The sequence below is a fragment of the Arthrobacter sp. BC5 genome (assembly GCF_056680255.1).
Genome location: NZ_CM155273.1, coordinates 1,974,131 through 2,087,757, shown reverse-complemented (window position 1 = coordinate 2,087,757; position 113,627 = coordinate 1,974,131). Strand labels below are relative to the sequence as shown.

General features: G+C 69.3%; 106 protein-coding genes, 1 pseudogene and 1 riboswitch (1 of these 108 cut by a window edge). Of the genes and pseudogenes, 56 read left to right on the top strand and 51 right to left on the bottom strand.

Features of this window, described 5'->3' with window-relative positions; translation table 11 throughout:
- Window positions 1-136: 136 nt before the first annotated feature.
- Window positions 137-1,771 carry a ribonuclease J gene (locus AC1MFI_RS09740; protein WP_400482619.1) on the top strand — a complete coding sequence of 545 codons (1,635 nt, stop codon included), beginning with the start codon at window positions 137-139 and terminating at the stop codon, window positions 1,769-1,771.
- A gap of 237 nt (window positions 1,772-2,008) precedes the next feature.
- On the opposite strand, the gene groL is transcribed toward AC1MFI_RS09740, so the two are convergent.
- Together groL and groES are read right to left on the bottom strand one after the other, a co-directional pair.
- Window positions 2,009-3,622 (bottom strand): chaperonin GroEL, encoded by a 1,614-nt coding sequence (groL, locus tag AC1MFI_RS09735; RefSeq protein ID WP_479816487.1) that lies wholly within the window; start codon window positions 3,620-3,622, stop codon window positions 2,009-2,011.
- Between the two features lie 75 nt (window positions 3,623-3,697).
- Complete coding sequence (gene groES, locus AC1MFI_RS09730) at window positions 3,698-3,994, bottom strand: co-chaperone GroES (RefSeq protein WP_055768411.1); 297 nt, start codon at window positions 3,992-3,994, stop codon at window positions 3,698-3,700.
- Between the two features lie 327 nt (window positions 3,995-4,321).
- Between groES and AC1MFI_RS09725 the strand changes: the two genes are divergently transcribed.
- The 6 genes from AC1MFI_RS09725 (at window position 4,322) to AC1MFI_RS09700 (ending at window position 10,125) form a co-directional block, all read left to right on the top strand.
- On the top strand, window positions 4,322-5,266 hold the full coding sequence (locus tag AC1MFI_RS09725) for a siderophore ABC transporter substrate-binding protein (protein ID WP_479816484.1): 945 nt from the start codon (window positions 4,322-4,324) through the stop codon (window positions 5,264-5,266).
- A 31-nt stretch (window positions 5,267-5,297) separates the two neighbouring features.
- Complete coding sequence (locus AC1MFI_RS09720; protein ID WP_479816482.1) at window positions 5,298-6,311, top strand: ABC transporter permease; 1,014 nt, start codon at window positions 5,298-5,300, stop codon at window positions 6,309-6,311.
- Window positions 6,301-7,314 carry an iron chelate uptake ABC transporter family permease subunit gene (locus AC1MFI_RS09715; protein ID WP_479816480.1) on the top strand — a complete coding sequence of 338 codons (1,014 nt, stop codon included), beginning with the start codon at window positions 6,301-6,303 and terminating at the stop codon, window positions 7,312-7,314. The genes AC1MFI_RS09720 and AC1MFI_RS09715 overlap by 11 nt, the downstream gene beginning before the upstream one ends.
- The gene (locus tag AC1MFI_RS09710; protein WP_479816478.1) at window positions 7,311-8,066 is read left to right on the top strand and encodes an iron ABC transporter ATP-binding protein; all 756 of its coding nucleotides are present in this window, start codon (window positions 7,311-7,313) and stop codon (window positions 8,064-8,066) included. Before AC1MFI_RS09715 ends, AC1MFI_RS09710 begins: the two co-directional genes overlap by 4 nt.
- A gap of 9 nt (window positions 8,067-8,075) precedes the next feature.
- Window positions 8,076-9,290: a class I SAM-dependent methyltransferase gene (locus AC1MFI_RS09705; RefSeq protein WP_479816476.1), complete on the top strand. Its 1,215-nt coding sequence runs from the start codon at window positions 8,076-8,078 to the stop codon at window positions 9,288-9,290.
- Window positions 9,291-9,402: 112 nt separating this feature from the next.
- Complete coding sequence (locus AC1MFI_RS09700; RefSeq protein WP_479816474.1) at window positions 9,403-10,125, top strand: HAD family hydrolase; 723 nt, start codon at window positions 9,403-9,405, stop codon at window positions 10,123-10,125.
- Between the two features lie 99 nt (window positions 10,126-10,224).
- Here the strand turns inward: AC1MFI_RS09700 and AC1MFI_RS09695 are convergent, their stop codons facing one another.
- Both AC1MFI_RS09695 and AC1MFI_RS09690 read right to left on the bottom strand, forming a co-directional pair.
- Window positions 10,225-10,518 (bottom strand): DUF503 domain-containing protein, encoded by a 294-nt coding sequence (locus AC1MFI_RS09695; protein ID WP_479816472.1) that lies wholly within the window; start codon window positions 10,516-10,518, stop codon window positions 10,225-10,227.
- A gap of 45 nt (window positions 10,519-10,563) precedes the next feature.
- Entirely contained in the window at window positions 10,564-11,580 is a 1,017-nt protein-coding gene (locus AC1MFI_RS09690; protein WP_479816470.1) for a LacI family DNA-binding transcriptional regulator, read from the bottom strand.
- A 420-nt stretch (window positions 11,581-12,000) separates the two neighbouring features.
- Here AC1MFI_RS09690 and AC1MFI_RS09685 point away from each other — a divergent pair, with 420 nt between their 5' ends.
- The 5 genes from AC1MFI_RS09685 to AC1MFI_RS09665 all read left to right on the top strand — a co-directional run bounded on the left by AC1MFI_RS09685 (window position 12,001) and on the right by AC1MFI_RS09665 (window position 15,538).
- Window positions 12,001-12,327 (top strand): hypothetical protein, encoded by a 327-nt coding sequence (locus AC1MFI_RS09685; protein WP_479816468.1) that lies wholly within the window; start codon window positions 12,001-12,003, stop codon window positions 12,325-12,327.
- Between the two features lie 17 nt (window positions 12,328-12,344).
- Window positions 12,345-12,839 (top strand): Cys-tRNA(Pro) deacylase, encoded by a 495-nt coding sequence (gene ybaK / locus AC1MFI_RS09680; RefSeq protein ID WP_479816467.1) that lies wholly within the window; start codon window positions 12,345-12,347, stop codon window positions 12,837-12,839.
- A gap of 32 nt (window positions 12,840-12,871) precedes the next feature.
- Window positions 12,872-13,294, top strand: coding sequence for a GNAT family N-acetyltransferase (locus AC1MFI_RS09675; RefSeq protein ID WP_479816466.1), 423 nt, complete (start codon window positions 12,872-12,874; stop codon window positions 13,292-13,294).
- 131 nt (window positions 13,295-13,425) lie between these two features.
- Window positions 13,426-13,539: riboswitch (SAM riboswitch) on the top strand.
- Between the two features lie 36 nt (window positions 13,540-13,575).
- Window positions 13,576-14,187 (top strand): AmiS/UreI family transporter, encoded by a 612-nt coding sequence (locus AC1MFI_RS09670; RefSeq protein WP_479816465.1) that lies wholly within the window; start codon window positions 13,576-13,578, stop codon window positions 14,185-14,187.
- An 82-nt stretch (window positions 14,188-14,269) separates the two neighbouring features.
- Window positions 14,270-15,538, top strand: a complete 1,269-nt coding sequence (locus tag AC1MFI_RS09665; protein ID WP_479816464.1) for an acyl-CoA dehydrogenase family protein — start codon at window positions 14,270-14,272, stop codon at window positions 15,536-15,538.
- A gap of 71 nt (window positions 15,539-15,609) precedes the next feature.
- Here the strand turns inward: AC1MFI_RS09665 and AC1MFI_RS09660 are convergent, their stop codons facing one another.
- Window positions 15,610-16,446, bottom strand: coding sequence for a PhzF family phenazine biosynthesis protein (locus AC1MFI_RS09660; RefSeq protein WP_479816463.1), 837 nt, complete (start codon window positions 16,444-16,446; stop codon window positions 15,610-15,612).
- A 36-nt stretch (window positions 16,447-16,482) separates the two neighbouring features.
- A complete protein-coding gene (locus AC1MFI_RS09655; RefSeq protein ID WP_479816462.1) occupies window positions 16,483-17,937 on the bottom strand; it encodes an APC family permease in 1,455 nt (484 codons plus the stop codon).
- A 252-nt stretch (window positions 17,938-18,189) separates the two neighbouring features.
- Between AC1MFI_RS09655 and AC1MFI_RS09650 the strand changes: the two genes are divergently transcribed.
- The 7 genes and pseudogenes from AC1MFI_RS09650 (at window position 18,190) to AC1MFI_RS09620 (ending at window position 27,033) form a co-directional block, all read left to right on the top strand.
- Window positions 18,190-18,636: a VOC family protein gene (locus AC1MFI_RS09650; protein WP_479816461.1), complete on the top strand. Its 447-nt coding sequence runs from the start codon at window positions 18,190-18,192 to the stop codon at window positions 18,634-18,636.
- A 45-nt stretch (window positions 18,637-18,681) separates the two neighbouring features.
- Window positions 18,682-19,329: a maleylpyruvate isomerase family mycothiol-dependent enzyme gene (locus AC1MFI_RS09645; protein ID WP_479816460.1), complete on the top strand. Its 648-nt coding sequence runs from the start codon at window positions 18,682-18,684 to the stop codon at window positions 19,327-19,329.
- 376 nt (window positions 19,330-19,705) lie between these two features.
- Window positions 19,706-21,769: a beta-galactosidase gene (locus AC1MFI_RS09640; protein ID WP_479816458.1), complete on the top strand. Its 2,064-nt coding sequence runs from the start codon at window positions 19,706-19,708 to the stop codon at window positions 21,767-21,769.
- The gene (locus AC1MFI_RS09635) at window positions 21,756-22,685 is read left to right on the top strand and encodes a carbohydrate ABC transporter permease (RefSeq protein WP_479816457.1); all 930 of its coding nucleotides are present in this window, start codon (window positions 21,756-21,758) and stop codon (window positions 22,683-22,685) included. Before AC1MFI_RS09640 ends, AC1MFI_RS09635 begins: the two co-directional genes overlap by 14 nt.
- Window positions 22,686-22,780: 95 nt before the next feature.
- Window positions 22,781-23,614 (top strand): carbohydrate ABC transporter permease, encoded by an 834-nt coding sequence (locus AC1MFI_RS09630; protein ID WP_479820837.1) that lies wholly within the window; start codon window positions 22,781-22,783, stop codon window positions 23,612-23,614.
- A 79-nt stretch (window positions 23,615-23,693) separates the two neighbouring features.
- Window positions 23,694-25,029: pseudogene (locus AC1MFI_RS09625) on the top strand (ABC transporter substrate-binding protein).
- A 105-nt stretch (window positions 25,030-25,134) separates the two neighbouring features.
- The gene (locus AC1MFI_RS09620) at window positions 25,135-27,033 is read left to right on the top strand and encodes an amylosucrase (protein WP_479816455.1); all 1,899 of its coding nucleotides are present in this window, start codon (window positions 25,135-25,137) and stop codon (window positions 27,031-27,033) included.
- A 12-nt stretch (window positions 27,034-27,045) separates the two neighbouring features.
- On the opposite strand, the gene AC1MFI_RS09615 is transcribed toward AC1MFI_RS09620, so the two are convergent.
- A complete protein-coding gene (locus AC1MFI_RS09615) occupies window positions 27,046-27,864 on the bottom strand; it encodes a shikimate 5-dehydrogenase (RefSeq protein WP_479816453.1) in 819 nt (272 codons plus the stop codon).
- Window positions 27,865-28,008: 144 nt separating this feature from the next.
- Here AC1MFI_RS09615 and AC1MFI_RS09610 point away from each other — a divergent pair, with 144 nt between their 5' ends.
- Window positions 28,009-29,148 carry a glutamate--cysteine ligase gene (locus AC1MFI_RS09610; RefSeq protein ID WP_479816452.1) on the top strand — a complete coding sequence of 380 codons (1,140 nt, stop codon included), beginning with the start codon at window positions 28,009-28,011 and terminating at the stop codon, window positions 29,146-29,148.
- Between the two features lie 61 nt (window positions 29,149-29,209).
- Entirely contained in the window at window positions 29,210-29,491 is a 282-nt protein-coding gene (locus AC1MFI_RS09605; RefSeq protein WP_479816451.1) for a hypothetical protein, read from the top strand.
- Window positions 29,492-29,572: 81 nt separating this feature from the next.
- On the opposite strand, the gene AC1MFI_RS09600 is transcribed toward AC1MFI_RS09605, so the two are convergent.
- From AC1MFI_RS09600 to AC1MFI_RS09575, 6 genes are all read right to left on the bottom strand, one after another.
- Window positions 29,573-29,818, bottom strand: a complete 246-nt coding sequence (locus tag AC1MFI_RS09600) for a hypothetical protein (RefSeq protein ID WP_479816450.1) — start codon at window positions 29,816-29,818, stop codon at window positions 29,573-29,575.
- 120 nt (window positions 29,819-29,938) lie between these two features.
- Entirely contained in the window at window positions 29,939-31,915 is a 1,977-nt protein-coding gene (locus AC1MFI_RS09595; RefSeq protein ID WP_479816449.1) for a beta-galactosidase, read from the bottom strand.
- Window positions 31,916-31,954: 39 nt separating this feature from the next.
- Complete coding sequence (locus AC1MFI_RS09590) at window positions 31,955-32,593, bottom strand: hypothetical protein (RefSeq protein WP_479816448.1); 639 nt, start codon at window positions 32,591-32,593, stop codon at window positions 31,955-31,957.
- Entirely contained in the window at window positions 32,590-33,510 is a 921-nt protein-coding gene (locus AC1MFI_RS09585) for a carbohydrate ABC transporter permease (protein ID WP_479816447.1), read from the bottom strand. Before AC1MFI_RS09585 ends, AC1MFI_RS09590 begins: the two co-directional genes overlap by 4 nt.
- Window positions 33,507-34,490 (bottom strand): carbohydrate ABC transporter permease, encoded by a 984-nt coding sequence (locus AC1MFI_RS09580; RefSeq protein ID WP_422108738.1) that lies wholly within the window; start codon window positions 34,488-34,490, stop codon window positions 33,507-33,509. Before AC1MFI_RS09580 ends, AC1MFI_RS09585 begins: the two co-directional genes overlap by 4 nt.
- Before the next feature lie 20 nt (window positions 34,491-34,510).
- The gene (locus AC1MFI_RS09575) at window positions 34,511-35,803 is read right to left on the bottom strand and encodes an ABC transporter substrate-binding protein (protein WP_479816445.1); all 1,293 of its coding nucleotides are present in this window, start codon (window positions 35,801-35,803) and stop codon (window positions 34,511-34,513) included.
- A gap of 162 nt (window positions 35,804-35,965) precedes the next feature.
- On the opposite strand from AC1MFI_RS09575, the gene AC1MFI_RS09570 reads away from it, so the two are divergent.
- Window positions 35,966-36,949, top strand: a complete 984-nt coding sequence (locus tag AC1MFI_RS09570; protein ID WP_479816443.1) for an acetylxylan esterase — start codon at window positions 35,966-35,968, stop codon at window positions 36,947-36,949.
- Between the two features lie 67 nt (window positions 36,950-37,016).
- Here AC1MFI_RS09570 and AC1MFI_RS09565 read toward each other — a convergent pair whose 3' ends face one another.
- From AC1MFI_RS09565 to AC1MFI_RS09545, 5 genes are all read right to left on the bottom strand, one after another.
- Window positions 37,017-37,466, bottom strand: a complete 450-nt coding sequence (locus AC1MFI_RS09565; RefSeq protein WP_479816441.1) for a BLUF domain-containing protein — start codon at window positions 37,464-37,466, stop codon at window positions 37,017-37,019.
- Window positions 37,467-37,572: 106 nt separating this feature from the next.
- The gene (locus AC1MFI_RS09560) at window positions 37,573-40,134 is read right to left on the bottom strand and encodes a rhamnogalacturonan lyase (RefSeq protein WP_479816439.1); all 2,562 of its coding nucleotides are present in this window, start codon (window positions 40,132-40,134) and stop codon (window positions 37,573-37,575) included.
- Window positions 40,135-40,259: 125 nt separating this feature from the next.
- Complete coding sequence (locus AC1MFI_RS09555) at window positions 40,260-41,414, bottom strand: mannitol-1-phosphate 5-dehydrogenase (protein ID WP_479816437.1); 1,155 nt, start codon at window positions 41,412-41,414, stop codon at window positions 40,260-40,262.
- The gene (locus AC1MFI_RS09550) at window positions 41,414-43,393 is read right to left on the bottom strand and encodes a PTS mannitol transporter subunit IICBA (RefSeq protein WP_479816435.1); all 1,980 of its coding nucleotides are present in this window, start codon (window positions 43,391-43,393) and stop codon (window positions 41,414-41,416) included. The genes AC1MFI_RS09555 and AC1MFI_RS09550 overlap by 1 nt, the downstream gene beginning before the upstream one ends.
- 62 nt (window positions 43,394-43,455) lie before the next feature.
- A complete protein-coding gene (locus AC1MFI_RS09545) occupies window positions 43,456-44,184 on the bottom strand; it encodes a TetR/AcrR family transcriptional regulator (protein ID WP_479816433.1) in 729 nt (242 codons plus the stop codon).
- A gap of 116 nt (window positions 44,185-44,300) precedes the next feature.
- Between AC1MFI_RS09545 and ptsP the strand changes: the two genes are divergently transcribed.
- On the top strand, window positions 44,301-45,986 hold the full coding sequence (gene ptsP / locus AC1MFI_RS09540; RefSeq protein ID WP_479816431.1) for a phosphoenolpyruvate--protein phosphotransferase: 1,686 nt from the start codon (window positions 44,301-44,303) through the stop codon (window positions 45,984-45,986).
- A gap of 190 nt (window positions 45,987-46,176) precedes the next feature.
- Here ptsP and AC1MFI_RS09535 read toward each other — a convergent pair whose 3' ends face one another.
- Genes AC1MFI_RS09535 through AC1MFI_RS09525 form a run of 3 tightly spaced genes read right to left on the bottom strand, consistent with a single transcriptional unit; the run spans window position 46,177 to window position 48,841 of the window.
- Window positions 46,177-46,773: a maltokinase N-terminal cap-like domain-containing protein gene (locus AC1MFI_RS09535; protein WP_479816429.1), complete on the bottom strand. Its 597-nt coding sequence runs from the start codon at window positions 46,771-46,773 to the stop codon at window positions 46,177-46,179.
- 26 nt (window positions 46,774-46,799) lie between these two features.
- A complete protein-coding gene (locus tag AC1MFI_RS09530) occupies window positions 46,800-47,696 on the bottom strand; it encodes a DUF6807 family protein (protein ID WP_479816427.1) in 897 nt (298 codons plus the stop codon).
- The gene (locus tag AC1MFI_RS09525) at window positions 47,693-48,841 is read right to left on the bottom strand and encodes a Gfo/Idh/MocA family protein (RefSeq protein ID WP_479816425.1); all 1,149 of its coding nucleotides are present in this window, start codon (window positions 48,839-48,841) and stop codon (window positions 47,693-47,695) included. Before AC1MFI_RS09525 ends, AC1MFI_RS09530 begins: the two co-directional genes overlap by 4 nt.
- Before the next feature lie 215 nt (window positions 48,842-49,056).
- Here AC1MFI_RS09525 and AC1MFI_RS09520 point away from each other — a divergent pair, with 215 nt between their 5' ends.
- Window positions 49,057-50,067, top strand: a complete 1,011-nt coding sequence (locus AC1MFI_RS09520; RefSeq protein ID WP_479816423.1) for a LacI family DNA-binding transcriptional regulator — start codon at window positions 49,057-49,059, stop codon at window positions 50,065-50,067.
- Between the two features lie 7 nt (window positions 50,068-50,074).
- On the opposite strand, the gene AC1MFI_RS09515 is transcribed toward AC1MFI_RS09520, so the two are convergent.
- Complete coding sequence (locus AC1MFI_RS09515) at window positions 50,075-50,299, bottom strand: hypothetical protein (RefSeq protein WP_479816421.1); 225 nt, start codon at window positions 50,297-50,299, stop codon at window positions 50,075-50,077.
- A 317-nt stretch (window positions 50,300-50,616) separates the two neighbouring features.
- Here AC1MFI_RS09515 and AC1MFI_RS09510 point away from each other — a divergent pair, with 317 nt between their 5' ends.
- The 9 genes from AC1MFI_RS09510 (at window position 50,617) to AC1MFI_RS09470 (ending at window position 57,100) form a co-directional block, all read left to right on the top strand.
- The gene (locus AC1MFI_RS09510) at window positions 50,617-51,345 is read left to right on the top strand and encodes a GAF domain-containing protein (RefSeq protein WP_479816419.1); all 729 of its coding nucleotides are present in this window, start codon (window positions 50,617-50,619) and stop codon (window positions 51,343-51,345) included.
- Complete coding sequence (locus AC1MFI_RS09505) at window positions 51,342-51,638, top strand: hypothetical protein (protein WP_479816417.1); 297 nt, start codon at window positions 51,342-51,344, stop codon at window positions 51,636-51,638. Before AC1MFI_RS09510 ends, AC1MFI_RS09505 begins: the two co-directional genes overlap by 4 nt.
- 85 nt (window positions 51,639-51,723) lie before the next feature.
- A complete protein-coding gene (locus AC1MFI_RS09500; protein ID WP_479816414.1) occupies window positions 51,724-52,020 on the top strand; it encodes a hypothetical protein in 297 nt (98 codons plus the stop codon).
- A gap of 83 nt (window positions 52,021-52,103) precedes the next feature.
- On the top strand, window positions 52,104-52,451 hold the full coding sequence (locus tag AC1MFI_RS09495; RefSeq protein ID WP_479816411.1) for a hypothetical protein: 348 nt from the start codon (window positions 52,104-52,106) through the stop codon (window positions 52,449-52,451).
- A gap of 96 nt (window positions 52,452-52,547) precedes the next feature.
- Window positions 52,548-53,735 carry a Gfo/Idh/MocA family protein gene (locus AC1MFI_RS09490; protein WP_479816409.1) on the top strand — a complete coding sequence of 396 codons (1,188 nt, stop codon included), beginning with the start codon at window positions 52,548-52,550 and terminating at the stop codon, window positions 53,733-53,735.
- Entirely contained in the window at window positions 53,732-54,886 is a 1,155-nt protein-coding gene (locus tag AC1MFI_RS09485) for a dihydrodipicolinate synthase family protein (RefSeq protein ID WP_479816407.1), read from the top strand. The genes AC1MFI_RS09490 and AC1MFI_RS09485 overlap by 4 nt, the downstream gene beginning before the upstream one ends.
- The gene (locus AC1MFI_RS09480; RefSeq protein WP_479816405.1) at window positions 54,883-55,770 is read left to right on the top strand and encodes a sugar phosphate isomerase/epimerase family protein; all 888 of its coding nucleotides are present in this window, start codon (window positions 54,883-54,885) and stop codon (window positions 55,768-55,770) included. Before AC1MFI_RS09485 ends, AC1MFI_RS09480 begins: the two co-directional genes overlap by 4 nt.
- A 9-nt stretch (window positions 55,771-55,779) precedes the next feature.
- Window positions 55,780-56,169, top strand: coding sequence for a nuclear transport factor 2 family protein (locus AC1MFI_RS09475; RefSeq protein WP_479816403.1), 390 nt, complete (start codon window positions 55,780-55,782; stop codon window positions 56,167-56,169).
- 142 nt (window positions 56,170-56,311) lie between these two features.
- Window positions 56,312-57,100: an SRPBCC family protein gene (locus tag AC1MFI_RS09470; protein WP_479816401.1), complete on the top strand. Its 789-nt coding sequence runs from the start codon at window positions 56,312-56,314 to the stop codon at window positions 57,098-57,100.
- Between the two features lie 83 nt (window positions 57,101-57,183).
- On the opposite strand, the gene AC1MFI_RS09465 is transcribed toward AC1MFI_RS09470, so the two are convergent.
- The 8 genes from AC1MFI_RS09465 to alr all read right to left on the bottom strand — a co-directional run bounded on the left by AC1MFI_RS09465 (window position 57,184) and on the right by alr (window position 63,771).
- Window positions 57,184-57,501: an ArsR/SmtB family transcription factor gene (locus AC1MFI_RS09465; protein WP_479816398.1), complete on the bottom strand. Its 318-nt coding sequence runs from the start codon at window positions 57,499-57,501 to the stop codon at window positions 57,184-57,186.
- 167 nt (window positions 57,502-57,668) lie between these two features.
- Window positions 57,669-58,907: an MFS transporter gene (locus AC1MFI_RS09460; protein WP_479816396.1), complete on the bottom strand. Its 1,239-nt coding sequence runs from the start codon at window positions 58,905-58,907 to the stop codon at window positions 57,669-57,671.
- 176 nt (window positions 58,908-59,083) lie between these two features.
- The gene (locus tag AC1MFI_RS09455) at window positions 59,084-59,707 is read right to left on the bottom strand and encodes a GNAT family N-acetyltransferase (protein WP_479816394.1); all 624 of its coding nucleotides are present in this window, start codon (window positions 59,705-59,707) and stop codon (window positions 59,084-59,086) included.
- Window positions 59,708-59,796: 89 nt separating this feature from the next.
- Window positions 59,797-60,912 carry a tRNA (adenosine(37)-N6)-threonylcarbamoyltransferase complex transferase subunit TsaD gene (gene tsaD / locus AC1MFI_RS09450; protein ID WP_479816392.1) on the bottom strand — a complete coding sequence of 372 codons (1,116 nt, stop codon included), beginning with the start codon at window positions 60,910-60,912 and terminating at the stop codon, window positions 59,797-59,799.
- On the bottom strand, window positions 60,909-61,376 hold the full coding sequence (gene rimI, locus AC1MFI_RS09445) for a ribosomal protein S18-alanine N-acetyltransferase (protein ID WP_479816390.1): 468 nt from the start codon (window positions 61,374-61,376) through the stop codon (window positions 60,909-60,911). Before rimI ends, tsaD begins: the two co-directional genes overlap by 4 nt.
- The gene (gene tsaB / locus AC1MFI_RS09440) at window positions 61,373-62,053 is read right to left on the bottom strand and encodes a tRNA (adenosine(37)-N6)-threonylcarbamoyltransferase complex dimerization subunit type 1 TsaB (protein ID WP_479816388.1); all 681 of its coding nucleotides are present in this window, start codon (window positions 62,051-62,053) and stop codon (window positions 61,373-61,375) included. Before tsaB ends, rimI begins: the two co-directional genes overlap by 4 nt.
- A gap of 9 nt (window positions 62,054-62,062) precedes the next feature.
- Window positions 62,063-62,611 carry a tRNA (adenosine(37)-N6)-threonylcarbamoyltransferase complex ATPase subunit type 1 TsaE gene (gene tsaE / locus AC1MFI_RS09435; protein ID WP_479816386.1) on the bottom strand — a complete coding sequence of 183 codons (549 nt, stop codon included), beginning with the start codon at window positions 62,609-62,611 and terminating at the stop codon, window positions 62,063-62,065.
- Entirely contained in the window at window positions 62,608-63,771 is a 1,164-nt protein-coding gene (gene alr / locus AC1MFI_RS09430) for an alanine racemase (protein ID WP_479816384.1), read from the bottom strand. Before alr ends, tsaE begins: the two co-directional genes overlap by 4 nt.
- Window positions 63,772-63,836: 65 nt before the next feature.
- Between alr and AC1MFI_RS09425 the strand changes: the two genes are divergently transcribed.
- Entirely contained in the window at window positions 63,837-64,415 is a 579-nt protein-coding gene (locus AC1MFI_RS09425) for a GIY-YIG nuclease family protein (protein WP_479816382.1), read from the top strand.
- Between the two features lie 52 nt (window positions 64,416-64,467).
- Here the strand turns inward: AC1MFI_RS09425 and AC1MFI_RS09420 are convergent, their stop codons facing one another.
- The gene (locus AC1MFI_RS09420) at window positions 64,468-65,604 is read right to left on the bottom strand and encodes a PfkB family carbohydrate kinase (protein ID WP_479816380.1); all 1,137 of its coding nucleotides are present in this window, start codon (window positions 65,602-65,604) and stop codon (window positions 64,468-64,470) included.
- A 74-nt stretch (window positions 65,605-65,678) separates the two neighbouring features.
- Here AC1MFI_RS09420 and AC1MFI_RS09415 point away from each other — a divergent pair, with 74 nt between their 5' ends.
- Window positions 65,679-67,085: a family 4 glycosyl hydrolase gene (locus AC1MFI_RS09415; RefSeq protein WP_479816378.1), complete on the top strand. Its 1,407-nt coding sequence runs from the start codon at window positions 65,679-65,681 to the stop codon at window positions 67,083-67,085.
- On the opposite strand, the gene AC1MFI_RS09410 is transcribed toward AC1MFI_RS09415, so the two are convergent.
- The 10 genes from AC1MFI_RS09410 to glmS form a co-directional block, all read right to left on the bottom strand.
- A complete protein-coding gene (locus AC1MFI_RS09410) occupies window positions 67,040-67,840 on the bottom strand; it encodes an HpcH/HpaI aldolase family protein (protein ID WP_479816376.1) in 801 nt (266 codons plus the stop codon). The genes AC1MFI_RS09415 and AC1MFI_RS09410 overlap by 46 nt on opposite strands.
- A 60-nt stretch (window positions 67,841-67,900) precedes the next feature.
- Complete coding sequence (locus tag AC1MFI_RS09405; protein WP_479816374.1) at window positions 67,901-68,422, bottom strand: N-acetyltransferase family protein; 522 nt, start codon at window positions 68,420-68,422, stop codon at window positions 67,901-67,903.
- Complete coding sequence (gene mgrA, locus AC1MFI_RS09400; protein ID WP_479816372.1) at window positions 68,422-69,468, bottom strand: L-glyceraldehyde 3-phosphate reductase; 1,047 nt, start codon at window positions 69,466-69,468, stop codon at window positions 68,422-68,424. Before mgrA ends, AC1MFI_RS09405 begins: the two co-directional genes overlap by 1 nt.
- A gap of 51 nt (window positions 69,469-69,519) precedes the next feature.
- Window positions 69,520-70,731 carry a GGDEF domain-containing protein gene (locus tag AC1MFI_RS09395; RefSeq protein WP_479816370.1) on the bottom strand — a complete coding sequence of 404 codons (1,212 nt, stop codon included), beginning with the start codon at window positions 70,729-70,731 and terminating at the stop codon, window positions 69,520-69,522.
- A gap of 157 nt (window positions 70,732-70,888) precedes the next feature.
- Window positions 70,889-72,637: a malto-oligosyltrehalose trehalohydrolase gene (gene treZ / locus AC1MFI_RS09390; RefSeq protein WP_479816368.1), complete on the bottom strand. Its 1,749-nt coding sequence runs from the start codon at window positions 72,635-72,637 to the stop codon at window positions 70,889-70,891.
- Window positions 72,634-74,946 carry a malto-oligosyltrehalose synthase gene (gene treY, locus AC1MFI_RS09385; protein WP_479816366.1) on the bottom strand — a complete coding sequence of 771 codons (2,313 nt, stop codon included), beginning with the start codon at window positions 74,944-74,946 and terminating at the stop codon, window positions 72,634-72,636. The genes treZ and treY overlap by 4 nt, the downstream gene beginning before the upstream one ends.
- A gap of 51 nt (window positions 74,947-74,997) precedes the next feature.
- Window positions 74,998-77,184, bottom strand: a complete 2,187-nt coding sequence (gene glgX / locus AC1MFI_RS09380; protein WP_479816364.1) for a glycogen debranching protein GlgX — start codon at window positions 77,182-77,184, stop codon at window positions 74,998-75,000.
- Between the two features lie 138 nt (window positions 77,185-77,322).
- Window positions 77,323-78,876, bottom strand: a complete 1,554-nt coding sequence (locus AC1MFI_RS09375) for a bifunctional ADP-dependent NAD(P)H-hydrate dehydratase/NAD(P)H-hydrate epimerase (RefSeq protein WP_479816362.1) — start codon at window positions 78,874-78,876, stop codon at window positions 77,323-77,325.
- A 44-nt stretch (window positions 78,877-78,920) separates the two neighbouring features.
- Window positions 78,921-79,292: a holo-ACP synthase gene (locus tag AC1MFI_RS09370; protein WP_479816360.1), complete on the bottom strand. Its 372-nt coding sequence runs from the start codon at window positions 79,290-79,292 to the stop codon at window positions 78,921-78,923.
- Window positions 79,293-79,346: 54 nt separating this feature from the next.
- Complete coding sequence (glmS, locus tag AC1MFI_RS09365) at window positions 79,347-81,287, bottom strand: glutamine--fructose-6-phosphate transaminase (isomerizing) (RefSeq protein ID WP_479816358.1); 1,941 nt, start codon at window positions 81,285-81,287, stop codon at window positions 79,347-79,349.
- Between the two features lie 61 nt (window positions 81,288-81,348).
- Here glmS and coaA point away from each other — a divergent pair, with 61 nt between their 5' ends.
- From coaA to AC1MFI_RS09325, 8 genes are all read left to right on the top strand, one after another.
- Window positions 81,349-82,326, top strand: a complete 978-nt coding sequence (gene coaA / locus AC1MFI_RS09360; protein ID WP_479816357.1) for a type I pantothenate kinase — start codon at window positions 81,349-81,351, stop codon at window positions 82,324-82,326.
- 2 nt (window positions 82,327-82,328) lie between these two features.
- Entirely contained in the window at window positions 82,329-83,180 is an 852-nt protein-coding gene (locus AC1MFI_RS09355) for a M15 family metallopeptidase (RefSeq protein ID WP_479816356.1), read from the top strand.
- A 157-nt stretch (window positions 83,181-83,337) separates the two neighbouring features.
- Window positions 83,338-84,123, top strand: coding sequence for a DUF2382 domain-containing protein (locus AC1MFI_RS09350; RefSeq protein WP_479816355.1), 786 nt, complete (start codon window positions 83,338-83,340; stop codon window positions 84,121-84,123).
- Window positions 84,124-84,388: 265 nt separating this feature from the next.
- On the top strand, window positions 84,389-85,282 hold the full coding sequence (locus tag AC1MFI_RS09345) for a GAF domain-containing protein (RefSeq protein ID WP_479816353.1): 894 nt from the start codon (window positions 84,389-84,391) through the stop codon (window positions 85,280-85,282).
- Window positions 85,283-85,412: 130 nt separating this feature from the next.
- Window positions 85,413-86,045, top strand: a complete 633-nt coding sequence (locus AC1MFI_RS09340; protein ID WP_479816351.1) for a GNAT family N-acetyltransferase — start codon at window positions 85,413-85,415, stop codon at window positions 86,043-86,045.
- A gap of 283 nt (window positions 86,046-86,328) precedes the next feature.
- Window positions 86,329-87,735 carry an MFS transporter gene (locus tag AC1MFI_RS09335; protein WP_479816350.1) on the top strand — a complete coding sequence of 469 codons (1,407 nt, stop codon included), beginning with the start codon at window positions 86,329-86,331 and terminating at the stop codon, window positions 87,733-87,735.
- Between the two features lie 3 nt (window positions 87,736-87,738).
- Window positions 87,739-89,907 (top strand): molybdopterin oxidoreductase family protein, encoded by a 2,169-nt coding sequence (locus AC1MFI_RS09330; RefSeq protein WP_479816349.1) that lies wholly within the window; start codon window positions 87,739-87,741, stop codon window positions 89,905-89,907.
- On the top strand, window positions 89,904-91,424 hold the full coding sequence (locus AC1MFI_RS09325; protein WP_479816347.1) for an FAD-dependent oxidoreductase: 1,521 nt from the start codon (window positions 89,904-89,906) through the stop codon (window positions 91,422-91,424). Before AC1MFI_RS09330 ends, AC1MFI_RS09325 begins: the two co-directional genes overlap by 4 nt.
- Window positions 91,425-91,504: 80 nt before the next feature.
- Here AC1MFI_RS09325 and AC1MFI_RS09320 read toward each other — a convergent pair whose 3' ends face one another.
- From AC1MFI_RS09320 to nirB, 3 genes are read right to left on the bottom strand one after another with little or no spacing between them, the layout of a single operon-like run.
- On the bottom strand, window positions 91,505-92,626 hold the full coding sequence (locus AC1MFI_RS09320) for a uroporphyrinogen-III synthase (protein WP_479816346.1): 1,122 nt from the start codon (window positions 92,624-92,626) through the stop codon (window positions 91,505-91,507).
- Window positions 92,623-93,648, bottom strand: a complete 1,026-nt coding sequence (cobA, locus tag AC1MFI_RS09315; protein WP_479816345.1) for a uroporphyrinogen-III C-methyltransferase — start codon at window positions 93,646-93,648, stop codon at window positions 92,623-92,625. The genes AC1MFI_RS09320 and cobA overlap by 4 nt, the downstream gene beginning before the upstream one ends.
- 3 nt (window positions 93,649-93,651) lie before the next feature.
- Window positions 93,652-96,318, bottom strand: a complete 2,667-nt coding sequence (gene nirB / locus AC1MFI_RS09310; RefSeq protein ID WP_479816344.1) for a nitrite reductase large subunit NirB — start codon at window positions 96,316-96,318, stop codon at window positions 93,652-93,654.
- A gap of 224 nt (window positions 96,319-96,542) precedes the next feature.
- On the opposite strand from nirB, the gene nirD reads away from it, so the two are divergent.
- Complete coding sequence (nirD, locus tag AC1MFI_RS09305) at window positions 96,543-96,905, top strand: nitrite reductase small subunit NirD (RefSeq protein WP_479816343.1); 363 nt, start codon at window positions 96,543-96,545, stop codon at window positions 96,903-96,905.
- Window positions 96,906-96,936: 31 nt separating this feature from the next.
- Complete coding sequence (locus AC1MFI_RS09300; RefSeq protein ID WP_479816341.1) at window positions 96,937-97,758, top strand: sirohydrochlorin chelatase; 822 nt, start codon at window positions 96,937-96,939, stop codon at window positions 97,756-97,758.
- Window positions 97,759-97,810: 52 nt separating this feature from the next.
- On the opposite strand, the gene glmM is transcribed toward AC1MFI_RS09300, so the two are convergent.
- The 3 genes from glmM to rplM all read right to left on the bottom strand — a co-directional run bounded on the left by glmM (window position 97,811) and on the right by rplM (window position 100,263).
- A complete protein-coding gene (glmM, locus tag AC1MFI_RS09295; protein WP_479816339.1) occupies window positions 97,811-99,169 on the bottom strand; it encodes a phosphoglucosamine mutase in 1,359 nt (452 codons plus the stop codon).
- A gap of 111 nt (window positions 99,170-99,280) precedes the next feature.
- Window positions 99,281-99,778 carry a 30S ribosomal protein S9 gene (gene rpsI / locus AC1MFI_RS09290; protein WP_055768155.1) on the bottom strand — a complete coding sequence of 166 codons (498 nt, stop codon included), beginning with the start codon at window positions 99,776-99,778 and terminating at the stop codon, window positions 99,281-99,283.
- Between the two features lie 41 nt (window positions 99,779-99,819).
- A complete protein-coding gene (gene rplM / locus AC1MFI_RS09285; protein WP_055768152.1) occupies window positions 99,820-100,263 on the bottom strand; it encodes a 50S ribosomal protein L13 in 444 nt (147 codons plus the stop codon).
- Between the two features lie 481 nt (window positions 100,264-100,744).
- Between rplM and AC1MFI_RS09280 the strand changes: the two genes are divergently transcribed.
- From AC1MFI_RS09280 to AC1MFI_RS09240, 9 genes are all read left to right on the top strand, one after another.
- Window positions 100,745-101,014: a Flp family type IVb pilin gene (locus AC1MFI_RS09280; RefSeq protein WP_479816336.1), complete on the top strand. Its 270-nt coding sequence runs from the start codon at window positions 100,745-100,747 to the stop codon at window positions 101,012-101,014.
- A gap of 83 nt (window positions 101,015-101,097) precedes the next feature.
- Entirely contained in the window at window positions 101,098-101,493 is a 396-nt protein-coding gene (locus AC1MFI_RS09275) for a TadE/TadG family type IV pilus assembly protein (RefSeq protein WP_479816334.1), read from the top strand.
- A 38-nt stretch (window positions 101,494-101,531) separates the two neighbouring features.
- Window positions 101,532-102,515 carry a Tad domain-containing protein gene (locus AC1MFI_RS09270; RefSeq protein ID WP_479816333.1) on the top strand — a complete coding sequence of 328 codons (984 nt, stop codon included), beginning with the start codon at window positions 101,532-101,534 and terminating at the stop codon, window positions 102,513-102,515.
- A gap of 23 nt (window positions 102,516-102,538) precedes the next feature.
- Entirely contained in the window at window positions 102,539-103,303 is a 765-nt protein-coding gene (gene cpaB, locus AC1MFI_RS09265; protein ID WP_479816332.1) for a Flp pilus assembly protein CpaB, read from the top strand.
- Window positions 103,300-104,496 carry a CpaE/TadZ family protein gene (locus tag AC1MFI_RS09260; RefSeq protein WP_479816330.1) on the top strand — a complete coding sequence of 399 codons (1,197 nt, stop codon included), beginning with the start codon at window positions 103,300-103,302 and terminating at the stop codon, window positions 104,494-104,496. The genes cpaB and AC1MFI_RS09260 overlap by 4 nt, the downstream gene beginning before the upstream one ends.
- Window positions 104,493-105,923 (top strand): TadA family conjugal transfer-associated ATPase, encoded by a 1,431-nt coding sequence (locus AC1MFI_RS09255; RefSeq protein ID WP_479816329.1) that lies wholly within the window; start codon window positions 104,493-104,495, stop codon window positions 105,921-105,923. The genes AC1MFI_RS09260 and AC1MFI_RS09255 overlap by 4 nt, the downstream gene beginning before the upstream one ends.
- A 4-nt stretch (window positions 105,924-105,927) precedes the next feature.
- On the top strand, window positions 105,928-106,860 hold the full coding sequence (locus tag AC1MFI_RS09250; RefSeq protein WP_479816328.1) for a type II secretion system F family protein: 933 nt from the start codon (window positions 105,928-105,930) through the stop codon (window positions 106,858-106,860).
- Window positions 106,861-106,872: 12 nt separating this feature from the next.
- A complete protein-coding gene (locus tag AC1MFI_RS09245) occupies window positions 106,873-107,751 on the top strand; it encodes a type II secretion system F family protein (protein WP_479816326.1) in 879 nt (292 codons plus the stop codon).
- A 100-nt stretch (window positions 107,752-107,851) separates the two neighbouring features.
- Complete coding sequence (locus tag AC1MFI_RS09240) at window positions 107,852-108,229, top strand: Hpt domain-containing protein (protein ID WP_479816325.1); 378 nt, start codon at window positions 107,852-107,854, stop codon at window positions 108,227-108,229.
- 31 nt (window positions 108,230-108,260) lie between these two features.
- Here AC1MFI_RS09240 and AC1MFI_RS09235 read toward each other — a convergent pair whose 3' ends face one another.
- Entirely contained in the window at window positions 108,261-109,058 is a 798-nt protein-coding gene (locus AC1MFI_RS09235) for a response regulator transcription factor (protein ID WP_479816323.1), read from the bottom strand.
- Window positions 109,059-109,250: 192 nt separating this feature from the next.
- On the opposite strand from AC1MFI_RS09235, the gene AC1MFI_RS09230 reads away from it, so the two are divergent.
- Window positions 109,251-110,945, top strand: coding sequence for a sensor histidine kinase (locus AC1MFI_RS09230; protein WP_479816319.1), 1,695 nt, complete (start codon window positions 109,251-109,253; stop codon window positions 110,943-110,945).
- Window positions 110,946-111,569, top strand: coding sequence for a prepilin peptidase (locus AC1MFI_RS09225; protein ID WP_479816318.1), 624 nt, complete (start codon window positions 110,946-110,948; stop codon window positions 111,567-111,569).
- On the opposite strand, the gene AC1MFI_RS09220 is transcribed toward AC1MFI_RS09225, so the two are convergent.
- The 3 genes from AC1MFI_RS09220 to AC1MFI_RS09210 form a co-directional block, all read right to left on the bottom strand.
- A complete protein-coding gene (locus AC1MFI_RS09220; RefSeq protein ID WP_479816317.1) occupies window positions 111,566-112,624 on the bottom strand; it encodes a tRNA pseudouridine synthase A in 1,059 nt (352 codons plus the stop codon). The genes AC1MFI_RS09225 and AC1MFI_RS09220 overlap by 4 nt on opposite strands.
- A 22-nt stretch (window positions 112,625-112,646) precedes the next feature.
- Complete coding sequence (gene rplQ / locus AC1MFI_RS09215) at window positions 112,647-113,246, bottom strand: 50S ribosomal protein L17 (protein WP_479816316.1); 600 nt, start codon at window positions 113,244-113,246, stop codon at window positions 112,647-112,649.
- Between the two features lie 65 nt (window positions 113,247-113,311).
- On the bottom strand, window positions 113,312-113,627 hold the final stretch of the coding sequence (locus tag AC1MFI_RS09210; protein WP_055769255.1) for a DNA-directed RNA polymerase subunit alpha. It continues 695 nt past the right edge of the window; 316 of the gene's 1,011 nt are visible here — the last part of the coding sequence; its start codon lies off the right edge, out of view; the stop codon is at window positions 113,312-113,314.

The following is a 113,627-nucleotide window of genomic DNA, read 5'->3' as shown; positions in this document are numbered from 1 at the left end:
ACGCCGGGATCGCCGGCCTCGACGACGTACGTCTGACGGCCTCGTCCCCGCCTCCCCGCACCGACTGAGAGAAACCTAATCTGTGAATAAAAGACCTGCCGCACTGAAAGCACCACGGGAACTGGCCAAGGGAGCCATGCGCATCGTCGCTCTCGGAGGCATCGGTGAGATCGGCAGAAACATGACCGTCTTCGAGTTCGACGGCAAGCTGCTGATCGTCGATTGCGGTGTCCTGTTCCCCGAGGAGCACCAGCCGGGCGTCAACGTCATCCTTCCCGACTTCTCCTACATCCGGGACCGCCTCGACGACGTCGTCGCCGTCGTGCTGACGCACGGCCACGAGGACCACATCGGCGCCGTCCCGTACCTCCTGAAGGAGCGCGCCGACATCCCCCTGGTCGGCTCGCGGCTCACGCTCGCCTTCATCGAGGCGAAGCTCAAGGAACACCGCATCACGCCGAAGACCGTCCAGGTCAAGGAAGGCGACCGCCGCACCATGGGCGGGTTCGACCTCGAGTTCGTCGCGGTGAACCACTCCATCCCGGACTCCCTTGCCGTCGCCATCCGCACCGCGGCCGGCATGGTGCTGCACACGGGCGACTTCAAGATGGACCAGTTCCCCCTGGACCGCCGCATCACGGACCTCGGCGCCTTCGCGCGCCTCGGCGCCGAGGGCGTGGACCTGTTCCTCACGGACTCCACGAACGCCGACGTCCCCGGTTTCACGACATCCGAGAAGGACCTCGGCCCGGCGATCGACGCGGTGTTCCGCACGGCGCCGCGCAGGATCATCGTCTCGAGCTTCGCGAGTCACATCCACCGCATCCAGCAGATCATCGACACGGCGCACCGCCACAACCGCAAGGTGGCGTTCGTGGGCCGCTCGATGGTGCGGAACATGACCATCGCCGCGGACCTCAAGTACCTGAACATCCCGCAGGGACTGCTCGTGGACTTCAAGAAGCTCGAGCGCAGCGACGACCACAAGGTGGTCCTGATCTGCACCGGTTCGCAGGGTGAGCCCATGGCCGCCCTCTCGCGCATGGCCAACAACGACCACGCCATCCGCATCACGGAGGGTGACACCGTACTGCTGGCCAGCTCGCTCATCCCGGGCAACGAGAACGCCATCTACGGCATCATCAACGCCCTCACCGAGATCGGCGCCAACGTGGTCCACAAGGGCAACGCGAAGGTGCACGTCTCCGGCCACGCCAGCGCCGGCGAGCTCGCGTACTGCTACAACATCGTCAAGCCCCGCAACGTCATGCCGGTGCACGGCGAGTGGCGCCACCTGCGCGCCAACTCGGAGATCGCCGTCGCCACCGGCGTCGATCCCCGGAACGTCGTCATCGCACAGGACGGCGTCACCGTCGACCTCGTGCGCGGCCGCGCCACGCTCTCGGGCAAGGTGGAGGCAGGGCTCGTCTTCGTCGACGGCGACAGCGTCGGCGGCATCACGGAGGAGGACCTCGTGGAGCGCCGCCGCCTGGCGGAGGAGGGCGTCGTCACGGTCCTCGCGATCATCGACCCCGACAACGGTGACATCGCCGAGGCCCCCGAGTTCTTCACGAAGGGCTTCTCCTGCTCGGACGAGGACCTCGACAAGGCCGGTGCCGCCGTCGAGAAGGCACTCCGCGACTCCGCGTCGAACCGCCAGGGCGGCCGGCGCCAGGATCCGGAGGACATCATCGAGCGGGCCACGGCCAACTGGATGCGCCGGTACTACAACCGCCAGCCGGTCGTCACGGCCATCGTCGTCGACGCGTAGGTCCGCCCCTCACCCAGCACCACCCGGAGCCCCGGTACTCGCCAGAGTGTCGGGGCTCCGTCGTCCGGTGGCGCAGTGGAGTGCGGGCCGTACGAACGATCCCACCGGAACGGGCCCCTGAACGGAATGGTTCCCGCGGTGGCCTAGCTCATCGGCCGGGAACGCAGCAGCACCCCGGCTCCGAGGAACCGGGGTGCTGCTGCGTGCTGGAACCGAGCGGGCCGGAGCCCTGTCGTCCTAGTGCGAGTGGCCGTGGCCCTCGTCGTCGGACTCCTCGGGCTTCTCGACCACGAGGGTCTCCGTGGTGAGCACCAGCGCCGCGATGGAGGCCGCGTTGCGCAGGGCGGAGCGCGTCACCTTCACGGGGTCGATGATTCCGGCGTCCACGAGGTTCTCGTACTCGCCGGTCGCGGCGTTGAAGCCGTGGCCGTCCTCGAGGTCGGTGACCTTCGCGACGACGACGTAGCCCTCGTGGCCCGCGTTCTCGGCGATCCAGCGCAGCGGCTGGGCGAGGGCGCGACGGACGAGGCCGACGGCGGTGGCCGCGTCGCCCTCGAGTGCCAGGACCTCGGGATCGGTGTCCAGGGCCTTGCCCGCGTGGACCAGTGCGGAACCGCCACCGGCCACGATGCCCTCTTCGAGTGCGGCACGCGTCGAGGACACGGCGTCCTCGATGCGGTGCTTCTTCTCCTTGAGCTCGACCTCGGTGGCCGCGCCGACCTTGATCACGCCGATACCGCCGGCGAGCTTCGCGAGGCGCTCCTGGAGCTTCTCGCGGTCCCAGTCGGAGTCGGTGCGCTCGACCTCGGCGCGGATCTGCGCCACACGGTCGGCGACGTCGGACTCGCTGCCGGTGCCGTCGACGATGGTGGTGGCGTCCTTGGTGACGGTGATCCGGCGTGCGGATCCCAGCACCTCGAGGCCCACCTGGTCCAGCTTCAGGCCGAGGTCCGGGGAGACGACCTGCGCACCCGTGAGGGTCGCGATGTCCTGCATCATGGCCTTGCGGCGGTCGCCGAAGCCGGGAGCCTTGACGGCGACGACGTTGAGGGTCCCACGGATCTTGTTGACCACGAGCGTGGAGAGCGCCTCGCCCTCGATGTCCTCGGCGATGATGAACAGCGGCTTGCCCGCCTGGAGGGCCTTCTCGAGCAGCGGCAGGAATTCCTGCAGCGAGGAGATCTTGCCGGAGTTGATGAGGATGAGCGCGTCCTCGAGGACGGCTTCCTGGCGCTCGGCGTCGGTCACGAAGTACGGCGAGAGGTAGCCCTTGTCGAACTGCATGCCCTCGGTGAGGACGAGTTCGGTCTGCGTGGAGGAGGACTCCTCGATGGTGATCACACCATCCTTGCCGACCTTGTCGAACGCCTCGGCGAGGAGGTCGCCGACCTCGGTGCTCTGTGCGGAGATGGAGGCGACGTTGGCGGTCTGCTGGCCGACCACCTCGCGGGCGTTCTCGAGCAGGCGCTTGGCGACGGCCTCGACCGACACCTCGATGCCGTGCTTGAGCTGTCCGGGAGCGGCGCCGGCGGCCACGTTGCGGAGGCCTTCCTTGACCAGGGCCTGCGCCAGGACGGTGGCGGTGGTGGTTCCGTCACCGGCGACGTCGTTGGTCTTGGTGGCGACTTCCTTGGCCAGCTGGGCGCCGAGGTTCTCGTACGGGTCGTCGAGTTCGATCTCACGGGCGATCGTGACGCCGTCGTTCGTGATGGTGGGCGCACCCCACTTCTTGTCGAGCACGACGTTGCGTCCGCGGGGGCCCAGCGTCACCTTGACGGTGTTCGCGAGCTTGTCCACGCCGGCCTCGAGGGCACGGCGGGCGGCGTCGTTGAATTCCAACTGCTTTGCCATTTGTTGGTTCCTTTCAGGCTTGTGCAGCGAGAAAAACCCCGGCCACTGCGGGCCGGGGCTCTTCCAATCGGGGTACTACTTGACGACGACTGCGAGGACGTCGCGGGCGGAGAGGACCAGGTACTCCTGGCCACCGTGCTTGACCTCGGTTCCGCCGTACTTCGAGTAGATGACGATGTCGCCCTCGGCGACGTCGACGGGAACGCGGTTGCCGTTGTCGTCGACGCGACCCGGTCCAACTGCTACGACTTCGCCCTCCTGGGGCTTCTCCTTGGCCGTGTCCGGGATGACGAGGCCGGAAGCAGTGGTCTGCTCGGCTTCGAGGGGGCGGACAACAATACGATCTTCAAGAGGCTTAATAGAGACCGACACTCGGGCTCTCCTTTGCGTTCGATACCAATGGAATGTAGGCCGTCGGGCTGGGCGTGAACCGTCGTCGCGGTGCCGGCGAACGCTTCCCTCGGGATTAGCACCCACGAGGAGTGAGTGCCAACTCCGACTGTATGCAACGGCTAGCACTCGGTCAAGGCGAGTGCCAGTCATGGCGACTTCCGGGACGCCGGGTGACGCACACCACGTCGAATACATCATGCTTCGGTTGCGTAATTCCCGAGCTTCCCTCTAGATTCGAGGAGGTAAGGCACTCCTTACTTCTTCGGCGGTCGGCGAGCCCGGCCCTTCCTCCACGGAGTTCATCCCATGGCACACGTGCGCCTCGCCGTCCTTTCCGCAGCCGCTGCGGCCACCCTCGCCCTGTCGGCCTGCGGCGGTTCCTCCGAGGCCGCCGATGAGCCGGCAGCGGCGTCGAGCGTCTCGGTCGAGCACGTGCAGGGCACCACCGACGTCCCCGTGGACCCCGAGACCGTCTTCACCTTCGACCTCGGCGCCCTGGACACGCTGGACGCCCTCGGCGTCGACGTCGACGGCGTACCGCAGGGCACCCTGCCCGATCAGCTCTCTGCGTACGAGGGCGGGGACATCACGAACATCGGGTCCATGAAGGAACCCGACTTCGAGGCGATCGCCGCCGCGGCCCCCGACCTGATCATCATCTCGGGTCGCGTCGCCGACTCCTACGACGAGCTCTCCGACATCGCACCGACGATCGACCTCAGCGTGGATGCCGCCGATCCGATCGCGAGCTTCACGAAGCACACCGAATCCCTCGGCCGGATCTTCGGCGCGGAGGACGAGGTCGCCGACCGCCTCGCCGCCCTCGACACCGGGATCGCGGAGACGAAGGAAGCCGCGGCATCCGCGGGCAACGGCCTGATCCTGCTGACCAGCGCGGGCGAGGTCACGGCGTACGGCGCCGGATCGCGTTTCGGCCTGATCCACGACGTGCTCGGCGTCGAGCCGGCTGCCGAGGTGAAGACCGAAGGCACGCACGGCGAGGCGGTCTCCTTCGAGTACATCGCCGAGATCAACCCGGCCCACCTGTTCGTGATCGATCGCGACGCCGCCGTCGGTGAAGCCGGTGCAGCCGGATCCGCCGTCCTGGACAACGAGCTCGTCAACGGCACGGATGCCGCCAGGAACGGCGCCATCACCTACCTCGACTCCGCGAGCTGGTACCTCATCGGGTACGGCCTGAACAACCTCGACGCCATGGTGTCGGCCGTCAACGAGGCCGTCGCGGCCTGATCCGCCCCGCCGTTCCTGCGGCAGGCGCCCCATGGCAGCACTCTCCGTCCGGCCCGAGAAGCCGGTACAGCAGCACGGTTCCACCCGGTCGCCCGCCCTCTGGCCGGCCGGTGGAGCCGTGCTGCTCCTTGCCCTCGTCAGCCTCTTCGTCGGCGTCTCCGAGGTGTCTCCCGCCGACCTGCTGGCCGGCGACGCGGCCGCGTGGCAGACCTTCCTGGTCAGCCGGGTCCCGCGCACCCTCGCTGTCATCCTGGCGGGCGTCGCGCTCGGGATCGCGGGTTTCATCCTGCAGCTCATGGCCCGCAACCGGTTCGTGGAGCCCTCCACCGTCGGCACCGCGGAGTCCGCCACCGCGGGAATCCTCGTGGCGACCCTGCTCCTGCCCGGCGCCCCCATCGTGGCGAAGATGCTGATCGCGGCCCTGTTCGCCATGGCCGGCACGGCGCTCTTCCTGTCCGTCCTGCGGCGGATACCGCTGCGCAACACGCTGATCGTCCCTCTGGTCGGCATCATGCTCGGCGGGGTCATCGCGGCTGTGACCACGTTCTTCGCCTACCGGTTCGACCTGCTCCAGACGCTCAACACCTGGATGATCGGGGACTTCTCCGGCCTCATCCGCGGCCGCTACGAGCTGCTGTGGATCGTCGCGGTGCTCGCCCTCCTGGGCTACGTGTGCGCGGACCGCTTCACGGTGGCCGGCATGGGCGAGGAGTTCACCACCAATCTCGGCCTGAACTACCGGCGCACCATGAACCTCGGGCTGGTGCTCGTGAGCCTCATCAGCGCCGTCGTCGTGGTGGTGGTCGGTGCCATCCCGTTCCTCGGGCTGATCGTCCCCAACCTCGTGTCCCTGCTCATCGGCGACAACGTGCGCCGGGCGGTGCCCTGGATCGCCGTCTTCGGGGCGGGCTTCGTCCTGGCGTGCGACATCCTCGGACGCGTCATCCGCTTCCCCTACGAGGTGCCGGTCGGCGTGATCGTCTCGGTCGTCGGCAGTGCCCTGTTCATCACGCTGCTCGTTCGGAGGAACGCCGGTGCGCGCTAGGACCACTTCCCTGCCGACCGCCGTCGTGCAGTCCGGTCGGAAGCCCGTGAAGGCGCTTCCGCCGGCCGTCTGGCTGGTGGTTCTCGGCATCACCGCGGCAGCGCTGATCACCGCGTTCCTGCTCGTCGGCCTCGAGGGCAACCTCGCCTACATCCTGCCCCGCCGGCTCAACCGCGTCGGGGCGATGGTGCTGGTCGCTGTCGCCGTCGGCGTGTCCACGGTGCTCTTCCAGACCGTCACGGGCAATCGGATCCTGACGCCGTCGATCATGGGGTTGGATGCCCTCTACATCCTCATCCAGACCGTCCTGGCGTTCGCCCTCGGGGCCTCGACGCTCCTGACGCTCGGAGCGCCCGTCCGCTTCGCCGTCGAGGTGACGCTGATGGTCGCCTTCTCGTGGCTGCTCTACCGGTGGCTCTTCACGGGCGGGGGCCGCAGCCTGCACCTCCTGCTGCTGGTCGGCATCGTGTTCGGCGTCTTCTTCCGGGGCGCCTCGTCCCTGCTGCAGCGGCTGATGGATCCGAGCGAGTACATCATCCTGCAGGACCTGTTCTTCGCGAGCTTCAACCGCGTGGACCCGATGCTCCTGCTGATCTCCGCGGTCGCCGTCGCAGGACTGTGCGTGCCCGCGTGGCGCCTTCGCCACCGCCTCGATGTCCTCGCCCTCGGCAGGGACACCGCCGTGGGTCTCGGTGTCGACCACCGGCGCACGGTGACACTCGTCCTCGTCATCTGCTCGGTCCTCGTCGCCGTCTCCACCGCCCTGGTGGGCCCGGCCACGTTCTTCGGCCTGCTCGTCTCGGCCCTGACGTACCAGCTGTGCAGCTCCTTCCGGCACGCCGTCGTGCTGCCCATCGCCGTCCTGCTCGGCGTGATCGCCCTCGTGGGCGGGCAGCTCGTCCTCGAGCAGGTCTTCGAGTTCGACACCGCGCTGAGCATCGTGATCGAATTCACCGGCGGCATCGTCTTCCTCGCACTCCTCCTGAAAGGCCGCGTCCGGTGATCACCATCGACCATGCCACCAAGCGCTACGGCACCGCCACGGTGGTCGACGACGTCACGTGCACCATCCCGAGCGGCGGTGTCACCTCGATCATCGGACCCAACGGCGCGGGCAAGTCCACGCTGCTGTCCATGATGAGCAGGCTCCTCCCCCTCGACGCCGGGAGCGTGGAGGTGGCCGGGCTGGACGTCAGCACGGCGGGGCCCGCCCTCGCGCGCACCCTGTCCATCCTGCGTCAGGAGAACCAGCTCACGGTCAGGCTCTCCGTTCGCGACCTCGTGGGCTTCGGCCGCTTCCCGCACAACAACGGCCGCCCCACCGTGGTGGACCGCGAGCACATCGAGCGCGCCCTCGAGTATCTCGACCTCACCGACCTGGCGGACCGGTTCGTCGACGAGCTCTCGGGCGGGCAGCGCCAGCGGGCCTTCATCGCCATGGTGCTGGCGCAGGACACGGACTACATCCTGCTCGACGAGCCGCTCAACAACCTCGACATGAAGCACTCGGTGGACATGATGCGCCTGCTCCGCCGGCTCGTGGACGAGCTCGGGAAGACCGTGGTGCTGGTCATCCACGACATCAACTTCGCGTCCTGCTACTCCGACACGATCGTGGCGATGCGCGACGGCGCCCTCATCCACCAGGGCACGCCCGAGGAGATCATGACGCCGGCTGTGCTCCGCGACGTGTACGACATCGACATCCAGGTGGAGCAGATCCGGGGCAACAGGATCGGTGTCTACTTCGCCTAGGCTGGCTGCATGGCTTCGGATAACATCGCGGACATCCTGACCCCCGAGGGCTGGGAGCTGCTGAACTCGCTCGGCCCCTACACCGAAGCCGACAGCATGCGCCTCACGGAGCAGCTGCGGAAGGCCGGCCACCCTCCCGAGGTCGTCGCCGCCGCCCTCACGCAATCTCGCCTCCGGGCCAGGGGATCCGCCAAGTTCGGGCCCTTCGCCGAGCACATGGTGTTCACGGCGGCGGGACTGGAGCAGGCCACCCGCCTGTCCGTCGCGGCGCGCCACGCGCAGCGCTTCGTGGATGCAGGCCTCGTGAGGATCGCGGATCTGGGCTGCGGCCTCGGCGCCGACAGCATGGCCCTGGCCACCCTCGAGCGCGAGGTCACCGCCGTCGAGCTCGACGAGGCGACCGCCGCCGCCGCGACCATGAACCTGCTGCCCTTCCCCAACGCCCGGGTGGTCAACGCCGATGCCTCCTTCGTGGACACCACGGAGTACGACGGCATCTGGCTCGACCCGGCACGCAGGACGACGACGACGTCCGGCACATCCCGCCTCTTCGATCCCGAGGCGTTCTCCCCTCCCCTGTCCTTCGTCCAGGAACTCGCGGACAGCGGCAAGCCCGTGGGCGTGAAGATGGGCCCCGGGATGCCGCACGGGTCCATCCCGTCGACGTGCGAGGCGCAGTGGGTCTCCGTGGACGGCGACGTCACCGAGGTGGCCCTCTGGTTCAACGCCCTCCGCCGGGAGGGCGTGCGCCGGGCGGCCCTCGTCATCGGCGCGCAGGGTTCGGCGGAGATGGTGTCGGACGCGGAATTCGGGGAGGGACCCACCGCCGCCGCCGGTGAACCGGGCGGCTACCTCTACGAGCCCGACGGCGCCGTCATCCGCGCCGAACTCGTGGCAGACCTCGCCGTGCAGCTCGGCGGGCACCTGGTGGACCCGATGATCGCGTACATCTGCGCGCCGTCGTTCACGGACACGCCGTTCGCCCGGGCATACCGGGTGCTCGAGGTGCGCCCCTACAACGTCAAGGCGCTCAAGGCCTGGGTCCGCTCCGAGGGAATCGGCGTCCTCGACATCAAGAAGCGCGGCACCTCCGTGACGCCGGAAGAGGTCAGGAAGCAGCTGCTGACCGGTTCGGGCAAGGGACGGAGGAAGGCAACACTCGTGCTGACGCGCATCGGGGACGAGCGCGTGGCGATCGTCGTCGAACCCGTCACGCTGCCGTAGCGGGAGCCACACTTCCCGCCGGGCCGCAACCCGACCGTCATCGCCCCGCGGCGGTGTCCGCGTTCCTAGACTCGGGAGAGGCAGGCATCAGGACGAGCGAAGGGCAGAGCACATGGCGGACGGCACCACGGAATCGGCAGGATCGACGGACATGCGGCACGGGGTGCTGTTCGACGTGGACGGCACGCTCGTCGATTCCAACTACCAGCACACCATCGCGTGGTGGCAGTCCTTTCGCCGGTTCGGGCACGACGTCCCCATGGCGGAGATCCACCGGGCCATCGGGATGGGCGGGGACAAGCTCGTGGCACACCTCCTCGGCGAGGACCGTGACGCCGAGCAGGACGCCGAGCTCGATTCGACGCACGGCGCGATCTTCTCGGGCTACTGGCCCGGCCTGCGTTCCTTCGAGGGCGCCGGCGAGCTCGTGCGCCGCTGCGCCGACGACGGCCTGACGGTGGTCCTCGCCTCCTCCGCCTCCCAGCAGGAACTCGCAGTGCTCCGCGGTATCATCGACGCCGACGAAGCGATCAGCGCGGCGACCAGCTCCTCCGACGCCGGGAACAGCAAGCCCTCCCCCGACATCCTCGGGGCGGCGCTCGACGCCGGCGGCCTCGAGGCGGCGAACGCCGTGTTCGTCGGCGACTCGGTCTGGGATGTTCTCGCCGCGTCCGAACTGAGGATCCCGACCATCGGCCTGGCCTCGGGGGGCACGAGCGAGGCGGAGTTGCGCGACGCCGGGGCCGTCGAGGTCTACAAGGACATCCGCGCACTGCTCGACGCGTTCGACGACGGCGCTCTCCACCGGCTCGCCACGTCCTCCTCCGGGTCCTGAGCCGGGTCCTGAGCCGGGTCCTGAGCCGGGTCGCCGTACCGCCCGGTGGGGCGTGCACGCCTGCCCGCTTGCGCACCCTCCGACCGGGCCGTCGCGGCGCTAGTCCTCGCTGCTGAGGAGACGCCGTCGGGCGCTCAGCAGCTCGATCTCCGGCCTCGCCGCGACGAATCGCTCCACGCGGTCCAGCACATCCACCACGTGCTGCCGATCGCCTCCGACCAGCCCCGCGCCGACGACGGCCCGGCGGTGCAGGTCCTGGTGCCCCACTTCGGCGACGGACAACTCGAACGTCCGGCGGAGGTCCGATACCAGCGGGCGCACCACGGACCGCTTGCCCTTCAGCGAGTGCACGTCTCCGAGCAGGATGTCGAACTCGACGAACCCGATCCACATGGCAGTCCTCCTTGTCGAACGCCGTCTTGTCGAACTCCGTCCGGGCTAGGCCGAATCCCGCCAGACGACGGCGGTCTCGAGCACCTGCACCGGGCTCGGCAGTCCCCTGATCTGCGCCAGGACGAGCTCGGCCGCCGTACTACCCAGGAGGTCCGCGGGCTGCCTGACCGTGGAGAGCTGCGGCCGTGTCCGGAGGGCCCAGCTGCTGTCGTCGAAGCCGACGATCCCGACGTCGTCGGGCACCTTGCGGCCGGATTCCTGCAGCGCGGTCATGGCTCCGGCCGCGACGGCGTCCGACGCGGCGAAGACGCCGTCGATCTCGGGGCAGCGGTGCAGCAGTTCCTGCATGCCCTCGAGCCCGGCAGCATAGGTGTACAGCGGGTACTCGACCACCAATGAGGCGTCGAAGCGCTCGCCCAGCGCTTCGCGGAAGCCGGTGAAGCGGTCGTGCCCCGAATCGCGGTCCATCGCGCTGGCGATCATGCCGATCCGCCGTCGTCCGGTCTCCACGAGACGCTGGGTGATGGCACGTGCGGCAGCGGCGTTGTCGATGGCGACGTAGGGCAGGTCCGGCGTCCCCGGCGGGTGTCCCACGAAGGCTGCGGGGACGCCGATGTCCCGCACGGCGGAAGCGATCGGGTCGGAGGCCCGTGCGGAGACGATCACCGCTCCGTCCACGAGCCCGCCGCGGAGGTAGTCGGCCACCCGTCGGCTGTCGCGGTCCGAGTCGATGATGAGGGAGACGAGCTGGTAGTCGGCCTTCGAGAGGACCGCATTGGCGCCGAGGAGGATGGACCCGATGTTCGGGTCCTCGAACAGCAGCGAGTGGGGTTCGTGGATGATCAGGGCGATGGCCCGGGACTCCTGGGTGACCAGGTTCCGGGCGGCCGAATTGCGCACGTAGCCGACACGGGCGATGGCTTCCTCGACGGCGGTCTTCGCCTCGTCGGACACGTACCTCTCACCGTTGACGACCCGCGATACCGTGCCGCGCGAGAGGCCGGCGGCCGTCGCCACGTCATTGATGGTCGCCCGGCGGTTCCGGGTGCGGATCGAGGGCATATCTGTACTGTAGCGGAGCCTCCCCGCGCCGGCCGGGCGGAAAAAGCGTAGGGTGGGGGGTAGTTGTCTAGAAGAAGGCGGCTGTCTTCGGTTCTTCTCTTCGTTACCCTGGCTCGTCCGCCGGGTACCCAAAAGCAGAGCACCATCCCCGAGAGGGAGCGTGCACCATGAACAACCAGGAAGCCCTTCTTCCACAGCCCCGGCCGGCCGGATTCCCGTCCCGCCCGCACGACCTACCCGAGCACACTCCCGCGGCGTCCTGACGCCTCCGCCCTCCCCTGCCATCCCCGCAGGCTGACGCGGATCAAGCGCAGCGTGCACTGCCTGCCGATCGCGCCGAGCCGGACATCCCCCTGCCGGCCGGTCCTTCGACGGCACCGCTCCCGACACCGCTCCCGACACTGCAAAGGAACACACACCATGACGCAGCACCTCGAGAATTTCCTCCACGACTGCACCACCGTCACCGGCGACGGCTCGTATGCAACCCTCGACGAGGTGGGAGGCCTGTACGTGTACTGGTGCTCCCTCCGGGCTGAAGACGCCCTGGACACCGATGTCCTGCTCGAGGCCCTCCAGTCCCGCGGAGTGGAACCGGTACAGCACGACGGCGTAGATTACGTCGAAGGGCTCGTCCTGACGGGCCCGACCATGGCCGAGTTCATCCTGTCCTGCGACTTCGCCGGAGCCTGGGGCCGCCCCGAGTTGGATCCCGTGGCGGTCAGGGACGTCGCTTCGGTGTCGTGATACCCCGAGGAGGTGCCGTGGGCAGGAAACCCACAGGATCCCGCAGCACCCCCGCGCTCGCCGCCCTCTCGGCAGCCGGAATCCCGTTCACCGCCCGGCCCTACCAGCACCAGGACGGCGTCTCGAGCTATGGGCTGGAGGCCGCCGCCGCGCTGGGAGTGGCACCCGCGCGGGTCTTCAAGACGCTCATGACCAGCGTCGACGGTTCGCTCGTGGCCGCCGTCGTCCCGGTCAGCGGAACCCTGGACCTGAAGGCCCTGGCGGCCGCGCTCGGCGGAAGGAAGGCGACGATGGCCGATCCCGCCGTCGCCCAGCGGAAGACCGGGTACGTCCTGGGCGGCATCTCCCCGATCGGGCAGCGCCGGCCCTCCCCCGTGGTTCTCGACGCGACCGCCCTCGACCACCCCACGGTCTTCGTGTCCGGAGGCCTGCGAGGGCTGGACATCGAGCTGGCGCCCGGTGACCTGATCACCGCCACGAAGGCACTGACGGCTCCTATCGCCGCACCGTAGGGCAGTCGGGGCCAGCGGCTAGGGTGGGCGAGGTGGACATCATCGCCGGGCAGATCCCGCCCCTTGCGGAAGCGCTCGCCCTGTACGAATCGGTCGGGTGGACCGCCTACACCCGCGATCCCGACAGGCTACGGCGCAGCCTTGCCGGATCACACCTCGTTCTTGTCGCGCGGGACGAGGACGGCAGCCTCCTCGGCCTCGCACGCACCGTCTCGGACGGAGAGTCCATCTGCTACGTCCAGGACATCCTCGTGCACCCCGGGGCGCAGCGCCGTGGGGTCGGCCGTGCCCTGATGCACGAGGTCCGTTCGCGCTACGGCCACTGCATGTTCGTGGCACTCAGTACCGACGCGGACGGTTCCGAGGACGGGGCGCGGTCGCACCCGTTCTATCGTTCGCTGGGCTTCCAGGCCCACCCCGACCTCGGACTGGCGGCCTTCGGCTACCGGCCGTGACCTGACCTCCGCGTCGCCCGCTGCCGGGTCCGACAACGGAAGGTCGTTGGGCGTCACCGGGCGTCACTGGGCGTTATCCGCCGTCGCATCCCTGTCCCCGGCCCCCTGGACCACCTAGTGTGGGCACCACAGATCAAGAGTCCCGACGCGAAGCCCTGGCTCGTCGGGCGGCAACCCCCTCCGTGGTGGGGTGCCCCAGGTGAGGATCAGGCCCCGTACGGACCGCTTCGGGGCAAGCACGGCGCGTACCTGCGGGTCCGCGTCCCGTCGATGGGACACCCATGTCGTACATCTGCCTCCTGCTCTCCGGTGCAGCCCTCCTGATCAACGGCCTCACTCTCCTGGGCCGGGTGACGCCACGCGATTCCGGTTTCTTCAACCTCGCCATCGGCACACTGCAACTGGTCGTCGCGCTGCTCATCGCGTCGGCCGGTGGGCCCGGCACCGCCGGTTCGGCCGGCGGGATCGTCCTCTTCGGACTCACCTACCTGTACGTGGGCCTGAGCTCGGTGGCCGGCCTCGGATCCGCCGGCGTCGGCTGGTTCTGCGGGTTCGTCGCCGTGCTGGCCCTCGTCTTCGCCGGCACGTCGGCCGGCAGCGATCCCCTCAGTTCGGTGCTGTGGCTCAGCTGGGCGGTGCTCTGGGCGCTCTTCTTCCTGTTGCTCGCCCGCGGCGCAGCCCGTCTCACCCGGATCACGGGCTGGAGCGCGATCCTCGTGGGGACGGCCAGCACGGTGATCCCGGCGGTCCTCGGCCTGAACGGTGCCTGGCCGAGCGGTGGGTCCTCGGTCATCGCGGCCGCCGCGGCGCTGGGGGTCCTGTTCGTCGCGGCCGCAGCGATCAGTACGCGTCCCGCACCCGCCGTCGTACCCCGCGTCCCGGTCTCCGCCTGATACTCCACCGTTCCGCCCACCTGCGCCCTCCACCTGTCCTCTCCGTCCCCATCCGTCGCCATCCCTCCCGGAAAGGTCCATCATGACCACCCTGACGCACACTCCTCCTACCGCCGACGCGGACTACGAACTCCTGGCCGCCCGCTTCCGTCCCCTCTTCGCGAGGATCGCCGAGGGCGCCTCCCGCCGGGAACGCGACCACGAGCTGCCCCGACCGGAGATCCGGTCACTCATCGAGGCCGGCTTCGGCGCCCTCAGGGTGCCGGTGGCCGACGGCGGCTTCGGAGCATCCCTGCCCCAGCTGTTCCGGCTGCTCACCGAGCTCGCAGCTGCGGACTCCAACATCCCGCAGGCCCTGCGCGCACACTTCGCCTTCGTGGAGGACCGCCTCGTCTCGACCGGACGGCAGCGCGAGACGTGGCTCAAGCGCTTCGTGGACGGCGAGACGGTCGGCAACTCGTGGACGGAGGTGGGCGGTGTGACGATCGGCGACGTCATCACGAAGGTCAGCCCGGACCCGGACAGGAACGACGGCGGCTTCCGCATCACCGGCACCAAGTACTACTCGACCGGCAGCATCTTCGCGGACTGGATCGACACCTTCGCCCAGCGCACCGACAACGGGGTGAAGGTGATCGCCGTGGTCAGCACCCACCAGCCCGGCGTCACGCACGCGGACGACTGGGACGGCTTCGGCCAGCAGACAACCGGCTCAGGGACGTCGACCTTCGACGGGGCAGGGGTGGACGCCGAGAACGTGATCGACTTCGACACGCGGTTCAAGTACCAGACGGCGTTCTACCAGGCGGTGCTGCTCGCCGTGCTCGCCGGCACCATCACGGCCGCGGAACGGGACGTCGCTCAGGAGGTACGGAACCGCACGCGCATCTTCAGCCACGGCAATGCGTCGTCGTTCGCGGCCGACCCGCAGATCCTGCAGGTCATCGGCGAGGTGTCCGCGGCAGCGTACGCGGCCGACGCGACGGTAGAGCGGGCTGCGAGGGCCCTGCAGCATGCGTACGAGGGCGCTTTCCTCGACGACGAGGTCGAGGACGAGCGGCGCAACGACGTCGCCGAGCTCGAGACCGCGAAGGCCCAGGTGATCCTGTCGGCGCTCGCCACCCGGGCGACGTCGGACGTCTTCAACGCGCTCGCGGCGTCCGGGGTCAGTACGGCGAAGAACTTCGACCGTCACTGGCGGAACGCACGTACCGCCGCAAACCACAATCCGTGGGTCTTCAAGGCGAGGATCATCGGTGACCACTCGGTCAACGGTGCGGTGCCCCCGCGGGTCTGGTCCATCGGATCCGCGCCGAAGGCGGCGGCGCCGGGGGCCTCGACCGGGGGCTGACCGCCGGGAACCGGACGGCGCGTGCTCGTAGTCCTGCACGCAGGCGCCCGCCGGCGATCCTGTGCGCCCACCTAGTCGGGGATCCGGACCGCTCCGCCGGAGACCGTCATGCCACCGCTCTCGGGTATGAGCACCGTGATGACCGACGGGCGCCCGACGTCGGCCCCCTGGTGCACGGTGAGGGTGGCCGGCGGCGTGACCTCGCCCCGCGCACGCAGGTAGGCGCCGAGAGACGCCGCGGCCGAGCCCGTGGCGGGATCCTCGCGCACCCCGCCGGGCGGGAAGGGGTTGCGCGCTTCGAAGACATCCCGACCGAGCCGGTGCACGACGGCGATCGTCGCGCCCCACCCCCGCTCGGACATCAGGTGCTTCAGCCCCTCGTAGTCGTAGTCGAGGCTCCGCAGGACGGCGGCGTCGCGCACGGGCACGATCGGATGGATGTTGCCGGCGAAGGACAGCATCACGGGCAGGTCCGCCGACACCTCCTCCTCGCCGAGGCGGAGGTGCCGCAGGAGCTCCGCGCGGACGTCGTCGCCGATGCCGTCGACCCACGGCTCGACCGTGACGAGGGAGGCGACGACGCGATCGCCCACCCGCTCGGTCCTGAGCTCGAGCGGACCCACCGGCGTCGACAGGGCCAGCGTCCCGACTCCCCCGCGCTCGGCGAGCGCGACGCCGGTGGCGATCGTCGCATGGCCGCAGAACGGGATCTCGGCCTCGGGCGCGAAGTAGCGGACAGTCGCACCACCCGGGGAGCGGCGGGAGAGGAAGGCGCTCTCCGCGTACCCGAGCCGGGCTGCGATGGACTGCATCTCGTGCGGCGTCAGGCCGTCGGAGTCGAGCACCACTCCGGCAGGGTTTCCACCCTCGGCGCGGTCCGTGAACGCTGCGTAGCGAAGAATCTCCATGTGGGCGATGCTATAGCGTCCCTGCGCAGGGCTCGGTCAGCCGTCCATCGCCGTCAGGTCCCCGGCGCGGGTGTTGGTCCTCCGGTTGATCAGCCAGGTGACGAACCACAGGACCACGCCGATCACCATCAGGCCGCCTGCGATCTGGTACTGGACGGCGTCGCGCCCCACCCACGGCCCGGCGAGGAATGCGCACAGCACCGCGGCCACGATGGGGAGCGGCCCGGGGGATGTGAAGAAGACCTTGCGGTTGACGTCCCGCTTGCGTCGCAGCACCACGCAGGCGACGTTCACCACGGTGAAGACGCACAGGAGCAGGAAGGCCGTGGTGCCCGAGAGGTTGGCCACGATGTTGCTCTCCGGATCGCTGGTCACATAGAGGATCAGGCCGAGGGCGAGGATCGTCGAGAAGGCGATGCCGGCCCAGGGAGTGCAGCGCACCGGGAGGACCTTGCCGAGCGGACGGGGCAGGACGCCCTGCCGGGCCATGCCGTAGATCAACCGGCTCGCCATCAGCATGTTGATCAGTGCGGTGTTCGCGACGGCGAAGACGGCCAGGAACGGGAAGATCCTGTCGATCGGGAAATCGGGTGACCCCTTGTGCACCACTTCGAGCAGGGCTGCACCCTCGGCCTCCCTGATGCCCTCCAGCTCCGTAGGGCTCAGCACCGTGACCACCGAGATCGCGACCAGCATGTAGAAGATCACGGCGATCCCGAGGCCGGTGAGCATGGTGCGCGGGAAGATGCGCTCGGGGTTCCGGGTCTCCTCGACCATGTTCACGGAGTCCTCGAAGCCCACCATGGCGAAGAACGCGATCGAGGTCGCGGCGGTCACCGCGAGGAACATGCCCTTGTCCTGGTAGTCCGTGAACACGAAGACCTGGCCCACGTTGCCGTCGCCCTGCGCCATCACGAAGAAGCCGACGCCGATCACGATGCACAGTGCCGCCACCTCGACGAGCGTCAGCACCACGTTGAACTTCACGCTCTCGCCGACACCGCGCAGGTTGATGACGGCCAGCAGCAGCATGAAGCCGAGCGCGACGGCGGTGATCACGCCCTGCCCCGGCATGTCCATCCAGCCGTTGACCTCCAGCCCGCCGAAGAGGTTCTGGGCCAGGACGTTGGCGGACGTGGCGGCGCTGGTGATGCCGGAGCAGACGACGGCGAACGCCACCAGGAAGGTGACGAAGTGGATGCCGAACGCCTTGTGGGTGTAGAGGGCGGCACCGGCCGCCTGCGGATACTGCGTCACGAGTTCGAGGTACGAGAACGCGGTCATCGTCGCCACGATGAAGGCCAGCAGGAACGGGAGCCACACCAGCCCGCCGACCGTCCCGGCCATGGTCCCGGTGACGGCGTACACGCCTGCACCCAGGATGTCGCCGACGATGAACAGGAGGAGCAGCTTCGGTCCGAGGACCCGCTTGAGCTCCGGTTCGCCGGTGCTCGCGGGTGCGTCGGATACGTGCTCCGCAGAAGTACTCATGATCGGCCTCCCCTAGGTTTTCCACCTCACTGTCGTCTCCTTCAGCCTTCTTAGCAAGGGGTAGGGGGCACAATCCCAGCAGTGGCGCCGGCGGACTCCGCCCGTCGTCGGGCACGGCAGCCGGACACCTCTTCGCCGCCTCGGTTCCGGCCTACCGATGATTTCCCGGTCGGCCCACCGTCTAAGAGGTACAGGAGCCCATCCGGGGCACCTTCCGGATCCGCAGCAGCATCCACGAACAGGAGAACGGCCATGGCCACGAACGTCTTCATCAACCTCCCCGTCCGCGACCTCGCGAAGTCCAAGGAGTTCTACACCAGCTTCGGCTGGACGCTGAACCCGAACTTCTCCAACGACGACGCCGGCGCCATCACCATCAGCGACACCATCCACGTGATGATCCTGACCCACCAGCACTGGTCCCGGTTCACCGACAAGCCCGTGGCCGACACCGCATCCACCTCCGCCGTCATCAACGCGATCGGCGTCGATGCATCGGACGACGTGGACGCGCTGGTCGGACGGGCCGTCGCCGCCGGCGCCGTCGAGGGCACGTCCCAGGAGCTGGGCTTCATGCGCTCACGCTCTTTCTCCGATCCGGACGGGCACACCTGGGAGATCATGTGGATGGACCCCATCGCCCGGACCGGCGATTGGGAAGCCGTCCAGGCCAAGTACGGTGAGCAGCAGCCGGCCTGATCGCCGCGGCCCCGATCGGGGACCACCACCACCGAAGGAATGCGCATGGCTGCAACGGGCACCGGAATCCTCTGGGAGTTGGCTCATACGGAGCGCGCTGCCCTCGCCCGGGACCTCGCCACCCTCTCGCCCGAGGAGTGGCGGGGTCCCACACTGTGCGGTGAGTGGAACGTCGAAGAGGTCACCGCACACCTCTCGGCCGCCGCATCCGTGAACCGGTGGCGGTGGATCCGGAGCATGATGTTCGCCGGCTTCCGCCCCCATCTGCACAACCGGCGCCGGCTGGCGGAGTGCAGGGGCGCGTCCCCTGCCGAAACGCTCGCCCTCTTCCGGAGCGTCGTCGACCTGTCGACAGCGCCGTCGTCCGATGTTCCCGCCTACCTCGGGGAGGTCGTGGTGCATGCCCAGGACATCCGCCGTCCGCTCGGTATCCCGACACGGCCGAGCATCGAGGCGCTCCTGCCCGTGGCCGAGTTCTTCATGGCGAAGGACTTCACGGTGCCGAGTCGGCGCAATGCCGCGGGCCTGCGGCTGGAGGCGACCGATGCTTCCTTCGCCGCCGGCGCGGGGCCCGGCGTGCGCGGCGACCTCCTCGCCCTCGTCATGTCCCTGGCCGGGCGACCAGCCTACCTCGAGGATCTCGACGGGCCCGGAGTGGCCCTGCTGCGGAAGCGCCTCTCCTCCGGACGCTGACTGGATCCTGGTGGCCGCCGCCGGTCTCGGCCGCCCGGTTCGGCGCACCTGCTCCGCCGCCCCGGCGTCCTGACCTCCTCGCTGCGGCGTCGTGCACGCGCCGGGGCGGTGACCGTGCGCGTCGCGGCCGGACACGCCGCTCACCAGGCCCGATCCGCTCGAAAGCGGGCGCGACGCCGCGCAGCAGTACGGGACGGGCGTGCGGGACAAGCGGTCGCTCCCGTTCACAGCCGGTGTGACCGGGAATACTCTGGGAACGTTCACAGATACTCGATGGGGAGCGAAGCCGCCCAGTTCTGGGAGCGTTCACACAACGCAGGCAATCTCTCCATCCGCAGCGGCCGGAAACCCGGTACCGCACCATGGAGGAGCAGGCTTGGCACGCACAACCACTGTCGCAGGACTGTCCGACGGGCAGCTCGTCTACGGGTGTGACTACAACCCGGAGCAGTGGGACGCAGCCGTCTGGCACGAGGATGTCCGGCTGATGAAGGAGGCCGGCGTCAACCTCGTGGCCGTGAACATCTTCGGCTGGGCGGAACTGGAACCCGAACAGGGATCCTTCCGCTTCGAGAACCTGGACGCCGTGATGGACCTCCTGGCCGAGAACGGCATCGGCGTCAACCTCGGCACCGGAACGTCCTCCACCCCCGCCTGGCTGACCACGGCGTACCCGGAGATCCTCCCCCGCACGGCTGACGGCACCGCCCGCTGGCCCGGTGGACGCCAGGCCTTCTGCCCCAGCTCCCCCGTCTACCGGCAGCATGCCCTGGCGCTGGTCGAGCAGGTCTCGGCGCGTTACGGCAGCCACCCCGCCCTCCGCCTGTGGCACGTCTCGAACGAGCTCGGCTGCCACAACGCGCTCTGCTACTGCGATGTCTCCGCCGAGGCCTTCCGCCACTGGCTCCGCTCCCGCTACGGAACGCTGGACACGCTCAACGCCGCCTGGGGTACCGCCTTCTGGAGCCAGCGCTACTCGGCGTGGGAGCAGGTGCTGCCGCCCAGGCTCACCCTCTCGGCCACCAACCCCACGCAGACGCTCGACTTCGGCCGTTTCAGCTCGGACGAGCTGCTCGCGCACTACAAGGCCGAGGAAGCCGTCCTCCGGCGCAACAGCGGGGTTCCGGTGACCACCAACTTCATGGTCGCCGCGCACATCCGCAACCAGGACTACTGGACGTGGGCACCGGAGATGGATGTGATCGCCAACGACCACTACCTCGACCACCGCCTCCCGGCCCCACTCGCCGAGCTGGCCTTCGCCGCCGACACCACGCGCGGACTGGCGCAGGGCGAGCCCTGGCTGCTCATGGAGCACTCCACCGGCGCCGTGAACTGGCAGCCCCGCAATATCGCCAAGGGGCCGGGAGAAATGCTCCGGAACTCCCTCACGCACCTCGCCCGGGGCGCGGACGGCCTCTGCTTCTTCCAGTGGCGGGCCTCGCTGCAGGGCAGCGAGAAATTCCACTCCGCCATGATCCCGCACGCCGGCACGGATTCGCGGATCTGGCGCGACGTCGTCGAACTCGGTGCCTCGCTCGGGAAGCTGCGCGAGCTCGCCGGCACCACGGTGCACGCCGACGTGGCACTCGTGTTCAGCTGGGAGGCCTGGTGGGCGCATGACCAGGAGTCCCACCCCTCCGGGGACGTCCGCTACATCGAGCAGGTCCACGCCGCCTACAAGGCACTGTGGGACGCCGGCATCACCGTCGACGTCGTCGCACCGGGCGCGGACCTCTCCGCCTACAAGCTCGTGGTGGTCCCGAATCTCTACCTGATCCGTGACGAGCACGCCGCCGTGATCGAGGCCTTCGTCGAGAACGGCGGATCCGCGTTCATCACCTTCTTCAGCGGGATCGTCGACGAGAACGAACGGGTGCGGCCCGGAGGCTATCCCGGCGCCTTCCGGGAACTCCTCGGAATCCGCTCCGAGGAGTTCTTCCCGCTGGATCCCGCGCACCCCCTGGTCCTGGACAACGGCTCGCCCGCCTCGCTGTGGTCCGAAGTACTCCACCTCACCACGGCCGATGCCGTGCTCCGCTTCGCGACGGGCCACCGTGCGGGCGGTCCCGCCGTCACCCGCAACGGCTTCGGCGCGGGCGAGGCATGGTACGTGGGCACGGTGCTCGACGGCTCCGTGCTCAAGGACCTGCTGCTGCGGGCCGCCGTCGCCGCCGGGATCGCAGTGCCCGACACGGAGCCCGGCCTCGAGTCCGTCACGCGGCGCGGCAGCGGCCACGACTACGTCTTCCTCATCAACCACTCCACGGAGGACCGCAAGCACCGGGTCAGCGGTCTGGAACTGCTGACCGCGGAGGCCGTGGCCGACGTCGTCGTCGTTCCCGCCGGCGCAGTCCGCGTCGTTCGCACCACCCCAGGAAATCCCGACACCGACGGCTCCGCCCGGAGCCGAAAGGACGCAGGCAATGACAGTCATTAGCACTCCGGCGGGGGCCCCGAAGGCGCCTCCTGCCACGAGGAAGAACCGATCGTCGGGGACGCAGCGCCGGGCCGTGGCACTGTTCATCGCTCCCTTCGCTCTCCTGTTCCTCGCCTTCTACGCGATCCCGATCGTCTACGCCGTCGTGCAGTCGCTCCTCACCGTCGAGCGGGAGGGCACCTTCGGCAAGCCCCGCCAGGTCTTCGGCGGCCTCGTCCAGTACGAGCAGGTCTTCCAGAACACGGCGTTCTGGGAGTCCGTGGGACGCGTGCTGCTGTTCGGCGTGGTGCAGGTCCCGATCATGCTCGGCCTCGCCCTGCTGTTCGCGCTCCTGCTGGATTCCCCGCTGCTCAAGGGCAAGAAGTTCTTCCGGCTCGCATTCTTCGCCCCCTACGCCGTTCCCGGCGTCATCGCCGCGATCATGTGGGGCTTCCTGTACTCACCGTCCCTCTCGCCCTTCGGCGCCGTGACTTCGAACGTCGACTTCCTCGGCGGCAACCTCGTCCTGTGGGCCATCGCGAACATCGTGACCTGGGTGTACGTCGGCTACAACATGCTGATCATCTACGCGTCGCTCCTCGCCATCCCCACCGAGATCTACGAGGCGGCCCGCCTCGACGGCGCCAGCAACCTGCAGATCGCCTGGCGCATCAAGATCCCCCTGGTGATCCCCGCCATCATCCTCACGGCGGTCTTCTCGATCATCGGTACGCTCCAGCTCCTGGCCGAACCGCAGACTCTGCGCAGCTTCAGCTCGGCCATCAACAGCACGTTCACCCCGAACCTCGCGGTCTACACCACCGCGTCGGTACCGAACTACAACCTCGCCGCGGCGTTCTCCGTGGTCCTCGCGCTCGCCACGTTCATCCTCTCCTTCATCTTCCTGAAGTCCACCCAGCGGAAGGTCTCCCAGTGACGGCAGCCCCAGCCACCGCCTCCAAGCGACAGCGCGGAGCGGGTTCGACGGCGAACAACGCCGGCGACCGCGCCCGCGGACCCCGGCAGAGCATCATGTCCCGCAGCGCGGCGATGCTCATCATGGGCGTCTTCACCCTCTACTTCCTGACCCCCATCTGGTGGCTGCTGACCACGTCCACGAAGACGGGTGGCGAGATCACCTCGACGGCCCCCCTGTGGTTCACGGCGGACTCCTTCGGGACGTTCTTCCGCAACCTCGGGCGCCTCTTCTCCTACGGGGACGGCCTCTTCGGCCGGTGGCTGCTGAACTCGGCCCTCTATGCGGGCGTGGGTGCCCTGATCGGCACGATCATCGCCGCCATATGCGGCTACGCGCTCGCCAAGTACGAGTTCCGGGGACGCGAGGCGATCTTCAACGTCGTGCTCAGCGGCGTCCTGGTCCCCGCCACGGCCCTGGCCCTGCCCCTGTTCCTGATCTTCAGCCAGGTGGAGCTGACCAACACCATGTGGGCCGTGTTCCTGCCGAGCCTCGTCAGCCCCTTCGGCGTGTACCTGGCGCGGATCTACGCCGCGGCCAGCGTTCCCGGTGAACTGCTCGAGGCCGCGCGCCTCGACGGCTCGGGCGAGATCCGGACGTTCTTCACGGTGTCCACGCGCCTCATGGCTCCGGCCCTCGTGACGATCTTCCTCTTCCAGTTCGTCGCGATCTGGAACAACTTCTTCCTGCCCCTGATCATGCTCCGCGACCAGGCGCTCTTCCCCGTGACCCTCGGCCTGTACGCCTGGAACAGCCAGATCAGCCAGATCCCCGAGCTGCGGTCGCTCGTCATCGTCGGGGCGCTCGTCTCGATCGTCCCGCTGATCATCGCCTTCCTCGCGCTCCAGCGCTTCTGGAGCAGTGGCCTCGGCGCCGGCGGCGTCAAGTGACCCCCTCGAATCCTCCGACCAGCACCACAGGTGTGGGAGCGTCCGCCCCCGCACCGCACTACCACCGATAGGAAAGACAATGCGCGCGCATTACGGAAAAGTCACCGCGGCCTTTGCCATGATCTCTGCGCTGGCTCTCTCCGGCTGTTCAGCCGGAGAGAGCCAGCTCTGAAGCGGGAGCAGGAGCAGCCGCCTGTGAACCATCCGACGGGCCCGTCGAGCTGAACTTCACGACATGGGTCCCGGGGATGGACAAGGTCGTCGAGCTGTGGAACGAGAAGAACCCGGACATCCAGGTCACGGTGCAGACCGGGCCGAACGGCAACTCGGGCACGTACCAGAACTTCTTCAACCAGATCCAGGCCGGCAATGCACCCGACCTCGGCCAGATCGAGTACGACGCCCTGCCGAACTTCCGGGTCCAGGACGGGCTCGAGAACATCGCCGGGTGCGAGGGCGTGGCCGATGCACAGGACCAGTTCGTGGACTGGACCTGGGGACAGGTGACCTTCGGCGAGGAGGACTCGGTCTACGCGATCCCGCAGGACAGCGGCCCCATGGCGATGTACTACCGTGCCGACCTCTTCGAGCAGGCCGGCATCGAGGTTCCCACCACCTGGGAGGAGTATGCCGCGGCAGCGGAGCAGATCAAGGCCCAGGGCTCGTACATCACCAACTTCCCGAAGTCCGACGTGAACTGGTTCGCAGGCATGGTCTGGCAGAACGGCGGCCAGTGGTTCGCGAACGACGGCGAGAGCTGGGACGTTAACCTGACCGGACCCGAGTCCGAGGAGGTCGCCACCTACTGGCAGGACCTGCTGTCCAAGGACCTCGTCTCCACGCTGCCCTCGTTCTCGGACGAGTGGAACGCATCCTTCAACGAGGGCCAGCAGTGGACCTGGGTCTCCGCCGTGTGGGGCGCAACGACTCTGTCCTCCGGGGCACCGGACACGGCCGGCAAGTGGGCCGTCGCTCCGATGCCGCAGTGGGAGGACGGCGGCGAGACCGCCGGCAACTGGGGCGGGTCCTCCACCGCGGTCCTCAAGGGCTCCGAGCACCCGGCCGAAGCGGCGGAGTTCGCCCTGTGGCTCAACACCGATCCGGAGGCCCTCGCCCTCGCCAACGAACTCGGCGGCCTGTACCCGGCCGCGAAGTCCGCAACCGACCTCGAGGCCTTCGCGGGCGGCGTCGACTACTACGGCGGACAGAAGATCTACGAGGTCTTCGCGGATGCCTCCTCGAACGTGAACCCCGACTTCACCTGGGGCCCTACGATGACGCAGACCTACACCGATGTCTCGGACGGGTTCGGCGCGGCCATCAGCGGCACCGGCACCCTGCTGGACGCCCTCGAGAACGGCCAGCAGAAGACCATCGACTCCCTGAAGTCCCAGTCCATCCCCGTGTCCGAGTAGCCCGATCCGCGGCGTCCAGCCGCCCCTCATGAAGCGCCGCGGCCGCACGGGCCGCGGCGCTTCGTGTGCCGGGCCTTGCCGACCCGACTGGAATAGGCTTGCCGCATGGATTCCGTGCACGCCCTGACCGAAGACAACATCCGCATCGAGCTCCGGTCCGCGCGCCTGGGCACGACACCGGACGCGGACTGGGAATCCTTCGAGGCACGCTTCGATGCCGAGTTCCCGCGCCTGCAGTCGCTGTTCCACCGCATCTACGGTCCGGAGGCCGACGACGAGCTCGTCAGGGTGGTGCTGGACGCCGCGGCCTCGTGGCAGGAGCGGCCCGCGGACCTGAAGGCGCTCGACGCCTCCCGGGCGATGGCCCCCGAGTGGTATTCCTCGAACCGGATGCTCGGCGGCGTCTGCTACGTGGACCTGTACGCGGGGAACTTCGCCGGGCTGCGCGAGCGGATCCCGTCCTTCCGGGAGCTCGGCCTGACCTACCTGCACCTGATGCCGTTGTTCCTCGCGCCGGCGGAGAACTCCGACGGCGGGTATGCCGTCTCGAGCTACCGCCACGTGGACCCTGCACTGGGCACCATGGACGAGCTCGCGGACCTCGCCCGTGAGCTGCGCGAGAACGGCATAGCTCTCGTGGTCGACTTCATCTTCAACCACACCTCCAACGAGCACGACTGGGCGCGCAGGGCGATCGCCGGGGATCCCGACTACGAGGGCTTCTACTGGATCTACCCGGATCGGGACATGCCCGACGCCTACGAGCGGACCGTCCGCGAGATCTTCCCCGACGACCATCCGGGCTCCTTCGTGCAGCTCGAGGACGGCCGGTGGATCTGGGCCACGTTCCACTCGTTCCAGTGGGACCTCAACTACCGGAACCCTCGGGTGTTCCGGGCCATGGCCGGGGAGATGCTGTACCTCGCGAACCAGGGCGTGGACATCGTCCGCATGGACGCCGTCGCCTTCATCTGGAAGCAGCTCGGCACCGCCTGCGAGAGCCTGCCCGAAGCGCACCTGCTGCTGCAGGCCTTCAACGCGGTATGCCGGCTCGCGGCTCCTTCGCTGCTGTTCAAGTCCGAGGCGATCGTCCACCCGGACGAGGTGGTGCAGTACATCGACCGGAACGAGTGCCAGCTCAGCTACAACCCCCTGCAGATGGCGCTGATCTGGAACTCGCTGGCCACCCGGGACGTCTCCCTGCTCGCCCAGGCCCTGGAGCGCCGGCACGAGATCCCCGAAGGCACCGCCTGGGTCAACTACGTGCGCAGCCACGACGACATCGGCTGGACCTTCTCCGACGAGGACGCCGCCGAGCTCGGCATCGACGGTTCCGACCACCGCAGGTTCCTCAACGCCTTCTTCGTCAACCGCTTCCCGGGAAGCTTCGCCCGCGGCGTCCCCTTCCAGGACAACCCCCGCACCGGGGACTGCCGCATCTCCGGGACCACCGCGTCCCTGGCCGGGTTGGAGGCCGGCGACGGCGCCGCCGTCGCCCGGATCCTCCTCGCCCACTCGATCATCCTCAGCACAGGCGGCATCCCGCTGCTCTACCTCGGCGACGAGGTCGGCCAGCTCAACGACTACTCCTACCTCTCCGACCCGGCCAAGGCCGGCGACAGCCGGTGGGTGGGAAGGCCCGCCTACCCCGCCGACCGCTACGCGGACAGGCAGGATCCGGCGACGGACGCAGGAAAGGTCTTCGCCGGGCTGACCCGCCTCATCGACGTGCGGAAACGGACGCCCGAGTTCGCCGGCGGCCGGCTGATCCCCTTCCACACGAACAATCCGCACGTCCTGGGCTACCAGCGCCCCGGCCTGCTCGACGGCGAGGACTCCACGGTCGTCGTCCTCGCCAACGCCGCCGACACCCCGCAGCACGTCAGCGCCGGGACACTCTCCGGACTGCCGTCGTCGTCACTCGAACTGATCAGCGGGCAGCACAGCCTCCTGGCAGCAGGCATCACCCTCGAACCCCACGGCGTGCGCTGGTACCGGGTGTAGGCGGGGACGTCCCTACACCTGCCGGCGCGAGAACTCCCCGGCCGCCCGGACCTGCTCCGGCGTCGGCCGGACGCCGGTGTAGAGCACGAACTGCTCCTCGGCCTGGAGCGCGACGACCTCGGCTCCCGTGATCACCGGCTTCCCTGCCGCCCGCGCGGCGAGGATCAGCGGGGTCTCCGACGGCGAGGCGACGACGTCGAACACCACCCCGGCGGCGTCGATCGCGGCCTGCGGGAACGCCAGGGTATCGGCGTCGGGCCCCGCCATGCCGAGAGGCGTCACATTGAGGAGCAGATCCGCCGTCAGCTCCCCGACGTCCCGCTGCCAGCCGAAGCCGTAGAGCCCGGCGAGCGCCCGGCCCGTGTGCTCGTTGCGCGCCACGACGGTCACCCGTGTGAAGCCCGCATCGCGCAGCGCCGCGAGCACGGCCTTGGCCATGCCGCCGGAACCCTGCACGAGCACGGAATGCGTCGTGGGCACGGCGTGCTCCCGGAGGAGACGCTCCACTGCCAGGTAGTCCGTGTTGTAGGCCGTGAGCACCCCGTCGTCGTTGACGATGGTGTTGACGGAGTCGATGGCCTTCGCCGAGGGATCCAGGGAGTCCACGAGCGCGATCACCTCCTCCTTGAACGGCATCGAGACGGCGCAGCCCCGGATCCCGAGACCCCGCAGGCCGGCGACGGCCGACGGCAGGTCCGTGGTGGTGAAGGCCTTGTAGATGAAGTTCAGGCCCAACTCCTCGTAGAGATAGTTGTGGAAGCGCGTCCCGATGTTGCTGGGGCGCGCGGCCAGGGAGATGCAGAGGGTCATGTCTTTGTTCAGGATGGGCACGCGACCATTCTTCCAGCAGCGCGCTCCCCCCGTCCTGACCGTCCGCCCCCGGTCGACGCTGAGGCACTAACATTGGGACGAGTCTCTTCCGCGACGGCGCGTTGCCGAGGCACCACCATCCCGCACCGTTCCAGGAGCAAGCCCTTGAAGATCGACTTTGCGCAGTCAGCCCAGTCCACGCTCGGCGTCGAGTGGGAGCTCGCGCTCGTGGACCGCTACAACGGGGAACTCGTCCCCGTGGCCAGCGAGGTGCTCCGCGGGGTCAGCAGGAACCACCCCGAACTGCAGGACGACGACGAGCACCCCCACATCAAGCAGGAGCTCCTGCTCAACACCGTCGAACTCGTCACGGGCATCTGCACCACGGTCGAGGAGGCGAAGGAGGACCTGTCCCGCTCCCTCGCCGCGGTGCGCGAGGTCACCGATCCGATGGGCGTGGAGCTCTTCTGTGCCGGTTCGCACCCCTTCAGCGCCCCGCGTGCCCAGCAGGTCACCGACAAGGAGCGCTACGCGAAGCTGATCGACCGCACGCAGTGGTGGGGCCGGCAGATGGTCATCTACGGTGTCCACGTCCACGTGGGCCTCGACTCCCGGGAGAAGGCCCTGCCGGTGGTGGACGGCCTGACCAACTACTTCCCGCACTTCCAGGCACTCTCGGCGTCGTCACCGTTCTGGGGCGGCGAGGACACCGGATACGCCTCGCAGCGTGCCCTCATGTTCCAGCAGCTACCCACCGCCGGGCTGCCGTTCCACTTCGACGACTGGGCGGCGTACGAGTCCTATGTACAGGACATGTTCACCACAGGGGTGATCGACGCCGTCAGCGAGATCCGGTGGGACATCCGTCCGGTCGGCAATCTCGGCACCGTGGAGATGCGGGTGTGCGACGGGCTCTCGACCCTGCAGGACGTCGGGGCGATCGCCGCCCTCACGCAGTGCCTCGTCCACGAGTTCTCGCAGACGCTCGATGCCGGCGGGAGCATCCCCACCATGCAGCCGTGGCACATCCAGGAGAACAAGTGGAGGGCCGCCCGCTACGGTCTCGACGCCATCATCATCCTCGACGCGAAGGGCAACGAGCAGCTCGTCACCGAGCACCTCGTCGAAGTCCTCGACCGCCTCGAGCCGATCGCGGCGAAGCTCGGCTGCAGCAGCGAGCTCGCGGACGTGGAGGGTATCCTGCGGCGCGGCGCCGGGTACCAGCGCCAGCGGCGGATCGCGGACGAGAACGACGGCGACCTCCGAGCCGTGGTCCTCGACATGGTGCAGCAGCTGCGCGCCTAGCCGGTACCGCATCCCCTTAGACTCGAGGAGATTCATCAACGCGCTCGTGAGGAGTTGGACAGTGGCAGACAGCAGCAGACTGGACCCGGAGAAGGCTTTCCCGGACGACCTGAGCTCCGTGGACAGGGATGACCTGGACATCCTGAACAGCAGGAACCACCGCTCACGTGACCGGCAGTACATCCAGCACCACGAGGTCGATGCCGAGACCGAGGGGCAGCACCACGAACTGCGGGAGGAGCTGGATCGACGCCAGGCCGTCCGGGACGCCCCGGACACCGCTGAGGAACGAGCCGAGGAACGGGCCGACGAGACGGCCGAGAGGTCGGTCAGCGGGTCCTGACCCGCGGTCGGACGAAAGCCCTCCCGCTGCAGGCGTCAGCCGACGGCTAGCGTGCCGCCGGCGCCCCGCTGTCGGTCCTCCCTAGCGGGAGCCGCCCGTGAAGCGGTCGTCCGTGGTCGGGTTGTCGGCGGGTGAGTCCTCGAGTCCGAGGTTACCGGCGAGCGTTTCCACGGAGGGGTCGGCGTCCGGGACCGTCTGGTTGGAGATGAGGTCCACCTCGTCCGCCGCGGTCAGTGGCCCGTCCTGGATCTGGCCGACGTCCGTCGGGTCGATCCCCTCGGTGCTGCCCAGGTCCTTCAGGTGATGTTCTTCGGTCGGCTGGTCCATGCCTACGAGCGTAGGCCGCCGGACGCTCCCCCCGCAGTCGCCCGATGCGCTGCCCACCCGCCCTTGCACGTGCCGCGGGCGCGGTGTACCGGCCGGCAGCGCATGCAGGAGCTGGTGGGATCAGCCCCCGGTCAGCACCAGGGCGTAGGCATGGGGCTCCAGCGTCACGCCGTCCACCGCACCGCCGCCGAGCGCATCCTCGCCCTGCACACCGACTGCAACCGCGTCCTGGCCGTGATTGATGACCGCGAGCAGCCGGCCCCGGCGGATCGCCTCGACCTCCGGCGGGAGCCCCGGGAGCACCGGGTCCACGCCCGCCGCCGTGAAGAGGTGCGCGAGCACCTGCCGTGTGCCGTCGTCGTCGGGCACGGTGGCGAGATAGTAGGCCTTCCCCGACCCTGCCGTGCGGACCGTCAGCGCGGGCGAGCCGTGCTGACGGCCGCCGTCGAATGCCGCCAGCACCGCGGCGTCGACGGCGTGGGCCTCCTCGGCGAGGAGGGACCCGGCGAACCCGAACCCGTTCCCGGCCACCCGGGCCTCCTGCTGGCCGGGGCCGGCCGCCCCGGGAGGCACCAGCGCGCCGAAGTCCTCGATGACGACCCCCAGCAGGTCCCGCAGCTGCGTGCCGAAACCGCCCGCTCGGAAGCGGTCGCTCTCGTCGACCACGTCGCTGAAGGCCGTGACGAGCAGGTGGCCTCCCTGCGCGACGAACCCTGCGAGGTTCGCGGCCGCCTGTTCGGTCAGGAGGTAGAGGTGTGGCGCGATGACGACGTCGTACCGTGCCAGCCCGGCCGTCGGCGGGAGGATGTCCACCTGGGTGTGGAGGCGGTGTGCGGCGTCGTACCAGCCCCGCACGAGGGACAGGTAGTCCAGCGATGTGGGGTGGTCAGGGTTCTCGATGGCCCACCAGTTCTCCCAGTCGAGCAGGATCGCCACCCTGGCGGAGCCGTCATCGGCCGGAAGATCCGGGAGCCGTCCGAGCTCGCCGCCGAGTGCCACCACCTCGCGCCAGGTACGGGTCTGCGTCCCGGCGTGCGGCAGCATCCCCGAGTGGAACTTCTCCGACCCCGCCCGCGACTGCCGCCACTGGAAGAAGAGGATGCCGTCCGCACCGCGGGCTACGGCCTGGATGCTCTGCGCAGCGAGCTGCCCCGGCGCCTTCGGCGCGTTGGAGGGCCGCCAGTTGACCGCGCTGGACGCCTGCTCCATCAGCAGCCACGGCGTTCCGGGCTTGAGCGAGCGCATGAGGTCGCCGTGGAACGCGCCCTCGCGGAAGCCCTCCGGATCGTTGGGGTCCGGGTAGAGGTCGTCGCAGATGACGTCGAGCTCGGCGGCCCACTGCGCGTAGTGCGCCGGTTTGAAGGCGCCCATGAAGTTCGTGGTGACGGGCTGCGTGGCTCCCGCTGCCCGGATGATGTCCCGCTCCATCCGGTAGCACTCCAGGAGCATGTCGGAGGTGAACCTGCGGTAGTCCAGCAGCTGCCCCGGGTTGTGGCTGTAGGGCGCATGGCGTGGCGGAAAGACCTCGGAGAACGTGCCGTAGCGCTGTGACCAGAACATGGTCCCCCACGCCTGGTTCAGCGCATCGACCGTCCCGTAGCGCCGCTCCAGCCAGAGCCGGAAGGCGTCCCGCGCGGCGTCCGAGTAGTCCACGTTCAGGTGGCAGCCGTACTCGTTGTTCACATGCCAGAGGACGACGGCGGGGTGCCGGGCGTAGCGTTCGGCGATCCTCGTGACGAGTTCCGCGGCCAGCCTGCGGTAGGCGGGCGACGACGGCGCGTAGTGCTGGCGGCTCCCGTGCCAGTAGGCGGAGCCGTGCTCGTCCGCGGCCAGCATCTCCGGGTAGGCGACAGTGGCCCAGGGCGGCGGCGACGCCGTCGCCGTCGCGAGGTCCACCGCTATCCCGCCGTCGTGCAGGAGGCCGATGATCCGGTCCAGCCATTCGAAGTCGAACTCGTGTTCGGAGGGCTGGATGCGCGCCCAGGCGAAGATCCCGAGGCTCACCATGGTGACCCCGGCTTCCCGCATGCGTTCCACGTCCTCCGGCCAGACGTCCTCGGGCCACTGCTCAGGGTTGTAGTCGCCGCCGTAGTGCAAGGGAACTCCAGGGGTAGTCGGGTGGTGCAGGACAGGGTGTCAGGAGCGCGGACGGCGCTCGCGGACCGAGGTCGCCAGCGCGGCGAAGACGAGGCAGCCGACGCCCGGGATCACGAGCGGCGGCAGTTGCCAGGCCACCGTCCCGGTGAGGACGACCGCCGCGACGAGCCACAGCAGGCCGGCCGGGTCGTCGCGGACATCCCGGAGCCACGCGAGCGCCGCTGTACGCCACGAGCCCGACGACCGCCAGCGCACCGTGGTGCCGGCGAGGCCCGCCAGCAGGACGATCAGCAGGACGACGCCGGCGGCGAGGACCACCTGCCAGCCGGGCAGCACCCGCGAGCCGGCGACGACGATGTCCAGCAGCAGCAACCCCACGGCCACCGCGACGCCCAGTCCCACGAGCCATCCGGTCCGGAGTGCTGCCGCGAAGTCCGCCCCGAACAACCGGAGCGTCGAATCCTCGGCCCGCAGGAAACGGTGGAGGTGCGCCGACCCCGCGGCGAAGGCTGCGGGGACCGTGATGATCGCGAGGCCTGCGACGCAGCACAGCGCTCCGACCCACAGGACTTCGCCGAACAGGGCGAATTTCGCGGTTGCTCCGGGCCAGCGCACGCCGCTTCCATCGCGGACGGCGGCATCACGCCCGCGGACGGCGTCGCGCCGGCGCCGATTCATCCCTTGAGGCCCTGGGTGGCGACGCCGTCCACGAGGAACCGCTGGAAGATGATGAAGAACAGCATCACCGGCAGCAGCGCCAGCACCGAGATGGCGATCGTGGCGCCGTAGTCCGACGTGCTCGTCTGGTCGTTGAAGATGTTCAGTGCCAGCGGCAGGGGGTACTTGTCCGGGGAGTTCAGGTACAGGAGTGGGCCAAGGAAGTCGTTCCAGCTCCAGATGAAGGCGAAGATCGAGGACGTGATGATGGCCGGCTTGATGAGCGGCAGCGTGATGGACAGGAAGATCCGCCCGTGGCCGCAGCCGTCGATGCGGGCGGCCTCGTCGAGCTCCCGCGGCAGGTTGCGGATGAACTGCACCATCAGGAAGACGAAGAACGCCTCGGTGGCCAGGAACTTGCCGGCCAGCAGCGGCCAGAAGGTGTCGATCAGGCCGAGGTTCCGGAAGATGATGTACTGCGGGATGATCAGCACGTGGAACGGCAGGAGCAGGGTTCCGATCATGGCCGCGAAGAGGATCTTGCTGCCCCGGAAGGTGATGCGCGAGAACGCATAGGCGGCCATCGAGGAGGAGATCACGGTACCGATCACGGCGCCCACGCCGAGGAGCAGCGAGTTGAGGAAGAACTTCCACGTGGGGATGCCGGCGATGCCCTGCATGACCTTCACGAAGTTGTCGAACGTCGGGTTCTCGGGCAGGAAGCCCTGGTTGCTGCCGAACTCCGCGTTCGGCTTGAACGACGCCGAGACCATCCACAGCAGCGGGTACAGCACGATGGCCGTCAGCGCCACGATGCCGATGATCCAGAGGGCGGTCGGGATGTGGCGGCGCATCGGGCGGCGCCGGGGCCCCCGCTGCCCGGGAGCGTCGGGATTAGCCGGCACGGGGACGGCCGGGTTGGATTCGATGGTGGTCACTTGGAGTCTCCTGCGTAGTGGACCCAGCTCTTGGAGGTGCGGAAGAGGATGAAGGCCAGGACCCCGACGGCGAGCAGGAGGACCCAGGCCATCGCCGAGGCGTAGCCCATCTGGTTGTTCGCGAAGGCCCGCGTGTAGAGGTACACGGTGTAGAAGTTCGTGGCTCCCCCGGGTCCGCCGGTCCCGGAGCCGATGATGTAGGCCGAGGCGAAGATCTGGAAGGCGTTGATCATCTCCAGCAGCAGGTTGAAGAAGATCACCGGCGAGAGCATCGGCACCGTGACGCTGATGAACTTGCGCCAGGACTTCGCCCCGTCGACCGACGCCGCCTCGTACAGTTCCGCGGGAACGCCCTTCAGTCCGGCGAGGAAGATGACCATGGGTGCACCGAACTGCCAGACGGCCAGCAGGATCATCATCGGCATGATCAGGGACGGGTTACCGATCCAGCCGCCCATGTTGATGCCGAACAGGTTCAGTGTGCTGTCCACCGGTCCCTCGGTGGAGAACATGGCACGCCACACGAGGGCGATGCTCACGCTCGCGCCGATGAGGCTCGGCGCGTAGAAGGCCGACCTGAAGAACCCGGTGCCCCGGGCCTTGTAGTTCAGCAGCATGGCCACGGCGAGCGCCGCCGCGAGCTTGATCGGCGTCCCGACGAGCACGTAGATCAGTGTGATCCTCACCGAATCCCAGAAGCGCTCGTCCCCGGCCATCCGGGTCAGGTTCTCGAGGCCCGTCCACTCCGGGGCGGTGAAGAGGTTGTAGTCCGTGAAGGCCAGGTACAGCGAGGCCAGCATGGGACCGAGGGTGAGCCCGACGAACCCGAGCAGCCAGGGCGAGAGGAACACGTAGCCGGCGACGGTGTCCCGGTTCCTGCGGCGGGGCCGGGGCGTGCCCGTCCGGCGATGGTCCGCCGGACGGGCACCGGATGCGGCGGTGCGGGGTGTTGCCGGCGCGTGCGCCGAATCCGTGGTCACGGGCTGACTCCTTTGTCTGACTAGCTACCGAGCGTGACGGCGGCTTCGTCGAAGAACTGCTTCGCGGCGTCCTCCGGCGTGACGGCGCCCAGGCCGATCGACTTGCCGAGGTCCCAGAAGGTCGCCTCGACGGCACCGAAGCCGTTGACGGGTGCCGCCGGAGCGTCACCGATGCGGTCCTCGATCGAGTCGAGGTAGTCCTTCACGGCCTTGTCGGGGCCTTCGAGGTTCGCGCCTTCGAGCTGCGTCTCCGAGGCGGGGATGCCGAGCGTCGCACCGAAGATCTCGCCGACCTCGGGGCTGTTGATGAGGAAGTCCACGAAGGCCGCGGCTGCCTCGGGATGCTCGGTGGAGGAGGACGCGGCCTGCATGAGGCCGACCTTGCGGTACAGGTCCTTCTCGTCGGGGTTGCTCGTGGGAGGTGCCACGATGGTGATCTCCTCGGCACCCGAGTCGCCGAGGTAACCGCCGAGGAAGTTGCTCCAGCTCATCTCGCTGGTGGTGAGGTTGCCACCGAAGCCGGAGACGGGGTTGATCTCCTCGAGCTTGCTCTGCGGGACGGTGACCTTGTCGCGGTTCGCCTGGCCCTCCTTCCAGTGGTCGGCGAGCTCCTCCTGGGTGAAGTTCAGTTCGCCCTCCTCGGTGAAGAGTTCGCGGCCCTGCTGGCGCAGCTTCAACTCGAGATCCTGGATGCGCTGCGTGGTGTCGGTCCCTCCGTACACGGTTCCGCCGGTGGCATCGGTCACCGAGGCCATGTACGCGTTGTAGTCGTCCCAGCTCGTGCCTCCCTCGTAGGGTTCGACGCCGGCCTGGGCCAGCAGGCCCGGGTTCTGGAACACGGACCAGGCGCTGTAGCCGGTGGGGATGGCGAAGGTGCCGTCGTCGAGCTTCCCGGTGGACAGCAGGCTCTCGTCGATCGCATCGGTGGTGATGCCGTTGTCGAAGTAGTCCTCGAGGTTCAGGAGCAGGCCGTTGTCGCCGTACTGGCGGAGGTAGGTGTAGTCGAACTGCATGACGTCCGGCAGCCCTCCACCCGCGGCCTCGGTCTGGCGCTTCTCCCAGTAGGAGGGGTAGTCGGTGAAGGTGTCGTTGATCGTGATGTTCGGGAACTTCTCCTCGAACGCCGTGATGGCCTTGTCGTAGCGGGCGGCACGGTCGTCGTTGCCCCAGAACGTGTAGTTGAGGGTGATCTGCTCCTCGGTGTCGAGGGCTGCGGGTTCACCGCCGCCTCCCCCGCAACCGGTCAGGACCAGCCCGGTGGCGGCGAATGCTGCTACGCCTGCGAGCGTGCGCCGTGAGAGTGTTCGGAACATCTTTGTCCTCCTGGAAAACTTCTTCGTCAGCCATCGTGGGACGCCCTTGGGAAAGCGTTATCCCACAGCGTAGATTGAATCGTATCAATGGTCAACAGCCCGGCTCCACGAGGTTGTCCGCGCTCTATCCTCGCCCATCCGAGCCGTGAAAGGATGCAGCACATGCCCCATTTCGATCTTCCCCTGTCCGAGCTGCGGAACTACCTGCCGGAGCGCGACGAGCCCGCCGACTACGACGCCTTCTGGGACAAGACCCTCGCCGAGCAGCGCGTCCACGCCACGTCCCCGTCGTTCGAGGAGGTGGACGCCGGCTACACCCAGCTGATCACGGAGGACGTGACGTTCGCCGGCTACGACGGGCAGCCGGTCAAGGCCTGGCTGCTGAGGCCTCGGCACCTCACCGGCCCCCTGCCGACGGTCGTCACCTTCATCGGCTACGGAGGCGGGCGCGGCCTGATCGGCGAGTGGACGGGGCTGCCCAGTGCGGGCTTCGCCCAGTTCGTCATGGACCTCCGCGGGCAGGGCTCGGGCCATCGGCCCGGCGACACCTCGGACGGAGCCCTCGCAGGGCCGCACCTGGGTGGCTTCATGACGCTCGGCGTCGGGGACCCCGAGACCTACTACTACCGGCGGCTCTTCGTCGATGCCGTCCACGCCGTCGAGGCCGCGCAGTCGCATCCCGCCGTGGACCCCGCCCGCGTGGTGATCTCGGGCGGAAGCCAGGGTGGCGGCATCACCCTCGCTGCTGCGGCGCTCACGCAGCGGATCAACCCGAACCCGCCCATCGGCGCCATCGTCGACGTCCCGTTCCTCGCCCACATGCGCCACGCCACCGAGATCGTCGGCACCGCCCCGTACTCGGAGATCGTGAAGTACCTCGGTACGCGGCGCCAGGACGTCGACGGCGTCTTCCGGACCCTCAGCTACTTCGACGGCGTCAATTTCGCGACCCGCAGCACCATCCCCGCGATGTTCTCGGTGGGACTGCTCGACGACGTCTGCCCGCCGTCGTGCGTGTTCGCCGCGCACAACCACTACGCCGGGCCGAAGCGCATGAAGGTGTACCCGTACAACGGCCATGAGCAGGGCGGCGCCTTCCAGGACGTCGAGCACCTGGCCTTCGTCCGGGAGCTCACCGGTTCCTGAAGCCTGCCGGCAGGGCGCGACGGCGGGGCGGCCCGCTCCCCCTCGCTCGACGGGACAGCGGTCGGGCTCAGCGCAGCTGGACGGCGCGGTCCTGGAACCAGCGGATCAGCTCGCGCAGTGCCGCGATGGACTCCTGCGGATCATCCTCGCCCTCGATATCCGAGAAGGTGCTGCGGTACCCGGGGATGTCCTCCGCAGCCACGTCGGAGGCCGGTTCGTACGCCATGGTCCAGTCCGGGAACTGCCGTTCGTCGATGGTGTCCTGGAGGAGGATGCGGACGTCGAGGTGCCGGGGATCCGCGGCGATGATGGACATGCGCTCGCGCAGGACGTCACCGGGTCCCTCGATGACCTGGAGGAATCGTCCGCTGCGGTACAGCAGCATCCCCGTCAGGTCGTCACGTGCGTTGTTCTCCCTGCTCAGGACCAGCAGTGCACCGAGTGCCTCGTCGTGGAACGGCTGGGCCGCGGTGCTCGAGTAGACGATCGACAGCAGGTCATGGGGGTTTCGGCTCACACAGGACAATCTACCCAACGTCCACCCCACCGCGGGGCAGGCAGAGCTCCGGCAGGGCCGCGTGCCCGTCCGCACCCGATCCTGCCGGAAGTTCTGGCCCACGCCGTCACCGCAGCGTCGAGAGGATCTCCGCTCCGGCGTAGCCGAGCCGGGTGCGCGCATCCTCGGACACCGTGCCGGGTTGCTTCTGCTCCAGCCGGTCGAGGAATTTCTGGAGCGCCCTGGCCGCATTGCCGGCCTGGTCCCGTTCCACTGCCCGCTGGGCCTGGTCCAGGGATGCCCGCACCTGCTGCGCGGCCGGTCCGGAGACGTCACCCGCGGCGATGGCCTGCTCGAGCTGCCGCTGCAGGGCGGGAAGCGCCCCCGGCAGGAAGGCGTCAGGCACGGGGACGCTCGTGAAGTCCGTGTCCGAGGCCAGATAGAAGCTGGTGTACGCGGGCTGGTTGTAGGCCGTGTTCTGGCGGGCGATCTCCGCACGGTACTGCGGGTCGTGCATCGGGGTGTACAACTTCCGATCGGTGACCTCGGTGCTCGTGAAGATCCGGATGGCCGAGCTGTCCGCCGTGCGGACGAGCAGTTCCTCGCGCCAGTCACCGAACACATCGGCCACGAGCGAGGGGTTGCCCTTCGTACCGTTGTTGGTGCGCGTGTCCGTCGCGGTGAGGAGCCGTCCGCGCCGGGCGTCGTCGATGGTGGTGGACTGGTCGGCCGTGCCGTTGACGAGCTGCGTGGTGCCGTCCGCCGCCCACCGGATGCTCATGTTGGTTCCGTAGCCGTTGCCCGGCAGGAGCCGGCCCGCCGCCGAGCGGAGCCCCACCGCCCAGTTCTCGATGCCTCGGACGTCCGGGTCGACGTCGCCGATCATCCCGCGCCCGGTGTCCCTGCCCGTGTAACCACCGAACAGTACCTCGCCGTTCGACGCGTCCCGCATCGCCCAGCCATAGGGAGCCCCTGCTCCGCCCTCGTGGACGGAGAAGATCTCCTGGCCGGGACGGTCGGGGTCGATATCCGTGACGTGGATGGCGTCGCCGTGCCCCAGCTTCGCCTCGGCGCCCGGAGCAGCACTCCCCGCGGGGAGCGTGTCGAACGAGCTGTACAGCAGCGAGCCGTCGTCGTCGATGGTGGCACTGCCGTACACGATCTCCTGCCGGCCGTCGCCGTCGACGTCCGCCGCGCTCAGCGAGTGGAAGCCCTGGCCGGCCAGCGGGCCGAACTCCTCGCTGCTGCCCCGTCCGCCGTGCGGACCGTCGTTGAAGGGGTTGGTCATGGGCACGTGGCCGGAGTCGGCGTGCCACTCCTGCGTCAACTGCTCGCCGTCCCAGCTGTAGGCGACGACGTTCGCACGCGTGTAGTAGCCGCGGGCGAACACGGCCGACGGGTTCTCACCGTCAAGGTACGCGACGCCTGCCAGGAAGCGGTCCACGCGGTTGCCCGGCTCGATCCGCGCCATCGCGTAATCGCCCCACAGCAGGCCGTCGTCACCGCGGCCCGGCTCGTACGGAACCGTCTCCAGTTCGGTGCCCGTCGCGCCCTCGAAGACGCTGAGGTATTCGGGGCCGTCGAGGATGAAGCCCTCGAACGCGCGCAGGTTGTTCCTGGCGCTGCGCGACGGCGCGTAGACGTCCATGAAGTAGTCCACCATTGCGCGCGCATCGACGTCGGACAGCGGATAGTCGTAGCGCTGCGGGATGCCGAAGGCCTCCTCGAGCGTCGCCGGCCAGGTGCCGGCCGCCACCTCGGGGTGGTCCTGCCAGCCCCTGAACATCCCGACCACGTGCTCGTAGTAGCCGGCTGCGCCCAGCCGGTAGTCGTCCCCGTGGGTGTAGCCGGCCGCGGCGTCCGCCTCCGGCAGCGTCACGTAGCTCTCGGAGGTGATCCGGCCGTCTGCTCCGTACGTGGTCGTCTTCGTTCCGGGAGCCGTCTTGAGCATCATCTCGGAGCGGCCGTCGCCGTCGAAATCAGAGACCATGAACTGTGTGTAGTGGGCGCCAGCGCGGATGTTCACGCCGAGGTCGATCCGGCTCAGCAGGCGCCCTTCGGCCGTGTAGGTGTCGATGTAGGTGTTGCCCGTGTACCCGATCTGGGAGACGTCCTTCGAGTTCGAGGGGTCCCACTTGACGAAGTATTCGTAGGAGCCGTCACCGTCGACATCACCGACGCTCATGTCGTTCGCGGAGTAGGTGTACGCCTCCCCCGCCGGAGTCACGCCGTCGGCCGGCTTGGTCAGCGGCAGGTCCGTGGACGCCTGTGTCCACGGGGCGACGTCGGCGCTCACCTCGACCTCCACGCCGTCGACGACGGCCGCGACGCTGTACCGGGCGCCCGCGGCAGCGGTCCCGGTCGCGGTGGTGTCGAGATAGTTGGTGCTGTCCGTGACGGTGGCGATGGGAGCACCGTCACGGTAGACCGTGAAGTCCGTTCCCGTGAGCCCTTCCGCGGTCGCACCCGTGGCCTCGGTGGCCCTGAGCCGCCAGGAGAGGAACACGCCCTGAGGGGTCGCTGCGCTGACGAGCCCGCGGTCCAGGTGTTCGAGCTGCACTCCGCCGATCGGAGCCGTGGTGCCCGTCCCCTGCGCCATGGCCGGGACGGAGAGTCCGCCCAGGGTGAGGACGGCGCCCGTGGCGAGTGCCACGCAGGCCGAGAGTGCTGTTTTCTGTGCCGAACTCATCATTGAATCCTTAAGTTGGAAAACGCTTTCCACACCACGCTAGGAGTCGGGGGGTGTTTTCGTCAAGGCCGGGCTACGAAAAAGGGAGCAGCGCGTGGCTGCTCCCTCTTCCTCGTGCCGACCGATCAGGCGTGGTGCCCTGGCGCATGCTGCGCGATCAGGCCCCGTACCGGTCCGTACAACGGGTGATCCGGCGTCAGGCCCGTGATGGACGTCGTCGCCTCGCCCGGTTCCTGGGTGGCGAGGATCTCGGCGAGCGCCGCGACCTCGGGATCATCCGGGGCCGAGAAGGACAGCGCCGCCTGCATCGCCTCGAGCAGCGCTGCCGGATGCGTACCGGCCTCCGCCAGCTCCGCGGCCGGACCGACGAACCTCTCCCTGCGGCTCAGCTTCCGCAGGGGTGCGCGGCCGACCCGCACCACGGTGTCCGGCAGGTGCTGGTTGGTGAAGCGCCGCAGGATCTTCTGCACATAGGCTTCCTGCTCCTCGGGGTCGAACCCGTGCTTCGAGACGAGCAACTGTTTCGTCTCGTCGAGCACGGAGCGCACCTTGGCGGCGATCGCCTCGTCAGCCATCGCGTCCGCGATCTTCTCGACGCCGGCCGCAGATCCGAAGTAGGCGGCCGACGCGTGGCCCGTGTTCACCGTGAACAGCTTCCGCTCGATGTACGGCTCGAGGTCGTCGACGTACGTCGCACCGGGGATCTCGGGCGCACTGCCCTTGAACGGGGTGCGGTCGATGACCCATTCGAAGAAGGTCTCCACGGTGACGTCCAGTCCCTGCCCGGCCGCCTGGTTCGGGACGATCCGGTCCACCGCAGTGTTGGCGAAGACCGCCTTCGACGCGAGATCCAGTGCGGCGCCGTCGTATGTCTGCTCGACCTCGCGGCGCAGGATGTCCGTCGCGTTGATGGCGTTCTCGCAGGCCATGACGTGCAGGGGTGCCAGATCGTCGCCGCGCCGGGCGATCGCTCGGGCGACGACCGGCGCCAGGAACTTCAGGATGTTCGGGCCCACCGCCGTGGTGACGATATCCGCAGTCGCGATCTCCGCGACGACATCCTCCTCCTGCGAGCGCGAATTGAGCGCACGATAGTTGTCCACCGTCTTCACCGCCGGATCCTCGCCGACCTCGTGCACGTCGTAGCTGGGCGTCGAGGCCAGCTGTTCGATCAGGGCGTCCGCGACGTCGGCGAAGACCACCTCGTACCCGGCTTCGTGGAGCAGGAGCCCCACGAAGCCGCGTCCGATGTTGCCGGCACCGAAATGTACTGCTTTCACTAAGCGTTGACCTTTCCGAAGAGCGCGAGGACCTCGTCCACCGTGGTCGCCTCGTCGAGCCTGGCGACCTGGTCCTTGTCCGAGAACACCCGGGCGATCGCGGACAGGATGGACAGGTGCTCGTTGTTCACGCCGGCGACGCCGACCACGAACTTCACCTGCTTGCCGTTCCAGTCGATGCCTTCGGGGTAGCGGACGATCGACACGGCCGAGCGCTTGATCAGGTCCTTCGCCGCGTTGGTGCCATGCGGGATCGCGAGGAAGTTGCCCATGTAGGTGGGCACGGACTTCTCGCGTTCGTGCATCGCCGCCACATAGGTGGAGTCGACGGCTCCTCGTTCGACCAGCAGGCGGCCGGCCTCGTTGATGGCATCCTCCTGCGTGGTGGCCCTGCCGTCGAGCACGACGCTCTCCTCGGCGAGGACGTCATTGGCGCCGGTGGCCGCGCCTTCGTCGTCGGCCTCGGACGCGACGGCGGCCGGCATCGGGTTCTTCGGATCGACTCCACCTTCGGCTGCAGCGCTGGCACGCACCAACTCGACGATCTCGTCATAGCGCGGGCTGTTCATGAAGTTGTCGACGGTGACGTGCGTGGCGCTCTGCGTCAGGGGCTCGGCGCGGGCGGCGAGGTCCTGGTGCGTCACGACGACGTCGAAGTCGTCCTTCAGGTTGGCGATGGCGAGGTTGGTGACCTTGACGTCCGGGAAGCCGGCCGCCTTGATCTTGTTGCGGAGCACCGAGGCGCCCATGGCGGAGGAGCCCATGCCGGCGTCGCAGGCGAACACGATGGTGCGGATGGGACCGTCGGTCGCGGACGTGGAGCGGAAGTTGCCGGCGACGGAGCTCTTCTTGCCCTTCAGGCCCTCCATCTTGGAGGCAGCGGCAGCGAGGTCGCCACCGTCCTGGTTCTTGCCGGTCTTGAGGATGACCGAGGCGACGAGGAAGGACACGGCCGTGGCGAGCACGACGGACAGGCCGACACCGAAGTAGCTGTCACGGGCTGTCTGGGCGAGCACCGCGATGATGGAGCCCGGCGCGGCTGGGGCGACGAGGCCGGCGTTGGTGATGCTGAGGGTCGCGATACCGGTCATGCCGCCTGCGATCGCGGCCAGGATCAGCAGCGGGCGCATCAGGACGTAGGGGAAGTAGATCTCGTGGATGCCGCCGACGAAGTGGATGATGGCGGCACCGGAAGCGGAAGCCTTGGCCGCGCCGCGACCGAAGAACATGTAGGCGAGCAGGATGCCCAGGCCGGGTCCCGGGTTGGCTTCGAGCAGGAAGAGCATGGACTTGCCCTGCTCCAGCGACTGCTGGACGCCCAGAGGAGTCAGGACGCCGTGGTTGATGGCGTTGTTGAGGAACAGCACCTTCGCAGGCTCGATGAAGATGCTGGTGAGGGGCAGGAGGCCGTTGTTGACCAGGAACTGGACCACATTGCCCGCGCCCGTGCTGAACGCCTCGACCAGCGGGGAGACGCCGAAGAAGCCGATCAGGGCAAGGACCGCCCCCCAGATACCTGCTGCGAAGTTGTTGATGAGCATCTCGAAACCGGGGCGGATCTTGCCGTCCCAGATCGCGTCGATCTTCTTCATGCTCCAGCCGCCGAGCGGGCCCATGATCATGGCGCCGATGAACATCGGGATGCCGGCGCCGACGATGACACCCATCGTGGCGATGGAGCCCACCACGCCGCCGCGGACGTCGTAGACCATCCGCCCACCGGTGTAGGCGATCAGGAGGGGCAGCAGGTAGGTGATCATCGGGCCCACGAGCCCGACATTCGCCACGCCGTCGGTCTCACCGAATCCGCCGAGCTGCGGAACCGGGAGCCAGCCGGCCTCGATGAAGAGGGCCGTGACCAGGCCCCACGCGATGAACGCGCCGATGTTGGGCATGATCATTCCGGACAGGAACGTCCCGAACCTCTGCACGCGGACCCGGACACTGGTGCCGGACCTCGCTTCTAGTTGTGTTGCCACATTGATTCCTTACCGTAGTCCCCGCAACTCTGCGGAGAGGGATGGGTGACGATCGGGAAGCGTCAGCTTCCCGCTCTGGTGGAGATGCGCTGGAGCCATTCGAGGAAGAGCTTCAGTTCGGAGCTGGAGAGCTGGTCGGGGTGGGAGGACTGCAGTGCCGCGTTCAGCGCGATCGCTGCCACGACCACGGAGGGTGTCCCCTCCGTGTCCGTGGTCGGATCACCCTCGAGATCCGTGGCCACGGCGGAGATCACCGCTTCCCGGGTCATGGCGGAGAGTTCGAGGTTCCGCTTCGCGGCAGGTTCCGAGATCAGCATGAGCGTGACGCCGATGTTGGCGGCGAGCATGCTGCGCGCGGCTTCGTGCGGGGACACCACGAGGCGGGCTGCCGCGGCTGCCCGCGCCAGCACCTCCTCGAGGAAGGCCTCAGCACTGGCCACCATGGATGGCCGTCGCTCGGGCCGGATGTTGCCGAACATCACCAGGTAGAGGTGCGGGTGGTCGAGGCCGAACTGCACGTGGTTGTCCCAGTGGTTCCGGAGGTCCTCGATCGGTTGTCCCGAGGCCGGGAGACTCCTCTCGGCATCGAGGTACTCCGTGAACCCCTCTGCGACCACGGCGTCGAACAGCCCCTCCTTGTCGCCGAAGTGGTGATACAGGGTCGGTGCGGTGACCCGGGCAGCCTCCGTGATCTGCCGGGTCGATACGGGCTCGCCGTTGGACTCCGCGAGCAGTGCCGCGGCGGCCCTCAGCAGCCTGATCTTAGGCGCTGGTTCGCCTACTTTTTTCATGCCTGCTACCGTAGCACCTATAGCACCGTTATATGAACTGGGTCACACATAGTTTTTGCCTCGGGCGGCACAATGGTGTTAGACCGAGACCACCAGCAAGGAAACGAGGACATTCGATGGAGAATTTCGCAGGGGTCGGAGTCAGCCCAGGCCGTGTGATCGGCCCGGTCCGTCACATGCCGAAATCGGTCGCTGAGCCTCCCGCTGGCGAACGCCACGACTCTCCCGACACTCCCGAGAACGCCGTCGCGGCCCTCAAGGCCGCCTCGAAGGCCGTCCAGGAGGAACTCAAGCGCAGGGCCGGGATAGCCAAGGGCGACGCCAAGGCCGTCCTGCAGGCGACCTCGCTCATGGCGGCGGACCCCATGCTGCTCAAGTCGGCGACGAAGCTCATCAACAACGGCACCTCTCCCGCCCGTGCCGTGTGGGAAGCGGGAGCATCCGTCGCCGAGATGCTGCACAACCTCGGCGGATACATGGCGGAGCGCACCGCCGACGTCCTCGACGTCCGGGCCAGGATCGTGGCCGAACTGCGCGGACTCCCGGCACCCGGCATCCCGTCCTCCGATACACCCTTCATCCTGGTGGCCGAGGACCTCGCTCCCGCGGACACGGCCACGCTCGATCCGGCGGTCGTCCTCGCCCTGGTCACCTCCGGGGGCGGGCCCCAGTCGCACACAGCGATCATCGCCCGGTCCCTCGGCCTTCCCGCCGTCGTCGCCGCCTCGGGAGTGGACGGCATCGACGACGGCGCAGTCGTCTTCGTCGACGGCGCTGCAGGAACCGTGGCCCTGGACCCCGGCGCGGAGGAGGAAGCGGCCGCGGAGGCCTATGCGGCAGCCGCTGCGGCGCTCACCGTGTTCGACGGCGTCGGTGCCACCCAGGACGGGCACGAGGTGCCCCTCCTGGCGAACGTGGGCGGAGCGAAGGACGCCGTGAAGGCAGCGGAAGCGAAAGCCCAGGGCGTGGGCCTGCTGCGCACGGAATTCTGCTTCCTCGGGCGCGACACGGAACCGACCGCGGCGGAACAGATCGAGGCGTACAAGGGAGTCTTCGATGCCTTCCCGGGCAGGAAGGTGGTGGTGCGCACGCTCGACGCCGGTGCCGACAAGCCGTTGCCGTTCCTCACCGACTCCACCGAGCCCAACCCGGCCCTCGGCGTCCGCGGCTACCGCACCGACCTCACCTCGCCCGGAGTCCTCGAGCGTCAGCTCAAGGCCATCGCGGACGCCGCCTCCCAGGCGACGGCCGATGTGTGGGTCATGGCCCCCATGATCTCCACCGCCGAGGAAGCCGCTGATTTCGCCAAGCTGTGCAGCAACGCCGGCCTGCAGACGCCCGGCGTGATGGTGGAGGTGCCGTCGGCCGCGCTCATGGCCGAGGCGATCCTCGGAGAGGTCTCCTTCGCGAGCCTCGGCACGAACGACCTCACGCAGTACACCATGGCGGCGGACCGGCAGCTCGGCTCGCTCGCAGCCCTCAACAACTCCTGGCAGCCGGCCGTCCTCCGCATGGTGAAGCTGACGGTCGAGGGTTCCGCAGCCGAGGGGCACGCGAAGCCCGTGGGAGTGTGCGGTGAGGCGGCAGCGGATCCCGCCCTCGCCGTCGTGCTGGTGGGGCTCGGCGTCTCGACGCTCTCGATGACCCCCCGGGCCCTCGCGGGCGTCGGGGCCGTCCTCAACAGCGTGACCCTCGCGGAAGCGCAGCGGATCGCCGGGATCGCCGTCGCTGCTCCGACGGCAGCCGAGGCGAAAACCCGAGCGCGGGCCGAGCTGCCCGTCCTGGAATCGCTCGGACTCTAGGACATCCGGCCCTCGGGACTCGCCGGGCCCGACGCGGGCCTGCCGTTCTCCCCGGGGAAGAAGGGGATGCCGCCTGAGCGACGATCGCCGGCCGGCGGTCCCTTGATGCGCCCTCGTCTCGTGGAGCTTCCGCTGCCCGCAGACTGACCGCCGACTACTCCGAGGGCAGATCCCGCAGTCCCCGCTCCGCCTATCCGCCTGCGGCGAGCTGCACCGTTCCCGCGCTGCCCGTGGCGAGCAGCGCGGATCGCCCCTGGACCGCGGCACCGGGATGGAGGCGCCGGAACAGCAGGATGGGGCCGCGGGGCGTGTCCAGGACGACGGCGTCCGCACCGGCGGCGGCATCCCCACGATCACCGTCAACCGCCTGTTCGAGCGCCACGGTCGGCGGAAGGGGCACGAGCGCGCCGTCGACCTCCTGGAACTGCCCGGCCTGTGGCGTCCCGTCGAGGACGGCCGCCGGGATGGTGGCCAGATACACGGGATCGGCGGCGGCGTCGTACACCCACCGCCGCCCCAGGGCCGGGTGGACGAGCGTGCCGACGAGGTGCTCCCCCATCCCGTCCGCGGGGGCACCGCGGTAGGTCAACGGCACCTGCAGGAGTGTTCCACCTGCACCGACGAGGAGGGTCTCCACGCCGACCTCGCCCTCCGGGTCGTCGAACCGAAAGGACCCGGCGCGCTCGAGGGGGCCGTCCAGTCCGTGGGCCCACGGCTGTCGGGGCAGCCACGCAGCGAGCAGTTCCAGCTTGGAGGGTCGGAGGGTCACGTCGTGGATGAGGGCCATGCCGCCAGCCTAGGCGGAACGGGTCCTCACACCGTGTCCGCCGCCGCCGGGAACGCGTCGTCCTGCACGGGCCCGTCCGCGGTGAGCAGGGACCACGTCCAGTCGAGGACCCCGCCGACGCCGAGGTGGAGCTTGCGGTGGAAGAAGGGTGCGGCGCACAGCATCGGCGTGCCGGTGCTCCGGACGAACCAGGGGGAAGTCCCGCCCGGGTTGTCCGCCGCCGGCACCATGAGCACCGAGGCATCCGGTGACCTCAGTCCCAGCCAGGCCCTCGTGCTGCCCATCGCGTCGGCCTCGCTCACCCGCATGCCCGCCCCACCCGATGAAGCAGGCCCGATGGATGGCGCGACGATGCAGGCTCCGTCGAAGAAGGGTGCGAGGCGGAGGAAGAACCCGCCGTAGCCGGCGTCGGGACGCCCCGACGTCGTCGGGCTTCCGAATGCCAGCGGTCCGCCGCCGGCATTGACCCATCTGCTCCGGACGGTCGTGGCGAGCCATTCCACGCCGCCCGCCCGGATGGATTCCGCCTGCCAGCTCCGCGTCTCGGCGAGGAAGGCGGTGCCGTCGGCAGTCCGCCAATCGAGCTGCTGGACCCATCCGTCGTCCCGGTCTTCCTCGGCGCGTACCTCCTGCGAACCGTTGTTCGGCACCTGCACGTAGCCCGCACCCTCACGGTAGGTGGGCCCGCCCCAGAGGTTCGCGGGATACGCCTGGCCGACGACGTCGATGGTGGAGACCGCGATGCCGAGCCCCCAGTGCCAGGGGTGGTCCTCGGGCCGGTAGTCGCTGACCGACCGTCCGCCCGGCGTCGACACGGGATGCAGGAAGGGCCGCGGCGAATGCCCGGAGGGTTCGCCGCGGCCGTCGTGCAGGACGCCCGCCACCCGGTCGTCGACGGTCGTCAGGGCCGCCGGCACGCTCACGCCGCGGATCCGCCGGACCGGGACCGGTGCCGCGCGTCGATGATCGGCGCTGTGAGGGGCCCGCGCAGCGCGGGGCCCTCGAGGTCCGCCCTGGCGATCCGGCGGCCTTCCCGCGCCGAGGCGTACATCCCCGTCACGATCTCCAGTGCGCGGGCCGGGTGCCCCACCAGGTCCGGCATGCCGCGATCCGCGAGGAGCGAGGCATAGACCTCGGCGAAGAGTGCGTCATGGCCGCTCGGGATCTCCTGGTCCGGCAGCGCCCAGGACTCCGACGTCCCGGCATCGACGTGGGGCGCCGGCGTGATCCTCCAGTGCGCATGACCATGACCGTACAGGTGCTCCAGCTCGACGGTGGCGTTCTCCGTGTCGATGCGCAGGAGGCTCGACTGCCGCGGCGCGAGGACGGTCGTCACCACCGACGCGACGGCGCCCGAGGCGAAGACGAGGGATGCATGGGAGAGGTCCTCCGTCTCGACGTCGTGCTCCAGCCGCCACATGGTGGCGTGGACCGAGGACCACTCGCCGAGCAGGTAGGCCAGCAGGTCGATCTGGTGGCTCCCATGGCTGAGTGTCGTGCCTCCCCCCTCGCTCGCCCAGGTGCCACGCCAGGGAACGCCGAAGTACTCGGCCGTCCGGTACCAGTTCGTCTGGCACAGCGCCGAGAGCGGACGTCCCAGTACTCCCGCATCGAGCAGCGCCTTGACGTGCGCGGCGGCAGAGCCGGACCGCTGCTGGAAGACGACGGCGAGGCCGCGGCTGGCCGCGTGGCCGGCGTCGATCATGGTGTCGAGCTGGGCGAGGCTGAGGGCTGCGGGCTTCTCGACGACGACGTGTGCACCAGCGGCGAAGGCGGCCGCCGTCTGCTCGGCGTGGCCGCCCGGGGGTGTGCAGACATGCAGGACGTCGATGGGCTCCGCCGCCAGCATCGCCGGGAGCGAGGAGTAGCGGGAAGGGACACGGTAGGTACCGGCGAACGCGGCAAGATGCTGCTCCGAGGGATCCGCGGCCGCAACGAGCTCGACGCCGGGAAGGTCCGGCAACGCGGCGGCATGGAGGTGCGCGACGCCGCCCGTCCCCAGGATGGCCGCCCGCAGCGGCACGCGCCGTTCCGCAGGAGGCTCGGCAGCCGGACTGGACAGGGGCACGGTTCCTCCAACACTGGACAGGAATGCGGTCCCGGAAACAGTAACAGAGAAAGCGTTTACCGGCGGCCGTGGGCGGGCTGAATGCCGCACCGCGCCGTGCAAGAATGGCCCTTTCCGTGGAATTCGCAGGGCGTGGCCGAGCGGCCGCCGCACACACCCCAGGAGTGGAAGCAATGTCGGCACCGGCAAGCAAGAGTCCCGCGACGCTGCATGACGTGGCAAGGGAAGCGGGCGTCTCGCTCGCAACGGCGTCGAGGTCCCTGAACGGCAGCGCGCGCAAGGTCAACGAGGCGTATCGGCAGCGCGTCGTCGAAGCGGCCCAGCGGCTGGGCTACACCACGAATCTCTTCGCACAGGCCGTGGCCAAGGGCAGCACCACCACGGTGGCGCTCCTCGTGGCCGACATCGCGGATCCCTACTTCTCCAGCATCGCCGCCGGCGTGATCGACGCAGCGAGCGAGGAGGGCCTCGTCGTGACCATCGCCGTGACCGGCCGCAATGCCCAGCGGGAACTGGACACCGTGCGGGCGCTGCGCGGGCAGCGGCCCCGCGTGATGATCCTCGCCGGCTCGCGGACCACCGGCTCCGCGTTCGAGGAACAGTTGCGTGGGGAACTGTCGGCCTTCGAGGACACCGGCGGCAAGGTGGCGTTCATCAGCCAGGACGCGGCGCCCTTCGCGACGGTCCTCCTCGACAACCGTGGAGGCGCCCGCGACCTCGCGGTGGCCCTGGCCGGGCTCGGGTACAGGAACGTCGCGGTCATCGCCGGACCACCCGAGATCATGACCGCGGAGGAGCGGCTCGACGGCTTCACGGAAGGGCTCGCCGAACACGGGATCCCCCTTCCGCCCGAGCTCATCATCCACACGGACTTCACGCGCGACGGCGGCTACCGCGGCACGCAGGAACTCCTCGCGTCGAAGGCGCCGGTGGACCTGGTGTTCGCCGTGAACGATGTCATGGCCGTGGGCGTCGTCTCGGCCCTGCGCGACGCCGGCATCGTGCCGGGCGAAGGGATCGGCGTGGCAGGCTTCGACGACATCCCGACCGTCCGCGACATCACGCCCGCGCTGACCACGGTGCGGATCCCCCTCGAGGACGTGGGGCGGCGCGCCCTCCAGCTGGCGACCGGGACCGCCTACGACGGCGTGCGGAAGGATGCCGGCGACGGGCCTGCGCCGATTCCCACCGAGACGATCATCCGGGGAAGCACGCCGCAGCGATAGCGGGGTGTCAGAAGGGCAGGACCGGGTTCGGGTCGGCTTGCTGGGCAGCGAGCTGCACGACGTCGTCCAGGGGCAGTTCGGCGACCTCCGCGACCACCTTGATGTCCTCGCCATGGCTGATCGCCTCGGCGACGGCTTCCTTGAGGACGAGCTCGGCGCGGTCGAGTTCGAACTCGACGTCCTCCTTGTCCGCGGCGGCGACTCGGATCTTCTGCAAATCGTCATTCGTCATGGTGCTGTGGATACCTCACGCATCGTGGATCAACGGCGGGACGCTGGCCGGTCCACCCGCGGACAGGTCCGTGGCGGCGACGGTGACATCGTCGAGATCATCCTAACCAGACGGGCCCCTGCATGGGTCGAATACGCTCGCCGACAGGCCACATCCAGCCGTCCGGCATACCCCGCAGCAGCTTCGTACACTTTCCCTCCCAATTGACCGGCACCCGGCTAGGATGAAGGAAGCGGATCGCCGGAAGCGCGCGATCGTGGTCTAGCAGAAGGCCCGCGGCGCCAGGATCAAGCCTGGCATGACGTTCGAGGCTACCGATGGACCCTTATCCCCCCTCTGCCGAGCTGGGTGCGACGCTCGGTCGTATCCGAGGACTCGTCCTCACGCAGGAGACCGCGCAGCACGCCGTGGACCTCCTTGCCCGCGTTTCCGAGGAGACGATCGCCAATGCCTCCGGGGCCGGCGTCTCGCTCATCCAACACTCCGAACGCGTCAGCGTGGGCTCGACGGACGACCTCGTCCGGACCGCCGACGACCTGCAGTACACCCTGGGCGAAGGGCCGTGCCTGACGGCGTGGTCCTCGCGGACACCCGTGGCCATCGAGGACACGGCCACCGACCAGCGGTTCCCCCGGTGGAGCGCTGCCGCGGCGGAAGCGGGAATCCGCTCGTGCTTCAGCGTCCCGCTCCTCCGTGGCCGCGATTCGATCGGCGCCATGAAGGTCTACTCGACGGTGCCGGCGGCTTTCGACGACGCCGACCGCACCCGCCTCACGAGCCTCTCGGTCGCCGCCTCGGCACTGCTCGGCCATGTGCAGACATCGGAGACATCGACCCGGATCAGCAGCGAACTCCGGGAGTCGCTGCGCTCGCGCGACGTCGTCGGCATCGCCAAGGGCATCCTGATGCAGCGTGAAGGGCTGAGCGAGGCCGAGGCCCTCGCGTTTCTGACTGCGCGGGCGCGCAGCACGGGCATCCCCTTCCGGCAACTCACCGCGAACATCGTGAACGGTCATGGTGCGCCCGGAAGAAGGGAGGCACCGTGAGCGCCTTCCCGCATGCGGAGGAACAGCGGGCCCTGACCAACGCCGCCATCACGGAGTCGGGTTTCTCGGTGGGAGAGGTATGGCTGCACTACTTCTCCCTGAGCGGCGAGGTCGACGAGTACGAGGTCGAGGCCTACCTCCTGGGCCTCATGCCGATGCCCGCCCTCGAATGCGACCTGCTCGCCCTCGCCGTGAACGAACTCATCGACGACCTCCCGCCGCGGAGGCGCGCCCCCTTCAGCGACGACCTGGCTCGTGCCCATGCCGGGCCCGAAGGTGCCGCAATGCACTGAGACTGCGGACCGGCGGCAGCATCCTTCGTCACGTGACGCGTGTGCTGGCCGCGAGGACGTCGGAGACGCGGCATAGCCTCGTGCCATGGCAGAACGACCGGGGTGGCACGGCATCCCACCCAGCGCTGACAGGTTTCTTCCTCCCCTCCAGCTCGAGGCGCCCACGAGCCGCGTCACGGAGCCGCTCGTGTCGCCCGCACTGTGGGTGGACCTCGAATACCCCGACGGCTCCCGGCGCACCCTGAAGGGTTTCGCCATGGCCTGGACGGGCACGGCGGTCCTGGCGCAGTGGATCGAATACTCCCGAGCCCGTGAGGCGTGGGTGGACGCCGCGCGCTGCCGGCGGCGGGACCTCACGCCACGGCCCACGCACGCGGCCTGACCGCACCTGTTTCCTCTGCGCCATCCCGGGCAGCGCCCCTTCGGCTACGACGGAGGTGCCCCGGGCGGCTCCCTCGTAGAGTGGTGGCATGGACCAGCCGACGCCGTACGCCGCTCCTCGGGCAGGCCCGCGTGGCTAGGGCCGTTGGATGGCACGGGCTTCCACCGACGACTCACCGGTTCCTCCCGCCGATCCAGCTCGAGGCCCCGACCGAGGGCATCACGGAGTCGGTCTCCCCTGCCCCGGCTCTCTGGGTGGATCTCACGTACCCGGACGGATCCCGCCAGACGGTCCGCGGATTCGCCATGGCCTGGACCTCCTCCGCCGTCCTCGCACAATGGGTCGAATTCTCCATGGCGCGTGAAGCATGGGTGCTCCCTGAGCAGTGCACGCGTCGCGACATCCCCGGGCGACCCGACTCCGGGACGTAACCCGATCCGCCCCTTATTGCCCCTCCCTCCTTCTTCCCCTACACTCGCGGTAAGCGTTTTCCAACGGAGCGATGTCGCCGGAATCAAGGAGTATCAATGTCAACGAGGACAATCGGGATCATCATGAACGGCGTCTCCGGACGCATGGGCTACCGGCAGCACCTGGTCCGCTCCATCCTCGCGATCCGGGACCAGGGCGGAGTCCTCCTCTCCGATGGAACCCGCGTCCAGGTCGAGCCGATCCTCGTGGGCCGTAACGAGACGAAACTCGCCGAACTCGCCGCCAGGCACGGTATCGAGCACTACTCGACGGACCTCGACAGCGTTCTTGCAGACCCGACCTGGGAGATCTACTCGGACTTCCTGGTGACCAAGGCGCGCTCGGCGGCCATCCGCAAGGCCATCGCTGCAGGCAAGGCCATCTACACCGAGAAGCCCACCGCGGAGACGGCGGCCGATGCCCTCGAACTCGCGAACCTCGCGGAGGCGGCCGGTATCAAAAACGGCGTGGTGCACGACAAGCTGTACCTCCCCGGCATGCAGAAGCTCAAGCGCCTGATCGACTCCGGCTTCTTCGGCCGCATCCTCTCGGTGCGCGGGGAGTTCGGCTACTGGGTCTTCGAGGGCGGCTGGCAGGATGCGCAGCGCCCCAGCTGGAACTACCGGGCCGAGGACGGCGGGGGGATCGTCGTCGACATGTTCCCGCACTGGAGCTACGTCCTGGAGAACCTCTTCGGCAGGGTCGAATCCGTGTACGCACGCGCCGTCACGCACATCGACGAGCGCGTCGACGAGCAGGGCCTCCCCTACAGCGCCACCGCCGACGACGCCGCCTACGCCGTCTTCGAACTGGAGGGCGGAATCATCGCGCAGCTCAACTCGAGCTGGACCGTCCGCGTGGACCGCGACGAACTCGTGCAGTTCCAGGTGGACGGCACCCACGGGTCCGCCGTCGTCGGGCTCTTCGGCTGCAAGATCCAGCCCCGCAACGCGACGCCGAAGCCCGTGTGGAACCCGGACCTCGAGGACACGCACGACTACGACGCCGACTGGATCGACGTCCCCACGAACGAGGTGTTCGAGAACGGCTTCAAGACCCAGTGGGAGGACTTCCTCCGCCACGTCCTCGAAGACGCCCCGCACCCGTACGACTTCCTCGCCGGCGCCCGCGGCATGTACCTCGCGGAGCAGGGGCTCGAGAGCTCGCGCTCCGGCCGCCGCCTGGACCTGCAGGACGTGCGCACCGCGGTGCTGCCCCTGGAGGAAGCGGTCACCCTGGCATGATCACGCTCGTCGATGCGGCGGGGACTCCTTCCGCCGTGGAACTGAACCCCGCGCCGTCGTTCTCGAAGCCCAGCGCTCCGCTGGCCAGCAGGACCGTCTACGCCGCGGCGCACGTCGTCCCCCGCACCACGGCGGACAACGTCCCCGGCGCGCCGGCCGACCTCGACTGGGACGCGACCCTCGCCTTCCGCCACCACCTGTGGTCGTGGGGACTCGGTGTCGCTGATGCCATGGACACCGCCCAGCGCAACATGGGCCTCGATGCTGCTGCCACGCGCGAACTGATCTCGCGCAGCGCGGCCGAGGCGCGGTCCGTGGGCGGTGCGCTGGTGGTCGGCGTGAACACGGACCATGTCGACGACGCCGTCGTACCGCTCGAGGCGGTCATCGACGCCTACAAGGAGCAACTGCACTTCACCGAGGACGCCGGCGCCTCCGTGGTGCTCATGGCCAGCCGCCACCTCGCGCGTGCCGCGCGCACGCCGGAGGACTACGAGCGGGTGTATGCGGAGGTCCTGGCGGCCGCCGGGGCACCGGTGATCCTGCACTGGCTCGGGAGCGCCTTCGATCCCGAACTGGGCACGTACTTCGGCTCGTCGGACACGGACGGGGCCTCCTCGACCCTGCTGAAGATCATCGCCAACGCGCCCGACAAGGTGGCGGGCGTCAAGATGAGCCTGCTGGACGCCGACTCGGAGCGGGCAGTCCGGGCCCAGCTCAATGCCCCCGCCCGCATGTTCACCGGTGACGACTTCAACTACGTGTCCCTGATGGGCGGGGACTCCTCGGGCTACTCCGATGCACTCCTCGGCGCCTTCGCCGCGCTCGGCCCGCACGCCTCGGCCGCGGTACAGGCGCTCGACGCCGACGACCAGGAGGCCTATGCGCAGATCCTCGGCCCCACCGAGGCCCTCTCACGCCAGATCTTCTCCGCGCCCACGTTCTACTACAAGACGGGCGTCGCCTTCCTCAGCTGGCTGAACGGGCACCAGCAGGGCTTCGGGATGGTCGGTGGCCTGCATGCCGCACGCAGCCTGCCGCACCTCTCGGAGATCGTCCGCCTCGCCAACGAGTGCGGGGGCCTCGAGCAGCCCGAACTCGCCCGCGAGCGGTGGCACGCACTGCTGCGGGTCAGCGGAGTCCCGGCATGACGGCGCCGCACCCCCGCCTCTCCATCAACCAGGCCACGATGAAGTACGCACCGCTCGCCGAGGCACTCCGGGTCACCGCGGACGCCGGCATCACCGGCATCGGCCTGTGGCGGGACTCGGTGCAGGCCGCGTCCCTGCCCGGCGCCGCCCGGCTCCTGGCCGACTCGGGCCTGCGCTTCTCGAGCCTCTGCCGCGGAGGGTTCTTCACCGTCCCCGAGGGCCACGCACGGCGCGCGGCCATGGACGACAACCGGAGGGCCATCGAGGAGACCGCGCAGCTCGCCGCATCAGGCGCTCCCGGTTCCGCTGCTGTGCTGGTCATGGTGGCCGGGGGGCTCCCGCGGGGGTCGAAGAACGTCGAGGGCGCCCGTGCCATGGTGCAGGACGCCCTCGCCGAACTCGTGCCCGAGGCGCAGACCGCCGGCGTGACGCTGGCCCTCGAACCGCTCCACCCGATGTACGCCTCCGACCGTGCCGTCATCTCGACGCTCAAGCAGGCACTCGACCTCGCCGCCCCGTTCTCCCCCGCGACGGTCGGCGTGGTCGTCGACACCTTCCACGTGTGGTGGGATCCGGAGTTGTCCGGGCAGATCGCCCGAGCGGGCACGGAGGGCCGGATCGCGAGCTACCAGGTGTGCGACTGGGCCACGCCGCTGGCCGCCGACGTCCTGCTCTCGCGCCACTACCCCGGAGACGGCGTCATCGATTTCGCGCGCATCACCGCGGAGGTCGAGGCCGCCGGGTACATGGGCGACGTGGAGGTGGAGATCTTCAACCAGGAGATCTGGGACACGGCTCCGGCCACGGCGGTCGCGCGCACCGTCGAAGGTTTCGAAGCCACCGTCGCTGCGCACCTCGGCCACGGCGCGGAGGCCCGCCGGTAGCATCGGCGTATGGAATCTACCGAGGTCGTCCGGCGCTACTGGTCGTCGGTGTGGAGCAGGGACTGGAAGGGCGTGGGCCAGGTGCTCGCGGAGGACGTGGAGGTGTTCTGGCCCGTCACGCGCGAGATCATCCGCGGCAGGTCGAACGTCGTCGCGGTCAACTCCGAGCACCCGAACGGGTGGAGCATCGACGTCCTGAACGTCTACGACGCCGGGGAGGTCGTGGTGTCGGAGGTGCAGGTACCGCAGGAGGACGTGGGGATCTTCCGCGTCGTGTCGATCTGGACCGTGGCCGACGGCGTCATCACCTCCGGGCGTGAGTACTGGACGCTGTACGGCGGCGAGGAAGGCCTCGACTGGCGGCGCAAATACGCCGTCGTCGGGGACCTGCCCTCATGAGGACACGGCGCGCATCGCCTGACCGGCACTGGCGGCAATCCCGAACACACCATAAGCTAAGCATGCTGATGATGTGATTCAGTGAACGTATCCACAAGCCCAGGGAGGCATGATGAGCACGAAGGTCGAAGAAACCGTAGTAGTGAATCTTCCAGTGACGACCGTGTACAACCAGTGGACGCAGTTCGAGGAATTCCCGCACTTCATGGGCGGGATCAAGCAGATCACCCAGTTGAGTGACGACCGCCTCGAGTGGGTCGCAGAGATCGGCGGCATCCGCCGCCAGTGGGAGGCCAGGGTCCTCGAGCAGGTGCCCGACCGCAAGGTGTCCTGGGCCGCCACCGAAGGCGCCACCAACGCCGGCACGGTGTCCTTCGAGGACCTCGGCGGGACCACCCGCGTCAGCCTCGTCCTCGAGTACGAGCCCGAGGGCCTCGTCGAGAAGATCGGCGACAAGCTGAACGTCGTGGAGAACCAGGCCAAGGCCGACCTCCACAGGTTCAAGGAATTCATCGAGTCCGAGAGCTACGCGACCGGCGCCTGGCGCGGCACGGTAGCCGGACAGCCCGGGTCCCCGACCGTCGAGGACGCCGAACAGTCGCGCGGCGACAGCGGCAAGGCCGGTGTGTCCGGCAAGGTGGCCGCCGGAGTGGGCGTCGCGGCGGCAGCCGCAGTGGCAGGCGTGGCCGCAGCGGCCGCCAACAAGGGCAGCAGCGAGGAGGACACCGAGGTGGAGACGGTCACAGTCGTCGACTCCGCGCCGGTGATACCCCAGACGACACCCGAGGTGGACGAGGTGGACGTCGTCGACGTCGATCCCCTGCCCGCGGTGGACGGGGTACCGGGCACCGGCGTCCCGGCCGACGGCCAGGGCCTGCAGGACGGCACCCTGACCGACGGCAGGACCACGGACCGCCGGGGCACGCTCTAGTAGTAGCGCTGACATGGCGGTGGGCCGGATTCCTTCGGGGTCCGGCCCACCGCCATGTCAGCCCCTCCTCGCGCAGGCCGTCGTCATTCCTCGTGGACCGGTTCCCCCGTGACCCGGTGGTCCGCGTGGTTCATGCCTTCTCGGACCAGCCTGGTGAGGTGTCCGTCGATGATGCTGTAGACGACGTTGCGCGACTCCTTCCGGGTGGACACGAGCCCCGAGAGCCTCAGTTTGGCCAGGTGCTGGCTCACCGCGGTGCGCGGCGAGCCCGTCGCGTCGACGAGCGTGCCGACGTCGGCGGGGCCGTGCGTGAGCAGCCACAGGATGTGGAGCCGCGTCGGATCGGCAAGCATCCGGAAGGTCGCAGCGCCGGCAGCGAGCCGGGCGTGATCAGGCGCCACAGCATGAACGAGGCTCGGTCCCGCGGCGCCGTCAGGGTGCCGCTGGCCGTCGCCGCGTCCGTCGTCGTCCCCCTGCCCGGCAGTGCCGCGCCCTGCTGCATCGCTGGTAGTGATGCCGTCCTCCCCCGCTACTCCCCCGTCGAAACCCGTATGGGTGTCCTCCTACGCTACTGGCCCGGACGCGCCGCGGCACGAGGTACGGCAGATGCTGCCGCAGTGCGCGGCCACAGGGCCAGCGCGGCGATGGTTCCACCGGCGGCGATCACGGCAAGGCAGAAGGCTGCTGCGGGCTGGCCTGCCTGGGCCCCCACCCAGCCGGCGAGGGGATAGGTGAGCATGAAGCATGCGTGGGAGAGGGAGAACTGCGCCGTGAAGAGGTAACTCCGGGTGGCATCCGTGGCAAGGCGTCGCAGCAGCCTCGAGGACGGCGTGCTGATCATCGACGTGCCGATCCCCAGGACCGCCCACAGCGCGAGCAGCGCCCACCACGGGGACCCGAAACGTGCCACCAGGGCCGCACAGAGCAGGCCGACCGGAAGGATCCCGCCTCCGATGAGCATGAAGCTCCGGTCCCGCATCCTCTCGAGCGCAGCAGGCGCGATGAACGCCACGAGCATCGATCCGGCCCCGTAGGCCGCCAGCGCGAAGGCGACATCCTCGTTGGTCCCGCCGAAGAGATCCCGCGCGAAGACCACGGTGTTGACCAGGACGAGGGCGGTGGCCGAGGCGACCACGAGATTCAGCGCCATGAGTCCTCGAAGGCTCCGTTCCCGCAGGAAGATCCGAGAACCGAGCGTCGTGCGGTGCAGCAGCGACCCGGGGGCCGCACTCGCGGGGAGGGCAGGAAGCCTGGTGACCACCACCATGAGCGCGGAGACGAGGAAGCCGAACATGGTCCCCAGGAACAGGGTGGAGTACGACAGCACGGACAGCAGGACCGCCGCGAGCAGCGGGCTGACGAGGGATTCGACGTCATAGGCGAGACGTGACAGTGACAGCGCCCTCGTGTAGTCCTTCTCCGCAGGCAGGACGACCGGTATGAGCGCCTGGAAAGCCGGTGTGAAGGTCGCCGACGCGGACTGCAGGATGAAGACCAGCACGTAGACCTGCCACACCTGGTCGATGAACGGCAGGGAGAGTGCGATCGAGGCTCGTACCAGATCCGCACCGACGAGCACCGCCTTACGCGGCAGCCGTTCGATCAGCGCGGCCATGACGGGCGCCACGAACACGTAGGCGACCATCTTGATGGTGAGGGCCGTACCCAGGACCGCTCCGGCCCTGTCGCCCGCGAGGTCGAACGCCAGCAGTCCGAGCGCTACGGTCAGGAGCCCCGTGCCGAGGAGCGCCACGATTTGCGCGGTGAAGAGATTTCGGTAGGCAGGACGCCGTAGGACAGACACCATGAGCACGAACCGTTCCGCCGAGGACAGATCCCCCCACTATAGGTGCAGACATGCGCACATGCTGCCCCAATGGGGTGCGGCGCCGCATGGCCGCTCCTGGCACAGGACGGCTTGCACCGCGTCCTCGAGGATCACGGCCGCGTCCTGGCCGGTGGTCCGGATATGCGCCCTGCCGCCTACGTTCCGAGCAGGGTCCGGTACTGCGGGTTACCGGCCAGGAAGGCCTGGATCTGGGCGCAATAGGGCAGCGAGGACAGGCGCCGCTTGTGGGCGTTGAGCAGGACGTTCCGTATGAGTAGCTCCTCGATCCCCGCCCCATCGAAGGCTTCGGCCACGACCGTGCGATGCAGGCGGAGCTTCCCTGCCCGCATCGAGTAGCTCACGTATCCGGCCAGCATCCCGTTCTGGAACAGCTCGAAGCGCCCGTTGAGTGGGTTGTCGCGGAAGGCGTCCCGCCGCCGGCTCGGCGTCGAGCCCGCGAGTTCCTGCTGCCGGCGCCGCTCGAGCTCGTCGACCACGCGGTCGCAGTCCTCCCGGATGCCGAAGGGCGGGAAATCCGAGTCCAGCTGCTTGTACAGGGCATTGACCCAGCGTCGGAGCTGCCGTGTGGTCGCGTCGTCGAGCAGCCGGGGAATGACCGGGGGCTCCGCCTCGGATGCGACGGCGCCGAGCTGACCGGTGGTCGCCATACCTGGCCAGGGGTCGTAGGCGGCGTCATCGCTGCGATTGGCGTGTGCGGGGAGGCCGTCGTCCTCGACGGAGGGGAGGGCGGGCGAGAAAGCGGGGGCGGTGATCGTCATGGCATGACCTTCAGGTCAGGAGGGGTGGGCCGTTGTCTCGACCCATTCCCAACCTAGCTCTTAGTTCACCAACTGTAAAGCTAGAGCGTCTAACTTTCAGCCTGGTGATCACCGTCTTCGCCGGGATCGGGAAGCAGGATGCGCCTGACCGGGAGGGACGGATCCGTTCCGAAGGCGATGCCACTCGGCGTACCGCCGCTCAGCACGATCTGCACGCCCAGGGCCGCGACCATCGCGCCGTTGTCCGTGCAGAGCGACGGCGCGGGGACGGTCAGGGTGATCCCGGCCGCGGCGCAGCGCTCGGCGGCCAGCTCGCGGAGCCGTCGGTTCGCCGCGACTCCCCCGCCCAGGAGGAGGTTGGTGATGCCGTGTTCCCGGCACGCGAGGACGGCCTTGGACGTGATGATGTCCACCACCGCCTCCTGGAAGGACGCAGCGATGTCGGCGACGGGTACCTCGAGCCCTGCTGCCTCGTACTGCTCCACGGAGCGGGCCACGGCGGTCTTCAGTCCACTGAAGGACCAGTCGTAGCGGTGCGGTCCCGGCTCCTCCGCCGTTCCCATGTACTTCGGCTGCGACAGCCCCCGCGGGAAGCGGATGGCCTTCGGGTTGCCCTCCCGCGCCACCCTGTCGATGGCGGGGCCACCCGGATAGCCCAGGCCGAGGATGCGCGCCGTCTTGTCGTAGGCCTCGCCCGCGGCGTCGTCGATCGTGGAGCCGAGCAGTTCGACATCGTGAGCGATGCTTCCGACCCGGAGGATCTCCGTGTGGCCGCCGGATACCAGCAGCGCTCCCAGCTCGGCCGGCAGGCCGCCGGCGAAGGTCCCCCCGATCACGCCGACCCCGACGTGCGCCACGAGGTGGTTGATCGCGTACAGCGGCTTGCCCGTGGCGACCGCGAGCGCCTTGGCGGCGGAGACGCCGACCATGAGGGCGCCCGAGAGTCCGGGGCCGGCCGTGACGGCGATGGCGTCGATCTCCGCGAGAGTCACCCCGGCGTCGTCGAGCGCTGCCTGCAGGGTCGGCACGAAGGCCTCGAGGTGCGCGCGGGAGGCGATCTCGGGGATCACGCCGCCGAATCGTACGTGCTCGTCCATGGAGGAGGACACCGTGTTGGTCAGCAACTGCGTGCCCCGGACGATGCCCACACCGGTCTCGTCACAGGAGGACTCGATGCCCAGGACCAGCGGCTCAGGGTTCTTCATGGCGTCCCGCTCCCTTCCGCCGGCAGGACGAGCCGCATGACCCAGGCGTCGACGCCGTCACGGTAGTACTTCTTCCGGATGTGGATCTTCTCGAAACCGAACCGTGCGTACAGGTCCTGGGCGCGGGGGTTGTCGGCGCGCACCTCCAGCATCACGTTGTCGGCGCCCCGGCGGCGGGCTTCAGCGAGCAGTTCGGTGAGCATGGCTCGTCCGATCCCCCGGCCTTCGAAGCGGGACAGCACGCCGATGGTCTGGATGTCCGCCGTCGTGTCGATGACCATGAGTCCCGCGTACCCCACGGCCTGGCCGTCGACCTCCGCGAGGATGTAGCGCCGGGTGTCCGGCTGGAAGAACTCGGAGTAGAACATCTCGAGCGGCCACGCGTCGGTGGGGAACAGCTCGTTCTCGAGCCGTCCGATCGTCTCGATGTCCTCGAAGACGAGGTCGCGCAGGAGGAAGCTCACGGCGTCGCCCGCTTCCGCGGACCGGGGACCCTGGCGTCGGACTCGCGCAGGTACAGGGGAGCGGTGTCCAGCAGCGGCTCTCCCGCGACGAGGCGCGACAGCGCGACGAGGCCGAGGGAGGCGGCGTCGGGATCGGAGCCGGCGAAGGCGGCGACCCCGACGACGTCGTCCGGGTACAGCGACGCAGCGCGGCCCACGAGCGGGAGGCCCTCCGGCAGGGCGGAGGCAGCATCGACGTGGGGGCCGTCCAGCAGCGCAGGCAGGCCGGCCGAGCCGGACGGGGCCCGGTAGGCGGCCCAGTAGACCTCGCCGCGCCGCGCATCCGTTCCGACGAGGAACTCGCTCCCGGCCGCGATCCTGCCGCTCGCGACGGCGTCGAAGGCGAGCGCGTCGAGGCTCATGACGCCGTGCAGGGGCACACCCCAGACGAAGCCGAGCGTCCGTGCGGTCACGAGCCCCGCGCGGAGTCCCGTGAAGGGCCCGGGACCCACCCCGGCCACGACGGCGTCGAGCTCCGATCCCGTGACACCCGCATCGGCCAGGATGCGCTGCACCGCGGGAGCGAGGACCTCGGCGTGCGAGCGCGTATCGGCACTGCCGAACCGACCGAGCACGACGTCGTCGTGCAGCAGCGCGACCGTGGCGGCAGCGGAGGTGTCGAGGGCGAGGAGAAGCACCCGGCAAGCCTAGTCGAGCGACAGTGCCGGCGGGCGTCCGCGCCAGCGTGGGCCGAAGCCCGAGAGGGTGATGGTGCGCACTTCGTCCTCGCCGTCGTCGTCGAAATCCGTGATCGGGCCGGCGCCGGCTGCCCCGTCCCCGCCGCCCCCGAGCGGACGCGCGATGTCCACGCGGAGCCGGCTCCCGCTCAGGTGCTCCACACGGCCCGCACCCCACTCGACGACCGTGACGTTGGCCCCCATGGTCGCCTCGAGGTCGAGATCGTCGACGGCTGCGGCGCTCTCCAGGCGGTATGCGTCGACGTGGACGAGGCCGGGTCCGCCGCCTGCCGCCGGATGCTGCCGGACGAGCACGAAGGTCGGCGAGATGATGCGGTCCTCGACGGCGAGTCCGCGCCCGAGTCCCTGCGTGAAGGTCGTCTTGCCCGCGCCCAGTTCTCCGGACAGCACCAGCAGGTCCCCCGCGCGGAGGTGCGGGGCGAGGCTCGCGGCGAGGGCCTGGAGCCGGGCGGCCGACCCGACGTCGTGGGCCACGCTCCACTCAGGCGTGGCGGTCATTGCCTTGGCTCCTCCTGCTGTGATCCCACGTAGATCCGTTCCACCCGGTCGCTGATGCGGGTGACCACCTCGTAGTTGATGGTCTGCGCGGCGGCGGCCCAGTCCTCGACGGGGGGTGAGCCGGCCCCACCGAACAGCACGGCCCGCTGTCCCAGCGGGGAGTCCGGCGCATCGGCCAGGCCCGTGGTGCCGAAGTCGATGACGAGCTGATCCATCGCGATCCGCCCGACCACGGGGTAGATCCGGTTGCCCACGAGGACCGGCGCGCCCGTGGCGATGCGGGGGACGCCGTCTCCGTACCCGACCGGGATCAGGCCGAGCGTGGTGGCTTTGTGCGTGCGGTAGGCGTAGCCGTAGGAGACGCCCTGCCCCGCGGGTACTTCCTTGCAGTTGGAGACGGTGGTGCTGAAGGTCATGACGGGCTGCAGGCCGAGATCGGCCGATCCCTGGTCGGCGAAGGGCGAGAGGCCGTAGATGCCGAGGCCCACACGCACCAGGTCGAAGTGGCAGTCGGGCCTCGAGAAGGTGGCGGGCGTGTTCGCGAGGTGCCGGACCTCGACGTCGATCCCCGCGTTCTCCGCGGCGGCGACGGCCTCGCGGAACGCCTGCACCTGCAGGTCCGTCTCGGACCGTGCAGGCTCGTCGGCGACCGCCAGGTGCGAGAAGATCCCGACCACGCGGATCAGTCCCTCCTCCTGGTACTGCACGGCCCGGCCGAGCAGTGCGTCCCACTTCTCCGGCGGGCAGCCGTTCCGGCCGAGGCCGGTGTCGATCTTCAGGTGCACGATGGCGGGGCGCTCCAGTTCACGCGCGGCGGCGACCACGTGCTCGAGTTCCCACCCGGAGATCCCGAGGTCCAGTCCGTGCTCCACGCCGGCGGTGAAGTCGGTGCGCGAGGTGTGCAGCCAGGCGAGGATCGGCGCTTCGATGCCGGCCTTCCGCAGTTCCACACCCTCGCTGATGTGGGCCACGCCGAGCCAGGCGGCTCCTGCCTCCAGGGCTGCCCGCGCGACGGGGACGGCTCCATGGCCGTACGCATTGGCCTTCACGACCGCCATGACACGGGCCGGATGGGCCACGTCGCGGAGGTGCCGGATGTTGTGCCGCAGGGCATCGAGGTCGATCTCTGCGACGCGTTCGGTGGAAGTCACTCGGCCCATTCTGCCAGCTGCGGGGGTCCACCGTGGGGTTGCGCCGGGAGGTGCGGACGGAAACAATCGAAGGCGTGTTCGACATTCCACCCGCCGGCCCCGGCTGCGTCCTGCCCGGCGACGACGGGCAGCCGTGCGGTCGTGCGACCGGCGCGGCGCCCTTCGCGCTCTGCCCGGCGCACGTGGCGCTGGTTGCGGAATGGTCCGGCGCGACCGAGGGCGTCACCGACGTGCTGCCCTCGGCGTGTCCGGCGTGCGGCTCGAGGCTTGGTGTGCGGTACCCGTCCGGCTGGGTGTGCGCCGCGTGCGAGTGGCGCTCCGGCGACGTCCTCGACGACGGCCTGCCGCCTCCGCGCGTCGACGTCGTCTACTACATCCGTTTCCGGGATCGCATCAAGATCGGGACGACGGCGGACCCGCGCCGGCGGCTCGCCCGGATCTGGCACGACGACCTCCTCGCGTTCGAGCGCGGCGACCGCCTCGTCGAGCACCGCCGGCATGTCCGGTTCGCCGGCTCGCGCCTGGGCCGCTCCGAGTGGTTCGGGCCCTCCCCGGACCTCGAGGACCACATTGCCCGCCTCGCAGCGGGTGTCGACGATCCGTGGGCGCGGTACGCCCGCTGGCTCGGCGAGGCTGCTGCCCTGCGCGGATAGTACTGCCCCGGGCAGCCTGTGCGGGCAGGACCCTCGACAGTGCCCGCACACCTCACAGGGTGCCGGGCATCTCCCCGCGCCATCTCGCCGGGCGCACCGACGGCGACGCGTCGGAGTGCCGCGCGATGGTGGCCGTCGCCCGCCGGACCGCTTCGACCGGCACGTCGGAGACCAGGTCCTCCAGGAAGGCGTAGCGGCGCAGCCACTGCTTCCGGACGCCGTCGCGCCCGGCGCTGACCCGCCGCCACCAGTCGGCGATGTCACCCCAGCCGGGAGCCGCCAGCGAACCGCCCACGTGCTGCACGGACAGCGAGGCACAGAGGTTCGCGAAGCTCAGGCGGTCGGCGAGCCGGAAACCCGCGAGGTCGCCCATGACGAACGCCGCGCCGAAGCAGTCACCCGCGCCGGTCGGGTCGTAGGCAGACACCGGGAGCGCCGGAACCCACTCCTCCTCCCCCGTCACCGAGTCGATGGCCATGGCCCCCTGCTGGCCGACCGTCACCACGGCCACGGGAACGCGGTCTGCGAGGGAGTACAGGGCTGCCCAGGGATCGTCCGTCCGCGTGTAGGCCATGGCCTCCGCGGCATTGGGCATGAACGCGTAGAAGTGCTCGAGCGAGGCGAGGGTCTCCGGCGCCCACTCCCCCGCCGGATCCCAGCCGACGTCACCGAAGAGCTTGGTGCCGCGCGCCGCGACGTTACGGGCCCACGGTTCCACCTCCCGCTCCACGCCGACGACGGCGGCACGGCACGTCGGCGGCGTGCCAATGAGTTCGGAGGCGCGGAGCGGGGGCGGGTGACCGTGCGTCACCATCGAGCGGTCGTGGTGCACCGAGAGGGATACCGTGACGGGCGAGTGCCACTGACCGAAGACGCGCGACCGGGAGAGGTCCACGTGCTCCTGGTCCTGCAGCACGTCCCAGTTGGACTGTCCGTACCCGTCGTCGCCGAAAGCCGCCGCGAGGGTGGTCCGGAGTCCCAGCCGGCTCGCGGCGATCGCCTGGTTCGCTATCCCGCCCGGCCCTGATCCCATACCGTCGGTCCACACCTCGGTTCCCGGCGAGGGAAGCTGCTCGAGCCCCGTGAAGATGATGTCGAAGAACACCTGACCGGCGAGCAGGAGGTCGAACTCGGGTCCGTCCGGGCCGCGCGTCGCCGCCAGCGGATCGAAGCGGTGCTGTGGGGACATGTACGGCAGAATACTTGCAGAACCCGGGATGCGGGCCACCTACATCCACCCACCACCACGGAAGCGGGTCCTCCTTGACCTCATCGACCGGAACAGGCGCCACCCTGGTGATCGTGGGCGGTGGTGGGTTCCGCGTGCCGCTGGTGTACCGGGCACTCTCCGAGGGGCCGTTCGCCGAACTCGTGTCCGACGTCGTCCTGCTGGACGCGCTCCCGGAGCGGGCGCACGCCATCGCGCGGGTGCTCTCCGCGCTGCCGCCGGCCGTGGGCCGGCCGGCGCCGTCGGTCCGCGTGGAGACCCGGCTCGAGGACGCCCTGCCGGGTGCCGACATCGTGTTCGCCGCCGTGCGCAGCGGTGGAGCGGAGGGACGCATCCTCGATGAGCGCGTGGCCCTGTCCGCCGGACTGCTCGGGCAGGAGACCGTCGGAGTGGGCGGCATCTCCTACGCCCTCCGCTCCATCCCGGACATGATGCGCGTCGCAACGGCGATGCAGGATCTCGCACCGGACGCCTGGCTCATCAACTTCACCAACCCGGCGGGAATGGTCACCGAGGCGCTCTCGGCCGTCCTCGGCAGCAGGGTCATCGGCATCTGCGACTCGGCGTCGGGCCTCGTCGCGCGGGCGGCTCGGGCCGCGCGCGTGGACCTCGGCGGTTCCCTCGCCGGGGTGGACTACGTCGGCCTCAACCATCTGGGCTGGCTCCGTGGGCTCTACGACGGCGGGAACGGGCACGGGCCCGGGGGCGGACAGCCGGGCAGCAACCGCCTCCTCGACCTGCTCTCGGATCCGGTGCGCCTCGGCGGTTTCGAGGAGGGCCGCCTGTTCGGTCCGGACCTTCTCCGGGTCCTCGGCGCCCTGCCCAACGAGTACCTGTTCTACTACTACTTCCACCGCGAGGCGCTGCGTGCCATCGGTGGCGCGGACCGGACGCGCGGGGAGGTGCTCAGGGACCAGCAACGCGATCTCTATCCGCGCCTGGCCGCATCCGCGGACCCCTTCGGTGTGTGGGAGGACGCCCGACGGGAGCGGGAATCCGGTTACCTCGCCGAAGCGCGCTCCCAGGACGAGGAGCGCGACGAGGCGGACCTCGCGGGCGGCGGGTACGAACGCGTGGCACTGCAGGTCATGCGTGCACTGCTCACCGGGCAGCGCGCGGAACTGATCCTCAACGTACGCAACGGCCCCACGCTCCCCGGGCTGCCGGAGGACGGCATCGTCGAGGTGCCGTCGGTCGTGGACGGCTCGGGAGCCCGCCCGCTGCCCTCGGCCGGTCCGCTGACACCCCACCAGCTCGGACTCATGTCGGCGGTGAAGGCGGTGGAGCAGGACACCGTCCGGGCTGCCGTGCATCGGGACCGGGCGGCGGCGCTCCGCGCCCTGGCCGGGCATCCCCTGGTCGACTCGTTCCATGCAGCCACACGGGTCCTCAGGAGCTACGAGGAGGCGTTTCCTTCCCTGAGGTCATCCTGGGCCGGCTGACCCTGCCCGCCCGCGAGGACGTGCTGCAGGACGGACGCGGTTCCGAGGGACAGCAGGGCGGCGTCCGTGGTGGCGGCGATCCAGCGGAAGCCGGCGGCGGCGAGGAGCACGGCGCGCTCGGCAGTGCCGGCATAGGCGCCGGCCTGGATGCCGGCGGCGCTGCACGCACGGACGATCCTCGCGAGGGGCGCGCCGTCGTCGTCGGATGACAGCAGGTCGTCGACGTGCAGGCCCAGGGCGAGGGACAGATCGAACGGACCGACGAAGATCATGTCCACGCCCGGCACGGCGGCGATGGCCTCGACGGCTTCCAGGGCGGCGGCTGTCTCGATCATCACGGCGCACAGCGGCACGGCGTGGGCGCCGCCGTCCGCGCCCGGATCGTACGCCGGCCGGCTGCCGTGCAGCGGCCCCCAGCTCCGCGAGCCTCCGGGCGGGTAATGGCTTGCCGCCACCGCTGCCTCGGCATCGGCCACGCTGTCCACGAGCGGGACGACGACGCCGTCGGCCCCGGCATCGAGCGCCCTGCCGATCAGTGCGGCGTCGTTGGCCGCCACGCGCACGAACATCGGCGCGCCGTCCGTCGGCCTGCCGCCCAGGGCGTCCCGCAGCGAGCGGTCGTCGAAGTGGCCGTGCTGGGCATCGAGGCCGAGCCAGCCGAGGCCGGACCTGGCGAGTTCGATCGTCAGGCGGGGTTCGCCGAGCGTGGCCCAGGCCCCGAGCAGCGGTTCATCGACAGGAACACCGGCAGTCATGTCCCCATTGTGGTCCGGTTCCGCGCCTGGTGGTGGCCATCCCGCCGTGCCGGGACGTCGTCAGCGGGGCGGCAGGAGGAAGCGGTGCATGATGTGGAGGCCCGTGGGTCCTTCGGTCGGATGCACGAAGGCCCCGGGCACGGTCCCCACGATCGTGAAGCCGAGGGAGGTCCAGAGTGCGACGGCGCGCGTGTTCACCTCGACGACCGCGTTGAACTGCATCGCCGTATAGCCCGCTGACCCGGCTTCCTCCAGCACATGCCCTGCGAGGGCCCGTCCGACACCCCGGCCGCCGGCATCTGCGGCCACGAGGAAGGAAGCGTTGGAGACGTGGGAGCCGTTCCCGCCCCGGTTGGCGTGCAGTTGCGCCGTACCGACCACGCGCCCGGTCCCCTCCTCCACGGCCACGAAGACGGCGAGGGTCGGGTCGGCGCCCGCGTCTCCGGGGAGCCATTCGAGCCGTCCGGCCTCCTCGTCCATCGAGGTGTCCCAGCAGTAGGTCTCCCCTGCCCGGGCCACGGGTTCCATGATGCTCCAGATGGCGGGCCAGTCCCCGGGAACCGCCTGCCGGAACTGCAGCATCAGGCCTCGAGGGCTGCGGCCCAGAGGTTGATGTCGGATTCCACGGCGAACTCGTCGATGGCGTGGAGCTCCGCGGACGTGAAGGACAGGTTCCGCACGGCCGCCAGACTGTCCTCGAGCTGACCCACACTGGAGGCACCGATCAGCGCCGACGTCACCGGCGTGCCCTTCACCTGATCCCGCAACACCCACGCGATCGCCATCTGCGCCAGGCTCTGCCCGCGGTCCTCCGCGATCGCGTGCAGGCCCCGGATCCGCCGCAGGTTCTCCTCACTCAACTGACCCGCATCCAGGGACTTGTCCGCCGCCGCGCGTGAATCCGCCGGGATGCCGTGGAGATACTTGCGGGTCAGCAGACCCTGCGCGAGCGGGGAGAACGCGATGGACCCCGCTCCCGCGGTCTCGAGAGCCTCGTACAGGTTGGGGGCACCGTTCTCCGTCCACCGGTTCAGCATCGAATACGACGGCTGGTGGATCAGCAGCGGCGTGCCCAGGTCCGCCAGGATCGCCGCGGCTTCCACCGTCCGCTCCGGTGAGTACGAGGAGATCCCCGCATACAACGCCCGCCCCGACCGGACGGCCGTATCCAGGGCCCCCATCGTCTCCTCCAGCGGGGTCCCCGGGTCCGGGCGGTGGCTGTAGAAGATGTCCACATAGTCCAGACCCATCCGCTCCAGGGACTGATCCAGGCTCGCCAACAGGTACTTCCGCGACCCGAAGTTCCCGTACGGGCCCGGCCACATGTCGTACCCGGCCTTCGTCGAGATCACCAGCTCGTCCCGGAACGGCCGGAAATCGTCCTTCAGATGCCGCCCGAAATTCGTCTCCGCACTGCCGTAGGGCGGCCCGTAGTTGTTCGCCAGGTCGAAGTGCGTCACCCCGAGGTCGAACGCCCGGCGGAGGATGTCCCGCTGGATGTCGAAGGACCTGTCGTCCCCGAAGTTGTGCCACAACCCGAGGGACACGGCAGGCAGCTGCAGCCCGCTCCTCCCCACACGGCGGTACGGCATCGAATCATAACGATCATCAGCAGGGTGATAGGTCATTCCTTCATCCTAGGGGAGCAGGCACCGGCTTCAGCGGCCGGGGCGCCGCGTTCAGTCCTCCAGCACGCGCACGGGACCCTGCGGCGGTTTGGCCGAGGATCCCGCGCCGGTGCCCGCCGGCCGGATGGCACGTACCGACGTGTCCCGGCCGCTGGCCTTCGCGGCATAGAGGGCCTGGTCCGCTGCCGCGATCGCTGCCGGGAGATCGTAGTCCGACGCCTCCATCGCGGCGATGCCGTAGCTCACCGTCGGCATCTCGAAGCCGCCCGGGGTGGAGTTGCCACGCAGTGCCATGCTCACGTCCCGGGTGATGTCCTCGCTCCTCGACACCGACGCGCCCGGGAGCAGGAAGATGAATTCCTCTCCCCCGTAGCGGCCCACCAGGTCCGTGGACCGGACGGTCTCCGCACAGGCGTCGGCGAATGCCTTCAGGACGGTATCGCCCGCCGCGTGGCCGTGGGTGTCATTGACGGTCTTGAAGAAGTCGAGGTCCGCGAGGATGACCGTCCCGGGACGGTTGGCACGGGCAAGGCGGTCCGCCTGCACATGGGCCAGGTCGAGGAAGCCGGAGCGGTTGAGCAGGCCGGTCAGTGCGTCCCGGTCAGCGCGGGCGCGGAGGTCGGTGGCGATCTGCTCGGCGCTCAGCGCGGCCGCGCTGAAGGACACGACGACGAGCAGGAGCATGGTGATCAGTGTGGTGATGCCGGAGCCGAAGAACGTGGTGAACACGTATCCCTCCTGCCCAACCGCGACGAACACGAGGCACCGCACCAGGTAGAGGACCGAGAGCAGGGCGGAGGCGACGGCGAGGGGAGCCTGCACCCTGCTGTAGCTGCTCGGCAGGCGCCACAGCTCCCAGGATGCGAGGCCGATGGTCAGGGCCATCATGCCGAGGAACACGGGCCCCCCGGACCAGGTGTTCGTGGAAGGGTTGTCGAGCGCCGACGCCAGCAGCGTCAGCAGCGGTGCAGCCGACAGCTGCAGCCACGCCGGCCTGCTCGTACGAAGGGTCCGGGCACTCGCCCAGACGCTCGCCGCGCCCATGACCAGCAGGGTGTTGGCGAGGGGATTGGCCCAGACCTGGTGCACCGTGTCGTCCAGCAGGTAGCCGGAGGACCCGATGAAGAAGCAGGCGATGGCCACGCACCACCAGGCACTGTAGGCGGAGCGGGTGTGGCGGAAGGACACGGTGTAGAACAGCACGAAGAGGGTGGCGGCGAGGGCGCCGAAGGCCACCCGCAGTGTCGTGATGTCCAGGGTCATGGTGTTCCTGCCGCCTCGAGCTCCCCGCGCCCCGCCAGACGGCGGGACGCACCTTTCCCGGGGAAAGGATTTTCAGCCCAGTATGACGGAGCGCTCCGACGGTTCCGCCCTCGCAGCCCTCGTCCTGCCGGAACCCTTGGGGAGTCCTGACCCAACCTCAGGCGAGGCTGAGGACCAGCGACGCGTGGGGAGGCAGCTGCACCGTGTCGGTGAGCAGCCCGACGCCGTCGACCGTGGACAGCAGGACCTCCGCATCGGCGCCGCGCAGCGGCACGGTCACCATCGCGTCGCCGAGGTTGAGGACGACGGCGGTGCTGCCGCGGCGCAGGACGATCCAGCGGTCCTCCTCGTCGAAGTCCACGGCGATGCTGCCGAAGTCGGCGTCGCGCAGTTCGGGCCGGGAGCGGCGCAGCCGGATGAGCTCCCGGTAGGTCGACAGGAGGTCGGCGTGGTGCCCCTGCTCCGCCTCCGCCCAGTCCAGCTTGGCCGAGGCGAAGGTCGCGGGGTCCTGCGGGTTGGGGACGTCCTCCGGCCGCCAGCCCATGCGCTCGAACTCCCTGAGCCGTCCCTCGGCCGTGGCCTTGCCGAGCTCGGGCTCCGGGTGGGACGTGAAGAACGGCCAGGGCGTGGACGCTCCGTACTCCTCCCCCATGAAGAGCATCGGGGTGAAGGGGCCGAGGATGTTCAGCACGGCGGCCTGCGCGAGCTGCGCCGGGTTCAGGGTTGCGCTGATGCGGTCACCGGCGGCCCTGTTGCCGATCTGGTCGTGGTTCTGGGTGGCGACGACGAGCTGCAGCGGCGTGACGCGCGACGCGTCGATCTCGCGGCCGTGGTGGCGCTCACGGAACGACGAGTAGGTGCCGTTGTGGAAGAAGCCCTTCTCCAGGACCTTCGCGAGGGCGCCGACCGAATTGAAGTCGAGGTAGTACCCCTCGGTCTCACCCGTCAGGTTGACGTGTACCGCGTGGTGGAAGTCGTCGCTCCACTGGCCTGCGAGCCCGTACCCTCCGACGTCGCGGCCCTGGATCAGGCGCGGATTGTTGAGGTCCGATTCCGCGATGAGGAAGAGTGGCTTGCCGAGCTCTGCCGCGCACTCGTCGGTGCGCGCGCCGAATTCCTCGAGGATGTGCACGGCGCGTTCGTCGTGCAGCGCGTGCACGGCATCGAGGCGCAGCCCGTCCACGTGGTAGTCCGTGAACCACATGAGCAGGTTCTCGATCACGTAGTTCCGCACCTCGTCGGACTGCGGACCGTCGAGGTTCAGAGAGTCGCCCCAGGTGTTGGACATTCCCTCGGTGAGGTACGGGCCGAAGAGCCCGAGGTAGTTCCCGCTCGGGCCCAGGTGGTTGTGGACGACGTCCTGGATGACGCCGAGTCCCTTCTGGTGGGCGGCATCGACGAAGCGCTGGTAGGCGGCGGGACCGCCGTAGGTCTCCTGGACGGCGTACCAGAGGACGCCGTCGTAACCCCAGTTGTGGGTGCCGTTGAAGGCGTTGACCGGCAGGAGCTCCACGTACTGCACGCCGAGGTCCACGAGGTGGTCGAGCTTGCCGATCGCGGCGTCGAGCGTCCCCTCGGGAGTGAACGTGCCGAGGTGCATCTCGTAGATGACCCCGCCGTTCAGGCCCGGCGACTGCCAGGACCCGTCCCCCCACACATGGGCGGCGGGGTCGAAGGTGTGCGACAGCTCGTGGACGCCCTCGGGCTGGCGCCGTGAACGGGGGTCCGGAACGGGGGTGTCCGAGCCGTTCACCAGGTAGCCGTAGGAGACGTCGCCGGTGGCGGGCGGGGCGTCCGCGGGGTGCCACCAGCCGCCTTCGCCCTCCGTCATGGGGTACTCGGTGCCATTGGCCACGAGGGTGAGGGACTCGGCGCGGGGCGCCCAGACATCGAAGGTGGAACTCATGAGGCGTCCTCCTGGACCAGTAGGGCTGCGGGGAAGGTGGAGAAGATGTCGGCTGCGCGGACGGTCCCGCCACTGACGGCGGTACCGGTGAGGGCGCAGGTGTAGCTGCCGGCCGGGAGTTCCACGGTGGTGTTCCCCCAGCCGCCGCGCTGCGCGAGTCCGTAGGGCAGCCGCGTGATGAGGGTGACGGCTCCCCCGCGATCGAACCCGAAGACGTGATCCGCGGCCTCGCCGGATGCCGTGACGGCGGCGTACCCGGTGAAGAGCTCCGGGCGGTCGCGCCGCAGCTTGAGGGCGCGCGAGACGACGAGCAGCTTCGCGTGCGCGTCGGCGCCGAGCCGGGGCAGCGCTCCGAAGGCGAGGTCTGTCAGCACCTGCCGGCGGGCCTCGTAGTCGACGTCCCGGCGGTTGTCCGGGTCCACGAGGGACGTGTCCCAGAACTCCGTCCCCTGGTAGACGTCCGGCACTCCGGGCATGGTCAGTTGCAGCAGCTTCAACCCGACGGAGTTCGACCAGCCCGCCTGCTGGATCCGCTCGACCAGGCCCTCGATGACGGCGTTGACCGAGGCGTCGTCGAACGCGGCGTCGACGGCGGCGTGCATGCCCCGCTCGAACTCCTCGTTCGGCGCGGTCCAGTGCGTGCTGAGGTCGGCCTCGCGTGAGGCCTTCTCGGCGTAGGCGTGGGCGCGCTCGCGGCTCAGCGGCCAGGCCCCGATCAGGGACTGCCAGAGCAGCGGGGCGAACGTCGGGTCGCCGATGGGCGCGAGGTCCTCGAGCCCCGAGAGCACGTCGGTCCAGACCTCGGGCAGTTCGGACAGCACGGAGATGCGGGCGCGCGTGTCCTCGCTGCGCTTGGTGTCGTGCGTGCTGAGCGTCGTCATGGCCAGGGGGCTGTCCGTGTCACGCTCGAGCAGTCGGCGGTGGAGTTCCAGCGGATCGAGCGAGAAGATGCCCGGATCGGCGCCCACCTCGTTGAGCGAGACGAGGCGCGAGTACCGGTAGAACGCCGTGTCCTCGACGCCCTTGGCCATGACCATGCCGGAGGTCTGCTGGAAGCGCACCGCGAGTTCGGTGAGTTCCCCGGACCCTTCGAGGAACGGGTTCAGGAGCGGGTGGAGCGCCGTGATGGTCTCTGCGAGGTCGGGCCGCCGGATCTGCGCGTCCCGCACCGCTTCGCCCAGGTACTCTGCGCCGCCCGGGAGGTAGCTGCGATACACGGGGAAGCACGTGAGCAGTTCGGCGATCGCATCCGCGGCGGCCTCCGGGGCGAGCCCGGCGTCGGAGGGGACGAGCCTCGCGAGCCGCAGCACCTCGGAACGGAGGATGCCGTCGGCGATACCGCGCTTGGTGCCGTGGATCATCTCGTGGAAGGTATCCACCGGCACCGATTCCGTCAGTGCGTGCTCGCCCGAGGGATCCGTGAAGAGCCTGTCGATGTCGGCGAGCGCGTCGTACCCGGTGGTCCCCTCGGTGGCCCAGTCCTGCGGGAGCTTCTCCCCCGGTTCGAGGATCTTCTCCACGAGCACGTAGGCCCCGCCGGTCAGGGCTCGGAGGTCCTCGAGGTAGCCCTCGGGGTCCGCGAGTCCGTCGGGGTGGTCGATCCGGAGGCCGTCCACGAGGCCCTCGTCGAACCACCGCTTCACCTCGCTGTGGCTCTCCTGGAACACCCACGGCACCTCGACGCGGAGGCCCGCGAGGGTGTTGACGCCGAAGAATCGCCGGTAGTTCAGTTCGCTGTCCGCACGGCGCCAGTTCACGAGTTCGTAGTGCTGGCGCGCGTGGACCTCGGCGCCGGTATCGCCGGGGTGGGCCGTGCCCTCGGCGATCGGGTACCGGTTGTCGTAGTAGTACAGCTCGCCGTCGACGATCTTCAGCTGGTCGAGCTCGCCGTCGCCGTCGCCCAGGACGGGCACCCGGATGCGCCCGTCGTTGGCGTCCCAGTCGACGTCGAACGCCTCGGCCATCCGCGACGAGCGGCCCTCCTTCAGGAGCTGCCACCACCACGCATTGTCGGCGGGGGTCTCGATGCCCATGTGGTTGGGGACGATATCGACGAGCACGCCCATCCCGGCCGCCCGGGCGGCCTCACTGAGGGCAGCGAGGCCGCCGGGACCACCGCGGTCGGGATCGACGGCGGTCGGGTCGGTCACGTCATAGCCGTGGCCGGACCCCTTCTCCGCGGTCAGGATCGGCGACAGGTACACCCAGTCCACCCCGAGGTCGTGCAGGTACGGCACCAGGGCCGCGGCTTGATGCAGGTCGAACTCGCTCCGGATCTGCAGCCGGTAGGTCGATTTCGGTGTCAACACGTGGGGGTCCTCCTGGGACGGTGGGATGGGTGTGCCTGGCGAGGGGTGGTGCTAGGGCGTGCCGGTCTTGGCCGTGACTTCGTTGGCCAGGATCGCGAGGGAAGCGGCGACCGAGTGATCGAGGTCCTCGATCTCGGAGTGGGCCCGCAGGACCACCATCGATTTGCCCTCGATGGAGATGGTCTTGCCGGCCGGGATCGCATCACTGTCCGCGTACTTGCCGGCGGTGTCGATCACCTCGTCCCAGGACGTCCCGTACTCGTCCGAAGGGATCGTGAAGTCCACGGCCTCGTCGTGGGCGTTGAAGTACAGCAGGAAGTTGGCGTCGACGATCCGCTGTCCGCGCGCGTCCCGGCCCTGGATGCCCTGGCCGTTGAGGAAGACGCCGATCGAACGGCCGAAGCCGCTGTTCCAGTCCTCGGGCGCCATGAGCTCACCGGACGTGTCGAGCCATACGATGTCCGGCAGCGCCTCGCCCTCGCCGCGGCGCACGGGGCGACCGTCGAAGAACCGGCGACGGCGGAACGTCGGGTGCTCGGACCGCAGGCGGTTGACTGCCGCGGTGAATTCGAGCAGCGGCTGGTCCATCTTGTCCCAGTGCACCCAGCTGAGCTCGGAGTCCTGGCAGTAGGTGTTGTTGTTGCCCTCCTGCGTCCGTCCCAGTTCGTCGCCGTGGAGCAGCATCGGGACGCCCTGCGAGAGCAGGAGGGTCGCGATGAAGTTGCGCTGCTGCCGCACGCGGATGGCGAGCACCTCGGGATCGTCCGTCGGTCCCTCGACGCCGCCGTTCCAGGAACGGTTGTGCGATTCGCCGTCGTTGTTGTCCTCGCCGTTGGCCTCGTTGTGCTTCTCGTTGTAGGACACGAGGTCGCGCAGCGTGAAGCCGTCATGGGCCGTGACGAAGTTGATGGACGCGACGGGACGGCGCATCGAGTGCTCGTAGAGGTCCGCCGAGCCGGTGAGGCGCGAGGCGAACTCGCCGATGCTGGAAGGCTCTCCGCGCCAGAAGTCGCGGACCGTGTCGCGGTACTTGCCGTTCCACTCGGTCCACTGCGGCGGGAAGTTGCCCACCTGGTACCCGCCGGGGCCCACGTCCCACGGCTCGGCGATGAGCTTGACCTGCGAGACGATCGGATCCTGCTGCACGAGTTCGAAGAAGGCCGAGAGTCGGTCCACCTCGTAGAACTCGCGGGCGAGGGCGGAGGCGAGGTCGAAGCGGAAGCCGTCCACGTGCATCTCGGTGACCCAGTAGCGCAGCGAGTCCATGAGCAGCTGCAGGGAGTGCGGGTTACCGACATTGAGCGAGTTGCCCGTGCCCGTGGTGTCCATGTAGTACTGCTTGTCGTCCTCCACCAGGCGGTAGTAGGACGCGTTGTCGATGCCGCGCATCGAGATGGTGGGGCCCATGTGGTTGCCCTCGGCCGTGTGGTTGTAGACGACGTCGAGGATGACCTCGATGCCCGCGAGGTGGAGCTCGCGCACCATGGCCTTGAACTCCTGGACCTGCTCGCCCTGGTCCCCCGAGGAGTTGTACTTGTTGTGCGGCGCGAAGAAGCCGATGGTGTTGTAGCCCCAGTAGTTGGAGAGGCCCTTCTCCTGCAGCGTGCTGTCATTGACGAACTGGTGGACCGGCATCAGCTCGATGGCGGTGACGCCGAGCTTCTGCAGGTGTGCGATGACGGAGGGGTGCGCGATGCCGGCGTAGGTGCCGCGCTGCTCCTCGGGGATGTCGGGGTGCAGCTGGGTGAGGCCCTTGACGTGGGCCTCGTAGATCACGGACTGGTGGTAGGGCGTACGCGGCATGCGGTCGCCGTCCCAGTTGAAGAACGGATTCACGACGACGCCGAGCATCATGTGCGCCGCGGAGTCCTCGTTGTTGACGGAGTTCTCGTCGCCGAAGTTGTAGCCGAACAGCGCCTGGTCCCAGTCGAGGTCACCCGAGATGGCTTTCGCGTAGGGGTCCAGGAGGAGCTTGTTCGGGTTGCAACGGTGTCCCTCGGCCGGGTTGTTGGGTCCGTGGACCCGGTAGCCGTACTTCTGTCCGGGGCTCACCTGCGGCAGGTAGCCGTGCCAGACATAGCCGTCGACCTCCTTGAGCTCGACGCAGGTCTCGGTGCCGTCCTCGTCGAAGAGGCAGAGGACGACGAGATCCGCGACCTCGCTGTAGAGCGCGAAGTTCGTCCCCGTGCCGTCGTAGGTCGCTCCCAGGGGATACGCATCGCCGGGCCATAGTTCCATGAGGTTCTCCTTGGTGTTTTTCTGCCGCTGCCGCCTCACAGGGCGGCCGCGGTGATACTCGCAGGCGTCGGGGGCCGTGTGCCCCGGGCTTGCTCCATACATAGCGCATTCATCTGTCGGTCAGGTAAATCGGGGCACTCACATCGCTAGGCGACGCTCCTCGAGGAGGTCCGCGACGACGGCTCCGATGTCTGCGGGCAGGTCCGAGACCACCACCGGGCCGCGCAGCGCGGCACGCTGCCCCGCCCTGCCGTGGATCAGAGCCCCGGCCGCCGCGATCGCGGCCCACAGGTCCTCCTGCGCGACGCCGATCCGGCCTGCCGCACCGTCGTCCCCGGCGAGCGTTGCAGCGAGGGCCCCCACGATCCCGGAGAGCGTGTCCCCGGAACCGGCGGTGGCGAGCCAGGGCGTCGCGTCGGCCTGGACGAACAGGGTGCCGGAGGGTGCCGCGACGACGGTCGTGAACCCCTTGAGGAGCACCGTGGCACCGGTGGTCTCGGCTGCCCGCAGTGCGAAATGCGCGGGCTCGGCCTCGATGGCGGACCGCTCGGCATCCACGCCGCGCTCAGCCAGGAGCCGGCGCAACTCGCCGGCGTGGGGCGTCAGGACGACCTGCGGACCCACGTGCTCCGGCACCTGGGCCAGGGCGCCGGCGTCGACGACGACGGGCAGGCCGGAACGCATCGCGTCCTCGGCACGCCGGCGCTGGTCGTCGTCGTCCACGGCCCCCGGGCCGACGAGCCAGGCCTGCGACCGCTCCTCCGCGATCGACCCGGTGGACGCCACCGCTTCGGGGTTCCGCTGGTGGACCAGGCCTGCGACGGCGGCGGGGCCGAGGTAGCGGACCATGCCCACGCCGGTCGCCAGGGCAGCACCGACGGCGAGTGCGGCCGCTCCCGGGTAGCGGGCCGATCCGGCGGCGACGCCGAGGACCCCGCGTGAGTACTTGTGGTCGCGAGGACCGGGGACGCGCAGGAGGGCCGCGGCGTCGGTGTCGAGCAGGCTCCGTGCGGCAGGGGCGAAGGAGGAGAGGTCGAGGCCGATGTCGACGACGTTCAGTTCACCGGCGGCCACGGCGCCATCGCCGAGGAGCAGGCCGGGTTTGGCGGCCCCGAAGGTGACGGTGGCGTCCGCGGAGAGGACCGGTCCGTCGACGAGGCCCGAGTCGACGCCGATCCCGCTCGGCAGGTCACAGGCGACGACGATCGTGGAGCGCCGGCCGCGTGCCCCGGCTGCGCGGCCGAACGCCTCGGCGAAATCTGCGGATGCGCCGCGGAGGCCCCCGCTCGCACCGGTACCGAGAATGCCGTCGATGAGGATGTCGGCAGCCGCCGCGTGCGCGGCGAGGTCCGCGGTGTCGGCGTCGTCGAGCCGGACCGTCGTGCCGCCGGCTCTGGTGAAGGCCTCGAGCGAGGCGGCGTGCACGCGCTCGGAGGTCAGGATCGCCGTCGCGCCGACCCCCCTGCGCAGGAGCCGCTCGCCCGCATACAGGGCGTCCGCGCCGTTGTTGCCGCTCCCGGCCAGGACGACGGCGGTGGCCCCGTAGGTCCCCCGCCCGGCATCCCGCAGCAGACCGAGGACGACGCCGAACAGGCCGTGGGCAGCCTTCTGCATCAGGGCGTTCCCCTGGCCGGCGTCGATGAGGGGTGCCTCCGCAGCGCGGACGTCACCTCCGGAAAATGCTTGGAGCATATGTCCGAGCTTAGCGGTAAGCCGGCCGATAATCAGTACGGTTACTATCTGCCCCGGGACGGAGCAAGTCCTTCCGCTACGACCATCGCCGTGGCAAGGCCGCCGTCATGGCTGATCGACAGGTGCCACGTCTCGACGCCGCGGGCGCGGGCGGCAGCCGCGACGGTCCCGTCCACCACGACGGACGGCGCGCCGGCCTCGTCCACCGCGATGGTGCAGTGCTGCCAGTTCATGCCCACCGGGGCGCCCAGGGCCTTGGCCACGGCCTCCTTCGCGGCGAAGCGCGCAGCGAGGGAGCGGGTGTTGAGCTTACGTTCGGACGGCACGAAGAGCCGCTGGACGAGGGCGGGGGTCCGCTCGAGCTGCTGCCGGAAGCGCTCGATGTCGACGACGTCGACCCCGATGCCCACGATCATGCGGACGCCCCTCGAGGTGCCGCCACGGAGACCCGTGGCGGCACCGGGGTGGAACTACTCAACCGTGACCGACTTCGCGAGGTTGCGGGGCTGGTCCACGTCGTAGCCCTTCGCGCTGGCGAGGGCGAGGGCGAAGATCTGCAGCGGGACGGTCGTCAGCAGCGGAGCAAGGAGCGTGGGCGACCCCGGCACGTAGAACACGTGCTCCGAGTAGGCCTCGACAGAGGTGTCACCCTCCTCGGCGATGACGATCGTCACGGCGCCGCGAGCGCGGATCTCCTGGACGTTGGACACGACCTTGGGGTGCAGCGAGTCCCGTGACTTCGGGGACGGCATGACCACCACCACGGGCTGGCCCTCCTCGATCAGAGCGATCGGCCCGTGCTTCAGCTCGCCTGCGGCGAAACCCTCGGCGTGGATGTAGGCGAGCTCCTTGAGCTTGAGCGCGCCCTCCATGGCCACGGGGAACCCCACGTGGCGGCCGAGGAAGAGCACGGACTTGGCGTTGACCATGTCCGCGCCGAGCTGCTTCATCTTGTCGGCGTCGTCGAGGATGGCCTGGATCTTCGCGGGGATCTCCGCGAGGTCCGCCAGCACGTCGGCGATCTCGTCGCGGTACTTGTTGCCCCGCAGCTGGGCGAGGTACAGGCCGAGCAGGTAGGCGGCGGTGATCTGCGCGAGGAAGGCCTTCGTCGAGGCGACGGCGATCTCGGGGCCGGCGTGGGTGTACAGCACGGCGTCGGACTCGCGGGGGATCGTCGAACCGTTGGTGTTGCAGATCGCGACGACCTTGGCACCCTGCTCCCGGGCGTAGCGGACCGCCATGAGCGTGTCCATGGTCTCGCCGGACTGCGAGATGGCGACCACGAGGGTCTTCTCGTTCACGATCGGGTCGCGGTAGCGGAACTCGTGGGACAGCTCGACCTCGGTCGGGATGCGGCACCAGTGCTCGATCGCGTACTTGGCCACCTGGCCGGCATACGCGGACGTGCCGCACGCAAGCACCACGATCTTGTCGACCGAGCGCAGGATCGACTCGTCGATCCGCAGTTCGTCGAGCACGAGGTTGCCCGAGACGTCCGACCGCCCGAGCAGGGTCTGTCCGACGGCGAGCGGCTGGTCGTGGATCTCCTTCTCCATGAAGGAATCGAAGCCACCCTTCTCGGCGGCGGCGGCGTCCCAGCTGACGTGGAACTCCTTGCCTTCGGCGGGAGCGCCGAAGAAGTCGGTGATGGTGACGTCGTCGGGCGTGATGGTGACGATCTGGTCCTGGCCGAGTTCGACGGCGCGGCGCGTGAAGTCGATGAAGCCCGAGACATCGGAGCCGAGGAAGTTCTCGCCGTCGCCGAGGCCGACGACGAGGGGCGAGTTGCGACGACCCGCTGCGACGACGCCGGGCTGGTCCTCGTGGATGGCGAGGAGGGTGAAGGCGCCCTCGAGCCGCTGGCACGCCTGCTGCAGGGCGAGGGTCAGGAGGTCGCCCTGCGCTCCGCTCTCGACGAGCCCACGGTAGATGTACCCGACGAGTCCGGCGGCCACCTCGGTATCGGTGTCCGAGAGGAAGGTCAGCCCTTCACCCGTGAGTTCGGCCTTGAGCTCGGCGTAGTTCTCGATGATGCCGTTGTGGATCAGGGCGAGCCTGCCGCCGTCGGCGAGGTGCGGGTGCGCGTTCTGGTCGGTGGGCCCGCCATGGGTCGCCCAGCGCGTGTGCCCGATCCCGGTGAGCGAACGCGGCAGCGGATCCGCCGCCAGTTCGTCGACGAGGTTCGTCAGCTTGCCGGCCTTCTTGCGCGACTCGATGCCGGCCGGTGTGATCACCGCGACACCCGCGGAGTCGTACCCGCGGTACTCGAGGCGCCGGAGGCCCTCCATGACGACGTCGAGCGCCCCGTGCTGCGCTTCGGCCGGCTCATGATCGAAGGCCGGAGCGACGGAGTCGAGCGCCGATGAAGCCTGGCCGTGGTTCCGGCCTACGTATCCCACAATTCCACACATGTCCTATAGCGTACCGGTGGCTGGATTGGTTAATGCGCAGGGCACCGGGCAGAATCGACGGGTGAGTGACAGAAGCACGGGCACGCAACAGGCCACGAGTGCCGAGAATTTCACACCCTTCGTCGAACTGGACCGCCAGATGTGGTCCCGCCTGTCCAACGAGATCGAGAGCCCCCTGAACGTCGAGGACGTGCAGCGCCTGCGCGGCCTCGGGGACGCGCTGAACCTCGACGAGGTGCGGGAGGTCTACCTCCCCCTCTCCCGCCTGCTGAACCTCTACACGGCCGCTGCCGGCGAGCTGCACGCGGCCACCAATACGTTCCTCGGCGAGACGACCACCAGGACCCCGTTCGTGATCGGCGTCGCCGGTTCCGTGGCGGTGGGCAAGTCGACGACTGCGAGGGTGCTGCGGGAGCTCCTGCGGCGCTGGCCGGACACCCCGGACGTCGAACTCATCACCACGGACGGCTTCCTGTATCCGAATGCCGAACTCGAGCGGCGCGGCCTCATGCAGCGCAAGGGATTCCCGGAGTCCTACGACCGCCGTCGCCTGCTCCGCTTCGTCAGCGAGGTCAAGAGCGGAGCGGCGGAGGTGCGCGCACCCTCGTACTCGCACCTCACGTACGACATCGTGCCCGGTCGCGAGGTCGTGGTGCGGCGGCCCGACGTGCTGATCGTCGAAGGACTCAATGTGCTCGCCCCCGCCCGGCCGCGGCCGGACGGCATCACGGGCCTGGCGCTGAGCGACTTCTTCGACTTCTCCATCTACGTGGACGCGAAGACCGCGCACATCGAGCAGTGGTACATCAAGCGCTTCCAGTCCCTCCGCTCCGGTGCCTTCGCCGACCCCGAGTCCTACTTCCACCGGTACGCGAACCTGACCGACGAGGAGGCGCGCCAGACGGCGAAGGGGATCTGGGAGCGCATCAACGAACCCAACCTCGTGGCGAACGTGCTGCCGACGCGCGGCCGGGCGCAGCTGGTCCTCACGAAGGACGCCGACCACTCCATCCGCCGCATGCTCCTCCGGAAGACCTGAGCGTGCGCATCCTGCCGGCGGTGATCGTCCTGCTGGCGCTGTCGCTCCCGGCGTGCTCGGCACCCGGGCCGACGGCCGGCGCGGACACGGGAACCGCCGTCGTGCCGTCGCCCGACGCGGGATCAGCGCCGCCGTCGGGGCCGGTCGCGCCCGCCGGCGACCTCACCGCACCCGCCGGCAGTCTTCCGGCGCCGGCCCAGCGCGAACCCGGTCCCGCGGTCACGAGCGAGGGTGCGGCGGCCGGTCCGCCGGCAGCCGCCGATCAGCATGCCGATCCCGGGTCCGTGGGCGTCGTCGTCAACAAGCGCCGCCCGCTCGCACCACTGGACTACGCGCCCGCCGAGCTGCGCCTGCCCGCGGTGGCGACGGCCGCCGAGAACGCGCTCCTGCGCCCCGACACGGCTGCAGCGGTGGAGGAGATGTTCGCAGCGGCGGAGGGCGACGGCGTCGGGCTCGTGCTCGTCAGCGGGTACCGCTCGTATGCGAGCCAGGAGTCGACCTACGCCTACTGGGTCGGCCAGTACGGCGATCCGGCAGGCGCGGACACGGTCTCGGCGCGCCCTGGCTACTCCGAGCACCAGACGGGACTGGCCTTCGACATCGGACAGTCCGACGGCGCCTGCACACTGGTGCTGTGCTTCCGCGACACTCCCGCCGCTCAGTGGGCTGCCGCGAACGCCGCGGAGTTCGGGTTCATCCTCCGCTATCCCCTGGGTTTCCATGAGACCACCGGCTTCTCGGCCGAGTCCTGGCACTTCCGGTACGTGGGCAAGGACGTCTCGCTCGCGATGAGGGCGGCCGGGACGCAGACACTCGAGGAGCACTTCGGGCTGCCCGCAGCGCCGTCGTACTGATCGTGATGCGGGGGCCTTCCCGCGCCGGAGACGAAGGCGTGGACCGTTGTCCGCCCCGATAGTAAGGGTGCTTGTCATCTGTTCTCGTCTTGCCTACAGTGGCCAGAAGCCTTCAACGGCTCGGTTCGCAGATGTCCAGCAACGGCAAGGAGCAGTGATGATCAGCAACGACAACCTCGACCAGCTCACAACGGGCAAGGGAACGGTCTACACCACCGATGGCGAGAAGCTCGGCTCGATCGGCGAGCTCTACGTGGACGACACCACGGGAGAGCCGAGCTGGGTTACCGTCAACACCGGACTCTTCGGCACGAAGGAGACGTTCGTGCCCCTTCAGGAAGCATCGATCGACGGCAACGATCTGCGCGTGCCCTATGACAAGGGCCTGGTCAAGGCGGCGCCCTCGGTCGAACGCGACGGCCACCTGAGCCCCGCCGAGGAAGAAGAGCTCTACCGCCACTACAACCTCCACGGCACCAGCACCGGGAACGGCACGACCACCGGCACCACGACGGACACGACTGCCGGTACACGCGCTGCCGTCGGCCATGACACCTCGGGTCCGACCACGGACGAGGCGATGACGCGTTCGAAGGAAGAGCTGCGGGTCGGCACCGAGACCCGGGAGACCGGGCGCGCGCGGCTCCGCAAGCATGTCGTGACGGAGAACGTCAGCACCACGGTTCCGGTCAGCCATGAAGAAGTCCGCGTGGAGCGGGAACCGATCACGGACGCGAACCGCGACGAGGCCCTCGCCGGCCCTGAGATCAGCGAGGAGGAACACGAAGTGGTCCTCTCCGCCGAGCGCCCCGTGGTCGAGAAGGAAGCTGTTCCCGTCGAGAGGGTCCGCCTGGACAAGGAGACCGTCACGGAGCAGCACACCGTCAACGAGAACGTCCGCGAAGAGCGCATCGACACCGACACCGACGGGACCAGGCGCTAGCAACGACGGGAGCCTTCTCGGGCAGCGGATCCACTGCCGCTCCCGGTCGAGGCGGGGTACTGCACCGGTCAGCACCCCGCCTCATCCCTGACTCCAGCAGGTCAGCCGACACCCCTTGCAGGTTCAGCGGCTCGTGTCGACCCCGATGCTCGTGGCGGACAGACCGGCGAGGCGGATCGCGCCAGGAGCCTAGTCTTGATCGGTGGGCAGATCCGGATCGGATCGCGGGCATGCGACACACGGACGACTTGGTGAGGAGATCAACGTGCTCGACGAGTATGTGCAGCAGTGGAGCGCGATCCAGACCGTGCGCGCGGCCGGCCTGACTGTCGATGATGTCGTCACGAGTTACTTCGGCGTCGCGGGCGGTGCCGACGAGCTCGAGATCCAGGGATACCTGACCGGTCTGGTCATGCTCCCGGTGACACAGCGGGACCTGCTCGCCCAGGCCATCAACGAACTGCTCGACAGCAACGGGTCCCTGGCCGATGGCGCCCACTACAGCAACGCGGACGCAGCATCCTTCTCCGGATACGGCGACTACCTCCGCATGCTGGCACTCTCCCCCGACGACTACGACTTCAGCGCCCCACCGGCCGGGGACCACAGCACCAGTACCACCGTCAGCACGAGCGCCCAAGCCCTTGATTCCACTCATGCCACAGCCGGAGGGCCAGACGATGCCGAACCGGACGAAGCCGAGTTCCGGCGCCTCCAGGCTCTGTACGAGTCGGGACTGCTCGAGACCGGGTCGGAGGAACGCTTCGACAGGATCACCCGGCAGGCCCGGGACCACTTCGGTGTCAACTCGGCCTCCATTGCGCTGATCACGGAGGACTTCCAGGTCATCAAGTCCGTCGTCGGACCCATCGGGCAAAACCTCCCGCGCTCGGTCGCGCTGTGCGCGAAGACCATCGAACACGATCGCACCCTGGTCATTCCCGATGCCGGCATCCACCCGGAATGGCGGGACCATCCTCTTGTCGCGGACGGTCCGAGGATCCGCTTCTACGCAGGCCACCCCATCTGCACGGCAGACGGCTGGCGTATCGGCACCCTCTGCCTGATCGACGACCGGCCGCGGCCATTCACCGACGACGATGTGCAGGCCCTGCGGCGCCTCGCCGCCCAGGTACAGATCGAGATGTGGGTCCGATGAGGACCGCCGTCCCGATGGCGCAGCGGGGTTGTAAGCCTACTTAGTTTGTTTTCGGGTGTCTTACCGATAGTCTCGTGCTGACACCGGGGTCTAGCCACAGGCCATGGTTCTGACGAACACAGGAACGGCTATGACCGAACTCTTGCACCCAGTCCCAACCGCCTCCACTCCCACGGCTGCATCCGCCGTGCCGGGCGACGTCGCCGTGATGGACGAAGCGGCCGCCGGCCTCCAGCCTCCCGGCATGCAGACCCCCCGACACGAGCGTGACAGCGCCCTGCTCGATGAGGATCTGTCTCCCGAGGGCCTCGCAGCACTGTCGACCAGGCAGCTCCGCGTTATGGTGAACCAGGCCTACAAGCTGATGGATACTGCCTACCCGCCTGCCGGCGCCACCGACCGCTACGACATGATCGTCGACGAGCTCGAACACCGTGCGCAGCAGGCCATGGAACGCGGCTCCGCGCACCAGCCCAAGGAGACGTTCCGGGACAACCCCCTGTACGGCCGGTTCGAGCTGTTCATCGACGGCACGATGGCCGCGTACGTGAAGTACACGATGGTCGGCGCGCAGATCGTCCTCCGTGACGGCGTGGAACAGCCCGGGTTCCGTGACCAGGGCGTCGACGGCACCCTCATGCGCCACATCGTGCTCAACGCCCACAAACGGCGCCTGAGCCTCGTTCCGCAGTGTCCCATGGCCTTCTCGTTCCTCGCGGACAACCCGCAGTACCGGTCCCTCACCGCCCACGGCGGACGCTAGGACCTCCTTTCGGCGCAATCGCCCTCCTTCACCGGGCTCCACGCGGAGCGCTCCCCACGTGTAGGCAAAACAGGTGCGCGGATCGTCGAGTCGGCGAGCGCGGCCGCCAGGAGAACCCGTTGGTCGTCGTGCCCTGATGCGCCCTCGCCGGACCGGGTTCTCACAATGAGGCCCGGCCCCGGATAGGTGGACGTCACGGAGCGTTTACGCGGCGCGCGAGGACCGGAAACGCACGCTCACTAGCGTCGGTGGAAAGCAGGAACACCACCCCTGGAGGACTTCCGTGAGCATCGACGAAGCAGCATCCCCCACCCCCGGCCCGACGGCGACCGCGAGCGCCCCCGCCCTGGACCACCGGACCGGTCGATGGATCGACAACTGGGACGCCGAGGACACCACCCAGTGGAACAGCGTCGGCAAGGTCATCGCCAAGCGCAACCTCCAGTGGTCCATCGCCTGCGAATTCCTCGGGTTCGTGGTCTGGCAGCTCTGGTCCATCGTCGTCGTGTACCTGCCCGCCGCCGGTTTCACCTTCTCGACGTCGCAGATCTTCTGGCTGATCTCGATGCCGTCCCTCGTCGGAGCGACCCTGCGCATCCCCTACACCTTCATGGTGCCGAGATTCGGCGGGCGGAACTGGACGATCATCTCGGCCCTCCTCCTGCTGATCCCGACCATCGGGCTCGCCCTGTGCGTCTCGGACCCGGAGACGCCCTTCGGCGTGATGCTGGCGGTCGCGGCACTGGCCGGCTTCGGTGGCGGCAACTTCGCCAGCTCGATGGCCAACATCACCTTCTTCTACCCTGCCCGCGAGAAGGGCTGGGCACTCGGCCTGAACGCCGCCGGCGGCAACCTCGGAGCGGCCGTCGCGCAACTCGTGGTCCCCATCGCCGTCGTGCTCGGTGCCGCCGCGACCCTGAACCTGCCGCTCGCCGGCTGGATCTGGGTGCCGCTGATCCTGGCCGCCGCCTTCGGTGCCTGGAAGTACATGGACAACCTGTCCAGCGCCAGGAGCGACTTCGCGGGGTCCCTGGCAGCCGTCCGGGAACCGCACCTGTGGATCATGGCGCTGCTGTACATCGGCACCTTCGGCTCGTTCATCGGCTTCGCCGGTGTCTTCCCGAAGCTCATCGCCGACACCTTCCCCGCCTTCTCCCAGATCTCCATGGGCCCGGTCACGCTGGGCCTGGCCTTCCTCGGTCCACTCGTCGGTTCCCTCGCCCGCCCCTTCGGCGGACGCCTGGCCGATCGGTTCGGCGGCGCGCTCATCACGGTGTGCGCCTTCGCCGTCATGGCGTCGATCGCCCTCACCGTCGTCTGGACCCTTCCCCTGGCCAACTTCTGGCTCTTCCTCGCACTCTTCCTCGTCCTCTTCGCCGCAGCCGGAGCCGGCAACGGCGCCACGTACCGCATGATCCCCGTCATCTTCGCCCGGCGGGGCGCGTCGGCGGGATCGGTGGAGTTGCGTGAATCCGTCAGCACGGCCCGCAAGTCCGCGGCAGCCCTCGGGCTCATCTCGGCGGTCGGCGCCTACGGCGGGTTCCTCATCCCCCAGGTCCTGAACGCCTCGAAGGGCGCCTCGGGAAGCTACGACGGCGCGTTCTACGGCTTCGTCGGAGGGTACGCACTGATGCTGGCCGTCACCTGGTTCTGCTACCTCCGCCCCTCCTCGACGCTCGGCAAGGTCTGAGCGATGCGGCAGGCCGGAAACGGACAGCAGACCCACTGCCCCTACTGCGCCCTCCAGTGCGCCATGACCGTCACGCCGACCGCCTCACCCGACGGCGGGCACGACGGCGCGACCGTCACCGGCCGTGACTTCCCCACCAACCGTGGCGGCCTGTGCCGGAAAGGCTGGTCCGCGGCCGAGCTGCTCGACCATCCGGACCGCCTTCGCGCACCCCTGCTGCGCGACGCCGGAGGAGTCCTTCGGGAGGCGGCCTGGGATGACGTCCTGCACCGCGTCGCAGACCGGGTCCGCAGCATCCAGGCTCAGCACGGCCGGGACGCCGTCGCGGTCTTCGGAGGCGGCGGCCTGACCAACGAGAAGGCCTACACGCTCGGCAAGTTCGCCCGCCTCGCCCTCCGCACGTCCCGCATCGACTACAACGGCCGGTTCTGCATGTCCTCCGCTGCCGCCGCCGGCAACCGCGCCTTCGGCGTCGACCGCGGCCTCCCCTTCCCCCTCGAGGACCTCGACGCCGCCTCGGTGGTCCTGCTCCTCGGCTCCAACGCCGCGGACACCATGCCGCCGTTCATCCAGCACCTCCGCGGCGCGCAGGCAGCGGGCGGACTGATCGTGGTCGACCCGCGCCGCTCCGCGACCGCCCGCCTGACCGAACAGGGCAGGGGAATCCACCTGCAGCCCACGCCGGGCACGGACCTCGTGCTCCTCCTCGGCCTGGCCCACGTGGTGGTGGCCGAAGGCCTCGAGGACCACCGCTACCTCGAGTCCCGGACGGACGGGTACGACGACGTCTCCCGGGGCCTCGCGCGGTGGTGGCCCGAGCGCGTGCAGGGCATCACCGGGGTGCCCGCCGCGATGATCCGGGCCACGGCGAGGCTCCTTGCGAAGGGGGCCCGCAGCGGAGCGGACGGCGGGGGCACCTACATCCTCACCGGCAGGGGGATCGAGCAGCACGCCGACGGCACCGACACCACCACCGCCGCGATCAACCTCGCCCTCCTGCTCGGCCTGCCCGGCACGGCGCACAGCGGCTACGGAACGCTGACGGGCCAGGGCAACGGGCAGGGCGGCCGGGAGCACGGGCAGAAGGCGGACCAGCTGCCGGGGTACCGGAAGATCACGGACCCGGCGGCCCGTGCACACGTCGCCGCGGTGTGGGGAGTACCCGAGGAATCCCTCCCGGGGCCCGGCCTGCCCGCCGTCGAACTCCTCGCCTCCCTCGGGGAGCCCGACGGCGTCCGCTGCCTCTTCGTGCACGGAGCGAACATCGCGGTGTCGGCGCCGAACGCCACCCGGGTCATCGGCGGCATGAAGTCCCTCGACCTACTCGTCGTCTCCGACTTCTTCCTGTCCGAGACGGCCGCGATGGCCGACGTCATCCTGCCCGTCCTGCAGTGGGCCGAGGAGGAGGGCACGGTGACCAACCTGGAGGGCCGTGTCCTGCGCCGACGTGCAGCCGCCACCCCGCCCGCCGGCGCCCGCAGCGAGCTGTGGATCATGCAGGAACTCGCCCGCCTGCTGGAGGCCCCGTCCCTGTTCAGCGACGATCCGTCGACGATGTTCGACGAACTCGCCCGCGCCAGCGCCGGCGGCATCGCGGACTACTCGGGGCTGGACTACCGCATGCTCGACGCCGGGGCAGCCGCGTACTGGCCCTATCCGCCCGGGTCCGGCGGAACGCCCCGCCTCTTCCTCGACGCCTTCTGCCACCCGACCGGCCGCGCCGTCCTGGTGCCGGTCGCCCCGCGCTCCGACGCAGCCGCCGACCGCTTCCCCGCCCCCCTGCTCCTGGCCACGGGCCGGCTCCTCGAGCACTACCAGTCCGGCGCGCAGACGCGGCGCGTCCCCGAGCTGCTCGCAGCCCAGCCGGCGGCACGCCTGCAGATCCATCCCGCGACGGCCGAGGACCTCCGCGTGCGGCAGGACGACGCCGTCGTCCTCACGAGTGCACACGGTGAGGCCTACGCGCTCGCCGACCTGACGGCGGACATCCGCCCGGACACCGTCTTCCTCGCGTTCCACTACGCGGGGGCGGAGAACGCCAACCGCCTCACAGGCAGCTCCACGGACCCGGTCTCCGGTATGCCCGAGTTCAAGACCACGCCCGTCCGCGTCAGGCCGCTGCACGCCGCCACCCACCATGTCCTCGACCACCGACTGGAGGCCATCGCATGAGCAGCACAGCCGCACACGGCAGGGAGCGCGTGGTCGTCGTGGGGTTCGGGCCCGTGGCCGCACGGCTCGTCGAGCACCTCGAGCCCCTGGTCCGCGCCGGCCGCCTGGCCCTGACGGTGATCGGCCAGGAACAGGAGGCCGCGTACAACCGCGTGCTCGTCGCGGACGTCGCCGTCGGCCGCACACGGGAAGCCGCGATCACCCTCGCGGACCCGGCAGCACTCTCGGCGGCCGGCGTGGACGTCCGACTCGGCGCCCGGGTGGCCCGGATCGACCGGCCGTTCCGGCGGGTGCTGCTGGAGGACGGACAGGCGATCGGCTACGACCGCCTGGTGCTCGCCACCGGTTCCCGGCCCGCCCTGCCGCGCCTCGACGGGATCGACGCCGCCCGCACACTCCCGGCCGGCGTGAGCTTCCTCCGCGATCTCGGCGATGCCCGCGCGCTGTCCGCCGCCCTGGCCGCGCAGCAGCGCGTCGTGGTGCTCGGCGGCGGGATCCTCGGGATCGAGGCCGCCCTGGCAGCAGCCGAGGAGGGCGGCAGGGTGACCCTCGTGCACCACGGCCGCTCCCCCATGGAGCGGCTCCTCGGCGACGGCGCGCGGGTGCTGGCAGAGGCACTGCGGAGGGCCGGCATCACCGTGACGGCCGGAACGACCAGCGGGATCCTGCTCGCCGACGGGCGCTTCACGGGCCTCGCCCTCGAGGGCGGCGGACGGGTGGACGGGGGCGCCCTCGTGCTGGCCTGCGGGGTGCGGCCACGCACCGAACTCGCGGACGGCTGCGATCTCGGCATCGCGGACGGCATCCTGGTGGACCACTCGCTCCGCGCGCTCGGCACGGAGGACATCTGGGCGATCGGCGACTGCGCGGAAGTGCGCTGCCGGGACAGCTCCTGCACGGCCTGCGCCGGTTCGACCACCCCGCAGGGGCTCATCGGGCCGGGCTGGCAGCAGGCGGACCAGCTCGGTGCGGCCCTGGCGGCGGAGATCTCCGGTGCCCCGTCCGCCGTCGCCGGCCGACCGGAGCGGCGGGAGCCGGTCCTGGTCCTCAAGGCGCGCGGCGTCGACGCCGTGACCGCAGGGGAGACGGATGCCGACCCGTGGACCGTGGAGGCGGGCCTCGCCGTCGCCGTCTGGGCGGACCCGAGTCACGGACGCTACGTGAAGATGGTGACACGCGACGGCGTCCTGACGGGACTGGTCTGCGTGGGCATTCCGCGGACGGGCGCGGAACTGGTCCTGCTGTTCGAGCGCGCCAGTGAACTCCCGGCCGATCGGTCCAGCCTGCTGCGGCTCGACAGCGCCGAGGGTGTGGTGGCTGCGTTGCCTCCCGGGCCCGATGCGACGCTCTGCCGGTGCGCCGGGGTCACACGGGGAACCGTGCAGGGGTCGGTGGCCGACGGTTGCTCGTCCGTGCAGGACGTGTCCGCCGCCACGCGGGCGGGCACGGGGTGCGGCGGCTGCCACGAGGACATCCGGGCCGTCATCGAGCAGCACTTCGCCGTGGCGGCGGCGTGATGACGGTCAGGGCCCTCGCCGGATCGGACGGCGGCCCGGCGACGGGTGGCGGACGACCCACCGGCCACCCCGGGTGGGTGCTACACGTGCAGGCGGTATCCGCGCTTGACCACCGTCTCGACCAGCCCGGGATCGGGCAGCGACTTCCGCAGCCTGTTCACGTTCATGTCGAGCGCGTGCCCGGCTCCGGTGTGCGCGAGGAGGCCCGTCAGCGAGTCGCGGCTCAGGACCGCCCCGCGTGCCGAGAGCAGGGCCTTGAAGAGCACGAGCTGCGCCGGCGCGAGGTCGACCTGCACCTCGTCCACACGGACCGAGCGGCCCCGCACCTCGACATAGCCGGAGCGCGTGCGGAGCTGCTCCACGTGGTGCTCGGCGAGGTGGTCGCAGACGAGGCGGATCAGCGCCCCCATGCGGAAGCGCTCCGGCACGATCGGCTCGATCCCGGCGTCGATCAGGGGCTGCGCGGTGACGGGCCCGACGGCGGCCGCGAGGACGCTCCGGCGGAACCGCTGGACGAGTTCCGCCTGGAGGCCCTGCTCGGCGGCCGTGCTGAAGAGGGCATCCACGGCAGGCGCGCTCGTGAAGGTGACGCAGTCCAGCTGCCCTGCACACACGGCGTCGATCAGGCGCGGCAGCCGCTCCGACCCCTCGGGCTTGATCCAGCGGTACGGCGTGACGGTGAGCAGCGTGGCACCCGCGGCGTGCAGGCGCTCGAGCTGGTGGGCGTCCGCATAGGCGTGCAGCTGAACGCCTATGGTCAGTCCTGAGAGGTCCTGCTGCAGCAGTTCGTCCACGAGGGTCGCCGTCGTCTCGTCGGAACTGATGCCGACGTCGTCGAGCCCCGCAGCACGCACCGCTCCCCTGGCCTTCGGACCGCGGACGTAGATGCGGCCGCCCCCGAGGACGTCGAGGAGGTCGTCGCCCAGCCCGGCCGCGTCGGCCGCCTCGAACCAGCGGCGCATGCCGTAGGCCGTCGTGATGAGGAAGAGGTCGGGGCGGGCGGCCACCATGGCCGCGGTGTCCGAGAGCAGCTCCACGTCCTCGGCGATGGGCGCGATCTTCAGGGCCGGCGCGTGGAACACCGATGCGCCCCGCCGCTCCAGGGCGTCGATGAGGTCCCCCGAGCGGCGGTCCGACGTCACGCCGATGCGGAACCCGGAGAGCTGTCCTCCGGCTCCGTCCGTGCGGAGGGTCTCGGTCATGACGCCAGCGATTCGGTCAGCCGGGCCAGATGCGCGGCCCCGCCCTGCAGGTCGAGGCCCACGCGCACCACCTCGCCGATCACGAGCACGGCCGGCGACTGGCAGCGGGCGGCGCCGGCTGCCGTGACGATGGTGGACAGCGTGCCCGCCGTCGTCCGCTGCGACGCGCTGTACCCGCGCTCGACGACGGCGACCGGCATGTCCGCCCGCATGCCGGCCCCGCCGAGCCCGGCGACGAGCTGCGGGAGGGTCGAGACACCCATGAGGACCACGATCGTCCCGCCGAGGCCCGCCAGGTGCTCGTGCTCCGCATCGCTGAGCGGGGCGTGCCCGGAGACGACCGTGAACAGGTGGCTGACGCCCCGGTGGGTGACCGGGATGCCCGCGGCAGCAGGAACGGAGATCGCCGAGCTGACCCCGGGTATCACGCGGCACGGCACTTTGGCCTCGAGGCACGCAGCGAGCTCCTCGCTGCCCCGGCCGAAGACGAACGGGTCGCCGCCCTTGAGCCGGACCACGTGGTGGCCGGCGAGTGCGTGGCAAACCAGGAGGTCGTTGATGCCGGACTGCGGGACGCGGTGGTGGCCCGGCAGCTTCCCGACGTCGACGAGTTCCGCCGCCGGGGCGAGCTCCGCGAGCGCGTCGGTGGGAGCCAGGCGGTCGTAGAGCACGACGTCGGCCTCCCGGAGTGCTGCGGAGGCGTCGAGGGTCAGGAGCCCGAGTGCACCCGGCCCGCCCCCGATGAGCGTCACCGTGCCTGCCTCGAGCGCAGCGGCCTCGCGGACGAGCAGCACCCCGGTACGGCGGCACGTCTCGCGCAGCATCTCCGCGCCGCTCCCGGGCTCACCCACGAGGACGGCGAGCGCGGCGCCGTCGAGTACGGCGTCAGTGCAGCGGGCCGCATCGTCCTGCCGGTCGACGACGGCGCCGGCGGCCCGATACCGCACGACGACCCGCCGTGAGGCCCCTTCGCTACCGACGACGATCACGCGGCGGTCGACCAGGTCGATGTCCAGGTGCATGGCTCAGCCCTCCAGGGTTCCTGTTGCGGAGCGGACGGGGATCGCGGCTCCGAGGTTCGTGCGGCGGGCCTGTTCCTCGATCTCGGCGGGGGTGGCCGGGCGCCGCTGGCCGCGCTCCTCGACGAGGACGATCGACTGGTCGGCGGCGTCGGGGGCGTTGACGAAGGACCGGAAACGGCGGAGCCTGTCCGGGTCCTTGAGCGTCGCGGCCCATTCGTCCTCGTAGTGCTCCACGTGCCGGGCCATCGCCTCCTCGAGGTCCTCCGCGATACCGAGGGAGTCGTGGATGACGACGTCGCGCACGTGGTCGAGGCCGCCGTCGAGATCGTCCATCCAGCGCGCGGTCCGCTGCATGCGGTCCGCCGTGCGGATGTAGTACATGAGGTACCGGTCGATGTAGCGGATCAGCGTCGCGCCGTCGAGGTCCTGCGCGAGGAGCTGCGCGTGTGCGGGCTGGAAGCCGCCGTTGCCGCCGACGTAGAGGTTCCAGCCCTGGTCGGTGGCGATGACGCCCACGTCCTTGCCCCGCGCCTCGGCGCACTCACGGGCACATCCGGAGACCCCCATCTTGAACTTGTGCGGGGCGCGCAGCCCGCGGTAGCGCAGTTCCAGGTCGATCGCCATGGCTACGGAGTCCTGCACGCCGAACCGGCACCAGGTGGACCCGACGCAGGACTTCACGTTCCGGAGGGCTTTGCCGTACGCCTGACCGGATTCGAAGCCGGCCTCGACGAGGATCTTCCAGATCTCGGGCAGCTGCTCGAGCCGGGCCCCGAAGAGGTCGATCCGCAGGGCCCCGGTCAGCTTGACGTACAGGCCGAACTGCTCGGCGACCTGCGCGATGACGGCCAGCTTCTGCGGCGTGATCTCCCCGCCCGGGATGCGCGGCACCACGGAATAGGTGCCGTTGCGCTGCATGTTGGCGAGCGCGCGGTCGTTGGTGTCCTGGAGCGCGCCCCGGCCGCCGTCGAGCACGTACTCGCCGCGCTGCGTGGCCAGGATGGAACCGATGGCCGGTTTGCAGATGTCGCAGCCGTGCCCGGTTTTCGCCTCCTCGGAGGCACCGAAGCGGCGGATGATGTCCTGGAAGGAGGCGAGGTCGAGGGCCTGGATGGCTTCGAACAGCTCGGGCCGCGACATCGCGAAGTGCTCGCAGATGCCCTTCGAGACGGTGCGACCGGCCTTCGTGAGTTCGCTGTCGAGCAGCTTCTTGAGCATCGGGACGCACGAGCCGCACTGGGTCCCCGCGCGCGAGCACGCCTTGAGCGAGGGCATGTCGAGGGCCGGCTCTCCAGCCGCTCCGTCCTCCCCCGTCCCGTGCACCGCGGACCGGCAGGCACCGGCGGTGACGTTGTTGCAGGAGCAGAGGATGACGTCGTCGGGCAGTTCGGACTGCGGAGCCTCGCCGCCGCCGGCGGAGGAGAGGTAGGCGCCGGGCTCGGCGGGGAGCTCGCGGCCCAGCAGGGGCCTGAGCGAGGAGTAGGGTGCGGCGTCGCCGACGAAGATGCCGCCGAGCAGGGTCCGGGCATCGTCCGTGACCACGAGTTTCTGGTACAGGCCGCGGGCAGGGTCCGCGTAGACGATCTCGAGGCTGCCGTCGGTCTCCGCGAGCGCATCGCCGAAACTCGCGACCTCGACACCGGAGAGCTTGAGCTTGGTGGCCGTGTCGAAGCCCGGGAAGGTGGACACGCCGCCGAGGATCCCGTCGGCGCACACCTCGGCCATCGCATTGGCCGGGGCGACCAGCCCCATGCTGACGCCGTCGTAGCTAGCCACCTCGCCGATCGCCCAGATTCCGGGCATCGCCGTCTCGCATGCGGCGGTGATGACCACGCCGCCGCGGGGTGCGACCTCGAGCCCGGCGTCCCGCGCCAGCTCGTCCCGCGGCCGGATGCCGACGGCGAACACCACGAGGTCCGCGGGGAGGACGGCACCGTCGCTCAGCGCCACGCCGGTGACCTGCCCGCCGGCATCCGTCTCGATGGAGGTCGGCGCGCCGCCGCAGTGGATGCCCAGGCCCTTCGCGGCGATGAGGCGCCCGAGAGCCTGGCCGCCGCCCTGGTCGAGTTGCGCGTTCATGAGCCAGCCGGCCCGGTTGACGACCGTCGATTCGGCGCCGAGCTGCTGCAGTCCGCCGGCCGCCTCGAGGCCGAGGAGTCCCCCGCCGATGACGACGGCGCGCGGCGCCCGGCCCAGCCCCGCGGCGAGGCGGGCGGTCTCCGTCCGGAGCCACTGGACGTCGTCGAGCGTGCGGTAGACGGCCGCGTGCTCGCCTCCGGGTAGCGGCAGCCGCACGGCGTCGGACCCGGTGGCGAGGACGACGTCGTCGTAGGCGTACTTCTCGCCGGACTCGCCCACGACGCATCGTGCGGCGAGGTCGAGCCGGACCGCCCGCTCCCCCGTCACGAGCCGGATGGCCGGCTCCCGCCACATCAGCTGTTCACCGAGGCTCAGGTCAACGTCGCCGGTCAGCGCACTGCTCAGCGCCACGCGATCGTAGGGAGCGTGCGCCTCCTCCGTCAGCACGGTGATGGCGAGTCCGTCGGTGCCCCGCCGCCACAGGGCTTCGACCAGCCGGTGGGCCGCGGGTCCACCGCCGACGACGACGATGCGGCGCTGGGTCGGGGTGGGGGCGCCCTCGGCGGGCCGGGATGATCGCGTCTCGCTCATGGGTGCCTTCCGTCGGGACCGGGATGGCCCTGCCTCTGGTCCCACAGTACGAAGCGGCAATTTCTCTTGTGTGTCGCGGATGTATCGCAAAGTTAACTTCGGGCTCACGGGCAGGCGGGAGGGCCGTGAGGCGCAAGTTACCCGGGCGCAACAGCCCCGGGACGTGCGCGTCACGTGCGCTGCCTAGCGTTGAGCCGAACGCATCAGCCATCGAGGAGAACGCCATGACCGAGCTCATCCTGCAGCGTCCCGCCACCGCTCGTGCCACCTGGGTCGCCGTCTGCCACCTCGAGGACCTCGAGGAGTGCTGGGGCGAGGCCGCGCTCGTCGGCCGCGACCAGATCGCCCTGTTCAGGCTGCCGGGTGACCGGCTGCACGCGGTCGGCAACATCGATCCGCGGACCCGCGCCGCGGTGATGGCCCGGGGGATCGTCGGGTCCCGCGGCACGCTGTCCACCATCGCGTCCCCCCTGCACAAGGAGGTCTACGACCTCACGAGCGGCGCCTGCCTGTCCGGCGGGGAAGGCCTCAGGGCCTACCCGGTGCGGTGCATCGACGGCGTCGTCGAAGTCGACGTCGCCGCCTGAACGTCCTGGGAATGCCTCGCAGGATGCTTCAATGGCTGGCATGACCGCGCACTCCTCCCCCACGAAGACCCCCACAGCCGCCCCCATCCTCATCGCCTGCGCGCACGGGACGGACAACGCCCAGGGGCGTCGCGAGATCGACGCCGTCCGTGCTGGGATCGCCGCGCTGCGTGCGGACCTGGACGTGCGCGAGGCCTACGTCGACGTGCAGGAACCGGACCTCGTCGACGTCGTGGCGTCGCTTCCGCCGGGCCGTGAAGCCGTCATCGTGCCGCTGCTGCTGTCGGTCGGCTACCACGTGAAGGTGGACATCGCCCGGGCTGCCGCCAGCAGGGAAGGGACGGTGTCCGCACTACCGCTGGGACCGGACCCGCGGCTCGCGCTCGTCCTGCAGGAGCGCCTTGCCGAAGCCGGGGTGCACAGCGGCGACGCCGTGGTGCTGGCCGCCGCTGGATCCTCGGACGCCTGCGCGGCCGAGGACGTCGCCGAGGTGCAGGCGGTGCTCGCGGAACTCCGCACGGGCCCGGTCCTGCCGGGCTTCGGCTCGAAGGCCTCCCCTTCCGTCCCCGCCGCCGTCGCTGCGTACCGGGCGGATCCGGGAACGACGCCGGTGGCGCTCGCGTCCTACCTGCTCGCGCCCGGGTACTTCCACGACCAGCTGGCGAAGGCCGGGGCCGACGTCGTCAGCGCACCCCTGCTGCCGAGTCCCGTCATCGCCGAGATCGCCCTGTCCCGGTACGACGACGCCGTGGCGCGCGCCAGCGGTGTGCCGGCCGGGCAGGAAGCGCCCTGCGCGAGGGCGTGCGCCTTGGTGTCGACGTGCGTCCGGAGCGGCTCGGTCCAGCCGGTCTGACACCGGTCATCGGATCTTCCGGTCGCGCGGTCTTCCGGCCAGAGGACCGGAATCAGGCGACAGGCTCCAGGGAGAGACGATCCTGGACAATCGCGGCGAGTTCCTCGGCGATGCGCTGGGCCGTGGCGGTGTCGGCGGCCTCGACCATCACGCGCACCACGGGTTCGGTGCCGGACGGACGGAGCAGGACGCGCCCGGTCTCGCCCAGGACGGCCTCGGCCTCCCGGACGGCCTCCCGCACGCCCTCGTCCGAGCTGGCCGCCGTGCGGTCGACTCCCGTGACGTTGATGAGCACCTGCGGGAGCTTCGTCATGACGGCAGCGAGTTCCTTGAGGCTCTTGCCCGTGGCTGCCATGCGCGCCGCGAGCTGGAGGCCGGTGAGCACGCCGTCGCCCGTCGTCGCGTACTCGGCGAAGATCACGTGGCCGGACTGCTCGCCACCGAGGCTGAAGTCGCCATCCCGCATGCCCTCGAGGACGTAGCGGTCCCCGACGCCGGTCTCCTTGATGGTGATGCCGGCCTCGCGCAGGGCGATCTTCAGGCCGAGGTTGCTCATAACGGTGGCTACGAGCGTGTCCTCCCTGAGCTTCCCGGCGTCCTTCATGGCGAGGGCCATGACGGCCATGATCTGGTCGCCGTCCACGATCGTTCCCTCGTGGTCGACGGCGAGGCAGCGGTCGGCGTCGCCGTCGTGCGCTATGCCGAGGTCGGCTCCGTGCTCGAGCACCGCGGCCTGCAGCTTCCCGAGGTGGGTGGAGCCGTAGCCGTCGTTGATGTTCACACCGTCGGGGTCGGCGCCGATGACCACGATGTCCGCGCCGGCATTCTTGAAGACCTCGGGCGAGCAGCCGCTGGCCGCGCCGTGCGCGCAGTCGAGGACCACCTTGAGGCCCTCGAGGCGGTGCGGCAGGGTCCGGAGCAGATGGACCACGTAGCGGTCCTCGGCGTCCGCGAACCGCTGGATCCGGCCGACGTCGCCGGCCACGGGGCGGAGGCGGGCGCTCGCCATCTCGTCCTCGATCGCGTCCTCGAGGGCGTCGCTGAGCTTGTTGCCGCCGCGGGCCAGGAACTTGATGCCGTTGTCCGGTGCGGGGTTGTGCGAGGCGGAGATCATGACCCCGAAGTCGGCGTCGAGGTCAGCGACCAGGAAGGCCGCTGCAGGTGTGGGCAGCACGCCGGCGTCGTAGACGTCCACGCCCGAGCTGGCGAGGCCGGCCTCGACCGCGGCGGCGATGAATTCTCCACTGATGCGGGGATCGCGGGCAATCACCGCGGTGGGGCGGCGGTTCCCGTCGACGGCGTTGTGGCCGAGGACGACGGCGGCCGCCTGGGCGAGCTGCAGGGAGAGTTCCGCAGTGATCAGGCCGTTGGCCAGGCCGCGCACACCATCGGTGCCGAATAACTTGCTCATGGTTGACCATCCTAAGGGGAAAGCAAAGGCGGCTCGGGTGCGCCTCCTGCAGGTTAAAGCAAGAAGCCCGTCCGGAACCCCGGACGGGCTTCTTCGCGTGTCTTCCGAGCTTTAGCGCTTGGAGTACTGAGGTGCCTTGCGTGCCTTCTTGAGGCCGGCCTTCTTGCGCTCGATGACGCGGGCGTCACGGGTCAGGAAGCCTGCCTTCTTGAGGGCGGGGCGGTTGTTCTCGCGGTCGATCTCGTTGAGCGTACGGGCAACACCGAGGCGCAGGGCGCCGGCCTGGCCGGACGGTCCGCCACCGTGGATACGGGCGATCACGTCGTACGCGCCGTCGAGCTCGAGGAGCTTGAACGGATCGTTGACTTCCTGCTGGTGCAGCTTGTTCGGGAAGTAGTCGGCGAGCTCGCGCCCGTTGACGATCCACTTGCCGGTGCCGGGAACGAGGCGCACGCGGGCGACTGCTTCCTTGCGGCGGCCGACGGCTCCGCCGCCGACGGTCAGCGCGGGGCGCTCCTTGACGGCGGTCTCGCTGCCTTCGGTGGACTCTGAGGTGTAGCTCGTGAGCTCCTCAGTGGGTTCATTCAGCTCTTCAGTGTTCTGAGCCACGGTTCTCCTTGAAGTGATTTTCTTAGTGTTGGTGGCCAGGACTACTGGGCGACCTGGGTGATTTCGTACGTGGTGGGCTGCTGTGCGGCGTGGGGGTGCTCCGCGCCGCGGTAGACCTTCAGCTTGCCGATCTGCTGGGCGGCGAGCGAGTTCTTGGGCAGCATGCCGCGGATAGCCTTCTCGACTGCGCGCTCCGGGTTCTTGTCCAGGAGTTCGACGTAGCTGGTCGACTTCAGGCCGCCCGGGTAACCGGAGTGGCGGTAGGCGCGCTTCTGCTCGAGCTTGGAGCCGGTGAGGGCCACCTTCTCGGCGTTGATGATGATGACGAAGTCGCCCATGTCCATGTGGGGGGCGAACGTCGCCTTGTGCTTTCCGCGCAGCAGGATAGCTGTCTGGCTGGCGAGGCGGCCGAGCACAACGTCGGTTGCATCGATTACGTGCCACTGGCGGGAGATATCGCCTGGCTTCGGGGTGTACGTACGCACGGTTATGGCCTTCGTTTCTATTTCGGTGTCGCCCACATCCACGGAGTGCTCCGTGCCCGCGGGCTCAGCTTATTCATGCGTTACCGGAACTTCAGGTGAGGGCTGAAATACGACCAGTTATCCCGTGAACCTCGGCTCCGCCCCCGGGCCAGGTGGTTCTGCAACTGAACCGCTCCGTAGGGCGCAGACGTATCGAGTTGGGATACGCACAACGACTACCAAGGTTAGCCTGTTGGCGCGCCCTAGGTCAAAACCGACCGGAGCCCATCGCCAGCACGCGTCGGGGCGGGTTCGCGCGAGACGTAGCCGGGGCATAGCAGCGCGAGCGCAGATTCTGCGCAGTGCGCGTACAGGGCCGGTGCAGGTTAGTGAATGTTCACTCAGGATCAGGGCAAACCAGGTTTCCTACGGAATCCCGTTGCTAGCTTTCTGGCAGTGCTGGCGCTGGGTCAGCCGCTCGGAACCCCCTCAGGAGTCCCCCATGTTCCTCGTATCGAATACCCGCATGCACATCCTCCCCCGCCTGGTCCGCAAGGAAGACGGCGCCACCGCCGTCGAGTACGGCATCATGGTCGCTCTCATCGCCGTCGCCATCATCGCAGCAGTCACGCTTCTTGGTGGCGGGCTGCAGACCTCATTCGTCAAAGCCTCCTGTGCTATCACGAGTGGCAGCTACTCCGCGCCCGTAGCAGCTACAACCGGTCCTTCTGCTGCACCCGCCGTTCCCGCCACCTGCACCGCGACGCCGTAACTCTCTCCCCTGTCCGCCGACTGGTGGCCCGACCTGTGCGTCGGGCCACCACGGATCTTCGCTATACCCGCGGAAGGCATGCGATGAGAAGAACGGGCGAGCGAGGCGCAGCCGCGGTAGAAATGGCCCTCGTCCTGCCCGTCCTCATCCTGCTCCTGTTCGGCATCATGGAATTCGGCCGAGCGTTCAACGCACAAGCCACCCTCAGTAATGCAGCCAGGGAGGGCGTTCGTGTCGCAGCAATCACGAACATCGAGTCGGACGCAACGACGGCGGCGCTACGCGCGATGAATACCCTCCGCTCGACTCCGACCAATCCGACGGTGACTTATCGCTTTACGAAGGACAACGTCTCCTACGCGACGTGCGCCGCAGGTCGACAGGTCGAAGTGACGATTTCCTATCAGCTGAGCACCCTCACCAAGATCGCCGGGCCATTCGCGATGAAGGGCAGAGGAGCGATGCTGTGCGGAGGCTGATGTCAACCGCAGGCGGGAATGAACAAGGCGCGATTAGCGTGCTCGTGGCCATCCTCATGGTCGTCTTGCTTGGCTTCGCTGCCCTGGCCATAGACATCGGCATGATTGTCTCCGAGAAGGCCCAACTCCAGAACGGCGCGGACGCCGGCGCGCTGGCCATCGCCCAGAAGTGTGCAGCCAACGAAAGCGACACCACAGGATGCGCGGACACGTCGCTTCTGGCGCAGAGCCTGGCGAACGACAATGCCCTCGACAAGCGGACAAATATCAAGAGCGTCATTCTCGACAAGCCGGCGCGCAAGGTGACCGTGACCACGGGCGCTATGCAGCAGGGCGGAGCCCCGAACCAGATGTCGCTCATCTTCGCCAATGCACTCGGTATCAGTTCACGCGAAGTAACAGCAAGATCGAGCGCCGTCTGGGGTAGTCCCACGAAAGGAACCGCTCCATTCCCACTCACCTTCTCGATTTGTCAGGTGCAGGGACAGGTCGGAGGGTCGCTTCAGTTACTTCAAGCTCATGGTGACAATGCGAACCCTGACTGCAATTACGGTCCTTCCGGTGCTGCTGTTCCCGGTGGTTTCGGATGGCTGGTCCAGTCCCCCGGCCAGTGCGGAGCATTCGTCGATATCGCCGTACAACTCGGTGGCGGTGACACGGGCAACAACGGGCCCAGCAACTGCGACTCCATCCTCAACGACTGGGCGACAGACATCGCCGCCGGCAAGGCAGTAACCGCGCTGCTTCCGGTCTTCGACAGTGTCACCGGCACCGGCAACGGCGCGCAGTATCACCTCGTCTACTTCGCTGCGTACGAGGTGAAGGGCTGGTCCTTCTCGGGCAACAACTCACTGCCGATGACCTTCCACAGCAGCGTGACCGACGGTGGCGTCACCAAGAGCTGCACCGGAAACTGCCGCGGAATCATCGGAAAATTCGTCAAGTACGTCTCGCTAGCCGATGGTTACACCCTCGGCCCTGTCACGAGCGGCGGAGTCACCGTCGTACGCCCCGTCCTCTGAAGCATCGCTAGGAAACCCACACTATGAAATCCCGTCTCCTGGCCGGCGTCACCGCCGCAGTTCTGGCGCTCGTCGGCGCCCTCATGCTCTGGGGCTACGCGCAGGGCGCGGAAGCCCGCGCAGTCGAGGGCCTCGACCCGGTCGATGTCCTGGTGGTGGCTACTGCTGTTCCTGCGGGTACGCCATCCGAAGAGCTTTCGCCATTCCTGACAACAAAAGCCCTGCCGGCCGCGGCCGTAGGAACCTCAGCTCTCAAGGACCTGAACGCATCGACGGGCAAGGTAACAGCGGTGGAACTGATGCCCGGCGAGCAACTACTCGCCGAACGCCTCGTCGACCCCGACGACGCCTCGGTCACCGGCAGTGTCGAGGCTCCCGAAGGCCTCCAGGAGGTGTCCTTCACCATCGAGCCCGACCGCGCTGTCGGCGGCAAGATAGTACCGGGGGACCTTATAGGGGTCTTCATCCTGGTGGACTCAGGCGGGCTCGAGGAAGAGCCCGCCGTCCCCACAACCAAACTGGCCCTCCACAAGATCCTCGTCACCTCGGTGCAGCGGGCCCCCACCGCGGTTGCCGTCGACCCCGCCGCCGACCCGGAGGCGCAGGCCCGCGCCGAAGCCGAAGCGCTGCCGAGCGGCTCCCTCATGCTCACCGTCGCCGTGGACACCGCCCAGGCGACGCGCATCGTCCACGCGAACCAGAACGCGACCCTGTGGCTGAGCAAGGAAACCGCCGCGACGGTCGAGGGAGACTCCCCCATCCTCCAGAACAAGGACTTGTACCGATGAGCAGATTCGTCCTGATCACCCCCAGTTCGGAGTTCGAGCAGAAGCTTCGCCTCGCGGTCTCCGGCGGCCTGCCCGGTCATGTGAAGAGCCTGCCGGCGAGCGTCCTCTCCGGAGACCCGGCCGGCGTCCTCGACCAGCTGTGGCAGGAGCGGCCGGAAGTCCTCGTCTTCGGGCCCGGCATCGCCCTGGAAGACGCGCTGCGCCTCGCCATCATCGTGGACGTGACCTTCCCTGAGATCAGCGTGGTGCTGGTACACGACGATCACCCCGAGGTCGCCCTGCAGGCCATGCGCTCGGGCGTTCGTGACATCCTCTCCCCCCTGGCGGACGTCCCCAGCATCCGCGCCCAGCTCGAACGCGCGTGCCAGGCCTTCGCGTCCCGCCAGCGACCTGACGCGCAGGCCCCGCGTGAACAGCAGAGCGGACTCGTCATCGGGGTGTTCTCTCCCAAGGGTGGCGTCGGCAAGACCACGATCGCCACGAACCTGGCCGTCGGCCTCGGGAAGATGGCCCCGATGGGCGTGGTGATCGTGGACCTCGACCTCCAGTTCGGCGATGTCGGCACCGGGCTGTACCTGAACCCCCAGTACTCGGTGCTCGACGCCGTCTCCGGCGCCGCCACCCAGGACTCGATGGTCCTCAAGGCCTTCCTGACGCCGCATCCCTCAGGTATCTACGCGCTCTGCGGCCCCCGCAACCCCGCCGACGCCGACCGCATCTCCTCCGCACAGGTGGCCCGCCTGATCCAGCAGCTCGCGCTCGAGTTCCGCTACGTCGTCGTGGACACCGGCCCCGGGCTCACGGAGCCGAGCCTCGCCGCACTGGAGCAGTGCACCGACGCCGTCTGGGTCACCGGCATGGACGTGCCGAGTGTCCGCGGCCTGCGGACGGGCCTCGACGTACTGCATCAGCTCAACCTCATACCGGAGACCCGCCACGTGGTCCTCAACTTCGCGGACACCAAGACGGGGCTCTCGGTGGAGGACATCGAGGCGACACTCGCCGCGCCCGTGGACATCTCCATCCCCCGCTCGCGTGCCATCACCCTCGCGACGAACCGGGGCGTTCCCCTCCTCCAGGACAAGGTCCGCGATCCGGCGACCAAGAGCCTCACCGACCTCGTCCAGCGGTTCGACCACGAGTGGCGCGCGAAGTCGCAGCGGAAGCTGCACCGCCGCGTGGTGGTGCGATGAGCCTCTCCGCGCGCATCCAGGCCGCCGGCCTCTCCCCCGTCCCCACCGCCGGACCTTCCGCCGCTGCTCCCGAGGAGCCGCGCCCGGCGGCCCTGGCGCCCGCCGTCGTGCGTGAGGTGCCCGAGAAGCCGGGATCCGCGAAGGTGGATGTCTTCGCGGGCCTCAAGCAGCGCGCCGCGTCGGCCCTCTTCGAGCGCATGGGCGCGCGTGCCAGTGACACCTCCATCAGCGAGGAGGACCTGAAGGTCGTTGCCCGCGAGGAACTCAGCCAGATCATCGACGCCGAGCAGGTGCCGCTCAGTCCCGACGAACGCCGCCGCCTCATCCAGGATGTGGCCGACGACGTGCTCGGGTTCGGCCCCCTGCAGCGGCTCCTCGATGATCCGACGGTCACCGAGATCATGGTCAACCGGATGGACCAGATCTACGTGGAGCAGAAGGGCCGGCTGACGCTGAGCGATTCGCGATTCAGCTCGGAGGAACACCTGCGCAGGGTCATCGAGCGCATCGTCTCGAAGGTCGGCCGCCGCATCGACGAGTCCTCGCCCTTCGTCGACGCGCGCCTCGAGGACGGCTCACGCGTCAACGCCGTCATCCCGCCGCTCGCGGTCAACGGCTCGTCCCTGACCATCCGCAAGTTCAGCAAGGTTCCCCTGACGGTGCAGAACCTCATCGATTTCGGGACGCTGACACCCGAGATGGCGGAGCTGCTCGATGCGTGCGTGAAGGCGAAGCTCAACATCATCGTCTCGGGCGGCACCGGAACGGGGAAGACGACCCTCCTCAACGTGCTGTCCTCCTTCCTGCCGGGGGACGAGCGCATCGTCACCATCGAGGACGCCGTCGAGCTCCAGATCCAGCAGCAGCACGTGGTCCGCCTGGAGAGCCGCCCCCCGAACACCGAGGGCAAGGGCGCCGTCTCCATCCGGGACCTCGTGCGCAACTCCCTGCGTATGCGACCCGACCGCATCGTGATCGGCGAGGTACGCGGCGGCGAATCACTCGACATGCTGCAGGCCATGAACACCGGCCACGACGGCTCGCTGTCGACGGTGCACGCGAACTCGCCGAGGGACGCCGTCGCGCGCCTCGAGACCCTTGTCCTGATGGCCGGCATGGACCTGCCACTCCGGGCCATCCGCGAGCAGCTGGCATCCGCCGTCAACCTCGTGGTCCAGATCTCGCGCCTCCGCGACGGCAGCAGGCGCATCACCCACGTCACGGAGGTGCAGGGCATGGAGGGCGACGTCGTCACACTGCAGGACGCCTTCGTCTTCGACTACTCCGCCGGTGTCGATGCGAAGGGCCGCTTCCTCGGGAAGCCCGTGCCCACGGGCATCCGTCCCCGCTTCATGGAGCGCTTCGAGGACATGGGCATCACGGTCTCCCCCGCGGTCTTCGGGTCCGCACCCCTGCGCGGGCGGTAGGCGGATGGCAGTCTTCCTGGCCGGCGTGGTGCTGGTGATCGGGGCCATCGTCCTGGCGCTCGTGGCACTCCGGCCGTCGCAGTCGCCGGTACCGCTCGACCGGCGCCGGCCGCCGGTCGACGAGCAGCACTCGCAGCTGTCCCGGTTCGCGGGGGCCGTCGGCCGCGCCATGGACGGGTACCTTCAGCGCCACCCCAAGCGTTTCCTCAATCAGGCGGTGCTGGAGACCGCCGGAGTGCGCATCAGCCAGGCCGAGGTCTACCTGCTCGTGATCCTGGGCGGAATCACCGGCCTCCTGCTCGGCTGGGTTGTGCTCGCCCCGGTGATCGGGGTCCTCCTGCTCCTGCTCGCACCCGCGGCGGCCCACCTGGTGGTGGGCTTCCTGACGGGACGACGACGGCGCCGCTTCGATGCCCAGCTCGGCGACACCCTGCAACTGCTCACCGGTGGTCTTCGCGCGGGGCACAGCATTCTCCGCGCGATCGACGCGGCCGCCACGGAGGCCGACAGCCCGACGTCGGAGGAGATGCGGCGCATCGTGGCCGAGACAAGCCTCGGCAAGGACCTCCTCGCCTCGCTCCTCGACACCTCGCACCGCATGCAGAACGAGGACTTCGCGTGGATCGCCCAGGCCATCCAGATCAACCGGGAGGTCGGTGGTGACCTCGCCGACGTGCTCGACCAGGTGGGACACACCATCCGCGAGCGCAGCGAGATCAAGGGCCACATCAAGGCACTCGCGGCAGAGGGGAAGTTCTCCGCCTACATCCTGGCCGCGCTGCCCTTCGGCATCGCGCTCATGCTGACCGTGGTCAGTCCCGGCTACGTCGACCCGCTGTTCACCAAGCCGCTCGGGTGGGTGATGCTGGCCGGTGCCGCCGTCATGATGACCATCGGCGGGCTCTGGCTGCGCAAGATCATCGACCTGAAATTCTGAGGAACCCCTTCCATGGACCTGATCCTGCTCACCTCGCTCCTGCTCACCTCGGCCCCCATCGGCTACTTCAGCTGGTCCCTGCTGACGTCGGACGCGAAGCTGCGCCGGACCATCAAGGTGAACCTCGAGCAGGGCCGTGGTGTCGGTGCGGCAACGGAGCGCCGACACCCGCTGCGACGCCTGGGCAGGCGCGTCACGCCACAGGCCTACGTCCTGAAGCTCGACCACCTGCTCGCCCTCGCCGGACGTCCGGCGTCGATGCCCCTCGAGAAAGTCCTGACGGCCAAGCCCCTCCTCGGCCTGGCCGGCGGTATCGCAGGCTTGCTCCTGGTGCAGTCCTCCCCCGAGAAGCTCTTCGTGATGCTGGGCATCTTCATCACCGTGCTGGGGTACTTCGTCCCGGACCTCCTCCTCTACAGCAAGGGCCAGGAGCGGCAGAAGGCCATGGCCCTGGAACTCGCGAACACGCTGGACCAGATGCTGATCTCCGTCGAGGCGGGCCTCGGCTTCGAAAGTGCGATGCAGCGAGCGGGCGAGACCGGGAAGGGCCCCCTCGCGGACGAGCTCGTGCGGACGCTGCAGGACATGCAGGTGGGGCGCAGCCGGCGCGAGGCGTACCTCGCCATGGCGGACCGCAGCACCATCCCCGAGCTCCGCAGCTTCGTGAAGGCGATCGTCCAGGCGGACGCATACGGCATCGCCCTGTCCGGGGTGCTGCGCACGCAGGCCAAGGTCATGCGGGTGAAGCGCCGGCAGCGCGCCGAGGAAAAGGCCATGAAGCTGCCCGTCGCGGTGCTCTTCCCGCTCCTGCTGTTCATCTTCCCGGTGCTGTTCATCGTCATCCTGGGGCCCGCGGTGCTGAACGTCATCGACACCTTCGCGGGGCAGTGAGGCGCACGCCGGGGAGGTGAACATGCAGCGTCTGCTCAGTTCTTCTTCACCATCAGCAGATTCCCGACAAAACGCCAGCTGACCACCGTAGCCTGACGTGGTGCCCGTAAACCCTGCCCCGAAGGTCCTGCCACTCGTGGACCTCGCCGTCCTCACGCTCCTCGAGGGGCAGCTCAACGATCCCGAGCCGGCCAGGGCTTTTGCCCGCGACTACATCACCGGGTTCGAGGACCGCTACCTCCGCCTGACGAGCTCGCTCGGCAACCGGGACGTCCCCGCAGCGCTGGACGCCGCCCTCAGCCTCCGCAATTCGTCCGCCATGGTCGGTGCCGCCCGGCTCTCCGCGCTGGCGGCGGACTTCGAGACGGCCGTCGCCACCGACGACCTGGACACGGCCCGCCGCTCGCTACCCGTGATCGAACGCTGCGGGCTGGACACCATCAGCGAACTGGAAACCGGCTACCTCACGGCCGCCTGACGGGTCACGACGTCGGAGGCTGGTCGTGGCCTCAGGACCGGGCAGGCGTCAACCGGTAGCCGACACCTCGCACGGTCTGCAGCCAGCGCGGGTTCTTGGGATCCTCGTCCAGCTTTCGGCGCAGGTTCCCGATGTGCACCTCGATGGCGCGCTCGTCGGAATCACTGATGTAGGTGTCCTCGCCGTAGTAGTCGCCGCGGACCACGCGCACCAGATCAGCCTTCGTCCTCACCGCCCCGTTGCTCTTGAGCATCTCGTGCAGCAGGTCGAACTCGCTGCGTGTCAGACCGAGGTCCCCCCCGTCGACCACCACGGTGCGCGCAGCGGCATTCAGGGCCAGGCCGTTGTGCTCCAGCATCGCCGGTGCAGCGCCGGCAGCGGGCTCAGGAGCCGGAGCAGCCACAGGCGGCGATGCCGGGACGGCCACGGCGCGGGACGGCACCCCGGGCTCCGGAACGGCACGCGGACGGCGCAGCATCGCCGCGATGCGGGCCCGGAGCTCGCGGGGGCGGAAGGGCTTGGTCAGATAGTCGTCGGCGCCCAACTGCAGGGCCGTGAGCGTATCCAGTTCGTCCCCGCGCGAGGTCAGCATGACCACGTAGCAGTTGCTGGTCGAGCGGATGCGCCGCAGCACCTCGTAGCCGTCGATGTCCGGTAGGCCCACGTCGACGGTGACGACGATCGCGTCATGCGTCCGCACCAGATCGACGCCGGCCCTGCCACTGGGCGCGACGTGCACCTCGAAGCCCGACTGCTGCAGGACGGCAGCGACGAGATTCCGCACGTCGGCGTCGTCCTCGATGACGACCGCGACCCCGGGATCGCTCACTCCGCCCCCACCGTTCGACCTGCGCTGAAGCGTGTTTGACTGCTCATAATTCCCATTGTGCCTGTCCGCGTGCCGGTTTCGCGTCGCCATCCGGTGCAAAACGCTGGTGAGGCGACATAATGGACCGAGCAGGTAGGTCTCAGCCTCGGGAGTTGTTCAATATGCGGTGTCTCACTGGTCCCTGGATCGTGCATGCGTAGGGACGCCGCTGCGGAGTGGATACGCGCCGCGACGGAGCGTCTCACCATCAGCCGGTCGGTCGTCCTCTGCCAGTTTCCCCTGTCCCTGATCGTCGTCGTCGTGGCCCTCACGGCTCCGATCCTCCGCCCGGGACTGCTGTCGAACCGCACGTTCGAACTCGGGTTCTCGATCATCCTCGTCCTGCTGGGACTCTGCGTCATGGTGCCTTGGCGGGAGTTCCCGCGGCGCAGCCTGCTGATCGTCCCCATCCTCGACTTCTTCGCCATCGCACTCGTACGGGACGGCGCGATGCAGACGCAGCCGGGCCTCGGCGTCCTCGTCGTCTTCCCCGTGTTGTGGCTGATGCGCTCCTCGCTCCCCACCTGGGCGGGCCTGGCCCTCACCTTCGCCGGGTCCCTCCTCGTGACAGCATGGCCGCTGGTCGGCGCGTTCGACCCTGCTCTTCTGCACTCCTACCTCGGCGTCCTGCTCCTGCCGGTCGTGATGCTCAGCATCGCCGTCGGCATGCGCGTCATGAACTCCAGGACCCAGGCCCGCGAACAGGAGCTGGAACGCAAGGAGCGAGACCTCAACGAACTCCTCCGCGCGGCGATCGACCGCGAGCGGGTCCTCACGGCGATCCTCAACACGGTCGACGTCGGGCTGACCGCCGTCGACGCCCACGGCACCACCACGCTCACCAACCGCCAGCAGGAACTGTTCAACAGGCTGATCGTCGGAAGCGACGACGGTGACGGTGAGACCGGGACGCTCATGTTCGGGCCCGACAAGGTCACGCCGCTACCCCCGAACCGGCGTCCCGTCTACCGTGCGCTCACGGGTGAGACCTTCGCCGACCAGCTCATCTGGGTGGGTGACGGCGAGGCGCAGCGAGCGCTCTCGACGGCGGCACGGCCCATCAAGGACGCCGACGGCGGAATCACCGGCGCCTTGATCGCCTGCAGCGACGTCACCGAACTCGTGGATGCGGTCCACGCCAAGGACGCGTTCATCTCCAACATCTCGCACGAGTTCCATGCACCGCTCACCTCGGTGCTCGGGTACCTCGAACTCGTTCTGGAGGATGAGCACCCACTGCCGGCTCACCTGCTGGGATACGTCGACGTGGCGGGACGCAATGCCGAGCGCGTCCTCCATCTCGTCGCGGACCTCCTCTCGACCGCCGGCGACCGCGTGCGGGTCCACCCGCGGCCGGTCGACCTCGCGGCCCTCATCGAGATGAGCGTCCGGTCGAACCGGCTCCGGGCCCAGAAGAACGGCGTCAAGCTGAAGACCACCACGCAGAGCCCGCTGTGGACACTCATCGACCCCCTGCGCATCTCCCAGGTGCTCGACAACCTGCTCTCGAACGCGATCAAGTACTCCCCGGGGGGCGGCGTGGTCAGCATCCGGGCGGAGGAGACGGAGTCCGCGATCAACCTCCACGTCGATGACAGGGGCATGGGCATGACCGAGCAGGAGGCCCGACAGGTGTTCTCCCGCTTCTACCGGACTCCCGGAGCACGCCGCGCCGATATCGACGGCGCCGGGCTGGGACTCGCGATCACCAAATCCATCGTGGAGAGCCACGGAGGCGTCATCCATTGCGTCAGCGCGCCCGGGAAGGGCAGCCGCTTCACCGTGACCCTCCCCGTGAACGGCGAGGTCAGCCGCACGGCCCAGGACTCCCTGGAAGAGTCCGTCTAGGTGGTTCTCGCCCTCGCCGGCGGCATCGCGACCGCCCTGATCACCTACGCGGTGTCCGGCCTCGCCGACAGGGACCCGCGCACGGTCCTGCCGCCGTCCTGGCGGCTGCCCCTCGCACTGCTGGCCGGCCTCCTGGCCGGCGCAGGATGCGCGGCCACCGGTGAGTGGTGGAACTGGCCGGTGGTGGCCGTCCTTGCCGTCTTCGGCGTCCTGCTCGGTGCCATCGACGCGCGGACCAAGCTGCTGCCGAACGCCGTCCTCCTCCGCTTCACCGCGGTGACACTCCCCGTGCTGCTCCTCGCGGCGGCTGCCAGCGGCCACTGGGCCGGCCTGCTGGGCGCCGCGACGGGAGCCGCCGGCCTCTTCGCCGTGTACTTCGTGCTCGCGCTCATCTCGCCGGCGGGAATGGGCATGGGTGACGTCAAACTCGCCGCCGTCCTCGGGCTCATCGGCGGCTGGGCAGGGGCCGCGGCCTGGATGGGCACGCTCCTCGGCGGCTTCCTCCTGGGCGGCCTGGCCGGCGTGGCTGTCCTTGTGGCACGCCGCGGATCGCGCGGGTCCACCTTGCCGTTCGGTCCCGGCATGCTGCTCGCCGCGTTCGCGAGCCTCGTCCTGCTGGGCTAGTTCCGTCCCGTCCCGGACGGATCCAACCCGTCCCGGCCGGATCGGCCGGTCCCGGACGGATCCATCCCGTCCGGGAGCGACGCCTGTCCGGCGTCGCCCGCCGTGGAACTGCCGGAGGACGACGAGAGGTGGCCCGCGTTGCGGCGGGCGCGCGTGAGGTCCGCGCGTGCGGCGAGTTCACCGTCCCCGGGGTAGGCGATCTCCTCGAGGACGAGCGGGTGCGGAGCGGCCAGGATGGACCGGGCGTCCTTGAGGCGGGCGGCGAGCCTCTCGGCCAGCCATTCCGGCGGCATCTCCCCGGACCCCACGCGAAGCGTCGATCCGACGAGCGCCCGCACCATGTTGTGGCAGAACGCGTCTGCCTGCACGGTCGCGGTGATGGCGCCGTCGTGCCCGCGGACGAACTCGTACCGCTGCAGCTCGCGGATGGTGGTGGAGCCCGCGCGGGGCTTGCAGAAGGCGGCGAAGTCCTGGATGCCGAGCAGATGCGCGGCGCCCTCGTTCAGCAGCGCGACATCCAGCGGGGCCGGGTACCAGAGCGTGGTGTGGCGGCGGAGCGGGTCCTGGCCGGACGTCAGGTCGGCTATGGCATAGCTGTACCGTCGCCAGAGGGCCGAGAAGCGTGCGTCGAACCCTTGGGGGGCAGGCGTGGCGGAGCGCACGACGACGGCGGGCACCGAGTTCCTGACGGACCGCCCCCGGCCGGTCATGCCGTCGGTGAGCTCACGGTTGATGGTGCCGGTCAGCCGGCGGAGGAACGCATGCGCCGGGTCCAGCTCCCGGCCCCGCGCCATACCGTCCCATTCGGCGGTGGTGAGGTCGGCATGCGCCACCTGGCCCCGAGCATGCACGCCGGCGTCGGTCCGGCCGCCCACGGTGAGCCGCACCGGCCGGCGCAGGAGCATGAAGAGCGCGTCCTCGAGGACGCCCTGGACGCTCGGGAGCCCAGGCTGCAGCGCCCACCCGGAAAAGGGCGCGCCGTCGTACGCGATGTCGAGCCGGACACGCAAAAGCCCGCCGTCCCCTGAAGGGACAGCGGGCTCGAGCGTGGTCATGGCGTGGATCGGGGCGGAAGAATTACTTCTTCTCGTCCTCGACGGTGCCTTCGACGACGACGACCTCGTCGGTGCCTGCTTCGGCGTCGACCGTGGTGTCCTCGGCGGCGACCTCTTCGGCGGACGATGCCGAGTCGGCGGACTCCGCCGACTCTACGGAATCTGCCGACTCGGGCGAATCGACGGACTCAGCGACGGGCGCTGCTGCAGCGGCGGGAGCCTTGGCCTGCTCGGCCTCGGCCACGACGGACTGCTTGGCGGACATCGGCTCCAGCACCAGTTCGATGACGGCCATGGGAGCGTTGTCGCCCTTGCGGTTGCCGATCTTGGTGATGCGGGTGTAGCCACCCTCGCGGTTGGCGACGGCAGGTGCGATGTCCGTGAACAGCTCGTGGACGATGCTCTTGCTGCTGATGACACCGAGGACGCGACGACGCGACGCCAGGTCGCCCTTCTTCGCGAACGTGATGAGACGCTCAGCGTAGGGGCGAAGGCGCTTTGCCTTGGTCACCGTGGTGGTGATGCGCTTGTGCTCGAACAGTGAGGCGGCCAGGTTGGCGAGCATCAGGCGTTCGTGCGCCGGACCGCCTCCGAGGCGTGGGCCCTTAGTGGGTGTGGGCATGGTGATTTCTCCTCATTAGGTGTCCGTCCCGCCGCTTCGACAGCGGCGGGCGGACAGATAGCGTTTTAGAGCTCTTCGTCGCCGTAGGCGGCGTCGTCCTCTTCGATGGCTGCAGCGCGGGCGGCAAGGTCGAAGCCTGGAGGGGAATCCTTCAGGGACAGACCGAGCTCGACGAGCTTCGCCTTGACCTCGTCGATGGACTTCGCACCGAAGTTGCGGATGTCCATGAGATCGGCCTCGGAGCGTGCGACGAGTTCACCCACGGAGTGGATGCCCTCGCGCTTGAGGCAGTTGTACGAGCGGACCGTCAGTTCGAGGTCCTCGATCGGCAGCGCCATGTCGGCAGCAAGCGCTGCGTCCGTGGGCGAAGGCCCGATCTCG

What these genes read in the sequence shown, in the direction of transcription:
- AC1MFI_RS09740 (WP_400482619.1), top strand. Translation starts at nt 137, where the DNA reads ATGCGCATCGTCGCTCTCGGAGGCATCGGTGAGATCGGCAGAAACATG.
- groL (WP_479816487.1), bottom strand. Translation starts at nt 3,622, where the DNA reads ATGGCAAAGCAGTTGGAATTCAACGACGCCGCCCGCCGTGCCCTCGAG.
- AC1MFI_RS09725 (WP_479816484.1), top strand. Translation starts at nt 4,322, where the DNA reads ATGGCACACGTGCGCCTCGCCGTCCTTTCCGCAGCCGCTGCGGCCACC.
- AC1MFI_RS09720 (WP_479816482.1), top strand. Translation starts at nt 5,298, where the DNA reads ATGGCAGCACTCTCCGTCCGGCCCGAGAAGCCGGTACAGCAGCACGGT.
- AC1MFI_RS09705 (WP_479816476.1), top strand. Translation starts at nt 8,076, where the DNA reads ATGGCTTCGGATAACATCGCGGACATCCTGACCCCCGAGGGCTGGGAG.
- AC1MFI_RS09700 (WP_479816474.1), top strand. Translation starts at nt 9,403, where the DNA reads ATGGCGGACGGCACCACGGAATCGGCAGGATCGACGGACATGCGGCAC.
- AC1MFI_RS09695 (WP_479816472.1), bottom strand. Translation starts at nt 10,518, where the DNA reads ATGTGGATCGGGTTCGTCGAGTTCGACATCCTGCTCGGAGACGTGCAC.
- AC1MFI_RS09690 (WP_479816470.1), bottom strand. Translation starts at nt 11,580, where the DNA reads ATGCCCTCGATCCGCACCCGGAACCGCCGGGCGACCATCAATGACGTG.
- AC1MFI_RS09685 (WP_479816468.1), top strand. Translation starts at nt 12,001, where the DNA reads ATGACGCAGCACCTCGAGAATTTCCTCCACGACTGCACCACCGTCACC.
- AC1MFI_RS09670 (WP_479816465.1), top strand. Translation starts at nt 13,576, where the DNA reads ATGTCGTACATCTGCCTCCTGCTCTCCGGTGCAGCCCTCCTGATCAAC.
- AC1MFI_RS09665 (WP_479816464.1), top strand. Translation starts at nt 14,270, where the DNA reads ATGACCACCCTGACGCACACTCCTCCTACCGCCGACGCGGACTACGAA.
- AC1MFI_RS09660 (WP_479816463.1), bottom strand. Translation starts at nt 16,446, where the DNA reads ATGGAGATTCTTCGCTACGCAGCGTTCACGGACCGCGCCGAGGGTGGA.
- AC1MFI_RS09655 (WP_479816462.1), bottom strand. Translation starts at nt 17,937, where the DNA reads ATGAGTACTTCTGCGGAGCACGTATCCGACGCACCCGCGAGCACCGGC.
- AC1MFI_RS09650 (WP_479816461.1), top strand. Translation starts at nt 18,190, where the DNA reads ATGGCCACGAACGTCTTCATCAACCTCCCCGTCCGCGACCTCGCGAAG.
- AC1MFI_RS09645 (WP_479816460.1), top strand. Translation starts at nt 18,682, where the DNA reads ATGGCTGCAACGGGCACCGGAATCCTCTGGGAGTTGGCTCATACGGAG.
- AC1MFI_RS09635 (WP_479816457.1), top strand. Translation starts at nt 21,756, where the DNA reads ATGACAGTCATTAGCACTCCGGCGGGGGCCCCGAAGGCGCCTCCTGCC.
- AC1MFI_RS09630 (WP_479820837.1), top strand. Translation starts at nt 22,781, where the DNA reads ATGTCCCGCAGCGCGGCGATGCTCATCATGGGCGTCTTCACCCTCTAC.
- AC1MFI_RS09620 (WP_479816455.1), top strand. Translation starts at nt 25,135, where the DNA reads ATGGATTCCGTGCACGCCCTGACCGAAGACAACATCCGCATCGAGCTC.
- AC1MFI_RS09600 (WP_479816450.1), bottom strand. Translation starts at nt 29,818, where the DNA reads ATGGACCAGCCGACCGAAGAACATCACCTGAAGGACCTGGGCAGCACC.
- AC1MFI_RS09590 (WP_479816448.1), bottom strand. Translation starts at nt 32,593, where the DNA reads ATGAATCGGCGCCGGCGCGACGCCGTCCGCGGGCGTGATGCCGCCGTC.
- AC1MFI_RS09575 (WP_479816445.1), bottom strand. Translation starts at nt 35,803, where the DNA reads ATGTTCCGAACACTCTCACGGCGCACGCTCGCAGGCGTAGCAGCATTC.
- AC1MFI_RS09570 (WP_479816443.1), top strand. Translation starts at nt 35,966, where the DNA reads ATGCCCCATTTCGATCTTCCCCTGTCCGAGCTGCGGAACTACCTGCCG.
- AC1MFI_RS09560 (WP_479816439.1), bottom strand. Translation starts at nt 40,134, where the DNA reads ATGAGTTCGGCACAGAAAACAGCACTCTCGGCCTGCGTGGCACTCGCC.
- AC1MFI_RS09545 (WP_479816433.1), bottom strand. Translation starts at nt 44,184, where the DNA reads ATGAAAAAAGTAGGCGAACCAGCGCCTAAGATCAGGCTGCTGAGGGCC.
- ptsP (WP_479816431.1), top strand. Translation starts at nt 44,301, where the DNA reads ATGGAGAATTTCGCAGGGGTCGGAGTCAGCCCAGGCCGTGTGATCGGC.
- AC1MFI_RS09535 (WP_479816429.1), bottom strand. Translation starts at nt 46,773, where the DNA reads ATGGCCCTCATCCACGACGTGACCCTCCGACCCTCCAAGCTGGAACTG.
- AC1MFI_RS09515 (WP_479816421.1), bottom strand. Translation starts at nt 50,299, where the DNA reads ATGACGAATGACGATTTGCAGAAGATCCGAGTCGCCGCCGCGGACAAG.
- AC1MFI_RS09510 (WP_479816419.1), top strand. Translation starts at nt 50,617, where the DNA reads ATGGACCCTTATCCCCCCTCTGCCGAGCTGGGTGCGACGCTCGGTCGT.
- AC1MFI_RS09500 (WP_479816414.1), top strand. Translation starts at nt 51,724, where the DNA reads ATGGCAGAACGACCGGGGTGGCACGGCATCCCACCCAGCGCTGACAGG.
- AC1MFI_RS09490 (WP_479816409.1), top strand. Translation starts at nt 52,548, where the DNA reads ATGTCAACGAGGACAATCGGGATCATCATGAACGGCGTCTCCGGACGC.
- AC1MFI_RS09485 (WP_479816407.1), top strand. Translation starts at nt 53,732, where the DNA reads ATGATCACGCTCGTCGATGCGGCGGGGACTCCTTCCGCCGTGGAACTG.
- AC1MFI_RS09480 (WP_479816405.1), top strand. Translation starts at nt 54,883, where the DNA reads ATGACGGCGCCGCACCCCCGCCTCTCCATCAACCAGGCCACGATGAAG.
- AC1MFI_RS09475 (WP_479816403.1), top strand. Translation starts at nt 55,780, where the DNA reads ATGGAATCTACCGAGGTCGTCCGGCGCTACTGGTCGTCGGTGTGGAGC.
- AC1MFI_RS09460 (WP_479816396.1), bottom strand. Translation starts at nt 58,907, where the DNA reads ATGGTGTCTGTCCTACGGCGTCCTGCCTACCGAAATCTCTTCACCGCG.
- AC1MFI_RS09455 (WP_479816394.1), bottom strand. Translation starts at nt 59,707, where the DNA reads ATGACGATCACCGCCCCCGCTTTCTCGCCCGCCCTCCCCTCCGTCGAG.
- tsaD (WP_479816392.1), bottom strand. Translation starts at nt 60,912, where the DNA reads ATGAAGAACCCTGAGCCGCTGGTCCTGGGCATCGAGTCCTCCTGTGAC.
- tsaE (WP_479816386.1), bottom strand. Translation starts at nt 62,611, where the DNA reads ATGACCGCCACGCCTGAGTGGAGCGTGGCCCACGACGTCGGGTCGGCC.
- alr (WP_479816384.1), bottom strand. Translation starts at nt 63,771, where the DNA reads ATGGGCCGAGTGACTTCCACCGAACGCGTCGCAGAGATCGACCTCGAT.
- AC1MFI_RS09420 (WP_479816380.1), bottom strand. Translation starts at nt 65,604, where the DNA reads ATGTCCCCACAGCACCGCTTCGATCCGCTGGCGGCGACGCGCGGCCCG.
- AC1MFI_RS09410 (WP_479816376.1), bottom strand. Translation starts at nt 67,840, where the DNA reads ATGACTGCCGGTGTTCCTGTCGATGAACCGCTGCTCGGGGCCTGGGCC.
- AC1MFI_RS09405 (WP_479816374.1), bottom strand. Translation starts at nt 68,422, where the DNA reads ATGCTGCAGTTCCGGCAGGCGGTTCCCGGGGACTGGCCCGCCATCTGG.
- mgrA (WP_479816372.1), bottom strand. Translation starts at nt 69,468, where the DNA reads ATGACCTATCACCCTGCTGATGATCGTTATGATTCGATGCCGTACCGC.
- AC1MFI_RS09395 (WP_479816370.1), bottom strand. Translation starts at nt 70,731, where the DNA reads ATGACCCTGGACATCACGACACTGCGGGTGGCCTTCGGCGCCCTCGCC.
- treZ (WP_479816368.1), bottom strand. Translation starts at nt 72,637, where the DNA reads ATGAGTTCCACCTTCGATGTCTGGGCGCCCCGCGCCGAGTCCCTCACC.
- glgX (WP_479816364.1), bottom strand. Translation starts at nt 77,184, where the DNA reads ATGGAACTATGGCCCGGCGATGCGTATCCCCTGGGAGCGACCTACGAC.
- AC1MFI_RS09375 (WP_479816362.1), bottom strand. Translation starts at nt 78,876, where the DNA reads ATGCTCCAAGCATTTTCCGGAGGTGACGTCCGCGCTGCGGAGGCACCC.
- AC1MFI_RS09370 (WP_479816360.1), bottom strand. Translation starts at nt 79,292, where the DNA reads ATGATCGTGGGCATCGGGGTCGACGTCGTCGACATCGAGCGCTTCCGG.
- glmS (WP_479816358.1), bottom strand. Translation starts at nt 81,287, where the DNA reads ATGTGTGGAATTGTGGGATACGTAGGCCGGAACCACGGCCAGGCTTCA.
- AC1MFI_RS09350 (WP_479816355.1), top strand. Translation starts at nt 83,338, where the DNA reads ATGATCAGCAACGACAACCTCGACCAGCTCACAACGGGCAAGGGAACG.
- AC1MFI_RS09340 (WP_479816351.1), top strand. Translation starts at nt 85,413, where the DNA reads ATGACCGAACTCTTGCACCCAGTCCCAACCGCCTCCACTCCCACGGCT.
- AC1MFI_RS09330 (WP_479816349.1), top strand. Translation starts at nt 87,739, where the DNA reads ATGCGGCAGGCCGGAAACGGACAGCAGACCCACTGCCCCTACTGCGCC.
- AC1MFI_RS09325 (WP_479816347.1), top strand. Translation starts at nt 89,904, where the DNA reads ATGAGCAGCACAGCCGCACACGGCAGGGAGCGCGTGGTCGTCGTGGGG.
- AC1MFI_RS09320 (WP_479816346.1), bottom strand. Translation starts at nt 92,626, where the DNA reads ATGACCGAGACCCTCCGCACGGACGGAGCCGGAGGACAGCTCTCCGGG.
- cobA (WP_479816345.1), bottom strand. Translation starts at nt 93,648, where the DNA reads ATGCACCTGGACATCGACCTGGTCGACCGCCGCGTGATCGTCGTCGGT.
- nirB (WP_479816344.1), bottom strand. Translation starts at nt 96,318, where the DNA reads ATGAGCGAGACGCGATCATCCCGGCCCGCCGAGGGCGCCCCCACCCCG.
- nirD (WP_479816343.1), top strand. Translation starts at nt 96,543, where the DNA reads ATGACCGAGCTCATCCTGCAGCGTCCCGCCACCGCTCGTGCCACCTGG.
- AC1MFI_RS09300 (WP_479816341.1), top strand. Translation starts at nt 96,937, where the DNA reads ATGGCTGGCATGACCGCGCACTCCTCCCCCACGAAGACCCCCACAGCC.
- glmM (WP_479816339.1), bottom strand. Translation starts at nt 99,169, where the DNA reads ATGAGCAAGTTATTCGGCACCGATGGTGTGCGCGGCCTGGCCAACGGC.
- AC1MFI_RS09280 (WP_479816336.1), top strand. Translation starts at nt 100,745, where the DNA reads ATGTTCCTCGTATCGAATACCCGCATGCACATCCTCCCCCGCCTGGTC.
- AC1MFI_RS09275 (WP_479816334.1), top strand. Translation starts at nt 101,098, where the DNA reads ATGAGAAGAACGGGCGAGCGAGGCGCAGCCGCGGTAGAAATGGCCCTC.
- cpaB (WP_479816332.1), top strand. Translation starts at nt 102,539, where the DNA reads ATGAAATCCCGTCTCCTGGCCGGCGTCACCGCCGCAGTTCTGGCGCTC.
- AC1MFI_RS09260 (WP_479816330.1), top strand. Translation starts at nt 103,300, where the DNA reads ATGAGCAGATTCGTCCTGATCACCCCCAGTTCGGAGTTCGAGCAGAAG.
- AC1MFI_RS09255 (WP_479816329.1), top strand. Translation starts at nt 104,493, where the DNA reads ATGAGCCTCTCCGCGCGCATCCAGGCCGCCGGCCTCTCCCCCGTCCCC.
- AC1MFI_RS09250 (WP_479816328.1), top strand. Translation starts at nt 105,928, where the DNA reads ATGGCAGTCTTCCTGGCCGGCGTGGTGCTGGTGATCGGGGCCATCGTC.
- AC1MFI_RS09245 (WP_479816326.1), top strand. Translation starts at nt 106,873, where the DNA reads ATGGACCTGATCCTGCTCACCTCGCTCCTGCTCACCTCGGCCCCCATC.
- AC1MFI_RS09230 (WP_479816319.1), top strand. Translation starts at nt 109,251, where the DNA reads ATGCGTAGGGACGCCGCTGCGGAGTGGATACGCGCCGCGACGGAGCGT.
- AC1MFI_RS09220 (WP_479816317.1), bottom strand. Translation starts at nt 112,624, where the DNA reads ATGACCACGCTCGAGCCCGCTGTCCCTTCAGGGGACGGCGGGCTTTTG.
- rplQ (WP_479816316.1), bottom strand. Translation starts at nt 113,246, where the DNA reads ATGCCCACACCCACTAAGGGCCCACGCCTCGGAGGCGGTCCGGCGCAC.